106 protein-coding genes and 3 pseudogenes (2 of these 109 cut by a window edge) are annotated in these 115,343 nt (G+C 55.3%); 66 read left to right on the forward strand and 43 right to left on the reverse strand.

Going from position 1 to position 115,343, the window contains the following annotated elements:
* Positions 1–188, reverse strand: the start of a protein-coding gene (locus FU672_RS08925; protein WP_262349006.1) for a MarR family winged helix-turn-helix transcriptional regulator. 268 nt of this gene lie to the left of the window's left edge; 188 of the gene's 456 nt are visible here — the first part of the coding sequence; it begins with the start codon at positions 186–188; its stop codon lies off the left edge, out of view.
* A 68-nt stretch (positions 189–256) separates the two neighbouring features.
* On the opposite strand from FU672_RS08925, the gene FU672_RS08930 reads away from it, so the two are divergent.
* Together FU672_RS08930 and uspF are read left to right on the forward strand one after the other, a co-directional pair.
* Positions 257–547 (forward strand): DUF1330 domain-containing protein, encoded by a 291-nt coding sequence (locus tag FU672_RS08930; protein WP_148242985.1) that lies wholly within the window; start codon positions 257–259, stop codon positions 545–547.
* A 125-nt stretch (positions 548–672) separates the two neighbouring features.
* Positions 673–1,107, forward strand: a complete 435-nt coding sequence (uspF, locus tag FU672_RS08935) for a universal stress protein UspF (RefSeq protein ID WP_148242986.1) — start codon at positions 673–675, stop codon at positions 1,105–1,107.
* A 47-nt stretch (positions 1,108–1,154) separates the two neighbouring features.
* Here uspF and dcp read toward each other — a convergent pair whose 3' ends face one another.
* The gene (dcp, locus tag FU672_RS08940; RefSeq protein WP_148242987.1) at positions 1,155–3,188 is read right to left on the reverse strand and encodes a peptidyl-dipeptidase Dcp; all 2,034 of its coding nucleotides are present in this window, start codon (positions 3,186–3,188) and stop codon (positions 1,155–1,157) included.
* Between the two features lie 142 nt (positions 3,189–3,330).
* On the opposite strand from dcp, the gene ydfG reads away from it, so the two are divergent.
* Complete coding sequence (gene ydfG, locus FU672_RS08945; RefSeq protein WP_148242988.1) at positions 3,331–4,077, forward strand: bifunctional NADP-dependent 3-hydroxy acid dehydrogenase/3-hydroxypropionate dehydrogenase YdfG; 747 nt, start codon at positions 3,331–3,333, stop codon at positions 4,075–4,077.
* Between the two features lie 91 nt (positions 4,078–4,168).
* Entirely contained in the window at positions 4,169–4,855 is a 687-nt protein-coding gene (locus FU672_RS08950; RefSeq protein WP_063145668.1) for a GntR family transcriptional regulator, read from the forward strand.
* Between the two features lie 35 nt (positions 4,856–4,890).
* Here the strand turns inward: FU672_RS08950 and FU672_RS08955 are convergent, their stop codons facing one another.
* On the reverse strand, positions 4,891–5,322 hold the full coding sequence (locus tag FU672_RS08955; protein WP_029739402.1) for a universal stress protein: 432 nt from the start codon (positions 5,320–5,322) through the stop codon (positions 4,891–4,893).
* Positions 5,323–5,607: 285 nt separating this feature from the next.
* On the opposite strand from FU672_RS08955, the gene ydfZ reads away from it, so the two are divergent.
* The gene (gene ydfZ, locus FU672_RS08960) at positions 5,608–5,811 is read left to right on the forward strand and encodes a putative selenium delivery protein YdfZ (protein ID WP_014883679.1); all 204 of its coding nucleotides are present in this window, start codon (positions 5,608–5,610) and stop codon (positions 5,809–5,811) included.
* 43 nt (positions 5,812–5,854) lie between these two features.
* Here ydfZ and FU672_RS08965 read toward each other — a convergent pair whose 3' ends face one another.
* From FU672_RS08965 to FU672_RS08985, 5 genes are all read right to left on the reverse strand, one after another.
* The gene (locus tag FU672_RS08965; protein WP_148242989.1) at positions 5,855–7,318 is read right to left on the reverse strand and encodes a mannitol dehydrogenase family protein; all 1,464 of its coding nucleotides are present in this window, start codon (positions 7,316–7,318) and stop codon (positions 5,855–5,857) included.
* Positions 7,319–7,538: 220 nt separating this feature from the next.
* Positions 7,539–8,906 (reverse strand): MFS transporter, encoded by a 1,368-nt coding sequence (locus tag FU672_RS08970; RefSeq protein WP_148242990.1) that lies wholly within the window; start codon positions 8,904–8,906, stop codon positions 7,539–7,541.
* Between the two features lie 73 nt (positions 8,907–8,979).
* A complete protein-coding gene (locus FU672_RS08975; RefSeq protein ID WP_148242991.1) occupies positions 8,980–9,999 on the reverse strand; it encodes a Zn-dependent oxidoreductase in 1,020 nt (339 codons plus the stop codon).
* 14 nt (positions 10,000–10,013) lie between these two features.
* The gene (gene manD, locus FU672_RS08980; protein ID WP_047348676.1) at positions 10,014–11,228 is read right to left on the reverse strand and encodes a D-mannonate dehydratase ManD; all 1,215 of its coding nucleotides are present in this window, start codon (positions 11,226–11,228) and stop codon (positions 10,014–10,016) included.
* A 111-nt stretch (positions 11,229–11,339) separates the two neighbouring features.
* The gene (locus FU672_RS08985) at positions 11,340–11,666 is read right to left on the reverse strand and encodes a YnfA family protein (protein WP_048989542.1); all 327 of its coding nucleotides are present in this window, start codon (positions 11,664–11,666) and stop codon (positions 11,340–11,342) included.
* Positions 11,667–11,818: 152 nt separating this feature from the next.
* Here FU672_RS08985 and FU672_RS08990 point away from each other — a divergent pair, with 152 nt between their 5' ends.
* Together FU672_RS08990 and speG are read left to right on the forward strand one after the other, a co-directional pair.
* Positions 11,819–12,157, forward strand: coding sequence for a DUF1283 family protein (locus tag FU672_RS08990; protein ID WP_023335541.1), 339 nt, complete (start codon positions 11,819–11,821; stop codon positions 12,155–12,157).
* Positions 12,157–12,717, forward strand: a complete 561-nt coding sequence (gene speG / locus FU672_RS08995; RefSeq protein WP_148242992.1) for a spermidine N1-acetyltransferase — start codon at positions 12,157–12,159, stop codon at positions 12,715–12,717. Before FU672_RS08990 ends, speG begins: the two co-directional genes overlap by 1 nt.
* A 157-nt stretch (positions 12,718–12,874) precedes the next feature.
* Here the strand turns inward: speG and FU672_RS09000 are convergent, their stop codons facing one another.
* Positions 12,875–13,585, reverse strand: a complete 711-nt coding sequence (locus tag FU672_RS09000) for a YnfC family lipoprotein (RefSeq protein WP_148242993.1) — start codon at positions 13,583–13,585, stop codon at positions 12,875–12,877.
* Between the two features lie 104 nt (positions 13,586–13,689).
* Between FU672_RS09000 and FU672_RS09005 the strand changes: the two genes are divergently transcribed.
* The 3 genes from FU672_RS09005 (at position 13,690) to dmsD (ending at position 17,234) form a co-directional block, all read left to right on the forward strand.
* On the forward strand, positions 13,690–13,956 hold the full coding sequence (locus FU672_RS09005) for a DUF1161 domain-containing protein (RefSeq protein WP_148242994.1): 267 nt from the start codon (positions 13,690–13,692) through the stop codon (positions 13,954–13,956).
* A gap of 131 nt (positions 13,957–14,087) precedes the next feature.
* Positions 14,088–16,526: a selenate/tellurate reductase subunit YnfE gene (ynfE, locus tag FU672_RS09010; protein ID WP_148242995.1), complete on the forward strand. Its 2,439-nt coding sequence runs from the start codon at positions 14,088–14,090 to the stop codon at positions 16,524–16,526.
* 93 nt (positions 16,527–16,619) lie between these two features.
* Positions 16,620–17,234, forward strand: coding sequence for a Tat proofreading chaperone DmsD (gene dmsD / locus FU672_RS09015; protein ID WP_148242996.1), 615 nt, complete (start codon positions 16,620–16,622; stop codon positions 17,232–17,234).
* Positions 17,235–17,274: 40 nt separating this feature from the next.
* Here the strand turns inward: dmsD and FU672_RS09020 are convergent, their stop codons facing one another.
* Entirely contained in the window at positions 17,275–18,990 is a 1,716-nt protein-coding gene (locus FU672_RS09020; protein ID WP_148242997.1) for a SulP family inorganic anion transporter, read from the reverse strand.
* A gap of 331 nt (positions 18,991–19,321) precedes the next feature.
* A complete protein-coding gene (locus tag FU672_RS09025) occupies positions 19,322–20,518 on the reverse strand; it encodes an MFS transporter (protein WP_148242998.1) in 1,197 nt (398 codons plus the stop codon).
* 103 nt (positions 20,519–20,621) lie between these two features.
* On the opposite strand from FU672_RS09025, the gene FU672_RS09030 reads away from it, so the two are divergent.
* Complete coding sequence (locus FU672_RS09030) at positions 20,622–21,539, forward strand: LysR family transcriptional regulator (RefSeq protein WP_148242999.1); 918 nt, start codon at positions 20,622–20,624, stop codon at positions 21,537–21,539.
* 80 nt (positions 21,540–21,619) lie between these two features.
* Here FU672_RS09030 and FU672_RS09035 read toward each other — a convergent pair whose 3' ends face one another.
* Positions 21,620–22,087, reverse strand: coding sequence for a GNAT family N-acetyltransferase (locus tag FU672_RS09035; RefSeq protein ID WP_148243000.1), 468 nt, complete (start codon positions 22,085–22,087; stop codon positions 21,620–21,622).
* Positions 22,088–22,227: 140 nt separating this feature from the next.
* Between FU672_RS09035 and FU672_RS25105 the strand changes: the two are divergent.
* A pseudogene (locus FU672_RS25105) lies at positions 22,228–22,368 on the forward strand (chorismate mutase); the annotation flags it as partial.
* A gap of 295 nt (positions 22,369–22,663) precedes the next feature.
* On the opposite strand, the pseudogene FU672_RS25455 reads toward FU672_RS25105, so the two are convergent.
* Together FU672_RS25455 and FU672_RS09050 are read right to left on the reverse strand one after the other, a co-directional pair.
* Positions 22,664–22,816, reverse strand: a pseudogene (locus tag FU672_RS25455) (nucleotidyltransferase family protein); the annotation flags it as partial.
* A gap of 154 nt (positions 22,817–22,970) precedes the next feature.
* Positions 22,971–23,807 carry a MipA/OmpV family protein gene (locus FU672_RS09050; RefSeq protein WP_148243001.1) on the reverse strand — a complete coding sequence of 279 codons (837 nt, stop codon included), beginning with the start codon at positions 23,805–23,807 and terminating at the stop codon, positions 22,971–22,973.
* Between the two features lie 202 nt (positions 23,808–24,009).
* On the opposite strand from FU672_RS09050, the gene FU672_RS09055 reads away from it, so the two are divergent.
* From FU672_RS09055 to oqxR, 3 genes are all read left to right on the forward strand, one after another.
* Positions 24,010–24,687 carry a response regulator gene (locus FU672_RS09055; RefSeq protein WP_148243002.1) on the forward strand — a complete coding sequence of 226 codons (678 nt, stop codon included), beginning with the start codon at positions 24,010–24,012 and terminating at the stop codon, positions 24,685–24,687.
* Positions 24,687–26,075 carry a sensor histidine kinase gene (locus tag FU672_RS09060; RefSeq protein WP_148243003.1) on the forward strand — a complete coding sequence of 463 codons (1,389 nt, stop codon included), beginning with the start codon at positions 24,687–24,689 and terminating at the stop codon, positions 26,073–26,075. Before FU672_RS09055 ends, FU672_RS09060 begins: the two co-directional genes overlap by 1 nt.
* 137 nt (positions 26,076–26,212) lie before the next feature.
* A complete protein-coding gene (oqxR, locus tag FU672_RS09065; RefSeq protein ID WP_029739386.1) occupies positions 26,213–26,692 on the forward strand; it encodes an efflux pump transcriptional repressor OqxR in 480 nt (159 codons plus the stop codon).
* Positions 26,693–26,875: 183 nt separating this feature from the next.
* Here the strand turns inward: oqxR and oqxB are convergent, their stop codons facing one another.
* Both oqxB and oqxA read right to left on the reverse strand, forming a co-directional pair.
* Positions 26,876–30,028: a multidrug efflux RND transporter permease subunit OqxB gene (gene oqxB, locus FU672_RS09070; protein WP_148243004.1), complete on the reverse strand. Its 3,153-nt coding sequence runs from the start codon at positions 30,026–30,028 to the stop codon at positions 26,876–26,878.
* Between the two features lie 24 nt (positions 30,029–30,052).
* On the reverse strand, positions 30,053–31,228 hold the full coding sequence (gene oqxA, locus FU672_RS09075; RefSeq protein ID WP_148243005.1) for a multidrug efflux RND transporter periplasmic adaptor subunit OqxA: 1,176 nt from the start codon (positions 31,226–31,228) through the stop codon (positions 30,053–30,055).
* A gap of 336 nt (positions 31,229–31,564) precedes the next feature.
* Between oqxA and FU672_RS09080 the strand changes: the two genes are divergently transcribed.
* Positions 31,565–31,915: a helix-turn-helix domain-containing protein gene (locus tag FU672_RS09080; protein ID WP_032638191.1), complete on the forward strand. Its 351-nt coding sequence runs from the start codon at positions 31,565–31,567 to the stop codon at positions 31,913–31,915.
* Here FU672_RS09080 and FU672_RS09085 read toward each other — a convergent pair.
* Positions 31,839–32,753 carry a LysR family transcriptional regulator gene (locus FU672_RS09085; RefSeq protein WP_262349007.1) on the reverse strand — a complete coding sequence of 305 codons (915 nt, stop codon included), beginning with the start codon at positions 32,751–32,753 and terminating at the stop codon, positions 31,839–31,841. The genes FU672_RS09080 and FU672_RS09085 overlap by 77 nt on opposite strands.
* A gap of 100 nt (positions 32,754–32,853) precedes the next feature.
* Here FU672_RS09085 and FU672_RS09090 point away from each other — a divergent pair, with 100 nt between their 5' ends.
* The 3 genes from FU672_RS09090 to FU672_RS09100 all read left to right on the forward strand — a co-directional run bounded on the left by FU672_RS09090 (position 32,854) and on the right by FU672_RS09100 (position 34,537).
* Complete coding sequence (locus FU672_RS09090; protein WP_148243006.1) at positions 32,854–33,834, forward strand: nitrilase family protein; 981 nt, start codon at positions 32,854–32,856, stop codon at positions 33,832–33,834.
* Positions 33,835–33,910: 76 nt separating this feature from the next.
* Positions 33,911–34,228, forward strand: coding sequence for a YebG family protein (locus FU672_RS09095; protein WP_148243007.1), 318 nt, complete (start codon positions 33,911–33,913; stop codon positions 34,226–34,228).
* A 93-nt stretch (positions 34,229–34,321) separates the two neighbouring features.
* Positions 34,322–34,537 (forward strand): DUF6500 family protein, encoded by a 216-nt coding sequence (locus tag FU672_RS09100; protein ID WP_148243008.1) that lies wholly within the window; start codon positions 34,322–34,324, stop codon positions 34,535–34,537.
* Here FU672_RS09100 and FU672_RS09105 read toward each other — a convergent pair.
* Positions 34,526–35,572 carry an NAD(P)/FAD-dependent oxidoreductase gene (locus FU672_RS09105; protein ID WP_148243009.1) on the reverse strand — a complete coding sequence of 349 codons (1,047 nt, stop codon included), beginning with the start codon at positions 35,570–35,572 and terminating at the stop codon, positions 34,526–34,528. The two genes, FU672_RS09100 and FU672_RS09105, sit on opposite strands and share 12 nt — an antisense overlap.
* Before the next feature lie 745 nt (positions 35,573–36,317).
* Between FU672_RS09105 and proA the strand changes: the two genes are divergently transcribed.
* Entirely contained in the window at positions 36,318–42,212 is a 5,895-nt protein-coding gene (gene proA / locus FU672_RS09110) for an anti-phage protein ProA (RefSeq protein WP_148243010.1), read from the forward strand.
* Between the two features lie 456 nt (positions 42,213–42,668).
* Positions 42,669–43,079, forward strand: a complete 411-nt coding sequence (locus FU672_RS09115) for a YybH family protein (RefSeq protein ID WP_148243011.1) — start codon at positions 42,669–42,671, stop codon at positions 43,077–43,079.
* Between the two features lie 44 nt (positions 43,080–43,123).
* On the opposite strand, the gene FU672_RS09120 is transcribed toward FU672_RS09115, so the two are convergent.
* Positions 43,124–43,579: a hypothetical protein gene (locus FU672_RS09120; RefSeq protein ID WP_148243012.1), complete on the reverse strand. Its 456-nt coding sequence runs from the start codon at positions 43,577–43,579 to the stop codon at positions 43,124–43,126.
* 332 nt (positions 43,580–43,911) lie between these two features.
* Positions 43,912–44,796: a LysR family transcriptional regulator gene (locus FU672_RS09125; RefSeq protein WP_148243013.1), complete on the reverse strand. Its 885-nt coding sequence runs from the start codon at positions 44,794–44,796 to the stop codon at positions 43,912–43,914.
* Positions 44,797–44,909: 113 nt separating this feature from the next.
* Here FU672_RS09125 and FU672_RS09130 point away from each other — a divergent pair, with 113 nt between their 5' ends.
* The 4 genes from FU672_RS09130 to FU672_RS09145 all read left to right on the forward strand — a co-directional run bounded on the left by FU672_RS09130 (position 44,910) and on the right by FU672_RS09145 (position 48,873).
* Positions 44,910–46,037, forward strand: coding sequence for an alpha/beta hydrolase (locus FU672_RS09130; RefSeq protein WP_148243014.1), 1,128 nt, complete (start codon positions 44,910–44,912; stop codon positions 46,035–46,037).
* Positions 46,038–46,086: 49 nt separating this feature from the next.
* A complete protein-coding gene (locus FU672_RS09135; RefSeq protein WP_148243275.1) occupies positions 46,087–47,283 on the forward strand; it encodes an MFS transporter in 1,197 nt (398 codons plus the stop codon).
* Positions 47,284–47,355: 72 nt separating this feature from the next.
* Entirely contained in the window at positions 47,356–47,979 is a 624-nt protein-coding gene (locus FU672_RS09140; protein WP_148243015.1) for a glutathione S-transferase family protein, read from the forward strand.
* 156 nt (positions 47,980–48,135) lie between these two features.
* Positions 48,136–48,873 (forward strand): YoaK family protein, encoded by a 738-nt coding sequence (locus FU672_RS09145; RefSeq protein ID WP_148243016.1) that lies wholly within the window; start codon positions 48,136–48,138, stop codon positions 48,871–48,873.
* Here the strand turns inward: FU672_RS09145 and FU672_RS09150 are convergent.
* Entirely contained in the window at positions 48,823–49,272 is a 450-nt protein-coding gene (locus tag FU672_RS09150; RefSeq protein ID WP_148243017.1) for a MerR family transcriptional regulator, read from the reverse strand. The two genes, FU672_RS09145 and FU672_RS09150, sit on opposite strands and share 51 nt — an antisense overlap.
* A gap of 92 nt (positions 49,273–49,364) precedes the next feature.
* Between FU672_RS09150 and FU672_RS09155 the strand changes: the two genes are divergently transcribed.
* The 6 genes and pseudogenes from FU672_RS09155 to clcB all read left to right on the forward strand — a co-directional run bounded on the left by FU672_RS09155 (position 49,365) and on the right by clcB (position 55,432).
* Positions 49,365–50,312, forward strand: coding sequence for an NAD-dependent epimerase/dehydratase family protein (locus tag FU672_RS09155; RefSeq protein ID WP_148243018.1), 948 nt, complete (start codon positions 49,365–49,367; stop codon positions 50,310–50,312).
* A 275-nt stretch (positions 50,313–50,587) separates the two neighbouring features.
* Positions 50,588–51,298 (forward strand): osmoprotectant ABC transporter permease OsmY, encoded by a 711-nt coding sequence (gene osmY, locus FU672_RS09160; RefSeq protein ID WP_148243019.1) that lies wholly within the window; start codon positions 50,588–50,590, stop codon positions 51,296–51,298.
* Between the two features lie 18 nt (positions 51,299–51,316).
* Positions 51,317–52,216 carry an osmoprotectant ABC transporter substrate-binding protein OsmX gene (gene osmX, locus FU672_RS09165; RefSeq protein ID WP_148243020.1) on the forward strand — a complete coding sequence of 300 codons (900 nt, stop codon included), beginning with the start codon at positions 51,317–51,319 and terminating at the stop codon, positions 52,214–52,216.
* A gap of 8 nt (positions 52,217–52,224) precedes the next feature.
* The gene (gene osmW, locus FU672_RS09170; RefSeq protein ID WP_148243021.1) at positions 52,225–52,872 is read left to right on the forward strand and encodes an osmoprotectant ABC transporter permease OsmW; all 648 of its coding nucleotides are present in this window, start codon (positions 52,225–52,227) and stop codon (positions 52,870–52,872) included.
* On the forward strand, positions 52,872–54,020 hold the full coding sequence (osmV, locus tag FU672_RS09175; protein ID WP_148243022.1) for an osmoprotectant ABC transporter ATP-binding protein OsmV: 1,149 nt from the start codon (positions 52,872–52,874) through the stop codon (positions 54,018–54,020). The genes osmW and osmV overlap by 1 nt, the downstream gene beginning before the upstream one ends.
* Before the next feature lie 102 nt (positions 54,021–54,122).
* A pseudogene (gene clcB / locus FU672_RS09180) lies at positions 54,123–55,432 on the forward strand (voltage-gated ClC-type chloride channel ClcB).
* Here clcB and bioD read toward each other — a convergent pair.
* The 3 genes from bioD to ynfL form a co-directional block, all read right to left on the reverse strand.
* Entirely contained in the window at positions 55,367–56,062 is a 696-nt protein-coding gene (gene bioD, locus FU672_RS09185) for a dethiobiotin synthase (protein ID WP_148243023.1), read from the reverse strand. The pseudogene clcB and the gene bioD overlap by 66 nt on opposite strands.
* Before the next feature lie 130 nt (positions 56,063–56,192).
* Entirely contained in the window at positions 56,193–57,413 is a 1,221-nt protein-coding gene (gene mlc / locus FU672_RS09190) for a sugar metabolism global transcriptional regulator Mlc (protein WP_148243024.1), read from the reverse strand.
* 94 nt (positions 57,414–57,507) lie between these two features.
* The gene (ynfL, locus tag FU672_RS09195) at positions 57,508–58,440 is read right to left on the reverse strand and encodes a multidrug efflux transcriptional activator YnfL/SxtR(Kp) (protein ID WP_148243025.1); all 933 of its coding nucleotides are present in this window, start codon (positions 58,438–58,440) and stop codon (positions 57,508–57,510) included.
* Positions 58,441–58,561: 121 nt separating this feature from the next.
* Between ynfL and ynfM the strand changes: the two genes are divergently transcribed.
* From ynfM to FU672_RS09220, 6 genes are all read left to right on the forward strand, one after another.
* Entirely contained in the window at positions 58,562–59,815 is a 1,254-nt protein-coding gene (ynfM, locus tag FU672_RS09200) for a multidrug efflux MFS transporter YnfM/SxtP(Kp) (protein ID WP_148243026.1), read from the forward strand.
* 125 nt (positions 59,816–59,940) lie between these two features.
* The gene (locus tag FU672_RS09205) at positions 59,941–60,498 is read left to right on the forward strand and encodes a plasmid pRiA4b ORF-3 family protein (protein ID WP_262349008.1); all 558 of its coding nucleotides are present in this window, start codon (positions 59,941–59,943) and stop codon (positions 60,496–60,498) included.
* A 224-nt stretch (positions 60,499–60,722) separates the two neighbouring features.
* Complete coding sequence (locus FU672_RS09210) at positions 60,723–62,210, forward strand: carboxypeptidase M32 (RefSeq protein WP_148243027.1); 1,488 nt, start codon at positions 60,723–60,725, stop codon at positions 62,208–62,210.
* 148 nt (positions 62,211–62,358) lie between these two features.
* Positions 62,359–62,772: an acid resistance repetitive basic protein Asr gene (gene asr, locus FU672_RS09215; RefSeq protein WP_032651095.1), complete on the forward strand. Its 414-nt coding sequence runs from the start codon at positions 62,359–62,361 to the stop codon at positions 62,770–62,772.
* Positions 62,773–62,866: 94 nt separating this feature from the next.
* Positions 62,867–62,950: a small membrane protein YdgU gene (ydgU, locus tag FU672_RS25550; RefSeq protein WP_021241182.1), complete on the forward strand. Its 84-nt coding sequence runs from the start codon at positions 62,867–62,869 to the stop codon at positions 62,948–62,950.
* A 102-nt stretch (positions 62,951–63,052) separates the two neighbouring features.
* A complete protein-coding gene (locus tag FU672_RS09220; RefSeq protein WP_148243028.1) occupies positions 63,053–63,874 on the forward strand; it encodes a trypsin-like serine peptidase in 822 nt (273 codons plus the stop codon).
* Position 63,875: 1 nt separating this feature from the next.
* On the opposite strand, the gene FU672_RS09225 is transcribed toward FU672_RS09220, so the two are convergent.
* The 4 genes from FU672_RS09225 to FU672_RS25555 form a co-directional block, all read right to left on the reverse strand.
* Complete coding sequence (locus FU672_RS09225; protein WP_148243029.1) at positions 63,876–66,038, reverse strand: bifunctional diguanylate cyclase/phosphodiesterase; 2,163 nt, start codon at positions 66,036–66,038, stop codon at positions 63,876–63,878.
* An 83-nt stretch (positions 66,039–66,121) separates the two neighbouring features.
* Positions 66,122–66,451, reverse strand: a complete 330-nt coding sequence (gene mdtI, locus FU672_RS09230) for a multidrug/spermidine efflux SMR transporter subunit MdtI (protein ID WP_094935345.1) — start codon at positions 66,449–66,451, stop codon at positions 66,122–66,124.
* On the reverse strand, positions 66,438–66,800 hold the full coding sequence (gene mdtJ, locus FU672_RS09235) for a multidrug/spermidine efflux SMR transporter subunit MdtJ (RefSeq protein ID WP_148243030.1): 363 nt from the start codon (positions 66,798–66,800) through the stop codon (positions 66,438–66,440). The genes mdtI and mdtJ overlap by 14 nt, the downstream gene beginning before the upstream one ends.
* A 117-nt stretch (positions 66,801–66,917) precedes the next feature.
* Positions 66,918–67,088, reverse strand: a complete 171-nt coding sequence (locus FU672_RS25555) for a protein YdgV (protein ID WP_085930315.1) — start codon at positions 67,086–67,088, stop codon at positions 66,918–66,920.
* Between the two features lie 133 nt (positions 67,089–67,221).
* Here FU672_RS25555 and FU672_RS09240 point away from each other — a divergent pair, with 133 nt between their 5' ends.
* Entirely contained in the window at positions 67,222–68,256 is a 1,035-nt protein-coding gene (locus tag FU672_RS09240) for an AI-2E family transporter (RefSeq protein ID WP_148243031.1), read from the forward strand.
* Between the two features lie 99 nt (positions 68,257–68,355).
* Here FU672_RS09240 and FU672_RS09245 read toward each other — a convergent pair whose 3' ends face one another.
* Positions 68,356–69,381, reverse strand: a complete 1,026-nt coding sequence (locus FU672_RS09245; RefSeq protein ID WP_148243032.1) for an LLM class flavin-dependent oxidoreductase — start codon at positions 69,379–69,381, stop codon at positions 68,356–68,358.
* A gap of 195 nt (positions 69,382–69,576) precedes the next feature.
* On the opposite strand from FU672_RS09245, the gene FU672_RS09250 reads away from it, so the two are divergent.
* Positions 69,577–70,470, forward strand: a complete 894-nt coding sequence (locus FU672_RS09250) for a PhzF family phenazine biosynthesis protein (RefSeq protein ID WP_148243033.1) — start codon at positions 69,577–69,579, stop codon at positions 70,468–70,470.
* Between the two features lie 77 nt (positions 70,471–70,547).
* Positions 70,548–70,895, forward strand: coding sequence for an HNH nuclease YajD (gene yajD / locus FU672_RS09255; protein WP_006808895.1), 348 nt, complete (start codon positions 70,548–70,550; stop codon positions 70,893–70,895).
* Between the two features lie 37 nt (positions 70,896–70,932).
* On the opposite strand, the gene FU672_RS09260 is transcribed toward yajD, so the two are convergent.
* The gene (locus tag FU672_RS09260) at positions 70,933–71,718 is read right to left on the reverse strand and encodes a MipA/OmpV family protein (RefSeq protein WP_148243034.1); all 786 of its coding nucleotides are present in this window, start codon (positions 71,716–71,718) and stop codon (positions 70,933–70,935) included.
* 124 nt (positions 71,719–71,842) lie between these two features.
* Between FU672_RS09260 and FU672_RS09265 the strand changes: the two genes are divergently transcribed.
* The 4 genes from FU672_RS09265 (at position 71,843) to FU672_RS09280 (ending at position 78,032) form a co-directional block, all read left to right on the forward strand.
* Positions 71,843–72,538, forward strand: a complete 696-nt coding sequence (locus FU672_RS09265; protein WP_148243035.1) for a response regulator — start codon at positions 71,843–71,845, stop codon at positions 72,536–72,538.
* Positions 72,535–73,731 carry a sensor histidine kinase gene (locus FU672_RS09270; RefSeq protein WP_148243036.1) on the forward strand — a complete coding sequence of 399 codons (1,197 nt, stop codon included), beginning with the start codon at positions 72,535–72,537 and terminating at the stop codon, positions 73,729–73,731. The genes FU672_RS09265 and FU672_RS09270 overlap by 4 nt, the downstream gene beginning before the upstream one ends.
* Before the next feature lie 78 nt (positions 73,732–73,809).
* A complete protein-coding gene (locus tag FU672_RS09275) occupies positions 73,810–74,958 on the forward strand; it encodes an efflux RND transporter periplasmic adaptor subunit (RefSeq protein WP_148243037.1) in 1,149 nt (382 codons plus the stop codon).
* A complete protein-coding gene (locus tag FU672_RS09280) occupies positions 74,955–78,032 on the forward strand; it encodes an efflux RND transporter permease subunit (protein ID WP_148243038.1) in 3,078 nt (1,025 codons plus the stop codon). The genes FU672_RS09275 and FU672_RS09280 overlap by 4 nt, the downstream gene beginning before the upstream one ends.
* A gap of 22 nt (positions 78,033–78,054) precedes the next feature.
* Here the strand turns inward: FU672_RS09280 and FU672_RS09285 are convergent, their stop codons facing one another.
* Positions 78,055–78,822 carry an arylamine N-acetyltransferase family protein gene (locus FU672_RS09285; protein ID WP_148243039.1) on the reverse strand — a complete coding sequence of 256 codons (768 nt, stop codon included), beginning with the start codon at positions 78,820–78,822 and terminating at the stop codon, positions 78,055–78,057.
* 96 nt (positions 78,823–78,918) lie between these two features.
* On the opposite strand from FU672_RS09285, the gene FU672_RS09290 reads away from it, so the two are divergent.
* Positions 78,919–80,373: an aminotransferase-like domain-containing protein gene (locus tag FU672_RS09290; RefSeq protein WP_148243040.1), complete on the forward strand. Its 1,455-nt coding sequence runs from the start codon at positions 78,919–78,921 to the stop codon at positions 80,371–80,373.
* Here FU672_RS09290 and FU672_RS09295 read toward each other — a convergent pair.
* Positions 80,345–81,229, reverse strand: coding sequence for a LysR family transcriptional regulator (locus FU672_RS09295; RefSeq protein ID WP_148243041.1), 885 nt, complete (start codon positions 81,227–81,229; stop codon positions 80,345–80,347). The two genes, FU672_RS09290 and FU672_RS09295, sit on opposite strands and share 29 nt — an antisense overlap.
* Positions 81,230–81,364: 135 nt before the next feature.
* Here FU672_RS09295 and FU672_RS09300 point away from each other — a divergent pair, with 135 nt between their 5' ends.
* Positions 81,365–82,345 carry an NAD(P)H-dependent flavin oxidoreductase gene (locus FU672_RS09300; RefSeq protein WP_148243042.1) on the forward strand — a complete coding sequence of 327 codons (981 nt, stop codon included), beginning with the start codon at positions 81,365–81,367 and terminating at the stop codon, positions 82,343–82,345.
* A gap of 41 nt (positions 82,346–82,386) precedes the next feature.
* On the opposite strand, the gene FU672_RS09305 is transcribed toward FU672_RS09300, so the two are convergent.
* Positions 82,387–83,442, reverse strand: a complete 1,056-nt coding sequence (locus FU672_RS09305) for an SDR family oxidoreductase (RefSeq protein ID WP_148243043.1) — start codon at positions 83,440–83,442, stop codon at positions 82,387–82,389.
* 97 nt (positions 83,443–83,539) lie between these two features.
* Between FU672_RS09305 and FU672_RS09310 the strand changes: the two genes are divergently transcribed.
* The gene (locus tag FU672_RS09310; protein ID WP_148243044.1) at positions 83,540–84,427 is read left to right on the forward strand and encodes a LysR family transcriptional regulator; all 888 of its coding nucleotides are present in this window, start codon (positions 83,540–83,542) and stop codon (positions 84,425–84,427) included.
* A gap of 83 nt (positions 84,428–84,510) precedes the next feature.
* Positions 84,511–84,780 carry a hypothetical protein gene (locus FU672_RS09315; protein ID WP_148243276.1) on the forward strand — a complete coding sequence of 90 codons (270 nt, stop codon included), beginning with the start codon at positions 84,511–84,513 and terminating at the stop codon, positions 84,778–84,780.
* 12 nt (positions 84,781–84,792) lie between these two features.
* Here the strand turns inward: FU672_RS09315 and umuC are convergent, their stop codons facing one another.
* Together umuC and umuD are read right to left on the reverse strand one after the other, a co-directional pair.
* Positions 84,793–86,055: a translesion error-prone DNA polymerase V subunit UmuC gene (gene umuC / locus FU672_RS09320; RefSeq protein WP_148243045.1), complete on the reverse strand. Its 1,263-nt coding sequence runs from the start codon at positions 86,053–86,055 to the stop codon at positions 84,793–84,795.
* Positions 86,039–86,473, reverse strand: a complete 435-nt coding sequence (gene umuD / locus FU672_RS09325) for a translesion error-prone DNA polymerase V autoproteolytic subunit (RefSeq protein ID WP_148243046.1) — start codon at positions 86,471–86,473, stop codon at positions 86,039–86,041. Before umuD ends, umuC begins: the two co-directional genes overlap by 17 nt.
* 331 nt (positions 86,474–86,804) lie before the next feature.
* Between umuD and FU672_RS09330 the strand changes: the two genes are divergently transcribed.
* Positions 86,805–87,005: a hypothetical protein gene (locus FU672_RS09330; RefSeq protein ID WP_032657653.1), complete on the forward strand. Its 201-nt coding sequence runs from the start codon at positions 86,805–86,807 to the stop codon at positions 87,003–87,005.
* A 45-nt stretch (positions 87,006–87,050) separates the two neighbouring features.
* On the opposite strand, the gene FU672_RS09335 is transcribed toward FU672_RS09330, so the two are convergent.
* Positions 87,051–87,917, reverse strand: a complete 867-nt coding sequence (locus FU672_RS09335) for an aldo/keto reductase family oxidoreductase (RefSeq protein ID WP_148243047.1) — start codon at positions 87,915–87,917, stop codon at positions 87,051–87,053.
* 144 nt (positions 87,918–88,061) lie between these two features.
* Here FU672_RS09335 and tcp point away from each other — a divergent pair, with 144 nt between their 5' ends.
* Entirely contained in the window at positions 88,062–89,723 is a 1,662-nt protein-coding gene (tcp, locus tag FU672_RS09340) for a methyl-accepting chemotaxis citrate transducer (protein WP_148243048.1), read from the forward strand.
* A 27-nt stretch (positions 89,724–89,750) separates the two neighbouring features.
* Here tcp and smrA read toward each other — a convergent pair whose 3' ends face one another.
* Both smrA and FU672_RS09350 read right to left on the reverse strand, forming a co-directional pair.
* On the reverse strand, positions 89,751–90,314 hold the full coding sequence (smrA, locus tag FU672_RS09345) for a DNA endonuclease SmrA (RefSeq protein WP_148243049.1): 564 nt from the start codon (positions 90,312–90,314) through the stop codon (positions 89,751–89,753).
* 354 nt (positions 90,315–90,668) lie between these two features.
* Positions 90,669–91,580 carry a LysR family transcriptional regulator gene (locus FU672_RS09350; RefSeq protein WP_148243050.1) on the reverse strand — a complete coding sequence of 304 codons (912 nt, stop codon included), beginning with the start codon at positions 91,578–91,580 and terminating at the stop codon, positions 90,669–90,671.
* Between the two features lie 175 nt (positions 91,581–91,755).
* Between FU672_RS09350 and FU672_RS09355 the strand changes: the two genes are divergently transcribed.
* The 7 genes from FU672_RS09355 to uspE all read left to right on the forward strand — a co-directional run bounded on the left by FU672_RS09355 (position 91,756) and on the right by uspE (position 98,925).
* Positions 91,756–93,066 (forward strand): M20 family metallo-hydrolase, encoded by a 1,311-nt coding sequence (locus FU672_RS09355; protein ID WP_148243051.1) that lies wholly within the window; start codon positions 91,756–91,758, stop codon positions 93,064–93,066.
* Positions 93,066–94,511: a M20 family metallopeptidase gene (locus FU672_RS09360; RefSeq protein WP_148243052.1), complete on the forward strand. Its 1,446-nt coding sequence runs from the start codon at positions 93,066–93,068 to the stop codon at positions 94,509–94,511. Before FU672_RS09355 ends, FU672_RS09360 begins: the two co-directional genes overlap by 1 nt.
* 36 nt (positions 94,512–94,547) lie before the next feature.
* On the forward strand, positions 94,548–96,074 hold the full coding sequence (gene abgT, locus FU672_RS09365; protein ID WP_148243053.1) for a p-aminobenzoyl-glutamate transporter: 1,527 nt from the start codon (positions 94,548–94,550) through the stop codon (positions 96,072–96,074).
* 10 nt (positions 96,075–96,084) lie between these two features.
* Positions 96,085–96,600: a methylated-DNA--[protein]-cysteine S-methyltransferase gene (gene ogt, locus FU672_RS09370; protein ID WP_148243054.1), complete on the forward strand. Its 516-nt coding sequence runs from the start codon at positions 96,085–96,087 to the stop codon at positions 96,598–96,600.
* A gap of 183 nt (positions 96,601–96,783) precedes the next feature.
* Positions 96,784–97,536 (forward strand): fumarate/nitrate reduction transcriptional regulator Fnr, encoded by a 753-nt coding sequence (fnr, locus tag FU672_RS09375; protein WP_006174991.1) that lies wholly within the window; start codon positions 96,784–96,786, stop codon positions 97,534–97,536.
* A 146-nt stretch (positions 97,537–97,682) separates the two neighbouring features.
* On the forward strand, positions 97,683–97,865 hold the full coding sequence (locus tag FU672_RS09380; RefSeq protein ID WP_014883604.1) for a hypothetical protein: 183 nt from the start codon (positions 97,683–97,685) through the stop codon (positions 97,863–97,865).
* Between the two features lie 109 nt (positions 97,866–97,974).
* Positions 97,975–98,925, forward strand: a complete 951-nt coding sequence (gene uspE, locus FU672_RS09385; protein ID WP_148243055.1) for a universal stress protein UspE — start codon at positions 97,975–97,977, stop codon at positions 98,923–98,925.
* Between the two features lie 122 nt (positions 98,926–99,047).
* Here the strand turns inward: uspE and pntB are convergent, their stop codons facing one another.
* Together pntB and pntA are read right to left on the reverse strand one after the other, a co-directional pair.
* Positions 99,048–100,436 (reverse strand): Re/Si-specific NAD(P)(+) transhydrogenase subunit beta, encoded by a 1,389-nt coding sequence (gene pntB, locus FU672_RS09390; RefSeq protein ID WP_148243056.1) that lies wholly within the window; start codon positions 100,434–100,436, stop codon positions 99,048–99,050.
* Between the two features lie 10 nt (positions 100,437–100,446).
* Entirely contained in the window at positions 100,447–101,976 is a 1,530-nt protein-coding gene (gene pntA, locus FU672_RS09395) for a Re/Si-specific NAD(P)(+) transhydrogenase subunit alpha (RefSeq protein ID WP_148243057.1), read from the reverse strand.
* A 535-nt stretch (positions 101,977–102,511) separates the two neighbouring features.
* Here pntA and ydgH point away from each other — a divergent pair.
* The 3 genes from ydgH to folM all read left to right on the forward strand — a co-directional run bounded on the left by ydgH (position 102,512) and on the right by folM (position 105,785).
* Positions 102,512–103,456: a DUF1471 family protein YdgH gene (gene ydgH / locus FU672_RS09400; protein ID WP_148243058.1), complete on the forward strand. Its 945-nt coding sequence runs from the start codon at positions 102,512–102,514 to the stop codon at positions 103,454–103,456.
* Positions 103,457–103,640: 184 nt separating this feature from the next.
* On the forward strand, positions 103,641–105,023 hold the full coding sequence (locus FU672_RS09405; protein WP_148243059.1) for an amino acid permease: 1,383 nt from the start codon (positions 103,641–103,643) through the stop codon (positions 105,021–105,023).
* A gap of 39 nt (positions 105,024–105,062) precedes the next feature.
* Positions 105,063–105,785, forward strand: coding sequence for a dihydromonapterin reductase (gene folM, locus FU672_RS09410; RefSeq protein WP_148243060.1), 723 nt, complete (start codon positions 105,063–105,065; stop codon positions 105,783–105,785).
* Here the strand turns inward: folM and FU672_RS09415 are convergent.
* The gene (locus FU672_RS09415; RefSeq protein ID WP_028017326.1) at positions 105,782–106,117 is read right to left on the reverse strand and encodes a GlpM family protein; all 336 of its coding nucleotides are present in this window, start codon (positions 106,115–106,117) and stop codon (positions 105,782–105,784) included. The genes folM and FU672_RS09415 overlap by 4 nt on opposite strands.
* Positions 106,118–106,245: 128 nt before the next feature.
* Between FU672_RS09415 and rstA the strand changes: the two genes are divergently transcribed.
* The 4 genes from rstA to tus all read left to right on the forward strand — a co-directional run bounded on the left by rstA (position 106,246) and on the right by tus (position 109,846).
* Positions 106,246–106,962, forward strand: coding sequence for a two-component system response regulator RstA (gene rstA, locus FU672_RS09420; RefSeq protein WP_063143057.1), 717 nt, complete (start codon positions 106,246–106,248; stop codon positions 106,960–106,962).
* A 246-nt stretch (positions 106,963–107,208) separates the two neighbouring features.
* Entirely contained in the window at positions 107,209–107,469 is a 261-nt protein-coding gene (locus FU672_RS09425) for a hypothetical protein (protein WP_148243061.1), read from the forward strand.
* Positions 107,470–107,544: 75 nt separating this feature from the next.
* Positions 107,545–108,843, forward strand: a complete 1,299-nt coding sequence (gene rstB, locus FU672_RS09430) for a two-component system sensor histidine kinase RstB (protein WP_148243062.1) — start codon at positions 107,545–107,547, stop codon at positions 108,841–108,843.
* 73 nt (positions 108,844–108,916) lie between these two features.
* Positions 108,917–109,846 carry a DNA replication terminus site-binding protein gene (tus, locus tag FU672_RS09435; RefSeq protein ID WP_148243063.1) on the forward strand — a complete coding sequence of 310 codons (930 nt, stop codon included), beginning with the start codon at positions 108,917–108,919 and terminating at the stop codon, positions 109,844–109,846.
* Here tus and fumC read toward each other — a convergent pair whose 3' ends face one another.
* Both fumC and fumA read right to left on the reverse strand, forming a co-directional pair.
* On the reverse strand, positions 109,847–111,241 hold the full coding sequence (gene fumC, locus FU672_RS09440) for a class II fumarate hydratase (protein ID WP_148243064.1): 1,395 nt from the start codon (positions 111,239–111,241) through the stop codon (positions 109,847–109,849).
* Positions 111,242–111,424: 183 nt separating this feature from the next.
* On the reverse strand, positions 111,425–113,071 hold the full coding sequence (fumA, locus tag FU672_RS09445; RefSeq protein WP_148243065.1) for a class I fumarate hydratase FumA: 1,647 nt from the start codon (positions 113,069–113,071) through the stop codon (positions 111,425–111,427).
* A 199-nt stretch (positions 113,072–113,270) separates the two neighbouring features.
* Here fumA and manA point away from each other — a divergent pair, with 199 nt between their 5' ends.
* Together manA and FU672_RS09455 are read left to right on the forward strand one after the other, a co-directional pair.
* Entirely contained in the window at positions 113,271–114,446 is a 1,176-nt protein-coding gene (manA, locus tag FU672_RS09450; protein WP_148243066.1) for a mannose-6-phosphate isomerase, read from the forward strand.
* A gap of 99 nt (positions 114,447–114,545) precedes the next feature.
* Positions 114,546–115,343 carry the 5' portion of a YdgA family protein gene (locus FU672_RS09455; protein ID WP_148243067.1) on the forward strand. The gene runs 735 nt beyond the window's last position, so 798 of the gene's 1,533 nt are visible here — the first part of the coding sequence; its start codon is at positions 114,546–114,548; its stop codon lies off the right edge, out of view.

Here is a 115,343-nt window from a genome sequence, read left to right on the forward strand (position 1 = left end):
TCCGCAACGGTTTCATTTGGGGAACCCCCTATGCCAACCAAAAGACTGAACTGCTCAGCGGTCAGCTCAAAAGGTCTGAAGCAGGCATTGTAATAACGTGTAATAGCCCGAGCGGTAGCGCGTGCCTGAAACCCCGGGCAGACCTCCGGAATGGTCTCCAAAAGCGCCACATCAATGTTGTTCATCATTTCATCTCGACAATCAATGCTAAAGTTAATACTGTATATACACTATTAATCATATTTAAGGAACGGATATGCCAGCTTTTGTTCATATCAACTTACGCGTTATTGACCCTGCCAGACAGGCCAACCTTGCCCCCCGCTTCACGTCAGCATTAGAGGAAGCAGGAGGTAAAATTGTTCATTTTGGTGCTGTCGCACAGGTACTGGAAGGGGAAGTCGAGCCGTTACCCTATGCAGGCATTTTTGAATTCCCTACTTTAGACCAGGCCCTTGCTTTCTATCATTCGGAAAAATATGCGCCGATTAAGGCTGAACGCCAGCTCGCCCAGGAAGCGAGAATGTTCGTCGTCACGATGGAATGACAGGCAAGTTCGACTGTACGAATATCACAGAACCGAAATTTGTTCCCGTTATGACAGCTTGCTCTCTGTTTTGCTTGAATTAACGGTCTAACCTGAGTTGTGCAAAAAACACTCAGGAGGGACACATGTACAACGCAATTTTGGTTCCAATTGACATTTCCGAGGATAGCCTGACACATATGGTTATCCCGTTCGTTCAGGCACATACCGCTCTTAACACAGCCAAAGTCCACTTTCTTACTGTTATTCCATCGCTTCCGTATTATTCATCATTAGGTTTGGCCTACTCGGTAGAAATGCCGAAGCTCAAAGAGTTCCAGCACGCGGCCTTAGCGAAGCTGGATGAAATCGTTAAACAATTCAAAATTCCTGCAGACAAGATACAGACTCATGCAGTGACGGGATCTCCAAAAGATCAAATCCTTAAGCTCGCTGACACGATCAATGCCGACCTGATTATCATCGCCTCCCATAAGCCTGACATATCGACGTATCTGTTGGGTTCAAACGCTGCGGCAGTGGTGCGGCATGCGAAATGCCCTGTGCTGGTTGTAAGATAAAACAAACCGGGCGCGAAGCCCGGTTCTTTTTTCTGACGAGACTGACTTTATTCACTCAACCCACGATTCTCCAGCATCGGTTCAATCTTCGGATCGTGCCCGCGCCAGTTGCGATACAGTTCAGCTAAATCCGTGCTGTTACCACGGGACAAAATCGCCTCGCGGAATGTTTGCCCGTTTTCACGGGTTAAACCGCCCTGTTCGACAAACCACTGATAGCCATCGTCAGCAAGCATTTGCGTCCACAGGTAGGCGTAATATCCCGCCGCGTAGCCGCCGCCGAAAATATGAGCAAAATAGCTGCTGCGATAGCGCGGCGGTACGGCGGACAGATCCAGCCCCTCTTTGTTCAATGCTGCCGCTTCAAACGCTTCAACGCTCGAAACGGCTTCGCTAATCCCGTGCCAGTTCATGTCCAGCAGCGCGGCACCCAGCAGTTCCGTCATGTCATAACCCTTGTTGAAATGGGTTGCGTTGAGCATGCTTTCCCGCAGCGCGTCCGGCATCGGTTCACCGGTTTCGTAATGGCGGGCGTAGTGGGTAAACACCTGGGGATGGCTGGCCCAGTGTTCGTTGATCTGTGACGGGAATTCAACGAAATCACGCGGCGTGTTGGTGCCGGAGAGCGTGGCGAAACGCTGGCTGGCAAACAGGCCGTGCAGCGTATGGCCAAACTCGTGGAACAGGGTTATCACGTCATCCCAGGAGAGAAGCGCAACGCCGCCGTTAGCCGGTTTTTGGTAGTTACAGACGTTATAGATCACCGGCCGGGCAGCAAACTCGAAGGATTGCTCGACAAAATTCCCCATCCAGGCCCCACCCTGCTTGGAATCGCGGGCAAAGAAGTCGCCGTAAAACAGCGCCATGCCCTCACCGGTGTGGTCGAAAATTTCCCATACGCGGACGTCCGGGTGATACACCGGAATATCGAAGCGCTCCACAAAGCGGATGCCAAACAGCTGGCTGGCTGCCCAGAACACACCATCGTGCAATACGGTATTGAGCGCAAAGTAGGGTTTGATTTGCGATTCATCGAGGGCATATTTTGCCTGACGCACGCGCTCGGCATAAAAGGCCCAGTCCCAGGCCTGCACGGTGAACCCGCCCTGCTCGTCTTCAATGACTTTCTGAATATCGGCCTCCTCGCGCTCTGCACGGGCCCGGGCGGCAGGCACTATGCCGCGCATAAAGGTCAGCGCGGCGTCCGGGGTTTTCGCCATCTGGTCGGCGATACTCCAGCTGGCGTAATCCTCAAAGCCCAGCAGGCGTGCCTGCCGCGCACGTAGCGCCGTAAGGCGGAGGATCAGCTCGCGAGTGTCGTTTTCATCCCCTTTCTGGGTGCGCGTCCAGCCTGCGTTGAACAGGTTTTCGCGGGTCTGACGATTGCGCAGCGCGGAAAGCGCGGGCTGCTGGGTCGTGTTCAGAAGCGGGATCAGCCAGCGATCGTTTAGCCCTCGCTCCGCGGCAGCCTGCGCTGCGTCAGCGATCTCGCTGGCGCTGAGCCCGTCAAGCTGGTGCGCGTAATCCACCACAAGCCCACCCGTCTTATCGGCAGCCAGCAGACGCTGATTAAACTGGCTGGTCAGAGAGGCTGCCTCGGTATTCAGCGCCTTCAGCTCGGCTTTTTCTGTTTCATTGAGACGTGCCCCAGCCAGGATAAACCGCTGCCAGGTCTCCTCGACCAGCCGACGAGATTCGGCGTCCAGCGCGGCACGGTCCTGCCAGACGCTCTCCACCCGGGCGAAAAGCGTGTCATTCAGCCAGATATCGTTCGCCAGCATGGCAAGCTCGGTGGAGAGCTGCTCCTCAAGCTCCTGCAGGTACGCATTGGTGTGCGCGGAGGTCATGGCGAAGAACACGCTGCTGACGCGCGCGAGCATGGCGCCGCTTTTCTCCAGCGCCAGCACGGTGTTAGTGAACTCAGGCGCAGCGGCCTGAGACACAATGGCGTCAATGTCCGCCCGCTTCTGGCGAAGCGCTTCATCGAAGGCCGGGCGATAGTGATCGTCGGTGATTTCATCAAAACGAGGGGCCTGGTAAGGCAACAGGCTGATGTCAAAAAAGGGATTCGTGGCCGTCATCTTTCGCTCCTGAGTACGGGTATCCTCCCAGAGTAGGCCAGGCCGCCATCCCCTGCAACGCCGTCATACAAATGTTGCCTTAACGCACCCTCTGCGGCCGTGCTATGTTAGTACAACACAAAAAGCGTTGAGGAACAGTGAGATGATTATTTTAGTTACCGGGGCAACGGCAGGTTTTGGTGAAAGCATCACGCGTCGCTTCGTCGCCAACGGGCACAAGGTTATTGCCACGGGCCGTCGTCAGGAGCGCCTGCAGGAGCTGAAAGACGAATTAGGTGACAGCATCCTGACCGCGCAGCTGGATGTGCGTAACCGCGCGGCCATTGAAGAGATGATTGCCAACCTGCCCGCCGAGTGGCGCGCCATCGACGTGCTGGTCAACAATGCCGGTCTGGCGCTGGGCATGGAGCCCGCACACAAAGCCAGCGTTGAAGACTGGGAAAACATGATCGACACCAACAACAAGGGGCTGGTCTATATGACCCGCGCAGTGCTGCCGGGCATGGTCGAGCGCAACCGCGGCCACATTATCAATATCGGTTCCACCGCCGGGAGCTGGCCTTACGCGGGCGGCAACGTCTACGGCGCGACGAAAGCGTTTGTGCGCCAGTTCAGCCTTAATCTGCGTACCGATCTGCACGGCACCGCCATTCGCGTCACCGATATCGAGCCGGGCCTGGTGGGTGGCACCGAGTTTTCTAACGTGCGTTTCAAAGGCGATGACGCGAAAGTGGACAAGACCTACGAAAATGCTAACGCGCTGACGCCGGAAGATGTCACCGAAACGGTCTGGTGGGTAGCGACGCTGCCAAAACACGTCAACATCAATACCGTAGAAATGATGCCAGTCAGCCAGAGTTTTGCCGGACTTAGCGTCCATCGTGGCTAAATCTGCCCTTCCCGGCCTGCGGGCCGGGTCTGTTTCGGGCCCTAAAAGAATGGTAGTATGTTCAGGCTAACTCTCTGAGAAATGACAACTCATGGCCGCTGAATCGCAACTCAATCCCACCCAGCCCGTAAACCAGCAAATCTATCGCATTTTGCGACGTGATATTGTCCATTGCCTGATCCCACCGGGAACGCCGCTTTCAGAAAAAGAGGTGTCCGTGCGTTTTGACGTTTCCCGTCAGCCGGTGCGTGAAGCGTTTATTAAGCTTGCTGAGAACGGTCTGATACAGATCCGCCCGCAGCGTGGCAGCTACGTGAACAAAATTTCACTCTCTCAGGTACGCAACGGCTGTTTCGTTCGCCAGGCCATTGAATGCGCGGTGGCGCGTCGTGCCGCAACGCTTATCAACGACAACCAGTGTTACCTGCTGGAGCAGAACCTTCACCAGCAGCGTATTGCGATTGACCGTAAGCAGCTCAATGATTTCTTCCAGCTTGATGATGAATTCCACCAGAAACTGGCGCAGATTGCCGATTGTCAGCTGGCCTGGGACACCATCGAGAACATCAAAGCCACCATTGACCGCGTGCGCTATATGAGCCTCGATCACGTCTCTCCACCGGAAATGTTGCTCCGTCAGCATCATGATATTTTCAGCGCGCTTGAAAAACGCGATGCGGACGGTGTGGAAAAAGCGATGACGCTGCATCTGCAGGAAATCAGCGAATCCGTGCAGCTGATTCGTCAGGAAAATAGCGAGTGGTTTAGCGAAGAGTAATATTACGCCGCCCCCTTTCGGGTGCGGCGACCTGATTAGCGAACGACTAACACCGGGATCGTGGCGTAGCGCAGAATAGATTCCGCATTTGAACCCAGCAGATGGGTGGTGATGCTCGGATTTTTCGACCCGATGACAATCGCATCATATTCCCCTTCCTTGCTCAGCTTGATAATTTCATCCCGGACGTTGCCAAAACGAACCATGCTGTGAATATTCTCAGGGGCGATATCGAACAGTCTTTTTAACTCATTCATTTTCTTCCCGGATTCTGCGGTCATATACTCTTCAAACTTTTTAATATCGGCGTTGAACCCGCGCAGCAGAGACCGGCTGCTGGCTGGCAGAATGTTGACCAGGGTAATCGACGCGCCCTCAGCCTTCGCCAGGTTTGCCGCGTGGCGAACCGCTTTGTCGCTCAAATCCATTTCAAACACGTCTACAGGCATCAAAATGCTCTTATACATAAGCCTGACTCCTTATTCCGATGAAGGTTATTTCCTGCACCCAGAATGACATCAGAAATATAAACCAACCCTCAACGGTTCCCTGTCGAAACTATCAATTAATGAAAATAACGGTCTGCTTTGTAAATTGCTGTCGTGTACCGTCAGCATCCGATGAAATAAAGAAAAAAGTGTGAGTTTGATCAAAAACAAAAACATGAAACGCGGACAGGCGTATTTATATGCCCCGTGAACGGCAAACCTGAAATAGCGCCGTAACGAACAGGTTAGAGAGGAGAAAATACCATGATGACATACGACCGTAACCGCAATGCAATCACCACCGGCAGCCGCGTCATGATTAGCGGCACAGGTAAAACTGGCGTGATTAAAGCGATCCACAGCGACGGGCTGGATGCCGCGCAGGTGCGCCGCAGCAAAACGGTTGAAGTGGAAGGATGCGAAGGTAAGTTCGAGCCGATTGAGCTGATTCGCCTGGGGATGCACTAAGTTGTGCGCAGACATGCCGCCGCACACGGCGGCATGTGCTGAATTACCGTTGAGACGCGTACTGCGCCACGGTCGCTTTCGCGCCCTTTTGCAGCAACGACTGGTACGCGGTCATCACTGCAGCAACAAAGCGCGGTTCATGCGGTAACTCTTTACCAAAGATGGCCTCAATGTCGAGCAGCGCGTTAACCCGGCTTTCCCCTTCCGCACTTCCCTTCACCGCCGCCTGAATCACCGCCAGCTGCGGATCGCTCACGTCAATGGCGTTACCCTGCTCATCCACGCCGCCGACATAGCGCATCCACCCAGCCACACCCAGCGCCAGCAGCGGGAAAGGCGTCTGGTGCACCAGGTGCCAGCGCACGGAGTCCAGCATACGCTGCGGGAGCTTCTGGCTGCCGTCCATCGCAATTTGCCATGTCCGATGGCGCAGGGCCGGATTGCTGTAGCGGGCAATCAGGAGATCGGCATAGCGGCCTAAATCAACGCCTTTCACTTTCAGCGTGGGTGCCTGCTCGTTAAGCATCAATGCGTGCGCAGCGAGGCGGTAGTTCTCATCTTCCATACAGTCGTTGATATGCTGGTAACCGGCAAGATAGCCCAGATACGCCAGGAATGAGTGGCTGCCGTTGAGCATGCGCAGCTTCATCTCTTCAAACGGGATCACGTCTGACACCAGCTCAGCTCCAGCCTTTTCCCACTCGGGACGCCCAGCCACAAAGTTATCTTCGATCACCCACTGGCGGAACGGTTCACAGGCTACTGCCGCCGGGTCACGCACGCCGGTCAGTTGTTCGATTTTATCCAGCGTGTCGGGAGTGACTGCCGGCACAATGCGATCCACCATGGTTGACGGGAAGGTGACGTGGGCGTCGATCCAGTCCGCCAGCTCACCGTCTACCGCACGGGCGTAAGCACAGGTCACATTGCGCATCACGTGGCCGTTCTCCGGCATGTTGTCGCAGGACATCACGCTAAACGCAGGCAGACCCGCCGCTTTGCGACGCGCCAGCGCTTCCACCACCACACCCGGCGCAGATTTCGGCTGGTGCGGGTTTTGCAGGTCGGCGACGATAAACGGGTGATCGAGCATCAGCTGTCCGGTCGCCGGGGAATGGCAGTACCCTTTCTCGGTGATGGTCAGCGAAACGATCGCCACCTGCGGTTCACACATCGCCGCAAGCACGGTCTCCAGCCCGTCAACCTGCGCATGGAGGGCCTTTTTGACCACGCCAACCACGCGGGATGTCCATGCATCGGCAGACATTTCCGCCACGGTATAGAGATTATCCTGCGCGTTCAGATCGGCAATCTGCTGCTCGCCGCCAATCAGGTTAACCTCACAGTAGCCCCAGTCGCTGCCGTGCTCAGCAGCGAGAATGTCGGCATACACCGCCTGATGCGCGCGGTGAAATGCGCCAAACCCTAAATGAACAATGCGTGCTTTAAGGCTGTCGCGATCGTACTGAGGCAACGTCGCGTTGGCCTGTAATAAGGTGTTTTCCATGATTAAGACTCGTTAATTAGAAAGCTGTGGATCGCTGCCGCTCCTTGTGAAGCGGCAGCGCCTGCTGACTACACCAACTAGAATGGCAGTTGGGGTAAAAAAATAACTGCCATCAACCATACTGATACTGCCGTTGGAGTTTTTGATTTATGTTAACTTTTGCTCATGTGGTGTGACATAAACATAAAGTTGTGTGATAAGTCACTAAAGCTATAAACCACTAGCGTCGTGAAGAGACCGCGCCGTAACCCACACGCTCTTCTGGCGCGGACTCCGCTGCGTCTTGCGCCGCGCTCAAATCACGGTCGCGCACTTCCGGCATCAAAATCGCCGAGACCAGCCCAATCACGGAATAGGCCACCAGCATGGCAACAATCGGCCACCAGGAGCCGGTCATATTGCAGAAGATTCCCGCCAGTACCGGACCAAAGCCCACCGCCACCAGACCGCCCGCCTCTTTGGAGATAGCCATACGGGTAAAGCGATTTCGCGAGCCAAACATCTCCGCCATGGTGATATTTTCCAGCGCAAACAGCCCCAGCACGGCGAAGTTATGGATAACGATGATAGAAAGCATGATTGTCCCCGGCGCATAGCTCTTATCGACGATGATCGACAGCATCGGGTACGCGAGAAGAATGGCGGAGATATTGAGGATAATGTACGGCAGACGGCGTCCCACTTTATCGGAAAGCCAGCCCAGCAGCGGAATAGAGATAAACCCAAGAATGGAGCTGATCATCAGCGCATCGGTAGGGATGGCTTTATCGAACAGCAGCGTCTGGACCAGATAACCGGCAAGGAACGTCTGGATCAGACCCGAGTTGCCCGCCTGACCGAAACGCAGGCCGGTCGCCAGCCAGAAGGATTTACTTTTCACCATTGAACCCAGCGATGTGTCCGGCTGCACGGCTTGTGCATCGTTCACTTTCTCAAAGACCGGGCTCTCTTTCAGGTTCATACGCAGCCAGATGGCAAAGATCATCACCACGACGCTGGCAAGGAACGGCACGCGCCAGCCCCAGGCAATCAGCTCTTCACGGTCGAGGGCAAAGAACATCACCGCCCAGATCGCCGTTGCGCTCAGCGTCCCGCAGTTAGTGCCCATCGCCACCAGCGAGGAGATGATGCCGCGTTTTCCTTTCGGCGCGTACTCCGCCAGCATGGTCCCGGCCCCGGAGATCTCAGCCCCGGCCCCCAGCCCCTGAATGATACGCAGCGTCACCAGCAGAACCGGGGCAAAAATACCGATCTGCGCATAGGTTGGCAGGACACCAATCAGCGTGGTGCAGATCCCCATCATGGTAATGGTGATAAACAGCACCTTCTTACGACCAATGCTGTCGCCCATTCGTCCGAAGATAAAGGCACCAACAATGCGTGCGATATAGCCTGCGCCGTAAGTCCCCATCGCGAGGATCAGCGCCATCGCGGCGGACTGTTCCGGGAAAAAGATCTCATGGAAGACCAGGGCGGCCCCCAGCGAGTAAAGCTGAAAGTCCATAAACTCCAGGGCAGTGCCCAGCCAGCCGGATACAGCGGCTTTCACCAGATCGGAGGTGGTTCTTTGAGGTTGTGCTTGCGTCATAATGGCTATCTCTGAAAGGTAAGATGCGTACCACATAGAGCCTGTCTGCGCAGGCTCTTAACCGCGTAAATTATTATTGGCCGAACGTGAGCAAGACTTTGCAGCACTGCCGCTGGTCTTTCTCAAACAGTTCAATGGCGTCTGTAACGTGGTGATAGTCAAAGGTATGGGTGATCAGTTTTTCCGGGTCGATCAGCCCTTTTTTCAACCAGTCGATAACGACCGGGAATTTGTTGGCATTGAGGCGTGAGGAGAAGATCGCCAGCTCTTTGCCGGTGATGCCCTGCTGAACAATCTGGCTCGGCTCGCTGGAGAAGCCCATCAGCACGATGCGCGCCGCCGGAGAGGCCAGGGCTATCGCTTCCTGCAAAATCGCCGGATGACAGGCGGCATCAATGATTAACGTCGGTTTGATGCCCTTTTCGTCCAGCGCGGCTTGCAACGACTGCTCGCCGTTATTCAACACCCAGTCCGCGCCGCTGCGCTGGGCCATTTTCAGGCGTTCATCGATGCGGTCAACCACGATAACCTGCTTCACCTTATAAACGCCTTTCAGCGCCTGTACGGTGACCAGCCCCATCGGGCCAGCGCCGTAAATCAGCGCAACGTCCTGCCCGGTGGGATTGGCCTGCCCCGTCACGTTGGCGGCGATGGTGAAGGGCTCAACCATGACGGCGTGTTGATCAGGAATGTCATCCGGGATAGGCCAGGCATTTTTAGCGGGCACTGCCGCATATTCGCTGAATCCCCCGTCGCGGTGTACGCCCAGCACCACCAGCGAGGTGCAGACGTTCGGTTTTCCGACGGAACACGGGTAGCAGTGTCCGCAGCTGATCACCGGATCAACCGAGACGTGCTGGCCCAGACGGGCGCTGTCGACACCCTCGCCCACGGCATCAATCACGCCAAAGAACTCGTGGCCGATCACGCGTGGATACTTCGCAAACGGATTATGGCCGCGATAGATGTGGCTGTCCGAACCGCAGATCCCCGCCAGCGTGACTTTGACGCGGACTTCACCTGCGCCTGGCTCCGGGCGTGGCCGCTCTTCAATCACCAGGTCGTTCGGCTGTTGAATCACTACGCTTTTCATCGTTCGCTCCTCGTTTACCAGTTCCACAGCGTGCCGTCTTCAAGACGGGCCACCGGCAGATAGGCCGGATCGTAGGGGTATTTCGCCGCCAGTTTTTCATCAAACTCAATACCCAGCCCCGGCTTGTCGCCCGGATGCATATAGCCGTTATCAAAGCGCCAGCTGTGCGGGAAGACTTCCAGCATCTGTTCGGAATAGCCCATATATTCCTGGACGCCAAAGTTTGGCACCCACAGGTCGAAATGCAGCGCGGCGGCGTGGCAGACAGGCGAGAGATCCGACGGGCCGTGCGAGCCGGTGCGCACCTGGTAGAGCGAGGCGAAGTCCGCGATGCGACGCATCCCGGTGATCCCGCCCGCGTGGGTAATGGTGGTGCGAATATAGTCGATGAGCTGCTCTTCAATGAGCTGCTTGCAGTCCCAGATACTGTTAAACACTTCCCCCACCGCAATTGGCGTCACGGTGTGCTGGCGGATCAGGCGGAAGCAGGCCTGGTTTTCCGCAGGCGTCGGGTCTTCCATCCAGAACATGCGGAATTCTTCGATGCTCTTGCCGAAACGCGCCGCTTCAATCGGCGTCAGGCGATGGTGCATGTCGTGCAGGAGATGTTCATTGAAGCCGAATTGACTGCGCACCGCGTCGAACAGCTTCGGTGTGAAATCGAGGTATTTTTCGGTGGACCACAGTTGCTCTTCCGGCCAGTCGCCTTTGGTCGCAGGCTCGTAGGCCAACCCCTTCCCTTTGGCCATGCCGTAGGTGGTTTTCATGCCCGGCACGCCGCACTGGACGCGGATCGCTTTAAAGCCCATCTCTTTATGACGGGCGTAATCTTCCAGTACGTCGTCAATCGTATGACCGGTGGTGTGGCAGTAGACCATCACGCCTTCACGGGATGCGCCGCCGAGCAACTGGTAGAGCGGCATGTTGGCCGCTTTGGCTTTGATGTCCCACAGCGCCATGTCCACGGCGGAGATGGCCGACATGGTGACCGGGCCGCGACGCCAGTAGGCGCCTTTATAGAAGAACTGCCAGATATCTTCGATGCGGTGCGCATCGCGGCCAATCAGCTGGGGGCAGAGGTGATCCTTAAGGTACGAGGCCACGGAGAGCTCGCGTCCGTTCAGCGTAGCATCACCGAGGCCGACAATCCCTTCATCGGTGGTGATTTTAAGCGTGACAAAGTTCCGCCCCGGGCAGGTAACAAACACGTCAGCCGCGACAATCTTCATAATTCCTTTCCTTACATCGTTCGTTGTGATGCGGGAAATTTACTCACCAACCCTACTACCATACAAGTATAATGATCATAAAATCAGCTAACGATCACAAAAACTGGGGGCTCAGGCGCGTCCCCATCCCGCCACAATAATCAGCATACCGCACAGGGCGATCAGCGCGCCGGCCCAGTCGTACGCGCTGAGTTTGACGCCATCCACCACGCGTAACCACAGCAGCGCAGTACAGACATAGACACCACCGTAAGCCGCGTAGACGCGGCCGCTGGCAGCCGGATGCAGCGTTAACAACCAGACAAACAGAGCCAGTGCGACGCTTGCCGGGATGAGCAGCAATACGGTTCCCCCCTTCTTCAGCCAGAGCCAGGGCAGGAAGCAGCCGATGATTTCGCATAGCGCGGTGGCAAAAAAAAGCAGCGTCGTTTTAAGCATATTTCACATCAGGTGAGGATTTATTTAGACATCATACCTGATGATGTTCTTTAGTTTTCCATACTTGCACCACGGGTATGCCACCATTTCGCTTTGGTGTAGAATCTGTTCGGGGTAACTTGATTATCTGCACCCATTTAAAAGGAAACGCTATGACCACATTAAGCAAACGCCTTTGTCTGACAGCCCTGCTGGCGCTGTCATCGTTCGCCTTTGCCGCCTCTGCGACAGCGGAAACCAGCAAACTCATTATTGAGTCTGGTGATAGCGCGCAAAGCCGCCAGAACGCCGCCATGGACAAAGAACAATGGAATGACACCCGTAACCTTCGTCAGAAGGTCAACAAACGTGCTGAAAAAGAGTGGGACAAAGAAGATGTCGCTTTTGACGCACGCGATAAGTGTCAGCAAAGTGCAAACGTCAATGCCTACTGGGAGCCTAACACCCTGCGCTGCCTGGATCGCCGCACTGGCCGCACGGTAGCCCCGTAATGTCGGCACCCTGCGACATTAAACTCCGTCCGCTGGAGCGTGAAGACCTGCGCTTTGTCCACCAGCTCGACAATAACGCCAGCGTGATGCGCTACTGGTTCGAAGAGCCTTACGAGGCCTTTGTTGAGCTGTCCGATCTCTACGATAAGCACATTCACGATCAGAGTGAACGTCGTTTTGTGGTGGAGTATGAAGGCGAAAAAGCCGGTCTTGTGGAGCTGGTTGAAATCAACCATGTTCACCGTCGGGCGGAGTTTCAGATCATCATTTCCCCTGAATATCAGGGAAAAGGCCTTGCCTCACGGGCAGCGAAGCTGGCAATGGATTACGGATTCAACGTTCTGAATCTCTACAAGCTCTATCTGATTGTGGACAAAGAGAACGAGAAAGCGATCCATATCTACCGCAAGCTGGGCTTTATGGTGGAAGGCGAGCTGATTCACGAGTTCTTTATCAACGGTGAATACCGCAATACCATTCGCATGTGTATCTTCCAGCATCAGCACCTGGCAGGACACAAGTCGTCAGGCGCCAGCCTGCTGAAACCTACCGCGCAGTGAGAGTGATGACAACTCCCCATTGAGCTCTCTTTCTTGCCGGGTGGCGCTGCGCTTACCCGGCCTACATGGTGCAAGAATATCAATATGTTGCACGCTTCATTGTAGGCCCGTGCAAGCGTAGCGCCGCCGGGCGAAACGCACAAAATGCACTTTGCTCTCAGTAATATTCAATCGTGTTTTTGATGGTGTACTTGCGCTCAACGGCAGGTTTGACGCTGTCGTCGGTGATCGTCAGATCGCAGCTCACCGGATTATTGTGTCGATCGTAATCGCAACTCTGCTTCACGTTGCCCAGCGGCTTGTCATTCAACATGCTCACTGCCGAGTAATCCATTCTTTTGCGAACATCTTTAGATGGCGTCGACTGGACGGACAGATGCTGATCCCCGGAGACGGTGGTTTTACCCAGCGGGTAGCCATCCGCATCGTAGCGATATTTCACTTCCATCTCTTTGCCGTGCGCCGCCACCACAAAACCGTTGTCATCGGTATCCCACGTCACCCCGGCTGATGGCAGTTCGGCCAGCTGGCATTTCCCCTGCAGCTTCACTTTTCGCTGCTGGGTTTCCGCATCAAGGTAGTAATTGGCATCCAGCACCAGCGCCACGCCGGTGTTGGCCTCCAGGTCGTGCAGCTCCAGCGTATCGAAACACCCTTCCGCCGACACGGTGCCGGTGACCCGTTTGGACACTTCCCCCTTTTCGTTGAACAACGTCTGGGTAAAGTCTTTGACCGGGCCGCGCAGAGGATCAAAATCAAATTCGTTCGAAAAACTCGCCATCTCGGGCGTAAACGACAGCGGCGCGGAGCTGTTGTCGCACCCCACCAGTGTTGCTGCCAGTAGCGTTATCGCTGCGTATTTCTTCACATTTATTACCGTACAGGGAGATTATTCCCAATCATATTAGCAAATACAGTTGTTTACACGAAGCCTGCTAGAATTAATCTACACACAGAGAAAAGGAGCTACAGATGAAACGGTTACCCTGGATTACCGCCCTGCTGTTAATGAGTGCCTCATCGGCCGCGCTGGCGGCACCGGATTCCTGCGAACGCGTGAAAAGCGACATTCAGCAGAAGATTATCAACAACGGCGTGCCTGAATCTGGTTTTACGCTGAGCATTGTGCCGAACGACCAGGCCGACCAGGCGGGCACGCAGGTGGTGGGTCACTGCGCCAACGACACCTTTAAAATTTTGTACACCCGTACAGGCAACGGGGCTTCTGAAGCTCAGTAATTTACCCTCAATCCCCTTTGATTTGATGAGGATTAAGATTTAATACCCCCAAATAAGTAACACTCACCCCATCATTAGCCCGGTTATCATTTCGGGAAAAATAATACGCAATTATAATGATGGGGTGAGCCATGTCCGATATTGAACATCACGGCGGAATTAGCCGTCGAACTCTCGTGAAATCTACGGCGATAGGTTCTCTGGCGCTTGCCGCTGGTGGGATCTCGCTTCCTTTTGGTTTAAAAAGCGCCGCCGCGGCGGTGAAAGATGCCGTCCAGCCTGCTGAAGATAAAGTGGTGTGGGGCGCCTGCTCGGTCAACTGCGGCAGCCGCTGCGCGCTGCGTCTGCACGTTCGTGACGACGAAGTGTACTGGGTCGAAACGGATAACACCGGTGAGGATATTTACGGTAACCATCAGGTGCGCGCCTGCCTGCGCGGACGTTCTATTCGCCGTCGTATCAATCACCCTGACCGTCTGAACTACCCGATGAAACGCGTGGGCAAACGCGGTGAAGGCAAGTTTGAGCGCATCACATGGGATGAAGCGCTGAACACCCTCACCGCCAGCCTGAAAGACGTGGTCGACAAATACGGCAACGAAGCGGTGTATATTAACTACTCCTCCGGCATTGTCGGCGGCAATATCACCCGCTCCTCCCCTTACGCTTCGCTGGTGGCGCGCCTGATGAATTGCTACGGCGGTTTTCTGAGCCACTACGGCACCTACAGCACGGCGCAAATCGCCTGCGCCATGCCCTACACATACGGAAGCAACGACGGCAACAGCACCTCGGATATTGAAAACTCCAAACTGGTGGTGATGTTCGGCAATAATCCGGCGGAAACGCGCATGAGCGGCGGCGGGATTACGTATTATCTGGAGCAGGCTCGCGAGCGATCCAACGCGCGTATGATTGTCATCGACCCGCGTTATACCGATACGGCAGCCGGACGCGAAGATGAATGGATCCCGATCCGTCCGGGTACCGATGCCGCACTGGTGGCGGGCATTGCCTGGGTATTAATCGACGAAAACCTGGTCGACCAGCCGTTTCTGGATAAATACTGCGTTGGCTACGACGAAAAAACGCTGCCGGAAGGCGCGCCCGCTAACGCACACTACAAAGCGTACATTCTCGGCCTGGGCGATGACCATACGGCAAAAACGCCGGAGTGGGCCTCACGCATCACCGGCATTCCCGCGGATCGCATCGTCAAGCTTGCCCGCGAAATCGGCTCTGCGAAACCAGCTCACATCTGCCAGGGCTGGGGACCACAGCGTCAGGCGAACGGCGAGCTGACGTCCCGCGCCATCGCGATGCTGCCTATTCTGACTGGAAACGTGGGGATCAACGGCGGTAACAGCGGCGCGCGCGAGTCAACCTACACCATCACCATCGAGCGTATGCCGCTGCCGGATAACCCGGTCAAAACGCAAATTTCCTGCTTCAGCTGGACGGACGCCATTGCCCGCGGGCCGGAGATGACTGCCCTGCGCGACGGCGTGCGCGGCAAGGATAAGCTGGACGTGCCGATTAAGTTCATCTGGAACTACGCGGGCAATACCCTCATCAACCAGCACTCCGATATCAATAAAACCCACGATATCCTGCAGGATGAAAGCAAGTGCGAAATGATTGTCGTCATCGACAACTTCATGACCTCGTCAGCGAAGTACGCCGATATCGTGCTGCCGGACCTGATGACCGTCGAGCAGGAAGACATCATTCCGAACGATTATGCGGGCAATATGGGCTACCTGATTTTCCTCCAGCCCGTGACCGCACCGAAGTTCGAGCGTAAGCCGATCTACTGGATCATGAGCGAAGTGGCAAAACGCCTCGGACCGGATATCCATCAGAAATTCACCGAAGGACGCACGCAGGAACAGTGGCTGCAGTTCCTGTATGCCAAAATGCTCGAAAAAGATCCTAAGCTTCCATCCTATGACGAGCTGAAAAAAATGGGCATTTATAAGCGCAAGGATCCGAACGGACACTTTGTGGCCTATAAAAAATTCCGCGAGAACCCGGAAGCCAATCCGCTGAAAACGCCATCGGGCAAGATTGAAATATACTCCAGCAAGCTGGCGGAGATTGCGTCCACCTGGGAGCTGGAAAAAGATGAGACCATCAGCCCTCTGCCCATCTACGCATCGACCTTTGACGGCTGGGATGCGCCCGAGCGCGCGCAGTTCCCGCTGCAGCTGTTCGGCTTCCACTTCAAAGCCCGTACCCACTCGAGCTACGGTAACGTCGACGTGCTGAAAGCGGCCTGCCGCCAGGAGGTCTGGCTTAATCCTGTCGATGCAGAAAAACGCGGCATTAAGAACGGCGATACGGTGCGCGTCTTCAACGATCGCGGTGAGGTGAGAATCGAAGCGAAGGTCACGCCGCGCATCATGCCGGGCGTGAGCGCCATGGGCCAGGGTGCCTGGCACGATGCCAATATGAGTGGCGATCGTATCGACCACGGCTCATGCATCAACACGTTGACGACCCATCGACCTTCTCCGCTGGCAAAAGGCAACCCGCAGCACACCAATCTGGTGCAGATTGAGAAGGTGTAGAGAGTGAAACGCGAGACCATGGTTTATTCTATGGTCAGTATTATCAGTTAACACAATCGCGCGGGCGTCATCCGCGCGAGCAAGGAAGGTTCAATGAAAGACGTCTCACATCGTGAATCGTTCGCGTTCAGTGCCCGAGTGCTGGGTGCGCTATTTTATTTCGCTCCCGACAGCGAGCATACCGTGCCGCTAGTGCAGGCCCTCACCGCTGGCGAATGGGTTCAGGACTGGCCCCTGCCGCCGGAAACGCTGCAGCCCGTTGCCGATACGTTTGCCTCATCTTCCGATGAGCCGCTAACGGACGCCTGGCAACGGCTGTTTATTGGTCCTTACGCCCTGCCCGCTCCGCTATGGGGTTCCGTCTGGCTTGACCGCGAATCTGTGCTGTTTGGCGACTCGACCCTCGCGCTTCGCCAGTGGATGCGGGAGAACAGTATCGCTTTTGAGATGCAGCAGAATGAACCAGAAGATCATTTCGGTACGCTGCTGCTGCTGGCGGCGTGGCTGGCCGAGAATGACCGAAATACGGAGTGCGATCAGCTTCTGGCGTGGCACCTGCTGCCGTGGAGCACCCGCTTCCTGTCAGTGTTTGTCGACAACGCCGGGCATCCGTTTTATACCGCGCTGGGTAAGCTTGCGCAGCTGACGCTCGCGGACTGGCGATCCGGGCTGCTTATTCCGGTTGCGGAAAAGACGCTGTATCGCTAAGGCATGTGGCTTGCTCGCCGGTCGCGGGCAAGCCTTTAACCTATGCCTCTCCACCTGATTCACTCACACTCTCTTTGCTTTGAATGAACCGGAGTGCCAAATAGAGATCTGGCGCCAGAATCATGTCATCATCATTCATTGTTGGCCGACTCTCTTTAAACCAGCGTGTTAATTCCGTTTTCCTGCCCGCAAGGATTAATTTAATCTGACGACCTTTCAGGTCACGCTTTAACTCATTAATGGTCGCCAGAACGCTGATGTCTGAATAGGTGAAGCAAGCAACGGCATCAATCACCACCCATTTAGGTTGTAAGGCCGCACCATCAACCAGGTTCAATACCCGACGTTTAAAATAAGCCACATTAAAATAGGTCAAGGGTGAGTTAAATCGATACATCAGCACGCCCGGGACCATTTTAATATCGGTTGTATTACCTAATGAGTGAATCATTCCATCTTCGTCAGTGCCCAGCAAGTGCTCGGAGGGACGAAACACTGTACGAAGGAACTGTAACAGGCCAAGCAACACCGCAAGGCCGATCCCCTGGATAACACCGATAATTAAAACACAGCCAAACGTGAAGAAGGCCAGGCGAAATGCCTGTTTATTTCTGCGCCTCAGGTTCCATAACCCACGTAAATCTATCAATGACCACGAGGCATACATTAGAACAATACCTAATGCAGATACCGGAATAAATTGTAATGGCTGAGTGAAAAATACCACTACGATACCGATGAGTAAGGCTGCGACCACGGAAACCAGCTGACTTTTCCCACCCGTTGAATCATTAACCGCAGTCCGGGAATCGGCGCCACTGATAGCAAACCCCTGGGATAAGCCCGACATGAGGTTTGCGATACCCAGTGCCCGGAACTCAGCATCCGCATTAATTTCATAGCCATTTTTTGCGGCGAAACTGCGAGCGGTCAGCATCAGACTGACAAAACTGACCAAAGCCAGGTTTAGCGCCGGGATTACTAAATCACGCATCAGACCGGGCTGGAACGCCCCCCAGTTAACGACGGGTAAACCAGACTGGAAGCCATCCCCCCCAATAGTGGCAATACCATACTGTTGCGCAGATGTCCCCCACACCAGTACCGTTGTCATCACAATGGCAATCAAAGGTGCTGGCCAGTGGCTGCGATACGTTTTGATAACCATTAAAATAATTAACGTTAAAAGCGATATCCCTACGGTTAATAAATGACTGTCTGAAAGTCGGCCTGGCAAGGCCAATATTTTCTCAATAACCTGCGCTTCATCTAGCTTGATCCCCAAAACCTTACCTAATTGCCCGACAATAATGGTCACGGCTACGCCATTAAGCAAACCCGTAAGGATGGGATGTGAAAGCAGATCGGCAAGTGCGCCCAGGCGAAATTTACTGGCAAGCAGGCACCATGCGCCCATCATCAATGTCATGATGATCGTCAGTTGCCAGTGCAATTCGGGATTTCCTGCAGAAAGAGGAAACACGACGGCCGCAATCACCGCGCAGGTCGTGGCATCAGGGCCAACAATAAGCTGACGTGAAGAACCAAACAGTGCATACGCTATCATCGGTAAAACGCAGGAATACAGCCCCACGATAGCCCCAACCCCCGCCAGCTCAGCATACGCAATAGCAACGGGTAGCGCGACAGCCGCAACGGATAACCCGGCTTTAACATCCTGTTTTAGCCAGCTTTTATCGTAGGCTAACAAATTTTGTAAACCTGGCATGTAGTTTAATAATAGTTTTCCGAACACGTTATTCTCCGGATAGGGATATCAGCCACGTAATGTTGGCACACTTCTCAGTGAGGTTCTGGTTTTCAAATGCTCCGGATTGAGGCCGCCAGTGCTCGGAACCTCATAAAACGTCAACCATTTATTATTATGACTGGTGTTAAACATAGTTCAAAAACTACCGCTTAGCCGGAGTTGACCCTGCCGGATGCTGCAGTGCTGCACGCTGGGGACGGATGGGGGGAACCGGTAGTCAGGCAGCCGACGATATGACTGATTTGGGGTTCGGTATGACGTGTATCGAGATAAAGTTAGGCCCAGAAGATTGTCCGCTTTGTGCCAGAAGCGGACGTTATGCTAATGGTTGGAGCGTACGCTTAGCCAGCTTCTTTTGCAGAATGATAACGATGATGGGGAACCCTGATGCGGAAATTGCACATACCCCCAGCAACGTGTTCATATTTTGTTGTGCTATGGAGTGCCCAGGTAATAGAAAAGCAGACAGAAAAAAAGCGACAGTTGTGATCAGGTACATTATTGATGACTGCAATGAAGAAAATCCCGCTCGTTGCCTGTCATCAGGAAACTGAATACTCACCGCCGAGGAGGAAACCAGACGACTGTAAGATGCACCGAGAAATAAAATAATAAATAGCGTCGGATTCGAATAGCCCATAACAGGTATTAGCAAAGCGAGTAAAAAAACGAAAGTTGACCCTGTAGCCAGACTCACAGCAGAAAAATGCGGAGTTAGCGCACCTGTCATTTTTGTTGACAGGTATCCTGCAATGCCCCCGGCGAAAAACAGCCATGGCAGCAGGTATTGAGAGCCCCCCAGCTGTTGGGTCATTAATGGTACCAAAACAGGAATGACCAGCATCGGGCTAAACTGTACCAGCGCATTACTGGAAGCGAACAGTAAAGTATTAACGTCGAGAGGCAGTGCGTGAGGTGTATCGAAAGAGACTGTATCCTGAGGGATGATGGAAACAATCAGTGGCAGTGCCAACAAACACAACGTACTGATTAGCCACAAAGCGACATGCCAGCCGTAATGAGCACACAAAAATAGTATCGTGGGCATTCCGACAATACTTACCATCGAAAATGATGCAATTACCGTCGCCAACAATTTCCCTCGCAAGTTAGTTGGTGCGAGATTTATCAATATACTGATACTCACCCCCATAGTTGTGCCTCCAACCAATCCGGCACAGAATCGTAATGTAAGCAGAAGGCTAAAGCTGGAGGTAAATATCGTCAAAAGTGTCAGTAGGCCGAGTAGTGCCATATTGACGATTAAAAAACGTTTCTTATTGAAACGACCAATCCAGTAAAAGGCGATAATTCCCGACAGGACCGCCCCGGAGGTGTACATGCCCGATACGTAGCCAGAGAATGACACGGGAACGGCGAAGTCTGCTGCCATAAAAGCAAAAACAGGGTTGAACATCATATATTCCAGCGCATTTGTGAACTGGATAAAAGCCATGACAACCGCTATCCGGATGAGGGCTTTATGATTAAACGTTGTTGTGACCGATGACATAACAAGCGACCTGTGGGTAAAAGATATCCGAGTTTAACTGCTTTCAATCTTGTTCAGTAGATGGTAAAACTGGCACATATTGTTATCATTTATGGGATAGTCTATGCGACCAGCTCTTGATTTTAATACCCTGAAAGTTTTCATTGCTGTGGTTGAAAGAGAAAGTTTTGTTGGGGCATCTAAAGTCCTTGAAATGCCGACATCAAATGTTAGTCGTTGTATTTCTCAGCTAGAAGAAAGACTGAATCTTCAGCTCATTGAGCGCAGCACCCGACATATGAAACTCACACAAGCGGGGCACCTGCTCTATTCCCGGGCGAAGCCATTAATGGATGCACTTGAGCAGACTGAAACAGAATTAACGTTGCGGCAGATGCAGCTCAAGGGGCCACTACGTATCTGTATTCCCAATGAAATAGGTCCTGCACTGCTGGGTTCTGTGATTGCCGATTTCGCCTGCCAGCACCCGGATCTGGAAATTAGCTGTGTCACAAATTTGTCTGGTCTTGAATCCCTGAGAGACGATCTGGATTTAGCCATCATTGTGAGCCGTGGCCAGATGGATGACGGTGATTACATAGCCCGTCATCTGGTGACGATCCCTTGCACCATCGTTGCAGCCCCCTCCGTCATTCAGCGTCATGGCATACCTTCTCGTATACAGCAATTTGAAGAATTACCCTGTATTACCACGGTAAATGCACTTAAAGGTGCTCCCTGGCAGTTTGTGAATAAAAAGGGGGGATTTGAGACGATAAAGGTTAAAGGCCATTACCGGGTAAACAGCGGAGAGATGGCAGGACGCGCGGCGGTAGCGGGTGTTGGTTTCGCTATTCTTTCGAAACAGGCCTGCCAACCCTACATCGATGATGGACGGCTGATCGAGACTAAGTTTGAACAACCGCCAGCCCCACTTCAATTGTACGCACTTTATTCAGACAAGCGTTATTTGCCCGCTAAAACACGAGCGCTTATTGAATACATACAGCAGAATTTGAGCAATATACCCTTAGCAACCTAAAGATAGATGAAACAGCTACAGAGAGTTCCAGTGTTTCAATGGTCTCTAAATGCAGAATGTCTGCTGTCCGCTCATAAGGGTCAGCCGCGATTTTTTCCATTGGTATAAATATCAGGCCGGGTGATACTCCATGCATAGTTTTCCCGATTAACGGGTTCGTACCCAAATTTTTGATAGAGCCAGGGAGCTGTTGTTGTAAACAACATGATTCTGCGAAGCTGCTCAAAGACGGGATGATGATGTATGCATTGCATCATCCATCTTCCCAGGCCCTCTCCCTGATATTCCTCAAGAATATAAACATCACATAGATAAGCGAATGTAGCGTAATCTGTTATCAGACGCGCGAAACCTATCTGGTTTTCATCATGGTAAACGCCGAAATTAAGACTGTTTTCAATTGATGCGCCTACAATTGACAGATCAATCCCTTTAGCCCAGGTCGACCTCGTCAGATAGCGATGGATAGCCTGCACATCCAGTTTTTCCCTGTCTGTACTCACCAGGTAGTTATCCTTATGCCACTCATGCTTCTCTAAAATGCTCACGGACGTACCTGCTCATAAGGTTATGGGAAACCTGACCTTATCATTTGATGTAAAATCATGCTATCCGTGCTGCTTTGCAATAGCTAAAGCCTGCTGCTGGTATGAATGAGGGATTGCGTCTGCTGTTCGCTGCGAGTTTAAGGGTTCGCAGGCAGGCAGCTGAGGCTGGGCTTTCAGAAGTGATTATCGAGAAAATCTACCGGACCATGATAAGCGCATTTATCGAGTATGAGCTTGAGCAACATGACCAGCTTCAACATGCTGCGGCGAAGACTGACTGAACCGGTCTGTCTGAAGCAACCGGGTAACGAAAATACAAGCTGTTGTTAATACCCATTCTGGTAGCTGTTAAGCGTACCCTGTTATGACAAAATAGCGCACGCAAACGGTTTCGTTGGTTTGAACCGTTTTCGACACATTATCTATTGCTGTGATGGCATTGTTGTTTAGCATTTTATTCTTGACGTCTCCCCTCCCTGTGGAGACGTTTTTTTTCCCCACATTCTTCCAGATGGTTGCAAACCCAAACTCTGAGACGTAATTGATATAAACGGGTGAAATGAGCGTCCAACAGACAGATTCGGGATCGAACCAGACCACATCCACATCGCCAGAAAAGGACTTTTTCCAGTATGTATGCATGTGATCCCATACGGCATCCCTGACAAAACCCGCGCCTATCCAGCAATCACGAAGTTGCAACTCACGGGCCGCATAAAGCATCTGCATACATGAAGGATCAACTGACAATATTCTCTGCAATGAATCTAGCTAGTCCATCATTATTCCCGTCATCAAACAGCACCGCCCCGCCAGCTTAACCAGAGCGGCTTATCGACATCGTTAGTGCGCGCTCAAAACCTCAAGCCACCGCAACCAACAATTAAAAACTGTACGTCACCTTCAAACTCCCCGTGGGCGACGTTTTGCGTTGCACAATGGGACTATCACCCGCATCCCCCGTCAGCTGAGTAACACCCGCTGAGGCAAGCACGCTCCAGCGCGAAGTGAGCTTGTGGGTCCAGTCCAGATTCATCGACCAGGCATAAATCCCGGCCCCGGCGTCATGTCGGGCAAATCCCGATGCGCTCGACTGAGCGGCACTGACCCCGTAGTAGGTCTGCATATACTTGCCGGATCCCCAGCTGCCGGTCAGCGCCAGCGCCACCTCATTTTTTGGTGAGGTATAGAACGGGCTGGAAATGCCGAAATGCACCGCTTCACCGTTATCTCTCTCAGAAACCGGTACCTCAGCCTGCAGCTGCAGGTGAAGCCAGTCGGTTACCTTGTACTCCAGCCCAGGCACAACGATTGCCGAACCTTTTATCTCGCCCATCCCTCGCAGTTCGTCGCTGCCGGAGCTGATCGAATCGCTGCTCACGTCTTTATCTTTACGGCCGACTCGATAGCTCAGCGCGGCGCTGTAATCCAGGTTGCCAATGCTGTTGCCGTAACCGATTCCTCGCGAGGTGCTGATAAAGAAGCCATTTGCCATGGCGTAATCCACCACCTGAGCCGCACTGACGCGGCTTTTATCCGAACCAGAATAACGCGGCGCTACGTCCACGCCGCCCCCCAGGGTTAAGACGTTACCCTGGCTCTGTTCTGCCGCCAGTACAGGCGTGGCCAGTAACGCCAGAACGACGCCCGGCACGATGTTTTTCAGGCTGCGGCCCGAGAGTAAATGGGGGAACGTATGACGCAGTTCGATGTTTCTCATTAAAGAAGCCCTTTTGGATTCAAATGATGACGATGCATGCGGTTAACCGCCAGAACGCCCATTTTGAATACTGACCCTAAGGTTCTTATGAGCCGAAAATGAAGAAACACTGAAGCGCGAGCAGGTGCTGTAAACCGGACAGGTTTCCTGATACCGTTTTTTCTTAAGATGTTCTTCATTCACGGTTGATACAGTTACCAGTGTGAAAATTCTACTAATCGAAGACGACCTGGATCTTGGCAATGGCGTACGTATCGCCCTCTCAGATCAAGGATTTGAAGTCATATGGGTACGCCGTAAAGAGGATGCGCTGCATCAGCTGGACGTCTGCGTGCCGGAACTTATTTTGCTCGACCTGGGGCTACCCGACGGCGATGGCATGAGCCTGATGACCCGTTTGCGTCAGCAGCTCAAGGGGATCCCGGTCATCATCCTGACGGCACGAGGCACGCTGCAGGATCGGCTGTGTGGGCTGGATGCCGGTGCAGACGACTATCTCGTCAAACCTTTTATTCTCGCCGAGCTGCTGGCGCGAGTAAGAGCCCTTGCGCGGCGCAGCTACGGTTTCGAGAATGAGGCAATAGAAATTCGTGGCTTATCTCTTCATGTCCCGACGCGTCGTGTGACGGTGAGCGCGCGCCACATTGACCTGACGGCGAGTGAATATGCGCTGCTTGAAACGCTGATGCTGCGCGCTGACCGCGTGATTACGCGACGGTTTCTGGAGGAACGGATATTCGGCAACAAAGAGAACCTCAGTAATGCGCTCGACGTGCATATGGGGAATTTGCGGCGAAAAATCGGCGACGGCTATGTGCGAACGGTGCGGGGCGTCGGGTATGTCATTGATACCGTCGCAGTCCAGAAGGTGTCCGGTTAATGCAAAACGTCTGGTATCACCTGAGACGCCCAACGCTGGTACGGCGAATTATCATCGCCCAGATGCTGCTGCTTACCCTGCTGTGGTGTCTTTTTTTAACCTTCATTCTGTGGGAAGACCTGCGCAGCCCTCCCATACTGACGGGCAGTAAGACGTACGAAACCCTTTTTACCCTGGTTGAGCGGATGGATGGACGCCCGCAGGATCGCACCGCAGTGCTGGAAGCCTTCAGCAAGGCGCTGCGTGAGGGCTATGGCGGCGGGGAAGATCCCGCGCTGTCGATTAATCTCATCGTTCGCAAAAATAATGCCGTTATATTTTCATCAAAAGGAGCACCCACAGGGGTAACCAACACCCGGCCCGGAGAAATGGAGCATGTTCAGAGTGAAGGTCGCGTCTGGACCAGCCGCACCCTCAAATCCGCTCACTCCGATGTGGAGGTAACTCTTTTCACCCCTGCCAGCGGCTGGAACTTCTTTATCTACCTGAACTCGCGTGGCTATTACATCCTGCCGCTGCTGGTCTGCTTCCCTTTTCTGCTGTTTCCCGCGTGGCTATCAATTCGCATTGCGATGCGCCCCTGGAACAAGGTGGTCAATGAAATTACGTTACGCACGCCTGACGATCTCTCTCCCTTAAAAGCCGTTCCCAGGCACAGGGAGCTTCGCCAGATGGTGGACGCGATCAATGACTTCCTTGCCAGGGTGCGCGAAAGCGCGGAAAGGGAACGGGTTTTCATTGCAGATGCCGCGCACGAACTGCGTACGCCCCTCGCGGCAATGCGCATTAACGTGGAAGCGCTGCAGTCCTGGGTCATCAGCGAGAGCCAGCAGGAGCTGCTTGCGGGGGTCATTCGCAGCAACAGCCGGGCTGCGCGTCTCGTCAACCAGCTGCTGCTGCTGATGCACAGTGAAGCGCGCATTGATACGGACATGGAGCCCGTGCCGCTGACGACGCTCATACCGGAGCGAATGGCCGAGCTGGAACCGCTGGCGTCTGCGCGCAGGATTGAACTGGAATTCTTCGCAGAGGATGAAATCTGGATCCCAGGCGTCAGGGAACGCCTGGTGTCGCTAATTGATAATCTCATTGAGAACGCCGTGAAGTACAGTCCCGAGGGCGGGCGGATTCAGGTCGATGTCCGCACAGCAGATGGCTTCGCGCGGCTTCGCGTTTCAGATGCAGGGCCCGGTATTCCGGTTGAACTGCGGGAGCGCGTGTTCGACCGTTTTTTCCGCGATCCCAATCAGATGCAAAGCGGGAGCGGCCTGGGACTTGCCATCGTCAAAGCGGTGGCGCAGCAGCACAACAGCAGCGTAAACCTGAGCACTTCAGCAGAAGGTGGCCTGATGGTGTCGGTTGACTTCCCGAACCGCACGTTTAGCTAAACCAGAACAGGGGGTTTGATCGCAAATGCCGCAGATTGCTTCAAAATAATTACCGTATTTGTTATATTGTTGTTTATTGCTTATTCACCTCTGCGGTGCCAAAAAGAACAAGATTCACCGCAACCCAGGATACAAAAATGTTAGATTACCGCTTCCCGACAGCTTTGCAGATGGTTCTCAGCGTAGCGATGGCGGAGCAATTGGGTGAACGTTCGACGAGTGCGATTCTGGCCTACGGTCTGGAAGCGAACCCGAGCTTCATCCGCAAATTGATGGTTCCGCTGACGCGTGACGGCATTATCGTCTCAACGCTTGGCCGTAACGGCTCAATTCATCTTGGTCGCCCGCCGGAAGAGATTACCCTGCGCGACATCTACCTTTCGGTCATCGAAGATAAAAAGCTGTGGGCGTCGCGCCCTGACGTGCCGGCCCGCTGCGTGGTCAGCGCTAACGCGTGCTGGTACTTCAAGTCGATTTCCGAAGAAGCCGAAGAGGCTTCGCTAGCGGTACTGGCCCGCCATACCGTGGCAAGCGCCCTGGAAGCGGTTAAAAACGCCGATAGCAGCGGATGGGATCCGCTCCCCGACCTTATTGCCCAGTATCAAAAAACGTCGTAACGATCTTGCCGGGTGGCGCTGCGCTTACCCGGCCTACATTCAGCAATCATTTCAATAAATTGCAGTGTTCATTGTAGGCCCGTGCAAGCGTAGCGCCGCCGGGTGAAACTCACAAAACGCACGTTGTCTGCAGTTTGAAACCGCCTTCACAGTGAAGGCGGTTTTTTATTATCTGCAACATCCCTACGCAGGCAGAACGTCCCTTTCCACTTTGCCGCGCGTCACGAACTTACGCAGCGTCACGTAAAACACCGGCGTCAGGAACAGACCAAACAGCGTCACGCCCAGCATCCCGGAGAAGACCGTTATCCCGGTGACGCCGCGCACTTCTGCCCCCGCGCCGTGGCCAAGGATCAGCGGAATGGTCCCGGCAATAAAGGCGATGGAGGTCATCACAATCGGGCGTAAACGCAGGCGGCATGCCTCCAGCGCGGCTTCCATAATACCTTTGCCCTGAATTTCCAGCTCGCGGGCAAACTCCACGATAAGAATCGCGTTTTTACACGCCAGCCCCATCAGAACCACCAGCCCTACCTGCACGAACACGTTGTTATCGCCACCGGTCAGCCAGACGCCAAACAGCGCGGAGAGCATGGTCATCGGCACGATGAGGATCACTGCCAGCGGCAGCGTCCAGCTTTCATACAGCGCCGCCAGCACCAGGAACGCCAGCAGCACCGCGACCGGGAAGACGATCAGCGCCGTGTTGCCCTGCGTCGCCTGCTGGAAGCTCAGGTCCGTCCATTCAATGTTCATCCCGTTCGGCAGGATCTGCTTAGACATCGCGTCCAGCTGCGTCATCGCCTGCGCAGATGAGAGCACGCGCGGGTCGGCATCGCCAATCAGGTCCGCCGCCGGGTATCCATTGTAGCGAATCACCGGATCCGGCCCGTAGGTGGTCGTGATTTTCACCATACTGCCAATCGGCACCATTTCACCCTGGCTATTACGGGTGCGCAGATTCGCAATATCTTCCACGCTGTCGCGGAACTGCCCGTCGGCCTGCGCCATCACGCGCCAGGTACGCCCGAACTGGTTGAAGTCATTCACGTACGACGAGCCCAGATAGGTTTGCAGCGTACCGAAAAGATCGGTCAGCGATACGCCCTGCGCTTTCGCCTTGTCACGGTCGACCTGCACGTCCAACTGCGGAACGTTAGCCTGATAGGTTGAGATCGGGAAGTGCATTCCCGGTGTCTGCATAATCGCACCGGACATGGTGTTTACCGCATTTTGCAGCGCGCCATAGCCCAGACCGCCGCGATCCTGGATGTACAGCGAATAGCCCGACCCCTGACCCAGCCCTAAAATCGGCGGCGGCAGAATGGAGAAGCCAAAGCCCTGCTGGATTTGTGCGATTTTCGCGTTGATCTCCGCGTTAATTTCCGCCGCAGAGTGTTTACGCTGATCGAACGGCTTCAGGCCAAAGAACACCGTCCCCGTATTCGGCGTGTTGGTGAACTGCAGCGCATTCAGCCCCGGGAACGCGACCGCGTAGTCCACGCCTTCGGTATTCATCCCGATTTCGCTCATTTTGCGGATCACCGCATCGGTGCGCGCCAGCGACGAACCTTCCGGCATTTTCACGCCGCCAATCAGGTACAGCTTATCCTGCGTGGGAATAAACCCGCCGGGCACCGCTTTAAACATCACGCCTGCGGCACAGAGCAGCAGCAGATACACCACAAATACCGAGCCGCGTCGTCCCAGCGTTTTACCCACCAGCCCCTGATAGCCGTTTGAGCTGCGGTGGAAAAAGCGGTTAAACGGACGGAAAATCCAGCCGAACAGACGATCGATAAGTCGGGTCGGGAAATCTTTCGGCGCGCCGTGCGGTTTTAACAGCAGTGCCGCCAGCGCCGGAGAGAGCGTCAGTGAGTTAATGGCAGAGATAACCGTGGAAATCGCGATCGTCACCGCAAACTGCTTGTAGAACTGCCCGGTAACACCCGAGAGGAACGCCATCGGCACAAACACCGCGCACAGCACCAGCGCAATCGCAATAATCGGCCCGGATACTTCTCGCATCGCCTGATGCGCCGCCGCAAGCGGAGCAAGCCCCTCTTCGATGTTTCGCTCGACGTTTTCCACCACCACGATGGCGTCGTCCACCACGATACCGATGGCCAGCACCAGCCCGAACAAACTCAGGGTATTCAGTGAAAAACCGAGCAGGTAGAGAATGCTGAAGGTACCCACCACCGAAACCGGCACCGCGATCAGCGGAATGATCGACGCGCGCCAGGTTTGCAGGAACAGGATCACCACCAGCACCACCAGCACCACCGCTTCCAGCAGCGTTTGCACCACCGCACGGATGGAGTCGCGCACGAAAACGGTCGGATCGTAAGGTGCCGCCCACTTCATGTCCGCCGGGAAGCGCGTGGACAGTTCGTCCATTTTCGCACGCACCGCGTTAGACAAATCGATGGCGTTCGCCCCCGGCGACTGGAAGATACCAATCCCGACCGCGTCTTTATTGTTCAGTTGGGAACGCAACGCATAGCTGCCGGATCCCATTTCGATACGCGCCACGTCGCGCAGGCGGACAACCGTACCGTCCTGCGTCGTTTTCAGGACAATATTGCCGAACTCTTCTTCGGTATGCAGACGGCCCTGGGCGTTAATGGAGATCAGGAAATCGCTCTCTTTCGGCAGCGGCTCGGCGCCAAGCTGCCCGGCGGACACCTGCACGTTCTGCTCCTGCATCGCCGTGACCACGTCTGAGGCCGTCAGCCCGCGCGCCGCCACTTTGTTGGGATCCAGCCAGACGCGCATCGCGTATTCACCCGAGCCGAAAATCTGGATCTGGCCGACGCCGGGTAGGCGCGCCAGCTCGTCCTTCACCTTCAGCGTGGCGTAGTTACGCATATACAGGGAGTCGTACTTACCGTTGGGCGAAAACAGATGCACCACCAGCGTCAGCGTCGGGGACTGTTTCTGGGTGGTAATGCCCAGGCGCCGCACGTCTTCCGGCAGACGCGCTTCGGCCTGTGCAACGCGGTTTTGCACCTGAACCTGCGCCTGATCCGGGTCGGTTCCCGGACGGAAGGTGACGGTGGTCACCAGCACGCCATCGGAACCCGCGACGGACTTCATGTACATCATGTTCTCAACGCCGTTGATCGCCTCTTCCAGCGGCGTCGCCACGGTCTCGGCAATCACTTTCGGGTTGGCGCCCGGGTACTCCGCGCGCACCTGCACGCTTGGCGGCACGACATCAGGATATTCGCTCACCGGCAGCAGCGGGATGGCGATTAACCCTGTGATAAAAATCAGAATCGACAGTACCGCGGCAAAAATCGGCCTGTCGATAAAAAAGCGGGAAAAGTCCATGGGTTGGATTCTCAGGTCAAGGGATCAGTTGAGGGCGGCGCTGGCGGTCATGGCAACGGTTTTCGCGTTAACCGGCATACCCGGCATAAACACTTTTTGTAAACCCTCGACGATGACTTTATCGCCAGGATTCAGCCCCTGCCGCACGATGCGTAAACCGTCTGCCAGACGCCCCGGCGTGATGTCTCGGCGCTGCGCTTTCCCCTCTTTATCCACGATATACACGTATTTACGATCCTGATCGGTCAGCACCGCTTTGTCGTCGATAAGCGTGGCTTTGAACTCCGCGCTGCCCGGCAGGCGTACGCGGGCAAAAAGTCCCGGCGTGAACTGACGCTGCGCGTTATCCAGCAGCGCGCGCATACGGATGGTGCCGGTACCTGGCGTCAGCTGGTTATCCAGGAAGTCCACTTTACCCTGATGGGGATAGCCCTCCTCGCCCGTCAGGCCAATCTCAACCGGAAGCGCCGTATGATTACTGGATGCCCCCTGCCCGCTGCGGGCCAGATTTTGGTAGTGAAGGTAGGTTGACTCATCCACGTCAAAGTAAACGTAAACCGTTTTCTGCGAGACCAGCGTGGTGAGGACGCTGGCGGTGTCGCCCGCCGTCACCAGGTTCCCGCTGGTAATCAGCGCCCGGCTGGCGCGACCATCGATAGGCGCGGTGACTTTGGTGAAGTCCAGGTTGAGCTGCGCGGCGTCAACCGCCGCCTGGGCGGCGCGAATATCGGCCTGCGCCTGAGTGGCGGCCGAACGACGCTGCTCCCACTCTTCACGGGAGACAACGTTGGTATTGACCAGCTTATCGGTACGGTTAGCCTCACTTTGTGCCAGGCTGGCCTGCGTTTTGGCTCTCGCCAGGTTCGCCTGCGCCTGTTCCAGCGCCGCGCGATAGGTTCGGTCATCAATCGTGAACAGCACCTCGCCCTTCTTCACTTCCTGGCCGTCGGTGTAATTCACTTTATCAATGTAGCCGGAAACGCGCGGACGTAGCTGAACGCTCTCCACCGCCTCAATCCGACCGTTAAAGCTATCCCACTGGCTAATGGATTTCACCACCACGTCAGCCGCGCTGACGGCGGGCGCAGGCGGCGCGGCATTTTGCGCGACGCTGTTGTCGCATCCGACGAGCAGCACGGAGAGCAACATGACCCCCAGCGCGTTCAGATGAAAGTTACCCCAGGTTTTTTGCAGGCTCATTATTTTTATTCCGGTAATTGTCGCCGCCGGGCAAGACGCAGCAGGAGGCACTGCGCCACTTCCTTTGTCCGGTGGCTGTCTTAAGGCCATTTGTGTCGTTCATCGCCACAAAACTGTAACAGTTGCGAATACACTATCGCGGCGATTGTAGGAAGGCGCTTAACTAAGTGCAAGAATAATTGTTGCACTTTATGTGCTATTTGAGCGGATGTGAAAAGACCCGTTTCGCTCAGGGATTTAAATGCAACAATAAAACTTGCAATTAATACAAAAACGCGCCACCTTTTAATGCAACAGACAAAGATACTTTTAGACAGGCAGCATGGGGGTAACCAGATGAACACTGGCGCATTTATGCATGATTTACTCGACTGGATCGACAACAACCTGGATAGCCGTCTGGACATTGAGTCCGTCGCCAGACGATCCGGCTACTCAAAATGGCATCTCCAGCGCCTGTTCAAAGAGCATACGGGCTATCCCCTTGCCGGGTATATTCGCGCGCAGAAGCTGCAAAAATCGGTTGAGCGCTTAACCCGCAGCGATGAACCGATTCTGAACGTGGCGATCGCGCTGGGCTTTGACTCCCAGCAGTCCTTCAACCGCAGCTTTAAGCGTCAGTATGGTCAGGCGCCTGGGGCATGGCGGCGGAGCATGGGTGCCCCGGAAACGCAGCAGCTACGCTAGCAATGAAATTGTCACGGATGACATCCTCCCTACTTGCGTCCCAGGCGATGCCCACCTTCCAGCTGATTGACTCCCCCGTGAGCGGAATCATCACCAGCTCCGGCGGCGCGATATGCGTCACGCTGGTGGGCAGAATGGCCACGCCGATACCCGCAACCACCATCGCGACGATAGTTTGGATATCGTCAGTCAGCTGAGTCGATGAGATGAAAAGGCCGTTGTCATGCAGGAAGCGGTCAATCTGCGCGTTTAAACCCCGTCCTCGCTCATCATACAGCCGCAACAGAGGGCGTTTCGTGAGCCACTCTTCGACAGACAGTGTCGGCGACGCGGCGGGCACAACCATAACCAACCGATCGGTAAATAACGGCAGGTATTCAAGCGCCACGGGGGGAGGAACCCTGACAAAACCGACCTGTAGCTCATCATTTTGCAATCGCTCGTACTGCTGGAAGGAAGGCAGATCCGTCAATGACATTTCTACTTCCGGGTAGTCCCGACGAAAGTCAGCGATACAGCGTGGCGCCAGATAAAAGCTTGAAAGTCCGAACCCGACGGAAATATGCCCTTCAACTCCTTTCGATACCCGCTCAGCATGCTGCATAAATAGTTGGCTTTGCCTGACGACTTTTTCAGCCTCCGGCAGCAAACGCCTGCCGCTGGCGGTCAGTATTGCGCCGTGACGACCTCGTGAAAACAGAGACATATTCACCAGGGATTCAAGTTGATGAATCTGTTTGGTCAATGCCGGCTGCGAGATAAACAGCGCCCGCGCCGCATCGGCATAATTTCCTTTTTCCGCCAGTATCAAAAAGGCCTTTAGCAACCGGGTGTTCATTTTTGCATTCCAGATGGTTATCGAAATCAGAAATGATTTGATTATACAGTTATCGGCAATCGTTATGTAATTCAGTCTCGATGACAACCGGAGACGCAACATGAACGAACTGACATCCTTAAAGGCGGCAACCGTACAGTTTCAGCACCAGGCCAATAACAAACAATACAATCTCCTGATAATGGAGAAATTTATTGAACAGGCGGCGCTGGAGCAGGTCAAAATTCTCACTTTTCCTGAAATGTGTATCACCGGCTACTGGCATGTTCCTAAGCTTACCGCTGCGGAGGTATCTGCTCTGGCAGAGCCGATTGCAGACAGCCCTTCTCTGACGCTCATTCGCTCCCTGGCGATAAAACATCAAATGCTTATTGGCGCCGGGCTTATTGAACGCGCCGACGATGGCCGCCTCTACAATGCGTATGTTGCCTGTATGCCGGACGGCTCAATGCATACGCATCGTAAACTCCATGCTTTTGAACATCCGGCCATCAGCAGCGGGGACAGCTTTACCGTTTTTGATACGCCGTGGGGCGTGAAGGTCGGTATCCTGATTTGCTGGGACAATAACCTGGTCGAAAATGCGCGCGCGACCGCGCTGCTGGGTGCCGATATTCTTCTCGCGCCGCATCAAACAGGCGGTACCGATTCCCGCAGCCCTCACGGGATGAAGCCTATTCCGCTGGCGCTCTGGGAGGAGCGGGAAACGCGCAAGGAAGAAATCACCGCTGCATTCAAAGGGCCAAGCGGTCGGGAATGGCTAATGCGCTGGCTGCCTGCCCGCGCGCATGACAACGGATTATTTCTTCTCTTCAGCAACGGTGTCGGTGCAGATGATGACGAAGTGCGCACAGGCAATGCGATGATCCTCGACCCCTATGGCAGGATCGTGAACGAAACCTGGGCGGCAGAAGATATGATGGTGAGCGCTGAACTGGATTTAAGCCTGCTTGCTATGAGCACCGGACGCCGCTGGATCCACGGTCGCCGACCTGATTTATACCAGATACTGACGCAGCCGCAGGGCTATGAACGTGATGCGATCAGCGCACGCTTTTCGAATGAGCCCCCTGCTCGCTAAAATGTGAGCAATTTTTAGCTGCAACATAAAACCGGAACTGTTATGCTGTATATAATTACAGTATGAGGTGCGCATAATGGCTGTTGAAACAAAATTTGTCGTCGTAAGAAAAGGTGAAGAGAAAATGACATTTGCCAGTAAGAAAGAGGCTGACGCTCACGACAAGCTGCTCGATATGGCAGACGCGTTCACCGACTGGCTGTTGCAAAGCGGAATGCAAATGGATGAAACGCAGGCTGAAAATCTTGGCCTGTATCTCGCCGAGCAGAAAGAGACCGTGCAGCATATTCTGCGTACCAGCAAGCTTCCCGATCTCAACGCCCCTGCTGCAGCGGATAAAACAGAATCCGACGCGACTGACACGAAAAAAATCAGAGCTGTGAAAGCGGCCTGATTGTCATAAAAATCATCATCGATTCTGGCGCCGTAAGTAGATCACTGCTTACGGCTTTTTTAGCCTGAACACGAAAAGAGTAAAGGAGATGACGTGCGGCAAGAAATGAAGGAAAAGATCATCAGGATCTGTGATTCAAAAATTGCCTCTAAGGGAAGCGATGTTGGGCTTTCGTTTTATGCTTTTTTTGCTAATAAAAATGACGACCCTGAACTGCTTATGGAAGTGGCGCACTGGTGGATTATGGAGATGAAACTGGACCATTTTGAAAAGGCAGAAAAGATCAGAAAGCTCGTTTCAGCCCTGTAACACGCTAAAGCGGGATGGCCGGTAACATTGCGGGATTTCATCGCTCTGGCCGTCGCAAAACTCCTCTGAGACCAGTCTGCCAATCGTCGCTGCGCACGTAACGGCTGGGTGCATAGAGGCGACGTAAACCGTCCTGCTCTCATCAGTAAAACCAAGAACGGGATACCCATCCTGAATAACAGGACGCTCTCCTGTTGAGTACTGGATCAGAGCAGCCGACTCTGCGCCCGTGAGCCTGTTTCTTACCGCGCGTTGTGCAGCCTCCGCCGTTTCTCTGACGGTGCCGCTTGCCGGGTAATCTTCTGCGGCTATTAAATCCCCGTTGTGCGCTTGCCGAACCTCAATATCATCACCGGAGACGATCGTGTTAACCACGTTACGGGGGGCCGCAAAGCGCAGCAATATGGCCGGTGATGACAGAACTGGAACATGGATACCCACCCGCTCAGTCAGCGCTGGAATACCTGTACCGCAGGCCAATACGACGCAATCTGCATCCAGTTTCCCCCGAGAGGTCATGACGCCTGTCAGCTTCCCCTCCGTCATGCAAAGACCCGTAACAGTTGTTTGGGTATTCAGTACGACACCCTTCTCACAGGCATTGTCGAGCAATAATCGCGTTGCGCTGACGGCATCAATAGCACCATCTTTTGCAGCATAGCGGGCCTCTGAGGGAGGATTGTTCAAAGCAGGTTCAAGGCGGGCAATCTCCGCCTTGTGGAGGAGACGTTCGTCCTGCAGGCAGGACCCAGATGCCGCGCCGTAGGTTAACGAACCGCTCCATTTAATGTTAAGTTCCGGTATGTATTCTTCCAGCCTGTGCCAGTCCGCAAGTGCGATGCGCCGGATAAACACGTCTGCCGCATCATCCTTCACCACACCTGTCAGCCAGCCAAACGCGCTACCGGTTGCACCTGACGCAGGCGTATTCTGTTCAACGAGGGTGACGTCAAATTCACGGTGGGCGAGATGCCATGCGATGGATACGCCAGTGATCCCAGCACCTACGATGACAATCCTTTTTTTATGAGTCACGGTGCCCTACTCCTGGGTGGGAAACATGTTCATGCCAAGATGCGAAAGTAATCTCTTACAGGTTATTTTGCAGGATTGCAAAATTCGTGGGCGCAGCGGTTCAGGACGGCGGCTTTAGGGGGCTGCTTCAGGCGGTCCTCACCGTTTCAGAAGCGGACATCAAAAATGCTATACCTAGTTTGGTCAGTTATTTAAAAGCACATTACACTCTGAATACACGAATGTTCAGTACGCTTAGATCTTACATAATCAGTAGTTATATAGTCCTTACAATTACCCGATGTACCCAGGTCGTTCTCTGTGAAGACCAACGATGTGATGACAGACAAATGGGAAATATCGGCTCGCAGTAAGAATTTTAGTTATCACACATAGACAAAATATATAGTAGAGAAAAATATCCTGGTAATATTTAGCCGTTCATTTTTAATGAATATATCCCGCGAGGGGAAGATTGCCCTCTTTATCCTGCCAATAACTGGATTATCGAAGATGAAACAATCCGCAATCTTATTGCTGCAATCTTTAACAGATCGTTGTGAACTGCGGATAAATCCTAAGTTTCATGTGGCTTAGGTGTCTTTAATCCTTTATCGTATAAAGCATCAAAACAATTTTTAAGGGTACGTATCATGTCGACTAAAAGTTGGCCTGGTAGCCCCATTCAGCAGGATCTGTCCTACACCGGGTTGCTCCATCAATTAACATAGCCTGAGTGATATATTCTCATTGGAGACGGAATTTTATGAGCCTAAAGGCATCTGTCAGTGTCGCCCATAAGCTGGGATTCACCTCACACCAAAATGCAGTTCCTCTGTTACGTGAACTGGTACTACATAACGAATCTGACCAAATGTACCAGGACTTAACGTTGCATTTGCAGACAACTCCTGCAGTACTGGAAGCAAAACAGTGGAAAATTGATCGCTTGCTTCCTCATTCCACACTCGATATCCGTGATCGCGATATTAAGCTTGATGCAAAATGGCTGGCTGAGTTGACTGAAAGCGTGGTGTGCGAAATCACATTGTGTTTACGTCAGGGAGAGGATGAACTTTTTACAGTTAATTATCCGCTTGAAGCACTGGCAAAAAATGAATGGGGCGGCGATGCGATGGTTGAATTGTTGCCGTCTTTCATTACGCCTAACGACCCTGCGATCGATCGTCTGCTCAAAGCCACATCAGATGTACTTCGTAGCGCAGGGAAAAGAGAAGCCCTAGATGGTTACGAAAGCAAATCCAGAACTCGGGTCTGGGAGATAGCCTCCGCCCTGTGGACTGCCATTTGTAACATGAATATCAGTTATGCTCTTCCTCCTGCCAGCTTCGAACACAACGGCCAGAAGATTCGAACACCCGGAACCATCATAGAGGCAAGGATTGCCACGTGTCTGGATACCACACTCTTATTTGCATCCGCTCTAGAACAACTCGGCCTGAATCCACTGGTCTTGTTAACTGAAGGTCATGCTTTTGTCGGCCTATGGTTACAACCGCAAGAGTTTGCGCAACTTGTTACCGAAGATGTCTCAGCCGTACGTAAACGAATCGATTTGAAAGAGATGGTCGTATTTGAAACGACACTGGCAACACAAGCGCACCCGGCATCATTTACTCAGGCTTCCATAGAGGCTCTACAGCATCTGACAGAAAAAAAATTCTACGCCGCCATTGATGTACGCCGCGCACGAATGCAAAAAATTCGCCCATTAGCACTGGGAACATTAGGTGCGACTGCTCAGACTGAGGATACGGAACAGATTATTTCTCATGGATTTGAAGATGCGCCACAGCTACCTTCATTTGATATTGAGCTCGACATCGCTGATGAAAAAGGTGCAACAAGCCGACTGGTCCAATGGCAACGAAAATTGTTAGATTTAACAACCCGGAACCGCCTATTACATTTGCCGGAAAGCGCTAAAGGCATCCGATTATTATGTGCTAATCCCGGGATGCTTGAAGATAAACTTGCGGAAGGTAAGCGTCTGCGTATTGTTTCTTTGCCAAATCTCGAAACGGGCGGTCGAGATGCAGAATTATACCAGCAACAGACGCATGAGAACTTACGGGATGAGTATGCACAAAATGCGTTGGAACGTGGCGAAGTTGTCTCCTATCTTGAAAAAGAACGCCTTGAGTCTTCTCTAATTGATCTCTATCGCAAATCCAAAAGTGACCTCGAAGAAGGCGGTGCCAATACACTGTTCCTGGCGGTCGGTTTCCTTAAATGGAAAAAGGCTGCCGATGACCCTAAGAGTTATTCCGCTCCACTCATTCTTCTGCCTATTCAGTTGGATCGGAAAAGTGCGCTCTCTGGCGTGACGATGCGTTTGCTGGAAGAAGAACCTCGCTTCAATCTGACATTACTCGAGCTACTGCGAAACGATTTCGCGCTAACAATCAACGGGCTAGATGGCGAGTTACCAACGGATGAAAGCGGTATTGATGTTGATGGTATATGGAATGTTATACGCCGCGCAGTCCGTGATATCCCAGGCTTTGAGGTCACTCGCGATGTCGTGATCGGTACCTTTTCGTTCGCCAAATATCTGATGTGGAAGGATCTCGTCGACCGCACACCGCAACTGATGGAAAGCCCGTTGGTTAAATACCTGGTTGAGCGTGGGCTGGAAAATGCCACGTTGGAAAAGAGCGGTGAAATCATAGATGTCGATGAACTGGATAACGAAATAGGAACACAGGAGCTTTTTTTGCCATTACCTGCAGACTCCTCGCAAGTTGCAGCAGTAGTGGCGTCCGCAAAAGGTCGCGACTTTGTGCTTGACGGACCTCCCGGAACAGGCAAGTCACAAACTATAGCCAATATGATTGCGCACAACCTTGCGCTGGGCAGACGCGTGCTGTTTGTGGCTGAAAAAAAAGCCGCTCTGGATGTCGTTTACCGCAGGTTAGAGGCGCAAGGATTAGGTGAGTTTTGCCTGGAGTTACACTCCAGTAAAACCTCGAAGATGGATTTTCTAAAGCAACTTGAACGCGCGTGGGATGTGAGAGACGTGCTTACCGCCCAAGAATGGGATGAGGAAGCAAGCAAGTTGCAAACTCTTCGTGACAAACTTAATGACGTTGTTCGTTTGCTTCATAAACGTTGGCCTAATGGTTTAACGCTACATTATGCAATGGGTCGAGTTATAAAAGATGCCAGTGCAGCAACACCGCGATTTACATGGCCCGCTAATACGCTTCATACAGCAGAACAAATGGAATATTTCCGGCTCATAGCCAGACGCTTAGAGCTTAACCGTGCTGCTTTTCAACAACACGGTGAACATTTTGCAGCTATTGCACAAACAGACTGGACGAACGGATGGCAGTCATCACTTATTGTCAGCGCGAAAGCGCTACCTGGAAAAATAGAAGACCTGGAGCAAGCGACTGATACGCTACTGGAGACAAGTGGAATTGAACTGGATAGCAAAGAGCCAGCAAAACTGGCACAACTACTCGCTTTTTGTGAACTCCTGACCAAAGCTGTTGGAATCGATCTCAGTTTTATGTTCACTCCAGATGCGGCAGCCCGCATTCAGGCTGGCCATACTGCAATCGCTCTGCTTCAGGAGATAACCACCATCAAAGAACGGCTGTCAGTCAACTATCCTGCAGATAGCTGGCAACACATCAATGTGCCGCAAATCCGTCAAGCGCTAACACAAGCGGGTAAAAAATTCTGGTTCTTTGCCACCAGCGCGCGCAAAAAAGTTATCCAGGGAGTAATGCAGCAACATGCTCTCAGTTCAGCACCGGATTTGGCTGCCGATTTACCTGTTATTGATCTGCTACAGCCGTTGTCACAACGACTATCTGCGATAAGTAGCGAGACGGCAACGCTCCCGGGCTGGAACAGTCTGGAAACAGATTACGAGAAATTAGCAGCGACACTGGCACTTGCAGAAGAGATCCGCAACAAACTCGGCACATTAGGGTCCTCACCACAACAACTTGCACGGATTCGCAATGCCGTTAAAACCTTGGTTATTGATGGCAATGATTTGCTGGGATCGGCCGGTATGGTTGCGAATTCATGCCAGAGCCTCCGTACTGCACTTATCGGGTTTAGCGAAGCCAAAACAACTTTCTGTGGCCTGATAAAAACGCAAGAAGAAAATCCGTCGATCCCCATATTGCGAAACTGTGCGCTAAACATAATACAGAATTCATCGGCACTGAAAGCATGGAGTGACTGGAGTCGCGTGCGGGAGGAAGCGATTTCACAGGGGATGATGCCCATGCTGGATGAGCTTGCTAATCTTGATACCTCAGAAACAAGTGCCTTAGAGATTTTCGAAACAGCCTACTGTCGCTGGTTCGCCTCATGGGTCATTGATTCGGAACCGCTACTCCATAATTTTGTTCCTGCCGAACATATGAGTGACATTGAGGCCTATCGCAAGCATACCGATCGACTGGCAAAGTTAACAGTTCGTTATATTCGCGCGCGTCTATGCGGCGTAATCCCCGCAAAAAATGAAATAGCCAAGCAGGGAGGCTTTGCCTTACTGAAGCATGAATTACAAAAATCTCGTCGTCATAAGCCTGTACGGCAAATGGCCGCAGAGATGGGGGATGCAATGTCTAAACTTGCACCTTGCATGCTTATGAGCCCTCTTTCCGTAGCTCAATTTTTGCCTTCCAGCCAAGCTTTGTTTGATCTGGTGATCTTTGATGAAGCATCACAGATTTCCCCTTGGGACGCCATTGGCGCAATGGCGCGTGGTAAACAAGTTGTTGTGGCTGGCGATCCACGTCAGATGCCGCCAACCAGTTTCTTCAATCGCGGTGCAAGTGATGTCGACGATGATGTGGAAGAGGATATGGAAAGCATTTTGGATGAATGCCTTGCCGCCGGGTTATACAACCATAGTCTGAGTTGGCACTACCGTAGTCGCCATGAAAGTTTGATCACCTTCTCTAACCATCGTTATTATGATGGCAACCTGATCACCTTCCCTGCGTCAGAAACGCGACAAAGTGCTGTTCAATGGTGCAAGGTCGGTGGCGTTTATTCGAAAGGTAAAGGTCGTCACAATCAAGCCGAAGCCGAAGCCATCGTCGCAGAGACCGTAAAACGTCTAACTGATAAAAAATTTGTTGCTTCAGGTAAGTCGATTGGCATTATTACCTTGAACACTGAACAACAAAAACTGATCAATGACTTGTTGGATAGAGCTCGTCAGCAACATCCAGCAATCGAGCCCTTCTTTCAGCAAGAGCTTGATGAACCCGTGGTGGTTAAAAACCTTGAGACAGTTCAGGGCGATGAGCGTGATTTAATTATGCTCGGTATTGGGTTCGGCCCTACCGAACCCGGTGCCAATACAATGTCTATGAGCTTTGGTCCACTCAATCGTGAAGGAGGCTGGCGACGCCTGAATGTTGCCGTCACGCGTGCGCGTCAAGAGATGATGGTATTTACCTCATTCGACTCTTCGATGATCGATCTCAATCGAACCAGCGCACGTGCTGTCGCCGACCTTAAGCATTTCATAGAATTTGCTCAAAGAGGCCCGGTAGCATTGGCGCAGGCTGTTCGTGGATCGGTTGGTGGCTATGACTCACCTTTTGAAGAAGCGGTTGCTAATGGCCTGAGAAGGAAAGGCTGGCATGTTGTTCCGCAAATAGGCGTATCCCGTTTCCGTATTGATCTGGGGATCGTTCATCCGGATAAACCGGGCGATTATCTAGTCGGCGTTGAATGTGATGGTGCCACCTATCATAGTGCAGCCACAGCCCGCGATCGTGATAAAGTTCGCAGCGCTATTCTGCAAGGCTTGGGATGGAAATTATTACGCCTCTGGTCAACGGAGTGGTGGATTGATAAAGAAGGTGCGCTTGAGCGACTTGATTCGGCCATTCGCGATCTGCTTGAGGACTCCAGAGCTACTGATGCAATGCGCACAGATGAAGCAGAACAGTCTACTGATATTAGCGATGAAACAATCGCGGTTACAGAGTCGGATGATCTCCCCTTAACTACCGTCAATGTGCAGGGAGCCAACGATGGAGAGATCTCCGCTTCTGTAGAAGTGATAAAGCAACTCAGTAAAGAGCCTGAAGACGACGATAGCGAAGAGACCGCTGTGCCAGAGCTCAAATACGCCTCATCATCGGCCATGGAAGTCACCCTACTCGCTCAGGGCGCTAAATACATCGTTAATGACCTGCAAGAATGGAACAGCAGAGTTGATGCCGAACGCTTCTACATCGGTGGATATGACGAAACGCTGCGAGGACTCATCGACTCAGTGGTGAAAGCTGAATCTCCACTGCTGGAAACGACTTTGGTGCAGCGCATTGCACGCGTACACGGTTTTAATCGTGCTGGCAGACTAATTCGGGAAAGAGTGATGGAGTTGGTGGATCAGCACTATCATGTTGCGACAGATCATTTTGGTGAAAATTTTGTCTGGCAGTCAACAACTCAGCAGGCAGACTGGAATACGTTCCGTTTACCTGCGACAGAAAATGATATTCGCCAGATTGATGCTATACCTGCAGAAGAGTTACGCGCATTGGTTCTGAGTATAAAAGGTGAGAACCAAATTGCAGATATCTCCCGATCGTTGGGCATTAAGCGGCTAACAAGCCAGGCACGACAAAAACTGGAGTCATTACTGTAGGCCAGACTGGCTATTCCTGGGTTATCAACAGGAATAGCCTTCATTCAATCTTTGAGCCCCTTGTTTTTTCCCCACTAGCGCAAATTTGACCGCCTTGGTCTGGATGCGATAGATATTCGAAAAAAGTGGAACAGATAGCAGCATCCAATATCCGGTTTATTGCTGATGCTCGGAGATATGGATTTAACCAGCTTTGCCGGTGTCAGATTATTCAGGGATTCGTGACGCCGCGAGCAGCCCCTCACTGATTCATACCCGGCTACGCTAGTGGCCCTTGACAACCTTTCAAAGAATCCCCAAAGAATCGCGAACTTCCGCTTCTCGCTCATAGCAGATCTAACGTTACCTAATCCCTCAACTTCCCCACCAACGCTACCAGCCATAAAACCAGGTAGCTAGACAAACACGCCAGATTGTCACGTTAATACCCGTTCCCCCATCAACGAGGAATCGCGCATGACCCCACATCCGCTACGCCAGATCATTGAATCCTGCGACCACGCCATCACCACCAAAAACTATGACGCGCTGATGGAGTATTACGCCGACGACGCGGCTCTGGTGGTCAAGCCCGGCATGACGGTTAAAGGCAAAGAAAACATCCGCAGCGCGTTTATTGCCATCTCTGATTATTTTCAGGACCAGTTGATTGTCGAACAAGGGGAGATGCAGGTGATCGAAGGTGGTGGCAATGCCCTCGTTATCATGGAAACCGTTCTGCGTTTTCCTGATGGTCAGGGTGGAATAACGGAAATGTCGCGCCGCGCGACCTATGTTTTTCGGCAGGAAAGCGACGGTCGCTGGCTTTGTACCATCGACAACTCCTACGGTACGTCTCTTCTGGATACCGGGAACCGATCGCGTTAATCATGGCTTCAAAGGGGCGCTGCCGCCCCTCCACGCCAGCGCCCTTAATGCGCAGTAATGCGCGGCTCCTTCACAAACTCAGCCAGCAGCCACACCATGTCGTGCAGCAGGCCCGTCAGCTCTTTCGCGACGTGAGCGGGCAGCGTTCCACCCATAACCGCTTGCGTCAGCGCCAGAACATAGTCCACCTGAGTCTGGGTGTCCTGCCAGCAGTCCGGCACGCAGGAGTTCAGTTTCTCACCCATGATCAATTGCGCGATCAGGTCAGGCGGCAGATCGACATCGCAGAGTTCTCTTAGCTTACGCAGGGCAAGCAGCAGCCGCTCGCAAAGCACAGTAAACATCTTCGCATCTTCTATTTCGACCAGCACGCTCACCAGCGCGGCGCAGTTGTCGGCGACGACAAACAGATCGGCATCAGCCGGAAGCGGCCGGGAGATAAGTTGCAGAATGACGCTTTCGTCAGACGGGAGATAAGTCAGGGTTGGGATAGTAGCCATACAAGGCATCCTTCTATATGCAGTTCATTTAACCACCCAATGAGTTCCTACGCTCGGGGGGTAGCGCTGACAGAGGTAGGAATACCGCCCATATAGAAAAACGGCCAGCCTTACGGCTGCTCCGCCAGCGCCACCGCAATTGTAGCGGGATCGGTGCTGCCGCGACATACGAAATGTCACTATATGGTAGATGCGGGTTCCTACGCCCGATTGCGGATGTGCCGCAACGCAGGCACTTTACGACCCCGATCGGTCGAAGAAAAGACATAACCCTGAATTTCACGCGGTTAATTTGCGGTTTGCGAGGCGTCTTCCAGAAAGATAACGCCGCCCTAAATTTTAAGCGTATCGATCACGGCTCTCAGGGCTGGCGACACGTTACGGTGCGGATAATAGAGATACAACCCGTCCATGCGCAGGCTATAGCGCTGCAACACCCGGATCAGCGTGCCGCGCTCCAGATCGTCAGCCACCAGCTCCACCGGGACATAGGCCAGCCCAAGCCCCAGCCGGGCGGCTTCGGCTTCCATGTAGCTGTCAGATAGCGCCCATTGCCCCTCTGGTCGATGGGTGATTTTTTTCCCGTCCTGCACCAGCTCCCACTGATAGTCATTACCGTCGGCAAACTGGTAGGCAATGCAGGGGTGCGCCACTAAATCCGCAGGTGTCTGGGGAAAACCGTAGCGTCTGAAGTGTTCCGGGGCAGCCACAGCGGCCATTTCCATATCAGGCGTGATACGCACTGCAATCATTCCCTGCCCCACTTCCGGCCCCAGTCTGACGCCCGCATCGAACCGCTCGGCGATAATGTCGACGAAGCGGCTTTCATTCATCAGTTCCAGCCTGATATCCGGGTAACGCTGTTTAAAAATGGCGAGCTTTGGCAGCAGACATTTGTCGATAGCATGCTGGCTTGCATTAATACGTACCGTGCCGGACGGCGTCTGACGATAGTGTGCCAGGGTCGCCAGGCCCGTATCGAGCGTATCGAACGCGGACTCGGCGGTCCGATAAAGCTGTTCCCCGGCGTGTGTTAGCGACAGCTTGCGCGTGGTGCGGACCAGAAGCTGAACGCCCAACCGCTCTTCCAGCTCGCGAACCGAGCGGCTGATCCCGGATTGCGCCAGCCCAAGCCGCTGCGCGGCCGCCGTGAAGCTCCCTTCCCGTACCACCTGCATGAACAGGTACAGCTCATTATAGTTTTCCCGCTTCGCCATCACGCCCCCGATTTATAACAATATGATATGAATCCTAGCAGCTTTCGGCCTCTAATCAGCACTAATTCTGCTAACTATAATGACCGCAACACAACAACCCAGGGTCCATTTTCATGAAAACATTCACCCAAAAACTGTCCGTTGCGATGCTGCTATGTGCATCATTAAGTGGAGTGACAACAATGTCTTATGCAGAAACGACTAACCCAAACGCACCTGTCTCAATGGTGAGCACATGGGATAAAACCTTCGCCGAAAGTACTAAAGTCGACCACCGCAAGGTGTCCTTCCAGAACCGGTACGGGATCACCCTGGTGGGCGATCTGTATCTTCCCAAAAACCGCGGTGACCGCAAGCTGGCGGCGATTGCGGTCAGTGGGCCGTTTGGCGCGGTCAAAGAGCAGTCCAGCGGACTGTATGCGCAGACCCTGGCGGAAAATGGGTTTGTGACCCTGGCGTTCGATCCGTCCTATACGGGCGAAAGCGGCGGCCAGCCGCGCAACGTTGCGTCTCCGGATATCAACACCGAAGACTTCAGCGCGGCGGTGGATTTCCTGGGGTTACAGAAAGAGGTTGATCGTAACCGCATCGGTATTCTCGGCATCTGCGGTTGGGGCGGTATGGCGCTGAATGCGGCATCCATGGACACCCGCGTGAAAGCGGTCGCCACCAGCGTGATGTATGACATGAGCCGGGCGATGGGTCACGGCGTGGGCGACGGGAAAGATCGCTACTCAACGTCTGACCGCCGTGCCGTTCTGCAATATCTCAACGCACAGCGCTGGAAAGATGCTGAGAACGGTACCTTCGCGCACGGCGGCCATGACATTTATGTCGATGAAAACGGCAAGGTGACGGCGGCTGAACGTATTCTGCCAGAGGCGCTGCCAGCAGACCCGAACCCGGTCCTGAAGGAGTTCTATGACTACTACCGCATGCCGCGCGGCTTCCACGCGCGCTCCGTCAACTCCACCGGCGCGTGGACCGCGACCACGCCATTGTCCTTTATGAATATGCCGCTGCTGAGCTACGCCGGGGAAATTACGATCCCGACGCTTATCGTCACCGGTGAAAAAGCGCACTCCCGCTACTTTGCAGAAGATGCGTTTAAAGCGGTCGGCAGCAAGCAGAAGGAACTGGTGATTGTTCCGGGCGCAAACCATGTCGATCTCTACGACAATGTTGCCGGGAAGATCCCGTTCGTCCAGTTTGAACAGTTCTTCAAAACCAGCCTGAAATAAACCTCTCCGCCGTCCGTTTTTCGCGGGCGGCGCTTCGTGAAAGATGACTATGTCCACTCTGAACCCTACCACCTCACAGAATGAGGAACGTGCGCACTGGGGCGGTATTTTTGCCATGACTCTGTGCGTATTCGTCCTGATTGCCTCGGAATTTATGCCCGTTAGCCTGCTTACGCCTCTTGCCAGAGATTTGGGCGTTACGGAGGGGCTCGCTGGCCAGGGGATCGCCATCTCCGGCGCGCTGGCGGTTCTGACCAGCCTTTTTCTTTCCCGGCTTGCCGGGAATATGAACCGCAAACACCTTCTGCTGGGCATGACGATCCTGATGGCGCTCTCGGGGATGATTATCGCTTTCGCCCCAAACTATCTGGTTTACATGACTGGCCGCGCGCTGATAGGTATCGCTATAGGCGGGTTCTGGTCCATGTCTGCCGCAACGGCCATCCGCCTTGTTCCGCAGCATCAGGTATCGCGTGCGCTGGCGATATTCAACGGGGGGAACGCGCTGGCGACGGTAGTCGCCGCCCCGCTCGGGAGCTATCTCGGCGCCACCGTTGGCTGGCGCGGCGCCTTCCTGTGCCTGGTTCCCGTGGCGATAGTGGCGTTCCTCTGGCAACGTTTTAGCCTGCCCGATATGAACGGCAATAAAAATACGGCGTCACGCGCATCCGTCTTTCGGCTATTCCGCCAACGGGTGGTTTCCATTGGTCTGCTGGCCTGCGGCCTGTTCTTTATGGGACAGTTTGCGCTGTTTACCTATGTGCGTCCGTTTCTCGAAACCGTCACGCAGGTCACCCCCTCCGGCTTATCGCTGATTTTACTCACCATCGGCATCGCGGGTTTTGTTGGCACACTGCTCGTTGCTCTGGCCCTGAACGCCGCGTTTTACCTGACGTTAATCGCCATTCCCCTGCTGATGGCCGTCATAGCAGGCGTGTTGATACTGACCGGTCACAGCGTGTGGATCGTTGCCCTGCTGTTAGGCTTCTGGGGCATGCTGGCAACGGCGGCGCCAACGGGATGGTGGACATGGATTGCGCGAACGCTGCCGCAAGATGCTGAAGCCGGTGGCGGATTAATGGTCGCCGTGATCCAACTCGCCATTGCGCTCGGCTCAACGGCGGGCGGTATGGTGTTCGATCATAGCGGCTGGCAGAGCACGTTTGCATTGAGCGGAATATTGCTCCTGGGCGCGGTTGTGTTGACGCTTCTGCTTTCGCGTCTTCACAAATCACTCGCCGGATGAATTGTTGACGCTTTCCTTCACCGCTGGTGTATTGTTTTTAAACGATTCATCACTCTGAAGAGAAGCGGCGACATGATTAACATCCTCGGCAAAACCACCTCCATCAACGTGCGTAAAGTGCTCTGGACCTGCGAAGAAGCAGGCCTCGCGTATCAACAGGAAGATTACGGCAGCGGTTTTACCTCAACGGAAACGGATGCCTTCCGCGCCCTGAACCCCAACGCCATGGTGCCGGTGCTGATGGATGACGATTTCGTGCTGTGGGAGTCCAACGCCATCTGCCGCTATCTGACGCGTAAGGCCGGACGTCACGATCTGCTGCCCGCAGAACCGCAGGCCTGCGCCAACGTTGAGCGCTGGATGGACTGGCAGGCAACCGAATTCAATAATGCCTGGCGCTATGTCTTCCCGGCGCTGGGGCGTAAAAACCCGGACTTCAACGACCCTGAGCGCATTGCGGCGGGAATAAAAGAGTGGAACCACTGCATCACCATTCTGGAAAACCAGCTGCAGCGCACCGGGGCCTTTGCAGCGGGCGAGACGTTTACTCTTGCGGACGTGGTGCTTGGGCTGTCGGTGAATCGCTGGAAGATGACGCCGTTTGATAAACCCGACGTGCCGGCGATTGAGGCCTGGTTTGAACGTCTTAACCAGCACCCGGCTTTTTTGCGTCACGGCAATAACGGCATGATGTGAAGTATTCACGCCCCCCATGTTGAGCAAGGATATTTTATTTAATTACTAAACCCTGAGACGTGTCAGAGGGAATAATAATTAAGCCATATCCTGGACAGCCCGTTGCACCGCTTTGCTAGCCTGACTATTCAGGCAACGCTCAACCCGGAGGTATTCTTGCTGATTAGACTCAAGAAAGAACGAACGCATAAGGAGGATCGCCGGCTTGCTCTCTGGCTGGCGACCTCGGCAGGTTTGCTGAATGCCATCGCCCTTGGGGCATTTGGTTTTTTCCCCTCACACATGACCGGCAACACCTCACAATTATCCAGCGAAGTCTCTTCCACCGACCTGAGCGATATTATTTTCTTCGGCTCGATTATTCTCTCCTTTGTCGCAGGCGCCATTATTGCGCGCACGATCGTGATATGGGGCATTATCCATAACGTCAGGCTGATTTTTTGCCAGATCCTGTTTGTCGAGGGGATATTGCTGACCGGCGTCTCATTCTATGAGATGTATTTTCATGCCCTCACCAGCAACCGCGAGATTATTCTTTTTCTGTGCGGCCTGATGGGCATTCACAATTCCACCTCCACGCAGCTTTCCGGCGGACGGGTGAGATCGACGCACATTACCGGCACGCTGACGGACGCGGGGATATCCCTGGCCTCCGTACTGGTGGCGATGCTGCGCAGGGATTACTCCAAAGATACGGCGGCGCAAAAAAGCCAGCTGAAAACCCACTTAACCACCCTGTTCTCGTTTATTACAGGCGGTATTGCGGGGCTGCTGCTGTTCAGGTGGATCGGGTTTAACGCCATGCTGGCGCTCGGGTTGATGCTTGCCGTGGTCGCTATCGTTTCAATTATCACCGTCTCGACGCGGGTTCGACGAGTTCGGGCTACCGTCTGAGTGTTGCAGCTGCCCCAGCAGGCGCTGCATGTTGTCGTCGCAGGAGATCCCGTCCGGACGGTTGGTGATACTCGCGACCAGCGTCAGCAATTCTCTGCGGTTTTCCTCAAGCTGCTTCTGCATCGCTTCTATTTCGGCAATACGCGTCTTCAGGGACTGGATCAGTCCCTCATGATCCCAGTGCTGTTGCGGCTGCGGCAGGAAGCGGCGTATTTGCTCGAGTGAGAACCCGGTACGTTGCGCGTTGTCGATGATGTTCAGCAGCGCTGCCGCCTCTTTAGAATACGAACGGTAGCCGTTCCCCTGCCTGGCGGGCCGCGGCAGTAAACCTTCCGCCTCATAGAACCGAATGCGCGACGGGGAAATACCCGTCATTTTCGCCAGTTCGCCAATTTTCATTTCATCTGCTCTTACGTCTTGACCTTAAAGTTAACTTTAAGCTTAAACTTTTTATACGGTCAACCGGATCGTCATCTCATCAGGGAGCTCATATGCAAACTATTCTGGGTGCCAGCGGGCAAATCGCCCGTGAACTGACCCGCGAATTAAAACGCGCCTATACCGACGATATCAGGCTGGTCAGCCGCCATCCGCAGAAAGTCCACGACAGCGATATCACGGTTGCGGCCAATCTTCTGGATGCGCAGCAGACGCAGGAGGCGGTTAACGGCAGCGATACGGTCTATTTTACCGCCGGTCTGCCGCCTGATTCCGCGCTGTGGGAGCGTCAGTTTCCAACCATGCTGGAAAATGCGCTGGAGGCCACGCGAAAGGCGGGCGCAAGATTCGTCTATTTTGACAATACCTACATGTACCCCCAGAGCGACGTGCCGCAAACTGAAGAGACGCGCTTTGCGCCCCAGGGACGGAAAGGCAACGTGCGTGCGCTGATGGCCAACCGGGTGCTTGCCGAAATGCAGCGGGGCGACATTCCCGTTCTCATCGGTCGGGCACCGGAGTTTTACGGGCCTGAGAGAACGCAGAGCTTCACGAACAAGCTCATTATCGACAGGCTGAAGCAGCACAAACGCCCGCGCGTTCCGGTACGTGACGATACGCTTCGCACCCTCATCTGGACGCCGGATGCCAGTCGCGCGCTTGCCCTGCTGGGCAATACGCCTGAGGCCTACGGGCAGACGTGGCATTTGCCCTGCTGCGACGAAAGGCTGACGTATCAACAGTTTGTCACTCTCGCCTGCGATATCTTCAGCCAGAAGGCGGACTACGCCGTGCTGGGCAAGCTGGCATTCGCCGCGACGGCGCTGTTTTCGCAGGGCGCGCGCGAAATGCGTGAGCTGTTACCCAGGTACGACGTTGATAACCTGTTTGATTCGACGAAGTTTAAGCGGCATTTTCCCGACTTCCCCGTCACCTCATACCGGCAGGGTCTTGAGAACATCTGGCAGGAATGGACATCAAAAGCGCACAAAACAGCGTAACTGCGCTGCCGCACCGTCACAGGTGCGGCCTTTATTCGTGACAACGTCACTTTCACTCCTCGTCTTTAGGACTATTCTGCCTGACCCTCAATCAGCCCTTACGCCATAAGGCTTAACCCCAGGTTGTCACTGTTTTCATAGGGTTACTGATTTTACCCCTTCGCTGGAACCCTTCCCAAACGCTTGCTATAGGTGAAATACCCCTGCCGAAACATGGCATAACAACAGGCAACCGGTGGTTGCTATAACGCATGCGCACAGGGAGACACACCGCAATGCACCCATTACTCAAACGTTCGCTGCTGTTTGTCGGCGCCATTATCGTGGTCCTCGCCCTCCTCGTCTGGGGTATCGGGCTGGAGACGATAAAGGCGCGCCAGGTTGACCTGGTCTATCTCGGGCAACAGCACATGATTCTGGTTTTCTCATCCCTGTTTTTTGCCCTGCTGGTGGGGATTCCGGCCGGTATTCTGCTGAGCCGCCCGGCCGCGCGGGGTATCGCCGAATATGTGATGCAAATCTTCAACGTCGGCAACACTCTGCCGCCGCTGGCCGTTCTGGCGCTGGCGATGGTGGTAATTGGTATTGGCGATACGCCCGCCATCATCGCCCTGTTCCTCGCCTCGCTGCTGCCGATAGTGCGTAACACCTACGCCGGGCTGTGCTCGGTCCCGCCGCCGTTGCTGGAAGCGGCAAACGGCATCGGGATGACTAAATGGCAGCGTCTGCGTCAGGTTGAGTTGCCAGCCGCCTGGCCGGTCATGCTCTCGGGGATCCGCATCGCCACCGCCATTAACGTCGGTACCGCGCCGCTGGCGTTCCTGATTGGTGCCAGCAGCTACGGCGAGCTGATTTTCCCCGGTATTTATCTGAACGATTTCCCGACCCTGATCCTCGGCGCGGCGGCCACCGCCCTGTTCGCCCTGATCCTCGATACCCTGCTGGCGGCGCTGGGTCGCGTGATGAGTCCTCATCTCGCTCGATAACAATAACAAGGAGCTTTTATGAGACTGTTTTCCGCCCTGACGGCGCTGTGTGCCGCGGCGCTGTTCACCAGCCAGGCGATGGCGGCCCCGCTGATTCTGGCAACCAAGAGCTTTACCGAGCAGCATATTCTCTCGGCAATGACCGTGCAGTACCTGCAAAAGAAAGGTTTTCAGGTCCAGCCGAAAACCAACATTGCCACGGTGATCTCCCGCAACGCGATGATCAACAAGCAGATTGACATGACCTGGGAGTACACCGGCACGTCCTTGATCATCTTTAACCATATCAACACGCGCATGTCGCCGCAGGAGTCCTGGGAGACGGTGAAACGCCTGGACGCGAAGCACGGTCTGGTCTGGCTCAAACCCGCCGACATGAACAACACCTACGCTTTCGCCATGCAGCGCAAGCGCGCCGAGGCGGAACATATCAATACCATGTCGGAGATGGTGGCGAAGATTGAGCAAATCCGTAAAACCAACCCGGACAAGAACTGGCTGCTGGGCTTAGACCTGGAGTTTGCCGGGCGCAGCGACGGCATGAAGCCGCTTCAGGCGGCCTATAAGATGGATCTGGACCGCCCGCAAATCCGTCAGATGGACCCCGGTCTGGTCTATAACGCGGTGCGCGACGGCTTCGTTGATGCCGGTCTGATTTACACCACCGACGGGCGCGTGAAGGGCTTCGACCTCAAGGTGCTGGAAGATGATAAAGGCTTCTTCCCGAGCTATGCGGTGACGCCGGTGGTGCGTAAGGACACACTGGAAGCTAACCCCGGTCTGGAAGAGGCGCTCAACACCCTTTCTGCCCAGCTCAACAACGACGTTATCACCGAACTGAACAAAAAGGTGGATATCGACCATCAGTCACCGCAGCAGGTCGCCCGTGATTTCCTGCGTAGCAAACAGCTGCTGTAGGAGGCGCTATGGAGACGATTCACTACATTCTGGACAACTGGGATTACCTCTTAACCCTGACGCTGCAGCATCTGTGGTTGGTGGCACTGGCCGTAGGTTTAGCCATCCTCATCGGCGTACCGCTGGGCATTCTGATTGTCCGCCACAAGTGGCTGGCAACGCCAGTGCTGGGGATGGCCACCATCGTGCTGACCATTCCGTCTATCGCCCTGTTTGGCCTGATGATCCCGCTGTTTTCGCTGATCGGTCAGGGTATCGGTGCCCTGCCCGCGATCACGGCGGTGTTTCTCTACTCACTGCTGCCGATTGTGCGTAACACCCACACCGCGCTCGACAGCCTGCCGCCGGGACTGCGTGAAGCCGGACGCGGCATCGGCATGACCTTCTGGCAGCGTCTGCGCTGGGTCGAAATCCCGATGGCGCTGCCGGTGATTTTCGGTGGGATCCGCACCGCCGTGGTGATGAATATCGGCGTGATGGCGATTGCCGCCGTGATCGGCGCGGGCGGTCTGGGCCTGCTGCTGCTCAACGGCATCGGCGGAAGCGATATTCGCATGTTGATTGCGGGCGCGCTGATGATTTGTCTTTTAGCGATTGTGCTCGACTGGCTGCTGCACCGTCTGCAGGTGGTTCTGACTCCAAAGGGGATTCGATAATGATAAAACTGGAAAACCTCACCAAACAATTTTCACAGAAGCACGGCCAGACCTTCAAGGCCGTCGACAACGTCAACCTGAACGTGCCCGAAGGGGAAATGTGCGTCCTGCTCGGCCCGTCCGGCTGCGGGAAGACCACTACCCTCAAGATGATTAACCGCCTGATTGCCCCAAGCAGCGGGACGATCCTGATCAACGGAGAAGACACCAGCGGGATGGACACCGTGACCCTGCGCCGCAACATTGGCTACGTGATCCAGCAGATTGGCCTGTTCCCGAACATGACCATCGAAGAGAACATTACCGTCGTGCCGCGCATGCTGGGCTGGGATAAAGCGCGCTGCAAAACCCGCGCTGAAGAGCTGATGGATATGGTGGCGATGGATCCGCATAAATTCCTGAGTCGCTACCCGCGCGAGATGTCCGGCGGCCAGCAGCAGCGTATTGGCGTGATCCGCGCCCTGGCGGCGGATCCTCCGGTACTACTGATGGATGAACCCTTTGGCGCGGTGGACCCGATCAACCGCGAGGTGATCCAGAACCAGTTTCTGGAGATGCAGCGCAAGCTGAAAAAAACCGTCATGCTGGTGAGCCACGATATCGACGAAGCCCTGAAACTTGGCGACCGTATTGCGGTATTCCGTCAGGGGAAAATCGTGCAGTGCGCCAGCCCGGATGAACTGCTGGCGAAACCGGCGAATGAGTTTGTCGGCTCGTTTGTCGGTCAGGACCGCACCCTGAAGCGTCTGCTGCTGGTATCGGCGGGCGACGTGACCGACCAGCAGCCGACCATTACGGTGCGGGGCTATACTCCACTTCCCGACGCCTTTGCGACCATGGATGATAATGACATTCGTGCCGTTACGGTGGTCGACGAGCACGGCAAACCGCTGGGCTTTGTGAAGCGTCGCGAAGCGCGTCACGCCAGCGGCACCTGCGCCGACATCCTGCATCCGTTCCGCATGACCGGCAAAGCGGAAGACAACCTGCGCGTGGTGCTTTCACGTCTGTATGAGAGTAATACCAGCTGGATGCCGATCGTGGATGAGGACGGGCGCTACAACGGTGAGATTTCTCAGGACTATATTGCCGAGTACCTGAGCTCAGGGCGTACGCGTCGGGCGCTGAATATTCATAGCGACAGCTAACCTTTCTGGCCGGGCATCGCCCGGCTTTTTCGCACGCATACCTTTTGCTAACCCCACGATTTACCGCCACAATATTGTATCGTCCCCGTTTAATCGCGACTCATGCAACGTCTTCATACGTACCCCGACATCCGCGCGATGTTTCGTCGTCTCCTGATTGCCACCGTTACCGGCATGCTGGCCGCGCTGGCCGTTGCGATATTCCGCCACAGCATGTACCTGCTGGAGTGGCTGCTTCTCAGTAACGACAGCGGCAGCCTGGTGAATGCCGCCGCGTCGCTCTCGCCCTGGCGGCGCGCGCTGACGCCAGCGCTGGGTGGGCTGGCTGCCGGGCTGCTGCTCTGGGGATGGCAGCGTCTGACCGCGCAGCGGCCTCACGCACCCACCGATTATATGGAAGCGCTGGAGACCGGTGACGGCCAGTTTGACTACGGCGCCAGCCTTGTGAAATCTCTTGCATCGCTGCTGGTCGTGGCCAGCGGAAGCGCCATCGGCGTGAAGGGGCGATGATCCTGCTTGCCGCCCTCGCTGCCTCCTTTTTCGCCCGGCGCTTTACACCCAAATCCGAATGGAAATTATGGATAGCCTGCGGTGCCGCCGCCGGGATGGCCAGCGCCTACCATGCTCCCTTAGCCGGAAGCCTGTTCATCGCTGAGATTCTGTTTGGCACGCTGATGCTGGCCTCGCTCGGCCCCGTAGTGATCGCGGCGGTGGTGGCGCTTCTCACGACGCAGCTCCTGGCACCGGGCGCCGGTACGCTCTACGCGGTCCATCTGAGCGGCATCCTCACCGCGGCCGATTATGCCCTGCTGGTCGCAATGGGGCTGGTGGCGGGTCTCTGCGGACCGCTGCTGATGTGGCTGATGACGTTCAGCCACGGGCTTTTCCTGCGCCTGAAACTTTCGCCGCCGTGGCAATTAGCGCTGGGGGGTGCGATCGTCGGGCTGCTGTCTCTCCTGACGCCGAAGGTGTGGGGGAATGGCTACAGCGTGGTTCAGGCTTTTCTGCTCACCCCGCCGCTGCTGTCGGTGATTGCCGGGGTGTTCATCTGTAAACTGCTGGCGGTACTGGCGAGCAGCGGATCGGGTGCGCCGGGAGGGGTGTTTACGCCCACGCTGTTTGTCGGTATGGCAACAGGAATGCTGTTCGCGCAGCTGTTCGCACTGTGGCTGCCGGGTTCTGAAACGGCGATTTTGCTGGGTCTGGCAGGGATGGCAACGCTACTCGCCGCGACCACGCATGCGCCCATTATGTCGGCGCTGATGGTCTGTGAAATGACCGGGCAGTATTTTTTACTGCCCGGCTTGCTGGTCGCCTGCGTGGTGGCTTCCGTGCTGTCGCGAACGTTACGCCACGACTCGGTCTACGGTCAACACGCCACCGAGGGCAGAGAGATCGATGTACTGCGCTAGCTCGCGCTGCTCGGCGCGAGGCAGATAAGGCAGTTCACCCACCATCGGTCCAGGCAGTTTGGTACTCAGCACGTCGATGATCTCGGCGTAGTGCGCCAGGCCCGGGTTGATACGGTTAGCGACCCAGCCAACCAGCGGCAGGCCGTCATTGGCAATGGCCTGCGCCGTCAGCAGCGCATGGTTGATGCACCCTTCCTGGATACCCACCACCATCACCACTGGAAGCTGCTCCTGCACGACCCATTCAGACAGCGGGCGCAAATCATTCATCAGACTGCGCCAGCCGCCCGTCCCTTCAACCACCACGTGGTCAACCTTCTCGCTCAGGTTCGCCAGGCCGTCGGACAACAGGGGATAATTAATCAGGCCGCTGTGCGCTACGCTGCTCTCCTCTTCGCTTAACGCAATGGGATTGACCGCGTGATAAGGCAGTTCCAGTGACGAGACGCTTTGCAGCACCAGGGCGTCTTTATTACGCAATCCCTCTGGCGTCTCTTTACTGCCTTTTGCGACCGGTTTGTACCCTGCCACGCGTTTACCGCTTGCTGCCAGCGCCTGCAGCAATGCGCGGGATACGACGGTCTTGCCGACAGAGGTATCTGTACCAGTAACAAAGAAACGCTTAAGCATGACTCACTCCACCTCTTGGGTATGCTTCGAAAATATAAACCAGGTAAATAATTCAGTGGAGGAAGTCTACGGGATGCGTGCGCTACCCGGCTTGAGATAGCGCAATTTTTCTTACATCTGCGGAAAAGAGTTAACCCTGTAACAGGCGGATCAACAGCGAGCCGTTATACATGGCATCTTTGACCAGCGCCGCGCCTGCCATCGTACCCTGGTTGGAAAACTGGGTGCTTTCTACCGCAATATTTTTGCTGTAGGCGGGAAGCGACTGCTGATGGATACAGGCCGAGATCGCCGGGAAAAGGACCTCCGCCGCCTGGCTCAGCGGTGAGCCGATAAGGATTTTTTGCGGGTTGAAGAGGTTGACCATAATGGCCAGAATGCGGCCAACATTATTACCCACGCCGGTAATAATGTCCTTCGCCAGCAGATCGCCCTGGCGCGCGGCGTCGCAGAGGGAATCCACCGTTAAGGGTTGTCCGTGCAGCGAGGAGCTCATGGACTGGCTGAGCCTGACCTGCGCCAGTTCCAGCACGCTTTCCACGCTGGCAATGGTCTCCAGACAGCCGTGGTTCCCGCAGTAGCAGCGCTTACCGTACGGGTCGACCTGGGTGTGGCCAATTTCCACCAGGCTACTGCTGCCAGCGTGGAGAAGACGTCCGTCGGTAATTACGCCCGCCCCGACGTTATGGTCGATGACGACCTGAATCACATCCCGCGCACCGCGCGACGCGCCAAACAGCGCCTCAGCCATCGTCCAGGCGCTGATGTCATGCTGAATATAGACCGGCACGCCGGTATGGTTTTTCAGCACCTCGCCCAGCGGCATCTCTTTGACATCGTCGTAAAACGGCATGCGGTGAACAATACCGTTTTCGGTATCAATAATCCCCGGCATGGTAATGGCAATCGCCGTTAAGCGTTCAAGCCGCTGCTGATGGCGAATAAAGAAGTGATCGATGTGCGAGACAATCACGTCGAGGAGCGGTTCCTCCGCGTTGAGCGGCAGTTCAAGGCGGTCTTCCACCACCAGCTTGCTGCTCAGATCGCGCAGCGCAAGGAAGATCTCCCCCCGGCTGATGCGCAGTGACAGGTAGTGCCATGCTTCCGTTTCAACCACCAGCCCGACTGCCGGACGGCCACGACTGCCCGGCTCCTGAATTTCCGTCTCCTGAACCAGGTGCGCTTCCAGCATCTCGCGGACAATCTTGGTGATACTGGCAGGTGCCAGTTGTGCCAGGCGCGAAAGATCAATACGCGAAACCGGACCAAGCTGATCAATCAGGCGATACACCGCGCCAGCGTTGGTCTGCTTAATCTGATCAATATGCCCTGGCTGACTATCAGCAACCACCTCGTACTCCCTTATTTTCGAGCTTCGAAATAAACTGTTTGCTATGGTGAAGCACTTCCATGTCCGTCGTCAAATATTTACTTAGCCATGTGATTTACCGCACATTTTTTCCCCCTTTTCCCTGGAAATGCCGCCCGGCAGAGGCGCTAATTAACTGCTGTTTGAAGCGCTGTGCGGCATGGCTCTGCTCGCGATGTTTTGACCAGACCAGCCACATCTCGGAAACGGCATCCTCTTCGGCGATGGTCACCCAGCGCATTTCGCGCAATTGTACCCGTTTAAAGGAGGCCGGAAGAATAGACACGCCCAGCCCGGCCGCGACCAGGCCTATAATGGTCATCGCTTCCCCTGCCTCCTGAGTGATGACCGGGGCAAGATCGTAGCGGCGCATCAGTCCCAGGATATCGTCATACAGACCCGTCCCGACCTGTGGGTCAAAAAAGACAAACGGCTCTTTTGCCAGCTCTGCCAGCGAGACCGCCGGACGCGACGCCAGCGGGTGATCGTGTGGGATCATAGCCATCAGCGGTTCGCGCAGGATCACCTCCCACGCCAGCGTGTCCGGCAGTTGGGTGTTACGCATCAGCCCCAAATCCAGCGAACCTTCATTTAGCGGCGCAATCTGCTCGCGGGTGTTGATTTCGCGCGTCTGAATATGAACATCCGGAAAGTGACGACGGAATGACGACAGGGTCTCCGAGACGGCGCTGATAAACGGCGCGGACGAGGTAAACCCGATTCGCAGCTCTCCGGCTTCCCCGAGATAGAGCCGTTCTGCCCGGGCGGCGGCGTCATCGACCATGCTCAGAATTTGTCGGCTGTCGATCAGGAACTGCTTACCCGCCGCCGTCAGGCTCACGCTGCGGTTGGTGCGGGCCAGAAGGCGCGCCCCGACCTGCTGTTCCAGGATCTGAATCTGCTGGCTTAACGGTGGCTGAGAGATATTCAGCCGTGCCGCCGCGCGGCCAAAATGCAGCTCTTCGGCGACGGCGACAAAGTAGCGAAGATGACGCAGCTCGATATTCATATTTTTAAAGTATCATTTGAGATTATTAATATATTAGACAGAATATTTACATTTTCCTACCCTGAAGATGTGGTCATACCCGTCACCAGAAATCACGGGGATGTTTAAGCAAGGAAACTGTGTGAGTCGTACAACTACTATTGATATCGATCCGGCCAGAGATATCAATGATTTACCTGCAGCATCGCAGCCGGTCCAGTTCATTAAACGTGGTACCCCCCAATTTATGCGCGTCACGCTGGCGCTCTTTTCCGCCGGTCTGGCGACCTTCGCCCTGCTCTATTGTGTTCAGCCGATCCTGCCCGTTCTCTCTCATGAGTTTGGCGTATCGCCTGCCAGCAGTAGCGTTTCACTCTCTATTTCTACCGGCATGCTGGCGATTGGCCTGCTCTTTACCGGGCCGCTGTCCGACGCCATTGGCCGTAAACCGGTGATGGTGACTGCGCTGATGCTGGCGTCGGTCTGTACGTTACTCTCGACCATGATGACCAGCTGGCACGGTATTCTGGTGATGCGCGCGCTGATTGGGCTATCGCTCAGCGGCGTGGCGGCGGTCGGGATGACCTATCTCAGCGAGGAGATCCACCCGAGCTTTGTTGCCTTCTCTATGGGGCTTTACATCAGCGGGAACTCGATTGGCGGAATGAGCGGACGCCTGCTGAGCGGGGTCTTTACGGACTTCTTTAACTGGCGTATTGCGCTGGCGGTAATCGGGTGTTTTGCGCTGGCATCAGCCCTGATGTTCTGGAAAATTCTGCCGGAATCGCGCCATTTCCGCCCGACCTCTTTGCGCCCCAAAACGCTGTTTATCAACTTCCGTCTGCACTGGCGTGACAAAGGGCTGCCGCGCCTGTTTCTGGCAGGCTTCCTGCTGATGGGCTCCTTCGTCACGCTGTTTAACTATATTGGTTACCGCCTGATGCTCTCGCCGTGGCATCTGAGCCAGGCGATTGTCGGTTTACTCTCGGTTGCCTATTTGACCGGAACGTGGAGTTCACCGAAGGCCGGGGCGATGACCGCTCGCTATGGACGCGGCCCGGTGATGCTGTTCTTCACGGCGGTGATGCTGGTTGGCCTGCTGCTAACGCTCTTCTCCTCCCTGTGGCTGATTTTTGCCGGCATGCTGCTCTTCTCCGCAGGGTTCTTCGCCGCACATTCGGTCGCCAGCAGCTGGATTGGTCCGCGCGCGCGTCGCGCCAAAGGTCAGGCATCGTCGCTGTATCTGTTTAGCTATTACCTGGGTTCCAGCATTGCCGGGACCCTCGGCGGCGTGTTCTGGCATAACTACGGCTGGAACGGTGTGGGCGGGTTTATCGCGCTGATGCTGTGCGCGGCGCTGCTGGTGGGGGGAAGCCTGCATCAGCGTTTGAAATAAACGTATTTTTTCATTATTTTTCCATGTTAATGATTTCACGACCAGGGAAAACAGGGATGAAAAAATTTTACCTTTTGAAAATCACATTGAATGGCATAACGCCTTCTATCTAGAGGACATTTTCCGTGCCAGCCGATATTTCGCTGGATCGCTTGCACGATGTTATTCAAATTGTTATGGGCTGGGATGACAGCCATCTTCACCAGTTTAATTTCAAAAAACGCGTCTTTACCGAATTCCCTTCCTCTGCGGAAGATGAAGGCGAAAGCGAAGTTCGTCTGAACGAATTACTAAAAAAAAGAAAGAATTCGCTTACCTATACTTATGACTTTGGTGATGACTGGGAGCATACGCTATTCCTTGAAGACAGCGACTTTAAGCCAGAGGATCCGGACATGCTTTTCGAATGCTTTGCAGGCGAAAATGCATGTCCACCAGAAGATTGTGGCGGCAGTTATCAATATCAACGCATGATTGACGCAATGAACAATCCTAAAAAAAATCAGCAAGACTTTGAGGAGTTCTCCGAGGCTCTTGAGATTGCGGATGACGTTACCCTGAAAGATTTTAAGGAGTACATCCGTTTCTTCGAACCGGATGCGGTGACGAGCGCGTTGATGTTATATGCGCGCTGGTCGCGCGACAGGCCGTTAGCCCTTTTTAACGACGAGTCATTTTATTAAAACATGTCACTGTTGATATAGAGGTTTAAAACTGCTGACAAAGTGCATTTTGTGAGTTTCGCCCGGCGGCGCTACGCTTGCACGGGCCTACAATGACTTGTGCAATTTATTGATATTATTGCACAATGTAGGCCGGGTAAGCGCAGCGCCACCCGGCAAGAAAATCGGTTATATTATCAATGGTACATCTCCAGACTCCATCCCACCGAATGAGAACAATAACGATGACGAAAAACGTGTCTTATCAACAACTCACCCGCACCTTCCAGCGCCTCTCCCGCTTCTCTCACCTCTCCTCTATCGCCAGCTGGGACATGTTCACCATGATGCCGCCAGGCGGCAGCGCCGCGCGCGGTGAAGCACTCGCGGAGATGAGCGTCCTGCAACACCAGATTCTGACTGATAAAAAAGTCGGCGACCTGTTAACGGCGGCGGACGGTGAAGATCTGAATGACGTCGAACTGGCCAACCTGCGCGAAATGACGCGCCACTACCAGCAGGCCACCCTGCTGCCGGAATCGCTGGTGGAAGCTAAATCCCTTGCGGGCAGCAAGTGCGAGCACGCCTGGCGTACTCAGCGCCCCGCTAACGACTGGCAGGGCTTTTCCGCCAACCTGAAAGAGGTGGTCAAACTCAGCCGCGAAGAGGCTCGTCTGCGGGCTGAAGCCAAAGGCTGTACGCCGTACGACGCGCTGCTGGATATTTTTGAACCCGACATGACCAGCGCGCGTCTGGACGTTCTGTTCGGCGACATGAAGTCCTGGCTACCGGACCTGCTGGCAAACGTGGTGGAGAAACAGGCTCAACGGTCGTTTATTCCTCCGCAGGGTCCCTTCCCGACGGCAACACAGCGTGAGCTGGGCCTGGAAGCCATGAAGATACTTGGCTTCGATTTTAACGGCGGCCGCCTGGACGTGAGTGCGCACCCGTTCTGCGGCGGCGTTCCGGAAGACGTGCGTATCACCACGCGCTATGACGAGGATGAACTGCTCAGCGCGCTGTTTGGCGTGATCCACGAAACCGGACACGCCCGCTACGAACAAAACCTGCCGCGCGCATGGGCAGGACAGCCCATTGCCCTGGCGCGCTCAACCGCGATCCATGAATCACAGAGCCTGTTCTTTGAAATGCAGCTGGGACGCAGTGAAGCCTTCCTCAAACATCTCCTCCCTGCGGTACACGCCCGCTTTGGCAGCCAGGCGGCATTCAGCGAAGAGAACTTTATTGCCTGGAACCAGCGCGTGAAACCTGGCTATATCCGCGTCGATGCGGACGAAGTGAGCTACCCGGCACACGTGGTGCTGCGCTATGAGATTGAGCGCGCGCTGATCAACGGCGAGATCGAGGTGGACGATATTCCCGCCCTGTGGGATGAGAAAATGCAGGCCTGGCTCGGGTTATCCACCAAAGATAACTATCGCAACGGCTGTATGCAGGATATCCACTGGACCGACGGCGGTTTTGGTTACTTCCCGTCTTATACGCTTGGCGCTATGTATGCCGCGCAGCTGTTCCATGCCGCCCACACCGCACTGCCGGGTCTGCAGGCCTCCATCGCTGAGGGCGATTTTTCCGCACTCTTTGAGTGGCTGCGTCAGAACATCTGGCAGCACGGTAGCCGCTTTAGCACGTCGCAATTAATCACCCAGGCGACGGGTGAAGATCTGAATATCCGTTACTTCCGCGAACATCTGACCTCCCGCTATTTGTAACCTGCATCGCCGGGGGGAACCCCGGCGATGTACATATGGTTACACGCCGATACCAATCACTCACGGAAACCTCGAATTTACAGGGATATAGTTATTTCAACGGCCCCGCAGTGGGGTTAAATGAAAAACCAAATTCGAGGGTATGAGAATGAATAAAGTATTAGCTCTGGTTGTTGCCGCTGCTATGGGTCTGTCTTCTGCTGCATTTGCTGCTGACACTACCGCAACTGCTGCACCGGCTGCCGCGCCTGCTGCAACCACCACCGCTGCGCCAGCAAAAGCGGTTCACCATAAGAAACACCACAAAGCTGCAGCGAAAAAAGAAGCTGCTGCACCAGCAACCGCAGCACCAACCGAGCAGAAAGCTCAGGCGGCTAAAAAGCACCACCACAAAAAAGCCGCTAAACCGGCTGTAGAGCAGAAAGCGCAGGCTGCTAAAAAGCACCACCACAAGAAAGCCGCTAAACCGGCTGTAGAACAGAAAGCTCAGGCTGCTAAAAAGCATCACAAAAAAGCAGTAAAACACGAAGCTGCTAAACCAGCTGCACAGCCAGCTGCGTAAGAGTACAAGCTTAACCGTGCCCTTCGGGGCACGTTGGTAAACCGGCGCTGAACCGGAACAGGTTCCGCGCCGTTTTTTTTTATCCGGAGGGCGTATGCTGCGACGCTATCGGTTTGAGCTGATTCTGATCCTGCTTATTTTATGCGCGCTCATCGCAAGCCATTTTTATCTTTCCTGATTGTAGCACGCTGATTTTACTCCCACTTTAGCGCTGTCCCGTCTATAGTATTTTCATAGGGTTCACTTTTAATAATCATAATTACCCCCACCAGAGTGTGATATGCGTAAATCTGTTGTGTTGTTACTGGGAACGTTTGGTCTTTTTTCTGGATTCTCACATGCGGATGATGGCGGTGATGACACCATTAGCGCGAAAGAGCTAAAGACGCTTTTTTTCGGTCATGACGATCGTACGCGCGTCGCCGATCCCACCCAGGCGCCCTGGGATGCTATAGGTCAACTGGAAACCGCCAGCGGTAACTTATGTACAGCGACGTTGATCACCCCGCAGCTTGCCCTGACGGCAGGCCACTGTCTGTTAACGCCGCCAAACGGCAAGCCGGATAAAGCGGTTGCCTTGCGGTTTGTGTCGCAAAAAGGGACCTGGCGCTATGAAATCCACGGCATTGAAGGCCGGGTTGATCCCTCTCTCGGCAAACGCCTGAAACCGGATGGTGACGGCTGGATAGTGCCACCCGCAGCCGCCTCATGGGATTTTGGCCTGATCATTTTACGCTACCCGCCTTCAGGCATTACGCCGCTGCCGTTATTTGACGGCGACAAAGCCGCACTCACCGCCGCATTGAAAGACGCCGACCGAAAGGTGACGCAGTCAGGCTATCCTGTCGATCATCTGGATACGCTTTATACGCATACCGACTGTATTGTGACGGGTTGGGCACAAACCAGCGTGCTTTCGCATCAGTGCGATACGTTGCCAGGCGACAGTGGTTCACCGCTGATGCTGAAAACCGACAAGGGCTGGCAGTTGATTGGTGTCCAGAGTTCTGCGCCGGCGGCAAAAGACCGGTGGCGCGCCGATAACCGGGCCTTGTCCGTTACCGGTTTCCGCGACCAGCTGGAAGCGCTGGCGCAGCAGTAAATCAGCAGCGTCTGACCTTACGTAACGCTCTGATTGATTCAATCGGCATCGGCTGGCTGAACCAAAAACCCTGCAGTTGATCGCAGCCAGCCAGCCGCAGCAGTTTCATTTGCTTCTCGGTTTCCACCCCTTCTGCCACCACCGCCATGCCCAACGCATTGGCGATCCGTACCGTGCCGCTCACCAGCGCAACCGCCTGTTCATCGTGGTCCACCAGCCCGGCCAGGGACTTATCGATCTTGATGGTGTCGAAGTTAAAACGCCGCAAATAGCCAATGCTGGAATAGCCGGTACCAAAATCATCCAGCGCCACCGCGGTGCCCAGCGCTTTAAGATTGGCTATCGCCATGCGGGCACGCTCCGGGTTTTCCAGCACATAGGACTCTGTCACCTCAAGCTGCAGTCGGTGGGCCGGGAAACGGGTGCTCTCCAGCACGCTGGCCACTTTTTCTTCGAAGGCAGGATCGCGAAATTGCGCGGGAGAGATATTAACGGAGAGCTTTAATTCACCGTACGGCTGCAGATCCTCACAGGCCCGCTGCAACACAAACTGACCCAGTTGGTATATCAGACCGCTGGTCTCCGCAATGGCGATAAAGGTATCCGGGCCAAGCGGCCCCTCCGGGCGACGTGGCCAGCGGACCAGCGCTTCGACGCTGCTCATTGTCTGGCTGCGGGCGTCAATAATCGGCTGATACCAGACCTCAAACTCATCGCGCTCCAGACCGCTGCGGATCTGATTTTCAATCGCCAGCTTGCGTTCCCGGACGCTGTTTAGCTCCGCGTCGTAGTGGGTGATACGCCCTTTCCCGCTCATTTTAGCGTGATACATGGCAATATCGGCGCGGCGAAACAGTTCGGAGCTGTTGCATTCAGTCAGGGTTCCGCTGGCAATACCGATGCTGGCACCGATATAGATTGTACGTTCCCCCAACTGAACCGGGGTGGTGAGAAAATCCAGCACGGAAACGGCAAAGGCGGTAGCCTGCGCCTCTGCATCATCACCGCCGATGGTCATGGCAAACTCATCCCCGCCCATACGCGCCAGCATCCCGCCCGGCGGCACGCGTTCATTCAGCGTTTTCGCTATCGCCACGATGAGATCGTCACCCACGCTGTGGCCGTAGATATCATTCACATCCTTAAAGCCATCAAGATCGATAAACACCACGCTTTTGACATCGACATCACCGCGTAAACGCACCCGATCCAGCGCCTCAATGAGCGCACGCCGGTTGGGCAGATGGCTTAGCCAGTCCGTTCTTGCGACCAGACGCGCCTGACTTTCGCCGCGCGCGAGTTTGTACAGCCCCACGCTGCTCACCAGAATGAAAAGCAGGATCAGCGCCGACGCCAGCACTACAATCTGCCTGATATCGGAAGATGCCGCCCGGGCGGCCTGTGCGCCCGGAAGCCGCGCCTGCCAGTTCAGGTATCCGACCAACTCCCCCGACGCGCTGCGCAGCGGCATACTGCGATCGTTGATTTTGCCTGGGGTAAAGTGGAGGTTATCGATCTGAAAGGTCCCGCCCAGGTCGGATAAGATTCTGGCGTTCAGATGGCGGGTAATCACCAGATAGCGACGCGTTCCGTCGTGGATCTGTAACCTGCCGACCATCGGGCGAATCAGCCCAATGCCGACAAAGGCCACGCCGTTGCGCGTCTGGCTGATCCCTGCATAGATATTTTTTTCACCCGCGAGCGCTCGCCCGTGCTGGTCGATAAGCGCTTTGAGGCCTTTACCAAAGAAGTCGAGGTTTTTTTCGGTGAAGGGTCGGCTTTGAAACGATCCCCAGATGACGTTGAAATGTTCATCCAGCACGAAGGTCCCGTCATAGAGGTTATTGATTTTAAAGCCAGCACCCCAGGTGTTGTACAACCAGTTGGTATCGAGGGTGGGACGGTAGGACTCCCGCACCGCATCGTCCCAGACGGCGTTATCAAGCACCAGAGAGGAGACGCGGTTAACCGAGGTCTGAATGGCCCCCTGCACGGAAAGCGCCGTGCGGTGTTCCTCAATTTCATTGGTTTTGGTGCTGATAAGATGCAGGGAAAGATAGAGCAGTGCGACGATGGAGATGATTAAGCCGATCCCCGCCATGAAGACCATGGCAAACAACGTTCTCGCATTGGGAATATTGCGCCAGCTTAATGTGCGATACATCAGCCATCCTCTTCATGTTTTGCTTTTCTAAGCGTAATACAGGCAGCGAATTTCGCTGCCTGTAAATCATGGTTTGAGGTCTGTCAGGCGAGTTTTATCATGATCATGCCGGCAAGCAGCAAGATGAGCCCTATCCAGCCCTTGTTATTTAAGCGCTGACCGAAGAGCACCCAGCCTGCCGCCAGCGTGGCGGCGATACCAAAACCGCCCCACAGCGCATAGGCCACCGAAAGATCGATCCCTTTTACCGCCTGGGACAGGGCGCTGAACGCCCCCAGAACCGCGGCAATCGACATCAGGCCGTAGAGTTTACGACGGAAACCATCTGAGAATTTCAGCAGAACGTTTGCCAGGATTTCCAGCACGATGGCGAGCCCCAGCCAGGCCGCATGAACCCATTCAAACTGTTGCATGGTTCTGCTCCTTGGGCTGTTTGCCAGGCTTTCGGGTACCAGATTTAATCAGCACAATACCCGCGACCAGCGTCATTAATCCGGCGATCTTCATTGTTGTTAATGTTTCGTCAAATATCAGCACGCTGAACAGCGTAATCAACAAAATACCGATCCCTTCCCAGAGTGCATACGCGACGCCCAGCGCAATTTTTTTCACCGCAAACGAGAGGAAAATATAAGAAAGTGAAATCATCACCAGCATCAAAATAAAACCGGTGTTGCCATCGCTGACGCTTGCCCACTTCATAGACAGCGTGCCGGTAATTTCAGCGATAATTGCCAGCGCTAATAGGATCCAGTAAAACATGTTTTTCTCCTGCGTGAGAATATAATCCATCGTGGCCCGCTGCGTGCAGCAAACCAAAAAATACGAATTGAAATCAGACAGCTAAGCGCGTTGCGCCAGCTCAGGCAGAAGAAATGACTATAGTGCGGTGCGCCAGTGTTGCTCACCAGAAAGCAGGCAAAAGGAGGTGGAGTATACAGCGGTATTGTTTGAAGAGTACGTCCTGAACATATTGTCCATAAAATTACAATTATCCGCGTTGTTGCTTCTCGTCTTTGCGGATGAAAATTGTCCTCGGTAGTTAAACACACCAGATTTGTACCATAGGCCAGGATTTTACTCAAAGTCTTTGCAATTCTTTACCCATCCCGTTTGATTTTGGTTAGTTTATTGCAACGCCTTTCACCTTTATTATAAATATAAAGAAAATTCCGGAGTCACCATGGCTAAACCCATTATTACCCTGAACGGGTTAAAAATTGTCATCATGCTGGGCATGCTGGTGATCATACTGACGGGCGTTCGTTTTGCCGCCGACATTATTGTGCCCTTTATTCTGGCCCTGTTTATTGCGGTGATCCTTAACCCGCTGGTACAGCGCATGACGCGGCTACGCGTCCCGCGCGTACTGGCGATCACGCTGCTTATCAGCATCATTATTGTGGCGATGGTCTTGCTGGTGGCGTATCTGGGGACCTCGCTAAATGAACTGGCGCGAACGCTGCCAAAATACCGCTCTTCGCTGGCAATCCCGCTGCTGCAGCTTGAACCCTGGCTGCAGCGCGCGGGTATCGAAGTCTCGGTTGAGGAACTCCTGAAATATATCGACCCCAATGCGGCCATGACGATCGTCACCAGCCTGCTGGCGCAGCTTTCCAATGCCATGACCTCCATTTTCCTGCTGTTTTTAACGGTGGTGTTTATGCTGCTGGAGGTGCCGCAGTTGCCGGCAAAGCTGCAGCAGATAATGATCCGTCCGGTTGAAGGAATGGGGGCGATTCAGCGCGCGCTGGACAGCGTCTCCCGCTATCTGGTGCTGAAAACGGCGATTAGCCTGGTCACGGGCGGTGTCGTCTGGGTGATGCTTCTGGCGCTGGACGTTCGCTTTGCGTTTGTCTGGGGGTTACTGGCGTTTGCGCTTAACTACATTCCCAACATCGGCTCCGTGCTGGCGGCGATCCCCCCTATCCTTCAGGTGCTGGTTTTCAGCGGGCTTTATGACGCGCTGATCCTGCTGGCCGGATACCTGGTCATCAATCTGGTGTTCGGTAACATTCTTGAACCACGGATGATGGGACGAGGGCTGGGACTCTCCACGCTGGTGGTCTTTTTGTCCCTGATTTTCTGGGGCTGGCTGCTCGGGCCCGTTGGGATGCTGCTCTCCGTGCCGCTGACCATTATCGTCAAGATTGGCCTGGAACAGACGGCGGGCGGACAAAGTATCGCCGTGCTGCTGAGCGATATGAGCCATCAGTAACGCTGACAGGAGAGGCCTGCAGGCCCTCCTGTCTTCGCGATAAGCGCCCGGATAGTTACACGCCACGCGCGGCGACGGTGCTTATTCTTTGCGTGTTAACTACTCGCGCCAGCCCATTGCCGGTGCGACATGTTTGAGAATAGACTCAATCACGTGCGCATTATAATCCACTCCCAGCTGGTTCGGCACGGTCAGTAATAACGTATCGGCTTCGGCAATCGCGTCGTCCTTTTTCAGCTGTTCAATCAGCTTGTCCGGCTCTGCCGCATAGCTGCGTCCGAAGATGGCGCGCGTTTTCTCATCGAGGTAACCCACGCTATCGCTGTCGTTGCGGCTGGCACCGAAATACATCCGGTCGCGGTCGTCCATCAGCGCAAAAATACTGCGGCTGACCGACACCCGCGGCTGGCGCGTATGCCCTGCCTCTTTCCAGGCCTGACGGTACGCGCGGATCTGTTTTGCCTGCTGAATATGGAACGGCTCACCGGTTTCATCGTCCTTCAGGGTTGAACTTTGCAGGTTCATTCCCAGCTTTGCGGCCCATATGGCCGTCGCATTTGAACCGGCTCCCCACCAGATACGCTCGCGCAGCCCTTCAGAATACGGCTCCAGGCGCAGCAGCCCCGGCGGATTCGGAAACATAGGCTGTGGATTGGGTTTGGCAAACCCTTCACCGCGCAGCACCTCAAGCAGCACCTCGGTATGACGGCGCGCCATATCCGATTCGTTTTCCCCTTCCTGCGGGACATAGCCGAAATGACGCCAGCCATCAATGACCTGCTCCGGCGAGCCACGGCTGATGCCAAGCTGCAAACGACCACCGGAAATCAGATCCGCTGCCCCCGCATCCTCGGCCATGTACATCGGATTTTCATAGCGCATATCAATCACGCCCGTACCGATTTCGATGGTTTTCGTTTTTGCGCCTATTGCCGCCAGCAGAGGGAACGGCGAGCTAAGCTGTCGGGCAAAGTGGTGCACGCGGAAAAACGCGCCGTCTGCCCCCAGTTCTTCCGCCGCCACGGCTAAATCGATGGACTGCAGCAGCGTGTCTGCCGCCGAGCGCGTGCCGGACTGCGGTGAGGGCGTCCAGTGACCAAAGGATAAAAACCCGATCTTTTTCATAACCATGTGTCCTGATAATGCGTTGCGTTCTGTCCACTTTACGCATTACCCGGTAAGAATAAATGGCGTTTATTTAACGGAATGATTCAAATAAATTGATTGAATTTTTTTCAGGTCCGTCAGGTAAAAAACGGCTGGTTATCGGTTTGATTTAACGTTACTACTCTATGTCAGGATTTTCACACCGGACAGAAAATGAAGAGACGCTATGTTGTTGCGGATGTTTTTACTGACACCCCGTTTTTGGGTAACCCTGTCGCCGTCGTACTCGATGCGGAGGGTATGAGCAAAGCACAAATGCAGCAGGTCGCCGTTGAATTTGGCTACAGCGAAACCACGTTCGTTCTGCCGCCAGACAATCCCACCAATACGGCACGCGTGCGAATTTTTACGCCCTCGCGCGAGATCCCCTTCGCCGGGCACCCGAATGTTGGAACTGCGTACGTGCTGGCCCATCACGCCGCGATGAATCATCAGCGCCTGCCTGATACGCTGCACTTCGAGGAAATAGCCGGTCTGGTGCCCGTACGCCTGCTGCGTGACAACGATACCGTGACTGGCGCAGAACTCCTGGTACCTGAGGCACTCTCCTGCCGCTCTGTCGTTAGCCCGGAAAGCGTGGCTGCCTGCTTATCCCTGAATGCAGAAGATATCCGTACCGAGGTACATATGCCTGTTGTCGCGTCGGTAGGTCTGCCCTTCCTGATAGCCGAGCTGGCTTCTCGCGAGGCGCTTCGTCGGTGTGTGCCGAATTTACAGGGGTTTCGCGCGACGTTACCGCTGGATGGCGCGGTTTCCCTCTATGCCTATACCCTCGATACAGGTTCCGATGAACCTCACGATGTGCAGGCCCGCATGTTTACTCCCCGCATGACAGAAGATCCTGCAACAGGCAGCGCGACCGCCGCTGCAACGGCGCTGCTGGCGTTGCACCGCAATAAAACGACGCTTAACCTTAACGTCAGTCAGGGCGTTGATATGGGACGAGCAAGCGTGCTTTTCGCGGGATACGATGCCTCGTCAGGAAAGGCGGTGGTTCGCGTAGGGGGAAAATGTGTGATTACGCTTGAAGGCGCATTTTCACTCTAACGGTGCAATGGCGTTTACCTTTACGGCACCCGATGGGATATATTGGCACACTATTTTTATCACAGGTAAAACCGGCAATGGCTTTGATCCCCAAAAACTACGCGCGGCTGGAAAGCGGCTATCGCGAAAAAGCATTAAAAATCTATCCCTGGGTCTGTGGACGCTGCTCGCGGGAGTTTGTCTATTCCAATCTGCGTGAATTGACGGTTCACCATATCGATCACGACCATACCAACAATCCGGAAGATGGCAGCAACTGGGAGCTGTTGTGCCTGTTTTGCCACGATCATGAGCATTCGAAATACACCGAAGCAGATCAGTACGGCACCACCGTAGTCGCCGGTGAAGACGCGCAAAAAGACGTGGGCGTCGCCACGTTTAACCCGTTTGCTGATTTAAAAGCGATGATGAATAAGAAGAAATAATCCTCTCGTCCCCTCGCTCACATCGTGCTCCGCGAATTTAAAATGTCCAGGTGATAGCGGCGGTTGCAGACCCCTCATTACGCCGCATCACAATCGGGCTGTCATTCGCGTGGTCGCCAAGCCACGTATAGTCCGCACTCAGGACCGTTCCCCAGTGGGCATCGAGCTGATGGCTCCAGGTCAGACTGGTGTCGACGCCATAAAATCCACCCGGTGCTGAATAGCGGCGATACCCGGTGTGGCGGCTCTGCTGCTCGCTGACCCCATACCAGGTATTCAGATAACGGCTGTCGCCAAACAGGGCCGCAGACTGAAAGGCGATCGTGTCCTGGTTATTTTGTACAGGGATTAGCGTAACGGAGGCCTGATAGCTTCCCCCCTGGCTGTCCGTTAACGGCAGCGTCGCTTTGCCCTCCACACTCAGCCAGGGCGCGGCCTGCCAGCCCACGGCAAGGCCGGTATTCAGGGTTGCATCAATGTCCCCCATCCCTTTCAGATTGTTTGCGCCCTCACGCCAGCCAGAATTTTTCTCAGCCCTTCCGAAGTCGTAGCCCAGCGTGTGTTCAAAATACCAACCGCTGTCGTTTTGCAGGTCATATCCCACCCCTTTTTGCGCATCAATAAAGAAAGCCCCTTTGCGTCCCTGCAGCACAGGAACCACCTGCCACACCTGCTTGTCTGAGCCTGAGTAACGCGGGGCATACTGCCCTCCCAGCCCGACGGTTAAGGAATCGGAAGCGGTACCATCATCCGCCTGCACGCCGGACGTCACGGCTATCAGAAACGGGACGGACATATACAGGACTTTTTTTATCGCTATCATACTGCTCTCCATACAGACGCTGGCGCCTCCTGGTACAGGGGCGGCCACACAATGTTGGCGCAGTATGATTTGGCTGAATCAATGAATCGTCGGGATAGTGTTAAGAAATGGTCAAGGTGAACGGATGTTGTCCAGAAGAGTGCTGATTATTGAAGATGACGCCGATGCGGCTGGCGTGCTCGAGGCCTATTTACGGCGTGAAAATTACGACGTGACCATTACCGGAGACGGTCTTTCCGGGCTGGATATGGCGCAGCGGTGGAAGCCCGACCTCATCCTGCTGGATGTGATGCTGCCGGGGCTTAACGGCACCGAGGTGCTGGCTGGCCTGCGTCGTAAAAGCGATGTGCCGGTGATCATGGTCACGGCCATGGGGGATACCCCCGACCGCATTGGCGCCCTGCGGTACGGTGCCGATGATTACGTTGTGAAGCCTTATCATCCAGGGGAAGTGGTGGCTCGCGTGCAGGCAGTGCTGCGGCGCAGCAGTAAAAAAGAGACAGAAGAAGCGATCCTTCGCTGGCAAACGCTGGAGGTGGACGTGGCCGACATTGTGGCGAGCGTGGATAACGGCGACGACGCGCCTGTGATGCTCGATCTTACGCCAACGGAATTCTCGCTTCTGGCAACGCTGCTGCGTTCTCCGGCGCACCCGTTCTCCCGCCAGTATTTACTGGAACACTGTTTGCCGGAAAGCGAGGCGCTGGAGCGCGTGGTGGACACCCATATTTATAACCTGCGTAAAAAACTCGAAGCGGTTGGGATCGCCGGCGTGCTGATCAACGTTCGCGGCGTGGGTTACAGGTTCAGACAGCCATGATAAAAAATCGGCACTCCTCTCTGTGGCGCTGGATTTGCGCGCGCATTTTAGCGCTGGCCATCGGCAGCGTGATTGTCATTGCCACCTGCATGTGGCTACGTTATGCGGTACAGAACTACTGGATAATGGGCAGGATGCCAGCGGCGGTCCGGCAGGAGTTTCTGACGCTCAGCCAGAACCCGCAGGCCAATCCGGCCCGCTTCCACACGATTGTAGACACCTGGTGGGGCCTGAGCTATTCCACGCCGTCTATCGCCTCAGCCGACTGGGTCATGGTGGCCATGCTGGTGCTGGTGATGATCCCGTTTATTGTGGTGATGGGGCTAAAACACGCCCGGCCGCTGGCGCTGCAGTTCAGCCGTCTTCGTGATGCGGCAAAGGATGTCGCCGACGGGCAGTTTGGCCGTCAGGCGGAACTTATCAAGGATGCGCCGGCTGAAATGGTCAGCTTTGCGACCGACTTTAACTCCATGACGGGGCAACTCGCCCGCTATGAAAAAGAGCTCCGCGCCTCGCACGTCGCGATGGCGCACGAGCTACGCTCGCCCCTGACGGCCGCCATTGGGCGTCTACAGGGCATGTTAGACGGCGTGTTTGATGCCAGCCCGGCGCAGCTGGGAATGGTGATGAAACAGCTCCAGCACCTCAACCGCCTCACCGATGAGCTCCACCTTCTCTCGCTGGCCGACGCGGGTAATCTTGTGCTGGAGGACCAGCCGTTCTGTCTGGATGAACTTATTCAGGAGCGGGCTGCCTGGATCATGCCCCAGGCTGATGGGCATCACTTCAGGATAACGCTTCGTAATCCGCATACCTGCCCCTTCAGAGGCGATGCGTTCCGTATGGGACAGGTCGTGACCATCCTCATGGAAAATGCGCTACGTTACGGACGCGATGGCGGCCACCTTGAGGTGGCGCTGCACTACGCCAGCGGGCATTACACCCTCGAATTTACCGATGACGGGCCGGGGGTATCGCCTCAGTTCTTACCGGAAATGTTTAAACGTTTTAGCCGCGAGGAGCAGTCCCGCGCGCGGCATTCCGGCGGCAGCGGCCTCGGTTTGTCCATCGCGCGGGCGATTTGCCTGGCGCATGGGGGCGAGATTAGCGCGTCATTACCGGAAACTGGCGGCCTCGCCGTACGCATTTTGTTGCCCTGGCATCCGTCCGATAATGAAAATCTCCCCTCTTGATAAAGCCTTGACAGAACATCGAATCTTTCTCGACGTAGCGCGCATTTAATAACGCCATTCCCTTTATGGAGCGGCGTTATGTCAGACGAATTCTTTCTCTCCCTCCGCCACTGCCTGCATCATTTGTACGGCGTGGCGCGCACCCTTTCCTGGCTGCATTTTCTTCCCCTGGCCCTGCTTGCGCTGGCGATTTTTCCGCTGACCGGCTGCGGTGATAAACACGAAAATAAGCCCGCCCCTGTGCGAACGGTACGCTACGTCGTCGTGGGGGCCGCCCAAACCCTTCCCGCGCTGGAAAGAACCGGTGAGATCCATGCCCACAATGAAACAACCCTGAGCTTTCGTACCGGGGGCCGGATACTGACGCGTAGCGTTGACATTGGCGACCGGGTCACTGCCGGACAGCTGCTGGCCACGCTTGACAACACGACCGGGCAAAACCAGCTCGACGGCGCTGAGGCCGACTATGAAGGTGCCAAAGCCTCAGCGCAGGTCGCCGCGCTTAACGTCAGTCGAATGCAAAAGCTCATGCCAACGGGTGCGATAGCCCGCACGCAGCTCGACAGCGCCCGTGCGGACTGGCTTGTCGCCAGCGCGCGCTTAAAAAGCAGCGAGGCCGCGTGGCGAAATGCCCGTGAAAGCCTCGGCTGGACGCGCCTGATCGCGCCACAAGCGGGCGTCATCACGGCCGTGAACGCCTCTGCAGGACAGGTTGTCAGCGACGGTCAGTCCGTGCTGACGCTGGCGACCGGGGAAGAACGCGACGTGGTGTTTGATATTGCCACCCCCGATGCGATCCCGCCTCTGGATAAGGCGGACTTGCGGGTTTCTCTCCTCAGCGACCCGTCGGTACAGGCGTCTGCCGTGCTGCGGGATATCACCCCGCAGGCCGATCCTCAAACCCGCACCTGGCGCGTCAGGGCCACCCTGCAAAACCCGCCAGCAGCCATGGCGCTGGGTGCCAGCGTTACCATCACGTTGCCCTCCACCGCCCCACACGGGTACATCCTTCCCGCGTCGGCGCTGAGCCGTGCCGGCGACAAACCGGCGGTTTTTGTGATTACCCCGCAGTCGCAGGCGCAGCTGCGCGTGGTGGTGCCCATCTGCTATACGGCCTCCTCCGTCATGATTGCCTCCGGCCTTGAGCCGGGCGATCGGGTGATTACGGCGGGCGTGAGCACATTACGATCCGGCGAGCCGGTGATGGCCGGAGAGGTTCAGCCATGAGCACAGGACCGGAAGCCAAATTTAACCTCTCCGCCTGGGCGCTTAAGAACCAGCAGATGGTCAGTTTTTTCATGCTGCTGGTGATTGCGATGGGCGTGTTCTGCTATGAGAAGCTGCCGCGTAACGAAGATCCGGCTTTTACCATTAAAACGGCCGTCGTCTCCGCGCAGTGGCCGGGAGCATCCGTGGCGGATACCACACGCCTGCTGACCGATACGCTTGAAAAAAAGCTGCAGGAAACGCCCTGGCTGGACTATCTCGAAAGTGAAACCCGGGCCGGACGCACCGTTATCCATGTCAACCTCCGTGACGATACGCCCCCGCAGAGCGTGCCGGATATCTGGTATCAGGTTCGCAAAAAAATGCAGGACATCGCGCCGTCCCTGCCCGAAGGGGTGCAGGGCCCTGCCGTGGACGACGAGTTTGACGACACGTTCGGCACAATTTATGCCTTTATTCCCGAAGGTTTCACCCTGCGTGAGGTGCGGGATCGCGTAGAGACCCTGCGTCGCGAGCTCATGTCCCTGCCGGATATGGGCAAAACCACCCTGCTGGGCGAACAGCAGGAGCAGTGGGTTCTCGCCTTTTCTCCGGCGCGCCTGGCCGGTATGGGGCTCGATATTCAGGCGGTCGCCGACGCCCTCCGGGCGCAAAACGCCGTTGTCCCGGCAGGAACTATGCATACCGGACAGGAGAACATGGCGGTAAAGGTCAGCGGGGCGCTCACGACCGAAGAGAGTTTGCGTGCCGTCACGCTGCACGTGAACAATCGCTATATTCCACTGACCGACATTGCCACCATCACCCGGGAAATCGCCGAGCCACCTGCCCCGGCCTACCGGGTGAACGGCAAACCGGCGATCGGGCTGGCGGTGTCGATGGCGCCAACGGGCAACATGCTGCGTTTCGGTGCTGCGCTGAACGCCAGAATGGCGGCCCTCAGTGCCGGGCTGCCGCACGGTATAGAGATGGTGAAAGTCGCCGATCAGTCAGCGGTGGTCAGTGACGCGGTAAGCGGGTTTATCCGGGTGCTTGTCGAAGCCGTTATTATCGTTCTGGCGGTTTCATTTGTTTCTCTGGGTTTACGGGCCGGACTGGTGGTGGCTGCGGCCATCCCGCTGGTGCTCGCCATGACGTTTGCCGGCATGATGCTCGCCGGCATCGGCCTTCAGCGTATCTCGCTCGGGGCGCTGATCATTGCCCTGGGCCTGCTGGTGGATGACGCCATGATCGCTGTCGAAACGATGGTCTCCCGGCTGGAAGCCGGGGATTCCCGTCGGCACGCGGCCACCCATGCATTCAGAACGACGGCCTTCCCGATGCTCACCGGTACTCTGGTGATGATTGCCGGTTTTATTCCCGTAGGTTTTGCGGCCTCCAGCGCCGGTGAATACTGTTTTTCCCTCTTTGCAGTGGTGCTCATTGCCCTGCTCTGTTCCTGGGTTGTCGCGATCCTGTTTTCGCCGCTGACGGGTACGTGGCTGTTGCCGGAAAAAGTCAGACATCACGCGTCAGGCCCCGGAAGGATCGCGCGCGGGTACGGACAGCTTTTACGCCTGGCATTGCGTCACCGGCTTGCTACCGTGCTATTTGCACTTGCCGCGCTGGGACTGTCTGTGTACGGCACGACGTTTATGCAGGGCGAATTTTTCCCCGCCTCCGACCGGCCTGAGCTGCTGGTCAGCCTGACGCTTCCGGCCAACGCCTCGCAGCCGGAAACGTTAAGAGAAGTGGAAAAGCTGGAAAAGGCACTGGCCGGCAACAGCAACATCAATCGCTATTCGACGTACGTCGGGTCGGGCGCCATCCGTTTTTACCTGCCGATGGACGTGCTGCTGGAAAATGAAAATATCGCCCAGATGGTTGTGGTGGCTAAAGATCTTGAGGCGCGGGATCGTCTGCATGCACAGCTCAACAGGATCCTGGCGACGCAATTTAGCGACATCATCACGCGCGTGTCGCCCCTCGAGCTGGGGCCCCCCGTCGGCTGGCCAATCAAATACCGGGTGAGCGGGCCTGATTATCTGCAGGTCCGGGCGCTCGCGAACCGTCTCACGGACGCGATTGGCCGGTCTCCGTTCTCACGCGACGTTAACCAGACGGCCGGAGAGCCGGAGAGGGTCATCACCCTTAAGGTGAATCAGACGGCGGCCAGGGCGGCGGGAATATCATCAGAAAGCCTCGCACGCACGCTGAATACCGTCTGGTCCGGCAGCGTTGTCACGTCCATCAGGGATAACGACCGCCTTGTCGACGTGGTGCTCCGGGCCACGGACAATGAACGTCACAGCACCGCCACCCTCTCCTCGCTCACGATTCAGGGGAATGATGGTAAAAAAATCCCACTCAGCGCCGTCGCGACGCCGGTCTGGGGCGTGGACGATCCGGTCATCTGGCGTCGGCAGCGTGTGCCCTTTATCACGGTGCAAACGGATCTTGCCCCGGGGCTTAAGGCTGAAGCGGTATCCGCAGCGCTGCGTCCGGAGGTTGATAAGCTGCGCGCGAGCCTGCCCGCAGGTTACAGCATTGAAGAGGGCGGCGCGGTTGCCGAATCGGATAAGGGGAACAGCTCCGTCTTTACCGTTCTTCCGGTGACGCTGGTCATCATGCTGTTGCTGCTGATGCTTCAGCTGCGGCGATATTCCCGGATGCTGCTGGCACTCCTGATGGCCCCGTTTGGTTTACCGGGGATCGTGCTGGCTATGCTGCCCGGCGGAACGCCGATGGGGTTTGTCGCGCTGCTGGGCGTCATCGCCCTGGCGGGGATGATCGTGCGTAACGCGGTGATATTGATTAGCGAAGTTGACAGCAATCTTGTTCAGGGGATGGCAAACGATGCCGCGATTATGGCGGCTGCGGAACACCGGGCCAGACCCATCTGTCTGACCGCCTGTGCCGCCATTCTGGGCATGATCCCCATTTCTCACCAGGTCTTCTGGGGGCCAATGGCCTATGCCATTATCGGTGGGCTGCTGGTTGCGACGCTGGTGACGCTGACCGTGTTACCCGCGTCGTTTAGCCTGCTGTTACAGTGGGGGGCTCAGCGCAAAGCCACAGAAGACGGACTGCGCTGAGGCCCCATCGTTCCCCGGCAGATTACGCGACGGTCAGCGCAAAACGGTCCTTCAGGACATGGCGGATTTCATCCTCCGCCAGTTTCCGCGTTTCAGTGCCGTTCGCCGTGATGGTTTTCAGCATATCGCCCAGTAAAATCTGGCGTCCCTCCGGGCTGTGCTGCACCACCACCCGCTTCTGCACAAAGATGGCATCCGGGTGCGTGGAGTTAAGGTAGTTGGCCGGGACGAAATCAATCCATTCCTGAGGCGAGAGATCAAAGCCGTATTGCCGGGCCCATTCTCCCTCAACCTTCGCCTCAAGCAGATACTCACCCTCCGCGCTGCGGCTTAGCCGAAACGTGTCGAAATCCTGCGTGATATCCACATCAAGCATGTCCAGCGCCATCGGCGCACGAATGCCGTAGCTGCCGAACCCGAGATCGCAAAGCCACTGTCGGCTATCTACCTCAGCGATGAGCGCCATATGGGTTTTCGGCCGCCGCGCAGGGTAGAACATCGGGCGCGCCGCCACAAAACGGTAAGGTATCCCTAACGCCTCCAGCGCCATGGCAAAAAGCCCATTCACCTCATAGCAATAGCCGCCGCGTCCCTGCGTTAACACCTTATCGGCAATATCGTCTGGCGCCAGCGAGACAATTTTACCCGCCTGAACGTCCAGATTTTCAAAAGGAACGGAAAAGAGCTGATGACGCATCAACGCATGCAGGGTGGCCGAATCGGCAGCCGCCGGTCCGGTGTAGTTTATGCGTTTGAAATAGGTGGAAATGTTGAAATTATCGCTGTGCATAATGCCTCCTTGTCCTGAACATGCCGGACACTATAGATGGCGCGCATCATTGGCTGTATAGTCAGTTTTATCGAAAATTAGCCTGAACAGATACCCATGTCTGCCCCGTCCCCGTCGTCTCCACACTATCGCCGAATTGCTGAGATGCTGCGCCTCACGCTGACGTCTGGCGCGCTGCGCGCCGGTGACAGGATGATCTCCGCACGTAAACTGGCCGAACGCGAGCACGTTAGCCTTCCGACGGCGCTGGAGGCCCTTCGCTGCCTTGAGGCTGAAGGGCTGATCGTTGCGCGCCCGCGTTCAGGTTATTACATCTGCCAGACCAGCCTGCCAACGCGCGTTGAGCCCGCGCGTTCCTCACCCGGCCCGGTCCCCGTCACCCTGTCCGCCGTGGCCCGGTCGCTGTTCAGCAGTGCAGAAGCCAGGCTGATCCCGCTGGGCGCCGCCCTGCCCGATCCCGCATGGCTGCCAGGAGATGCGCTGCAGCGGGCATTGCTCTCTGCGGGCCGTCGTCTGGACGCGCACGGGCAGAGCTACAGCCTGCCTCCGGGAAGGGGGGATTTGCGAAGTAAGATTGCCGCGCGCGCTGCGCAATGGGGAGCCCGGTTCGGCGCGGACGATCTCATTATTACCTCAGGCGCGACGCAGGCGTTGCGCCTGGCCCTTCGGGCCGTGTGTCAGCCAGGTGATGTCGTGGCGATTGAACAGCCAGCCTACTTTGGTACGCTCCTGCTGCTGGAGGATTTAGGCCTGAAGGCCTTAGCGATCCCCACCGACCCTGTCGAAGGCCTGTTGCTGGAACCGCTGGCTGACGCCATTCGCTGCCACCGCCCTGCGGCTGTTCTGGCCTCGCCCACGGTGCAAAACCCGTTGGGTGCCAGCATGCCCGTCGCGCGCAAGCAGGAGCTGGTTGCCCTGCTTGAAGAGGCGGAAATTCCGTTGATTGAGGACGATGTTTACGGTGACCTGGTCGGCGAGGGACAACGTCCTCCGGCCTGCAAGGCGTTCGACCAGAGCGGGAATGTGATTTACTGCAGTTCCCTGTCAAAAACGCTTGCGCCGGGCTGGCGAATCGGCTGGATTGCCGCCGGACGCTACCACCCGCAGGTCTTACAGGCCCGCATGGCCGGAGACTGGGCCGGCACGCCGCTACTGGAAGCCGCGACGAGCGAGATGCTGGCAAGCGGCGACTACGATCGCCATCTCCGGAGGCTAAAGCGCCGGGTCGCAGAGGGGATCCACGCCGTTGTGGCGCGGGTCGAAGCCAGTTTCCCACCCGGTACGCGCGTTAGCGTACCCGCAGCCGGTTTCCTGCTGTGGGTAGAACTGCCTCAGCAGGTCAACGCGCTGGAGGTGCATCGCCGCGCGCTGGCGCTGGGTATTGGCGTCAGCCCTGGCCCCCTGTTTTCCCCTGCCGCGGAGTTAACGCACTTTCTGCGGCTAAACTGCGCAAACGAACCCACGCCCCGCCTGCTGAACGCCGTGGAACAGATTGGCGCGCTGTGTCACGAGCTGACCGCTTTCACACCAGACTCTCGAGCCATTCGGTGAATACCCGCACTTTGCGCGAGAGGTGACGGTGTGGGTAGAGCAGTGACAGTTTGCGGTCCGGCGAGCGATAGTCTGGTAAGACTTCAACCAGAAGACCGCGGTCTATGTAAGGCTGGAGAAAGAGATTCATCCCCTGCATTAACCCCAGCCCGGCCAGGCCTGCCGCGATGTAGGCCTCGGAGTTATCCACGACAAGCTTACCGGGCAGGGTAATCTCCGCGATGCCTTCTGGCGTGGTAAACGTCCACGGATGAATTTGTCTGCTGCGGTTATTAATCCAGTTGATGGCCTGATGCTTGCGTAAATCATCCGGCGTTTCTGGCATACCGTGTTTTGCCAGCCAGGCCGGGCTGGCACAGGTCGTGATTTTAATGTTCCCGATTTTACGCGCGATATAATCGCCGTCCTCCAGCTCTCCCACCCGCAGCACGCAGTCCAGGCCATCCCGCAGCATATCCCGACGGCGGTCAGAGCTGCTCAGAATGATGTCGATCTCAGGATGCTGACGGTAAAAATCAGGCAGATTGGGTATCACCCGCAGCGTGGCAAAAGAGACCGGCATATCCACACGTAGCTGACCGTGTATTGCCCGGTCCGTACCAAACGACTCCAGTAATTCGTCCGCCTGCGCCAGCAGGGGTTTACTCCGGCGATAAAACGCTTCCCCATCCGGCGTCAGGCTAATCCGACGCGTTGTGCGCTGCAGTAGCCGCGTGCCGCTGTGTTGCTCCAGAAGCTGTAACGCTTTGGTGACTGCCGGGCGATGGATCTGCAGATTCTCCGCCGCCTGGGTAAGACTGCCCGACTCGACAATTTCAATAAAAATTCGAATAGCTTCAAAGAGGTTTATTTGCATAAGGGATGCTTTTGCCGCAAGCGGGATAAAATGATTGTTATTAATTTTATAACAGTGATGAATCTTTTTGGCTATTTTTCCTAACAATCCTGTGACCTACACTCTCCCCCATTCAAACGTGAGGGAGAGTCTGCTATGAAAAATAACCGTATCTGTCAGATCCTGGGTATCGAAAAACCTGTTATCCAGGGGCCGTTATCCTGGCTCACGGATGCCCGCTTAGTCGCTGCGGTCAGCAATGCCGGAGGTCTCGGCGTGCTGGGACCTAATGCCGGTTTAACCGCCGACACCGCGGTCTCCACGCCGGAAGAGACCGCCGAAAAAATGCGCGAAGAAATTCGTAAAACCAAACGGCTGACCGAAAAACCCTTTGGCGTGAATCTGATCCCCACAGCCGTTAATGACATCTGGACAGGGCCTATCCTTCAGGTAGTGAAAGACGAAGGCGTCAGGGTCGTGGTGTATACGGGCTATGGGGAAGGCAGCATTATTCCCGCGCTTTTCAGCGAGTTAAAAGAGGCGGGAATCGCCATTATCTACCGTGACATCAACCCAACGCCGGAGAACACCCGCCTCGCAGAAGAAATGGGGGCTGACATCATCGTCGCCACCGGTTTTGATGAGGGCGGGACGTTACCCGCAACGGTGCTTGGCACCTTTTCCATCGTGCCGCTGATTGCCGATGCCGTGAAGCACATCCCGGTGATGGCCGCGGGTGGCATTACCGATAATCGCACTGCCAGAGCGGCCCATGCATTAGGCGCTGAAGGCGTGTTTGCCGGTTCGGTCTTTATCAGCACGGAAGAAAGCCGCGTGCCGCAGGGGGTCAAAGATAAAATTGTTGCCGCCAACGGCCTGGACTTATTGCTTTTCCGCACCGTCCCCCATTATTACCGCGCTCTTCCCGGCAGGCTGGCGGAAAAATTGGCGTCGATGGATAAAGCAGGCGCAAGCAACGAAGCGCTGGGCAAGACGATGGGAGGATTACGCGGCCTGCGCCTGGGCATGCTGGAAGATAATACCGATGAAGGTTATATCGCGCTCGGCACGGGGATTGGGAACATCCGCCGCGTGAAAAGCGTGGCCGAGGTTGTCAATGCGTTAACGGTTGAGTAAGTGCCCCGGCGTCCTGGCCTGCACCAGGACGCCCCGGCTCGTCAGGGAATAATCCGCGCGGCTCTCAGCTGCGTGAACAGGCTGAAAAACATCTCATCGGTGGCCTGCATTTGCGTGAAGCCCGCCCTGCGCAGCTTGCTCCCGTCACCGAACATGTCGTAATCCCAGCCAAAGACAAAATCGGCAAACTGCCCGTCGCTCAGCTGCAGAATATCCGCTTCCACCAGCCGCTCTTCGGCAAGCTCACGCCATACGCCGCGATAGTCGTTAAACAGCTGATGAAATGACAACCTCACCGGTGGCGCAGAGTCCAGTTCAAACCAGCGTGCGATGCGCGGCCACAGTTCGCTCCAGCGCCAGATATCGCCATTATTCACGTTGAATGCCTGATTCTGTGCCGCAGGTGACGTGGCGGCCCACAGCGTTGCCTCGGCCAGCAGCCCGGCGTCGGTATGATCCACGATGCTGTGCCAGGTCTGTTCCGAACCGGGAAAACGCAGCGGTAAACCCAGCGCCTTGCACAGGGAGGCGTACAGGGCGATGCTCAGCGCAAGGTTCATGGCATTGCCCGGTACCGCACTCCCCACCACGCCCGGCCTGATGGCATTCCAGTGCCAGCGTTTCCCACGCTGAAACTGGCTGAGCCACGTGAGCTGCGCGGCATTAAATTCGGCACCCGGTACGCCGGGATCGCTTTCCCGCGCCGGAGTTTTAAACGGTCCCAGATGCGCACCATAGACTTTGTACCCCTGCATCAGGCTTACCGTCTGTAGAGGTGCGTTTTTTTCGAGGGTGCTGACCAGATTACGCAGCATGGTGACGTTAGGCTCAACCATATCTGTCCAGCTCGCCGCGTTCGCCCAGGCGCTGTAAAAGATATGGGTGACACCGTTCAGGCCGTGCAGCGCCCGCGCAGTGTCCTGTGCATCCAGTAAATCGACGTTCACCACGGGAATGCCGTCCGGATGGGTTACCGCGTGGCGACTGAGGCCGATCACCTCCCACTGATGGTGCAGGAGCGTGTTGACCAGCTGTCTGCCGACAATGCCGCTGGCGCCCGCGACCAGGGCGACGTTGTGTTGCTGCATCTTATTCATGGTGTTTCTCCGGAAAGGGTGACAGACGCAGTGTGATATATTATTTTTTCTGGAGATATCCCCTGAAACCGATGGCACTTATAAGCAGAATCATTAAATGAACAATAAGCTCAATGCCATTTCTACCTTTCTACGCGTCGCTGAAGCGGGCTCGTTTTCTGCAGCCGCCCGTCAGACCGGGATTAAGCAGTCCGCCGTCAGTCAACAGATCGCGGCACTTGAGGAAGCACTTGGTGTGGTACTGTTGCACCGTACGACACGTACGATGAAGCTGACCGAACAGGGTGAACGTTACCGGCGTGATATGCAGCTTGTGCTGGACGCCATGGGGGAAGCAGAGAGACGTTTACATCCTGTCGATCATAGCGTTCAGGGACGCGTCCATGTCCAGTTACCGAGCGGCCTGGGGCAGATCATTTTGCCGCATCTGCTGGCGCTGCAGCGCCTGCATCCCGAACTGCAGCTGATGATTTCCCTTGATGACCGCCTTGCCGATCTGGTGACGGAGGGCGTGGATATCGCGATACGGCTGGGCAGTGAGCCTCCGCAGGCGCACGCGGCTCGCGTGCTGGCGCCAATTGAAGCCGCGCTGTTTGCCGCTCCCGGTCTTCAGGCGGTACACGCCGTCAGCGAGCTGGCGACGCTGCCACACGTACGGTTCAGCGGTATTCCGCTGGATGCCCCCCTGCGCCTGATTTCTGACGAGGAAACGGTCGAGGTCAACGTGAATACCGTTTTCCGTGCCAACACCAGCGACGCGCTGCTACAGGCGCTGGAGTCAGGCATCGGTATCGGCGGCATGCAGCGACCGCTCGTGGCCAGGGCGTTGCAAGCCGGCACGCTGGTACCGGTACTGCCCGACTGGCGGTTACCCGATCGCTTCCTCTATGCCGTTTACCCTGACGCCCGCTTTATTCCACAACGCGTCAGAAAGGTCGTCAGCGTGATTGAGCAGTTACTGCCTGAAATAATAAAGAAAAACTGATTGTTTCCGCCGTAAATCACGTGCATTTTTTAACCGCAAAGAATAGAGTGTTTTTACCGTATCCTCCTCTTTCTGGAGCACTTATGCCGGATTACTGTTTTTTCCAAAAAGGCCCGCACCTCATTGCGATCGAGAGCGCAAACACCGATGTGGCCGCTCAGCTCATCGCTCAGGGGTTTGAAAAACAGTTTGAGGAGATCGGCGCCACGGATGAAAAAGAGGCGCTTACCCGTTTTGCCGATATCCGTAAAAATAATGACATCGATCGCCATAACTTCCTGGCAGGTGCGGGCGAAATGCCGTTGATCGCCGTGCTGGCGGCTGCGGCAACCCGGTTGATTCAAAAGAAATAACGCAACTATCCTCTACCTCGCCACCGGCAAATCGGCGTACCGCGTCGTATAGGCCGGTGACAACATTTCACGCTTCATCGCCCAGGATTTCTCAATACCCTGCCCGGCAAACCATATCTTCCCTTTACCGGAATGATTTACGCTGTCGATCATCTCCATCAGCGCCGCGCTGTTGGCGCGCAGACGATTATCGTCAAACAAATTAAGCTGGGCGACGCCGCTGCTGAAAAAGTCCGCCAGCATGACCCCGGCTTTCATATAGCGATATCCGTCGAGCCATATACGCCCCAGCGCCTCCGTGGCGGCGCGGATGATATCGCGCGAGTCATTGGTGGGTGTCATCAGGGTGACAGAAGCCTGATTGCCGTAATAAATTTCGTTGTCCGCATGCGGGCTGGTGCGCACAAACACGCTGATAAAGCGGCAGTATTGATGCTCGCCGCGCAGTTTCTCTGCTGCGCGTTCCGCGTAGGCGCAAATGGCCTGGTGCATCTCCTCGTACTGCGTAATACGGTGTCCAAACGAACGGCTACAGATAATTTGCTGCTTCGTGGGGGTGAACTCTTCCAGATCAAGGCAGGGCTCACCGCGAAGCTCGCGGGCCGTCCGTTCCAGTACCACGTTGAAATGTTTGCGGATGACCCAGGATGACGCTTCCGCCAGCTCCAGCGCCGTGGTAATGCCCATCGCGTTCAGTTTTTTCGTGATGCGCCGCCCTACCCCCCACACCTCTTCTACCGGCACCTTTGCCAGCAGTTTACGCTGCCGCTCTCGGCCTGAGAGATCGACCACGCCGTCAGTGCCGGACCACCGTTTCGCCGCATAGTTGGCCAGCTTCGCCAGCGTTTTGGTCGGGGCAATACCAACGCCAACGGTTAAGCCCGTATTTTTAAAGACCTGCTTGCGCATCTGGTGACCGAACGCTTCCAGTGACAGACAGTGGCTGACCCCAGAAACGTTCACGAACGCCTCATCAATGGAGTAAATCTCTATTGCCGGGGCGAGATCGGTCAGCGTCTGCATGACCCGACTGCTGAGATCGGCATACAGCGCATAGTTCGAGCTAAAGACGTAAACCCGCGACGGGTAGCGCTTTTCTTTGAATTTAAAATATGGCTCACCCATTTTTATGCCGAACTGCTTTGCCTCCGGCGACAGTGAAATAATGCAACCGTCGTTATTGGACACCACCACGATGGGTTTGCCCTCCAGATCGGGGCGGAATACCTTCTCGCAGGAAGCATAGAAGCTATTCACATCAACCAGCGCGAACATGTTTATGCGTTTTGAGCGTGTGGGTGACGACGCCGAAGATCTGCAGCTCCTCTTCGGACTGAAAGGTAATCGGCTGATAGCGGGTATTATGCGGCAGAAGTCTCAGAACCGGACGGGTCTGTAGCTCTTTCACCGTAAACTCACCGGCGACCGACGCCACGACGATATCTCCATGTTCGGCATTTAACGAACGATCGACCACCAGCAGATCGCCGTCGCCGATCCCTGCCCCAATCATGGAGTCTCCACTCACCTTGATAAAATAGGTCGCACTGGGGTGTCTCACTGCCAGCCGGTTAAGATCGAGACGATCCTCCACATAATCCTGCGCCGGGCTGGGAAACCCACAGGCAACACGTTCTAAAAATAAAGGTAATTCAATGATTTGTTTTGGATGATAAGAAAAGAGAGTGTCCATAATGCCTTTCTCGCCAGATACTGTATATAAATACAGTATTACGGATTATGGACAAGGATCAAGGTCATTTCCGGAGGCGAACCCAAACGCGTTGAAGTTTGAGCGGTTTTAATTTAGCAACATCGCCCGCCGATAACCCGCTCTACGGTTCTCCCCGGTATGCGTTAACAGATCTGACAGCACAAGTCACATCAAAGACATTACTTAAATCACTTCATGATGACTTTTAAAAAAATAAAATCACTACACAATCACTATTGATTGACTTTAAAGTCAGATAAAAGCATATTTTACAGCACGAATTAATAAGACTTACTGGAGAACATTTTCAATGCCAGCCCGTGACTATCCAGACAAGCGTGTTGCACGCGGTCTGGCAAAGGAGGCCGATCTCAGGATGTTGAGCGCCCGCATCGATCCCGATCTGATGGAGTACATCAGAACCACCGCCTTTGAGACGCGTAAAAGTAAGCAAGAGATTGTGGCGGAAGCGTTAGCGCTTCACAGGCAGAAAAGTCAGACAGGACCCTAAGCGCGCAAAGCCGGAAGCCCCCTTCGGGCTTTGCGCATATCACGTTTAATCCATCAGCGAATTCAGCGTTTCCAGTGCTTCAGGCGGTAACCGCAGCTCCCCCGCCGCGAGGTTTTGCCGCAGATGCGCCACAGAAGAGGTGCCAGGGATCAGCAGAATATTCGGGGAACGTTGCAGCAGCCATGCCAGCGCAACCTGCATTGCCGTTGCGCCCAGTGAATCCGCGACAGCTTTCAGCCCGGAAGATTGCAGTGGCGTAAAGCCTCCCAGCGGGAAAAACGGCACCCAGGCAATCCCCTGCTGCGCCAGCAAATCCACCAGCGCGTCATCCCCCCGGTTCACAATGTTGTACATGTTCTGCACGCACACCACCGGCACCAGCTTCTGCGCTTCCGCAACCTGGGTGGCCGTGACGTTGCTCAGGCCAATATGACGCACCAGACCCTGCTGCTGTAATTCAGCCAGAGTGGAAAGCGGTTCAGCAATCGACCCTTCCGCCGGCCCGTGTGCGCTAAACATGATCCGCAGATTCACCACGTCCAGCACGTCCAGCTGCAGATTACGCAGGTTGTCATGCACCGCCTGAGTCAGTTCCTGCGCGGAAAAGGCCGGTAGCCAGGCGCCTTTGTCATCGCGACGGGCGCCAATCTTGGTGACGAGCGTCAGATCGTCCCGGTAAGGGTGAAGCGCCTCGCGGATCAGTTGGTTAGTGACATGAGGGCCATAAAAATCACTGGTATCAATGTGGTTCACCCCCGCCGCCACGGCTTCGCGCAGCACGTCCAGCGCGGCTTGCTTATCCTTCGGTGGACCAAAGACGCCCGGCCCGGCGAGCTGCATCGCACCGTAGCCCAGTCGTTTAACCGTCCGCGTCCCGAGCGCGTACGTCCCGCTTTTATCAATGCTGCTCATGTTAACCTTCCTCATAAAAATGATCCGGATTTACAACAGGTTCCTGACCGGAACCCTTAGTTAAGCGCGAGTTAAATTAAAGTTTAAATTCTCTACGACGATAGTAATGAAGTAACCCTGCATCTTCTCTAACGGACGACCGCTATGCTGAAAAATCTGCACGTGATTACCGGTATTATCTTTGCTCTCACCATATTCTGTCTGTTGCAAGTTGTCACGGGAGGGTTGTTCTACTCTGCCGTCAGTAACGATCGCCATAACTTCCAGAATTCCGGCGTGCTCAATGCCCAGCAGGAAAGCCTGAGCGATAGCGTGAACACGCTGGTGAAAACGCGTGTCACCGTCACCCGCGTGGCGATCCGCTACCTGAAAAACCAGCGTGACCCGGCTTCCCTTGCGGCGATCAATAAACTGCTTGGCACCGCAGGCGACTCGCTGGCAAAAGCCGAAGCCTATAACAAAGAGTGGCAGAAACTGCCGCAGGTTAACGGCCAGGAGGCGGCATTAACCGATGAGATGCAGAAATCCTGGAACCAGATGCACGAAGTGATGCGCTTATCGATTGAGTATCTGCGTGCCGACAACTATCAGGCTTATGGCGATCTGGACGCGCAGCAGGCGCAGGACGAGATGGAAGCGGTCTATAACCGCTGGCGCGCCGAAAACAACACTCTGCTGAAGGCCGCAACCGAAGAGAACCAGAGCAGCTTCACGCAGATGCAGTGGACGCTGGCGGCTATTCTGCTGGCCGTTATCGCGGTTCTGGTGGTCATCTGGCAGGGTTTACAACACCTGCTGTTAAAACCACTCCACTCCATTATGAACCATATTCGCGCCATTGCCGGGGGCGACCTGACGCAGAATATCGCTATCTCTGGTCGCAATGAGATGGGTCAGTTGGCCGCTGGCCTGCATGAGATGCAGCAGTCGCTGGTGACCACCGTCAGCGCCGTACGTGGAAGTACCGATTCCATCTACACCGGCGCAGGCGAAATTGCCGCAGGAAGCAACGATCTTTCCGCCCGCACCGAGCAGCAGGCCGCCTCGCTTGAAGAGACCGCCGCCAGCATGGAAGAGTTGACCGCGACGGTTAAACAGAACTCCGATAACGCCCGTCAGGCCACGCTGCTGGCGAAAAACGCCTCTGAAACGGCCGCGCGCGGCGGTCACGTCGTGGATAACGTGGTTCGCACCATGAACGAAATCGCCGACAGTTCGCAGCAAATTGCGCATATTACCGGCGTGATCGACAGCATCGCGTTCCAGACCAACATTCTGGCGCTTAACGCCGCCGTGGAAGCAGCACGCGCCGGGGAACAGGGGCGTGGTTTTGCGGTTGTTGCAGGCGAAGTCCGTACGCTGGCGAGCCGCAGCGCACAGGCGGCGAAAGAGATCAAAGGGCTTATCGAGAATTCTGTCAGCCGGGTGAATACCGGTTCTGAGCAGGTTAGCGAGGCTGGCACCACCATGAAGGAAATTGTCGCCGCCGTCACCCGCGTAACCGATATCATGGGTGAGATTTCATCTGCCTCTGACGAGCAGAGCCGCGGTATTGAGCAGGTGAGTCTGGCCGTTTCGCAGATGGACAGCGTGACGCAGCAAAACGCCGCGCTGGTGCAGGAGTCCGCCACGGCAGCTGCGGCACTGGAAGATCAGTCCGAGCAGCTGCGCCAGGCGGTGGCTGCGTTTCGTCTGAACGGCAAAGAAAAAGCGGTAGCTCCACGCCCGGCCAATCTGAAAACGCCACAGCTGTTGCGCCCGGCAACGACAACCGCCTCCACCGACAGCAACTGGGAAACGTTCTGAGTCTCAGGCGGGCGAGGATATCGCCCGCTAGCGGCTGCGCTTGGCGTGCCGCTCCCAGTTTTCCTGTTTTGCTTCATCGGATTTTCGCAGTGAAACATAACATGCCCCGCTGCCGCCGTGATGCGGCAGCGCCACGCAGAAGGCCTGCACTTCCTCGAACTCGGTTAACCAGCGCGCCAGATAGCTGCGTACCACATTGGGATGCGAGTTCTGCTCACGCCCTTTCCCGTGAATGATAATCAGATTGCGTAACCCGTCTCGTCCGGCCTGGCGAATAAAAGAATAGAGCATCTGACGGCAGCGTTCGGCAGGCTGACGCAGGAGGTTTAAGCTGGCCTGGCGGGCATATTTACCCGTGCGCAGCTTATCCATAACGCCCTGCTGCACCCCTTCGCGCTGGAACGCCAGCGGTTCTTCCAGGGGCAGAACGTCAAGAAAGTCCAGCGTCAGGAAGTTATCCAGCTGTTCGCTATCCACCTCCTCGCGCGCCCGCGTATTGCGGCTGGGCTGCCAGTGAATATCCGCGCAGCGCTTCAGGGGCTGGACATCTTCCATGGCGTCAAGAAAAAATGATTTGTCGTCAGGGTTCATGGACATCCTCCGGCTACATCTGAGGACTGTACTATACCTGTGCCAAAGACCGGCCTCAATCACCGTTACAGGTCGATGCGTGGCAATAATATTAACCTGATGAATATATATAGTAATTATTAAATAAACTTAAATCAGACTTAAATGAAATTTCAGCAAAGGTAAAATACGTGATTTATGTTAAAATTTCATGAAATCAATCACTCGCCTGCCTTTCATTTTTCGGGAAAGGTGTTATACCTAAATATACCTGCCTCATGGATATAATACTCAGGATTGGCGAAAGGACGTACTGCTGTGTGTACTGTAGGGTCTGTCTGATGTCGGGCAGATCCTGTTTTTTTAATATGCATTTCACGCGACGACTATTTTTCTCGCTTCCCTTCTGAATTGCGTAATTAATGACTCAGCAAGGGGTGTCTGACGTGAATCACGACGCTGAATTAAATAATAGGCCGCTTTAGGAAGCGATTCGACAACCGGCAGCATGACCAGGTGGTGCGCCAGCAGCGGGTCACAGCCAAGCTCCTGCGGCAATATGCTTAAAAAATCACTTTGCGCGACAAGGCTAATACAGGAAGAAAATGTTTCGCAAACCACACCAATTCGCGGTATTTGCGAACGATGGCTAAATACCTCTTCTAATTGTTTATAATAACTTCCCCGCGGCGTCGGCATTGTCCAGTTATAATGCAGAAGTTCATTAATTGACGTTGCCCCCGTTGCCGGATGTCCTTCCCGACAAAATACCGCAAACGGTTTTTCGAAGAGTTTTTCAAACGTAAACTCCTGGTCGTAAGGCCCCTGATAATAGGTGTTGATGGTGAAGTCCAGTTCGCCCTGGCGTAATTCATTGATCATCGACACCAGCTGCCCTTCCATAATCCGCACCTTGACCTGCGGATGCTGCGCATGAAAGCGGGTTATAACGGCGGGCATAAGCGTGCGTGAAACGCTGGCCCCCATCCCGATGTTGATCTGCCCGGCCAGTTCCCCCTGCCGCTGACGGATATCATCCTGCGCCGCACGCAGCTCTTCCAGAATCAACCTGGCGCGCTGGTAAAAGCCCTCGCCGCATTCGGTCAACGTGACCCCCTTACTCCTGCGCACGAAAAGCTGCGCCGCCATGCCCTCTTCCAGCTCTTTGATGGATTTGGTCAGCGCCGGCTGGGAAAGATTCAACGTCCTGCTGGCACCGCGAATGCTGCCCTGACGCGCAACCTCAACAAACGCCCGGATTTGGTGAAATTTAATCTGGAATGTCATAGCCCGACCGATAACCGTTGTTTATCAGAGTAAAGAAACTGTCATCTACTTTAATGGAAAGGGATGTGCGAGGGTAATTCCTGAACGGTTAAAACTGTGAAAAATCGGTTAGTGATAAGTAAAAACTATCACAGCGTGAAGCAGTTCACATATTTTAATGATGACAGGAACAGATATGGACACACTGGCGCAGTACATCCAGACATTAACGCCGCAGCTGAGCGCATGGCGTCGCGATTTTCACCATTTTGCGGAATCCGGCTGGGTAGAGTTCCGTACCGCCGCGAAAGTCGCGGAAATCCTCGACTCGCTGGGTTACGAACTGGCGATGGGTCGCGACGTGGTCGATGCCGAAAGCCGGATGGGGTTGCCCGATGCCACTACCCTGGCGCAAGAGTTTGCCCGCGCGCGCGCGCAGGGCGCGCCTGAGAAATGGCTGGCGCCGTTTGAAGGCGGGTTTACCGGCATTGTGGCGACCCTCAATACCGGCCGTCCTGGACCGACTCTGGCGTTTCGCGTCGATATGGATGCTCTTGATTTAAGCGAAGCGCTGGATGAAAGCCATCGCCCGTTCCGCGACGGTTTTGCCTCCTGCAATCCGGGAATGATGCACGCCTGCGCGCACGACGGCCACACCACGATTGGTCTGGGGCTGGCGCGGGTACTTAAAGAGAATGAAGCACAGCTCAGCGGCACCCTCAAGCTGATCTTCCAGCCTGCCGAAGAAGGGACGCGCGGCGCGCGCGCCATGGTTGCCGCCGGGGCGTTGGACGACGTGGACTATTTCACGGCCATCCATATTGGTACCGGCGTGCCTGCCGGGACGGTGATCTGCGGCAGTGATAACTTTATGGCCACCACCAAGTTCGACGTGAACTTTACCGGCGTTGCCGCACACGCGGGCGGTAAACCGGAGGACGGGCGTAACGCCCTGCTCGCCGCCGCGCAGGCTGCAATCGCCCTGCACAGCATCGCCCCGCACAGCGAAGGCGCCTCCCGGGTGAACGTCGGGGTGATGCAGGCGGGCAGCGGACGCAACGTGGTGCCCGCGAATGCCCTGATCAAAGTCGAAACCCGCGGCGAAAGCGAAGCGATTAATCAGTATGTCTTTGAACGGGCGCAGGCGGTCATTACCGGCGCTGCCTCGCTCTATGGCGTGCGCGCGGAGATGCGCCTGATGGGTGCCGCCACCTCCAGCACTCCGACACCGGCCTGGGTTGATTATCTGCGCGAACAGGCGAGCCAGGTTTCCGGGGTTGTTCACGCCATCGATAAGGTGAAAGCGCCTGCAGGCTCCGAAGACGCCACGCTGATGATGGCCCGCGTGCAGCAGAACGGCGGCATGGCGTCCTATATGGTGTTCGGCACGGATTTGAGCGCCGGACATCACAACGAAAAATTCGACTTCGATGAGCAGGTCATGGCTATCGCCATCGACACGCTGGCGCGGACTGCGCTCAATTTCCCGTGGACGCGAGGTGTGTAATGCAGGAGAACTACGCTTTTATTGCCGATGCGATCGACACGCGATGTCGGACGTTAACCGATATTGCCGACGCGATCTGGGATCATCCCGAGACCCGCTTTGAAGAGTTCTGGTCCGCCGAACGGCTCGCCAGCGAGCTTGAGGCGGAAGGCTTCACGCTGACGCGCGAGGCTGGCGGTATTCCAAATGCCTTTATCGCCAGCTTCGGCAGCGGCAAACCGGTCATCGCCCTGCTGGGCGAATACGACGCGCTGGCCGGGCTAAGCCAGCAGGCGCACTGTGCGACCGCGCAATCCGCCACGCCGGGGGCCAACGGCCACGGCTGCGGGCATAATCTGCTAGGCACCGCGGCACTGGCGGGCGCGGTGGCGGTGAAAAGCTGGCTGGAGCAGCACGGCGGTAGCGGAACAGTGCGTTTTTACGGCTGTCCCGGCGAAGAAGGTGGCTCCGGGAAAACCTTTATGGTGCGCGAAGGTCTGTTTGATGACGTCGATGCCGCCGTCACCTGGCACCCGGAAGCCTTCGCCGGGATGTTTAACGTCAGCACGCTGGCGAATATTCAGGTCGCCTGGCGTTTTCACGGCGTGGCGGCGCATGCAGCCAACTCCCCCCATCTGGGACGCAGCGCGCTGGACGCCGTGACGCTGATGACCACCGGCACCAACTTCCTCAACGAACACATCATCGAGAAAGCGCGCGTCCATTATGCCATTACCGATACCGGCGGGATTTCGCCCAACGTGGTGCAGGCGCAGGCCGAGGTGCTGTACCTGATCCGCGCCCCGGAGATGGCCGATGCGCAGCAAATCTACGAACGGATCGAGAAAATCGCCCAGGGCGCGGCGATGATGACCGAAACCACCGTCGAGTGTCGCTTTGATAAAGCCTGCTCCAGCTACCTGCCGAACCGCACGCTCGAGGCGGCGATGTATCGCGCCCTGCAGCACTACGGCACGCCGGAGTGGACCGAAGAAGAGCGAGACTTTGCCCGCGAGATCCGCGCCACCCTGACGCCCAACGATCTGCAAAACAGCCTGAAAAATATTGCCGCGACGGGCGGTGACGCGGGTAAAGCCTTTGCCCGGTGCCATCAGGAGACGCTGCTGGTGGATGAAGTCGCGCCCTATGCCATCACCGACAACGTGCTGGCGGGCTCCACGGACGTGGGCGACGTCAGCTGGAAAATGCCGGTTGCCCAGTGCTTTAGCCCCTGCTTTACCGTCGGCACGCCGCTGCACACCTGGCAACTGGTGGCGCAGGGGCGTACCTCCATTGCCCACAAAGGCATGCTGCTGGCCGGAAAAGTGATGGGCGCGACCGCGCTCAATCTGCTGCAGGACGCAGCGCTGCTGAAAAAATGCCGTGAAGAGTTCGACCAACAATTACAAGAAAAACCGTACGTGTGTCCGATCCCACAGGGCGTGACACCGTCACCTTTAAAATAAAAAAACACAACAACACAACACTCCCGAGGAACGCCCATGAGTATGTCATCCATACCTTCGCATTCCCCATCCGGTAAGCTCTATGGCTGGGTTGAAAGGATCGGCAATAAAGTGCCGCACCCTTTCCTGCTTTTTATCTATCTGATTGTGATTTTGATGGTCGCCACCGCCGCGCTCTCCGCCTTTGACGTCAGCGTGCGTAGTCCGGCTGACGGCAGCCTGGTGGCGGTAAAGAACCTGCTCAGCGTTGAAGGGCTGCACTGGTTTTTACCCAATGTGATTAAGAACTTCAGCGGTTTCGCCCCGCTGGGCGCCATTCTGGCGCTGGTGCTGGGCGCCGGACTGGCTGAACGCGTTGGTTTGCTGCCCGCATTAATGGTGAAGATGGCTTCTCACGTCAGCGCGCGTTACGCGAGCTATATGGTGCTGTTTATCGCCTTCTTCAGCCATATCTCCTCCGACGCCGCGCTGGTGATCATGCCGCCGATGGGGGCGCTGATTTTCCTCGCCGTCGGGCGTCATCCCGTGGCGGGCCTGCTGTCGGCGATTGCGGGCGTGGGCTGTGGATTTACCGCCAACCTGCTGATCGTCACCACCGACGTGCTGCTCTCGGGCATCAGCACGGAGGCGGCGAAGACCATCGATGCGGCAATGCACGTCAGCGTGATCGATAACTGGTACTTTATGGCCAGCTCGGTCATTGTCCTGACGATTGTCGGCGGGCTGATTACCGATAAGATCATCGAGCCGCGCCTGGGTAAATGGGAAGGCCGTAGCGATGAAAAGCTGGACACCCTGAGCAAAGAGCAGCGCTTCGGCCTGCGCGTGGCTGGCGTTATCTCGCTGGCCTTTATCGCACTGGTGGCGCTGATGGTGGTGCCGGAAAACGGCATATTGCGCGATCCGGTTAAACATACCGTCCTGCCGTCACCGTTTATTCAGGGCATCGTACCGCTGATTATCCTCTTCTTCTTTGTCGTTTCGCTCGCCTACGGTATCGCTACCGGCAAAATCCGCCGTCAGGGCGATCTGCCGCAGCTGATGATCGAGCCGATGAAAGAGATGGCGGGCTTTATCGTGATGGTGTTCCCGCTGGCGCAGTTTGTGGCGATGTTTAACTGGAGCAACATGGGCAAGTTTATGGCCGTGGGCCTGACCGACGCGCTGGAGGCTGCCGGATTAAGCGGCGTACCGGCGTTTGTCGGCCTGGCGCTGCTGTCATCCCTGCTGTGCATGTTTATCGCCAGCGGCTCCGCCATCTGGTCGATTCTGGCCCCGATCTTCGTACCGATGTTTATGATGCTGGGATTCCACCCGGCGTTTGCCCAGATCCTGTTCCGCATCGCTGACTCATCGGTTATTCCGCTGGCGCCGGTTTCGCCGTTTGTTCCACTGTTTTTAGGCTTCCTGCAGCGCTATAAACCGGAAGCCAAACTGGGTACCTACTATTCGCTGATTTTACCCTACCCGCTTATCTTTTTAGGGGTATGGCTGGTGATGCTGGTGGCATGGTATCTTGTCGGCCTGCCAATTGGGCCGGGGATTTACCCGAGGCTGAATTAAAGGAAAGAGGATGCTGAGATTACTCGAAGATAAGATTGCAACGCCGCTTGGTCCACTGTGGGTGATCGCGGACGAAGAGTTCTGCCTGCGCGCCGTCGAATGGGAAGAGCACAGCGACCGCATGGAAGAACTGCTCAATGTTCACTACCGCTCCCAGGGGTATGAACGTATCCGCGCCACCAACCCGGGCGGACTGAGCAGCAAGCTTACGGCGTACTTCGAAGGCGATCTCAGCATCATCGATACTCTACCGACCGCCACGGCAGGCACGCCTTTTCAGCGCGAAGTATGGCAGGCGCTGCGGTCCATTCCCTGCGGACAGGTCATGCATTACGGCCAGCTCGCGGAGCAGCTAGGCCGCGCAGGGGCCGCACGTGCAGTGGGTGCCGCGAACGGCTCTAACCCGGTCAGCATCGTGGTGCCCTGCCACCGCGTCATTGGCCGCAACGGTACCATGACAGGCTATGCCGGTGGCGTGCAGCGAAAAGAGTGGCTACTGCGCCATGAAGGGTATCTTTTGCTGTAGAAACCAGGCTTTTAGTGCTTAATTTTCTGCCGGTTAGGCTAAAAATCCATAATCAAGCTGTGGAATTTCAAGAAGATGGCGACACGTTGCCGTCTCTTGTCCTTATTGAGGGTTTGTCAGGCTTACGTACTTACCAAAAAGATGTTAAAATTGACCAATATCAATTAAGGCTTGAGCAAACCTATGATCCCGGAAAAGCGAATTATACGACGCATTCAGTCTGGCGGTTGTGCTATCCATTGCCAGGATTGCAGCATCAGCCAGCTCTGTATCCCGTTTACCCTGAATGAGCATGAACTCGATCAGCTTGATAATATCATCGAGCGCAAAAAGCCTATTCAGAAAGGGCAGACGCTGTTTAAAGCGGGAGACGAACTGAAATCGCTCTATGCTATCCGTTCTGGCACCATCAAGAGCTACACCATCACCGAACAGGGTGATGAGCAGATCACCGGCTTCCATCTGGCGGGCGACCTGGTGGGCTTTGATGCCATCGGCACGGGCCATCACCCGAGCTTTGCTCAGGCGCTCGAAACCTCGATGGTTTGCGAAATCCCGTTTGAAACCCTGGACGATCTGTCCGGTAAGATGCCTAACCTGCGTCAGCAGATGATGCGTCTGATGAGCGGTGAGATCAAAGGCGATCAGGACATGATTCTGCTGCTTTCCAAAAAGAATGCAGAAGAACGCCTGGCTGCGTTTATCTACAACCTCTCCCGCCGCTTCGCCGAACGTGGCTTCTCGCCGCGTGAATTCCGTCTGACGATGACGCGTGGCGATATCGGTAACTACCTGGGTCTGACCGTGGAAACCATCAGCCGTCTGCTGGGCCGTTTCCAGAAAAGCGGGATGCTGGCCGTTAAAGGTAAATACATCACTATCGAAAACGGTGAAGCGCTGGCCGTTCTTGCCGGGCACGCCCGCAACGTGGCGTAACTTTCCGCATGTTGATAACCAGACTGATAAATTCTTGTGATTTATTGGTCTGGTATAATCACTTCCGTTTCAAGATATTTTCACCGTAGTACGTCCCCACACAGCGCCCGAAAGGTTCTCGTTGAGGTTATGAATTGAGAGAAAGTTTGTTTTTCGTTTCAGTCGTGATTGCCTCAGTGACCTTTATCTTCATCTGGATCATGCTTGTCGGCCCGATGAAGGGGGAGGAAAAAACCTACGTTCAGGATTCCACGACCTTTGCGATAGCGGTGATGGTGCTGCTGTTTATTGCGTTTATCGCGGTAACGACCACGGTACTTTTCCTCTGATAAATTTTCATGAATTATTGATCTGGCAAAACCTCCCCTCTGTTTCATTCAGGATATATAGGTTACTCTTTTAATTACAGACTGTGGTGACAGTAGTAAGGAGACCTGTATGGCCAAGTATCAAAACATGCTGGTAGCTATCGATCCGAATCAGGACGATCAGCCGGCATTACGACGTGCTGTGTATTTACATCAACGGATTGGTGGCAAAATCAAAGCGTTTTTGCCGATCTATGACTTCTCGTATGAGATGACCACCCTTCTGTCGCCTGACGAGCGCACCGCTATGCGTCAGGGCGTCATCAGCCAGCGTACCGCGTGGATCCGCGAACAGGCGAAGTATTACCTGGAAGCGGGTGTGCCTATTGATATTAAAGTGGTCTGGCATAACCGACCTTTCGAAGCCATCATCCAGGAGATTGTCGCCGGTGGGCATGACCTGCTGCTGAAGATGGCGCACCAGCACGACAGGCTGGAATCCGTGATTTTCACCCCGACCGACTGGCACTTGCTGCGTAAATGTCCTTGCCCGGTCTGGATGGTAAAAGACCAGCCGTGGCCTGAAGGCGGGCGAGCCGTTGTGGCGGTAAACCTCGCAAGCGAAGAGGATTACCACAATTCGCTGAATGAGAAGCTGGTGAAGGAGACCATCCAGCTTGCTGACCAGGTGAATCATACCGAAGTGCATCTGGTTGGCGCCTATCCAGTCACCCCGATTAACATTGCCATTGAGCTACCTGAATTTGACCCGAGCGTGTACAACGACGCGATCCGCGGTCAGCACCTGCTGGCCATGAAAGCATTGCGCCAGAAATTCAGCATTGATGAGAAAATGACCCACGTGGAAAAAGGGCTGCCTGAAGAGGTTATCCCGGACCTGGCGGAACACCTGCAGGCGGGGATTGTGGTGCTGGGCACCATTGGCCGGACCGGTATTTCTGCCGCCTTCCTCGGCAATACCGCCGAACAGGTGATCGACCATCTGCGCTGCGACCTGCTGGTCATTAAGCCGGATGAGTACCAGACGCCAGTTGAGCTGGACGATCCGGAAGACGATTAACCCGTAAGATGAAAAAAAACCGTCGGGGAACCGGCGGTTTTTTTTGCCGGGTGGCGGCTTCGCCTTACCCAGCCTACAGGTTTGGTAGGCCCGGTAAGCTTGCGCCACCGGGCTTTACCCTGTCAGAGTGATTTCAGAATCGCATCCACGCTGGCTTTGGCATCACCAAACAGCATGTGGGTGTTCTCTTTGAAGAACAGCGGGTTCTGAACCCCGGCATAGCCGGTATTCATAGAGCGTTTAAACACAATCACGTTCTGTGCCTTCCACACTTCCAGAACCGGCATACCGGCGATTGGGCTACCCGGATCGTCCTGTGCAGCAGGGTTAACGGTATCGTTGGCACCAATGACCAGCACGGTGTCGGTATCAGAGAAATCATCGTTGATTTCATCCATCTCCAGCACGATGTCGTATGGCACTTTCGCTTCCGCCAGCAGCACGTTCATGTGGCCTGGCAGACGCCCTGCCACCGGGTGAATACCAAAGCGAACCTTGATACCACGCGCGCGCAGCTTCTCGGTGATTTCCGCAACCGGATACTGTGCCTGCGCCACCGCCATGCCGTAGCCTGGGGTGATAATGACTGTGTGCGAGTTTTTCAGCATGTCTGCGGTATCTTCCGCAGAAATTTCACGGTGCTCACCCACTTCTTCATCCGCACTGGAAGACGACCCATCGGTCCCGAAACCACCGGCGATAACGCTGATGAACGAGCGGTTCATCGCCTTGCACATGATGTAAGACAGGATCGCACCGGAAGAACCCACCAGCGCACCGGTGACGATCAGCAGGTCGTTGCTCAGCATAAAGCCCGCCGCCGCCGCCGCCCAACCGGAGTAGGAGTTCAGCATCGAGACAACCACTGGCATATCCGCACCACCGATGGACGCCACCAGGTGCCAGCCGAATGCCAGCGCAATAATGGTCATTACCAGCAACGCCAGCACCTGCAGACCGACGCTTTCGGTACGCACGAAGACCACCAGCAGTACAAACGACACCACCAGCGCCGCCAGGTTCAGCTTATGACGGTTTGGCAGCATCAGCGGTTTAGAGGAGATCTTCCCGCGCAGTTTGCCGAACGCGACAATAGAGCCGGTGAAGGTCACCGCACCGATGAAGATACCGAGGAACACTTCCGTCAGGTGGATGTTCACCAGAATCGGTTCCAGACCCGGTTCGTGATACAGGTAGCTGTTGAAGCCCACCAGCACCGCCGCCAGACCCACGAAGCTGTGCAGAATGGCAACCAGCTCCGGCATCTCGGTCATTTCAACGCGTTTTGCCAGGCGAATACCAATCGCGCCACCGATAATCATCGCCACCAGGATCCACGCCACGTTGCCGGTATCCGGCCCGAAGATGGTGGCAATCAGCGCAATCGCCATCCCGGCGATACCAAAGTTATTTCCCTGCTGAGACGTTTCGTGTTTGGAAAGCCCCGCCAGACTGAAAATAAACAGGATTGCAGCAACAATGTATGCGGCTGTCACTAATCCTCCAGACATATGCTACCCCTTAGCCTTTACGAAACATTTTCAGCATGCGCTGAGTCACGGTGAAACCACCGAAAATATTGATACTGGCGATCAACACCGCGATAAAGCTCAGGAAGCTGATCCAGCCGCCGTGACCAATCTGCAGTAACGCCCCCACCACGATGATCCCGGAGATGGCGTTAGTGACCGACATCAGCGGCGTATGCAGCGCATGAGAGACGTTCCACACCACGTAATAACCTACGACGCAGGAGAGCGCGAAGACGGTAAAGTGGCCGAGGAACTCTTTCGGCGCGACGTTAGCCAGCCAGCCGAACAGAATAATCACCAGCGCCATGATCGCGTATTTACGCCACGGAGAAGCCGGTTTGGCGGGTTCTTTTGGCGCGGGTGCTGCTTTCGGTGCCGCCTGAGGCTGAGCAGAAACCTGAATAGGCGGCGCAGGCCAGGTAATTTCACCTTCACGGACCACAGTGACACCGCGCACCACCACATCGTCGAAATCAACGGTGACGTTGCCGTCCTTCTCTTTACAAAGCAGCTTCAGCAGGTTGACGAGGTTAGTGCCGTACAGCTGAGAAGACTGCGTTGGCAGACGGCCCGGCAGATCGGTATAACCGATCACCTTCACACCGTTAGCGGTCGTGGTCACCTGATTTGGTACGGTATATTCACAGTTACCGCCGTTTTGGGCGGCCAGGTCGACAATCACACTGCCCGATTTCATGGAGTCAACCATCTCACGGGTAATCAGCTTCGGCGCCGGTTTACCCGGGATAAGCGCGGTGGTGACAATAATGTCGACATCTTTCGCCTGGGCGGCGAAGAGTTCCATTTCGGCTTTGATAAAGGCTTCGGACATCACCTTCGCGTAACCATCACCGCTGCCGGCTTCTTCCTTGAAGTCCAGTTCAAGGAACTCGGCGCCCATACTCTGGACCTGTTCCTTCACTTCAGGACGGGTGTCAAAAGCACGGACGATAGCGCCCAGGCTGTTTGCAGCACCGATTGCGGCAAGTCCCGCCACGCCCGCGCCGATCACCATCACTTTCGCTGGCGGTACTTTGCCCGCAGCGGTGATCTGACCGGTAAAGAAGCGACCAAACTCGTGAGCCGCTTCAACGATAGCGCGGTAGCCAGCGATATTCGCCATTGAGCTCAGTGCATCCAGAGACTGCGCGCGCGAAATGCGCGGCACGGAGTCCATCGCCATCACGGTCACGCCACGGGCCGCCAGCTTCTCCATCAGCTCAGGGTTTTGCGCAGGCCAGATGAAGCTCACCAGGGTCGTCCCCGGATTCAGCAGCGCAATCTCACTCTCTTCCGGCGCGTTTACTTTCAGAATCACCGGCGACTGCCAGACGTCAGCACCGTCGACCACTTCCGCGCCAGCCTGGATAAAGGCCTCGTCATCGAAACTCGCCAGTTTGCCTGCGCCGCTTTCAACCGCGACCGTAAAACCCAGTTTAAGCAGTTGCTCCACCGTTTTTGGTGTTGCCGCTACGCGGGTTTCATTGGCTAACCGTTCTTTTGGTACCCCAATACGCATAGTTTTCCCTTCCATCGGTTTTTGATGATGGTTTATCGATAAATGCCCGCGGTTTGTATCAATTTTCGCCATCGCGTGAGCGACGAGATAGGATTAACCCCGGAAAATAAAACAGTAACAAACTGTCTATAACCTACTGAAAATAGCGCCCGCGATCTACCGCCAGAAAACACTATTTCTTACTTTATCTGTGAAAAATAAGCGATCGGCGTCACTGACAGTGATATTTACCTTAAATTCATTGCCAGAACCGATAAATCGCGCAAGCGAAGCGGTAAAAACATGATATAGCGCCATAAGAGAACAACTTATTAACATTAAATTAACTTGTAAAAGTCATATGCTTTATCAGTTTTACTTGTCAAACGCGTATTTTTTCAACATATCACTAAATGTTATCGAATTCGGTGATTCAGTAAGCACAGGCAGTGAAAAATGGCGCAGACAGCGACGGGTTTTAAATGCAATAATCGGGACCGTCTCAAATTAACAACAATACCAGTACATGGTTTGCGCAAGGCGAAGGATCATTTTTATGAAGCTTAAGAACACACTCCTGGCGTCCGCACTTCTTTCCGCGACCGCCCTGTCTGCGAATGCCGCAACAGAGTTAACGCCGGAGCAAGCGGCAGCGTTAAAACCTTTTGACCATACGGTCATTGTGGGTCGTTATAATTCTATTGGCGACGCCGTCGCCGCGGCATCAAAAGCTGCTGATAAAAACGGGGCGGCCTCGTTTTATGTCGTTGACCAGTCCGATTACGGCAACAGCGGTAACCAGCGTGTGACCATTGCGCTGTTCAAAGACAATGCGCCAAAAGCTGACGCACCGAAAAACCGCGTGATCAACGATGTTGTTGAACTGCCGAAAGATCAGGCGATTGAGCTGGAACCTTACGACACCGTCACCGTTCAGGGCTTCTATCGCAGCCAGCCAGAAGTGAACGATGCCATCACCAAAGCCGCGAAAGAGAAAGGGGCCTACTCTTTCTTCATCGTGCGTCAGGTCGATGCTAACCAGGGTGGCAACCAGCGTATTACCGCGTTCATCTATAAAAAAGATGCGAAAAAACGTGTTCTGCAGAGCCCGGATGCCATCCCGGCAAACTCAGAGGCAGGTCGCGCGGCGATAGCGAAAGGTGGCGAAGAAGCGAAGAAAGTTGAAATTCCAGGCGTAGCAACGACGGCTGCCCCAAGCGCTGAAGTGGGCCGTTTCTTTGAAACGCAGTCCACGAAAGGTGGCCGTTATTCCGTTACGCTGCCAGACGGTACCAAAATTGAAGAGCTGAACAACGCCACTGCAGCGCAGATGGTGCCGTTCGACAGCATCAAGTTTACCGGCAACTACGGCAACATGACGGAAGTCTCTTACCAGGTCGCGAAGCGTGCGGCGAAGAAAGGGGCGAAGTACTACCACATCACCCGCCAGTGGCAGGAACGTGGTAACAACGTGACCATCAGCGCCGATCTGTACAAGTAACAAAATCGTTTACGAAAGGCGGCGCAATGCCGCCTTTTTTGTTACTTTTTTTGAATTTCTGCCACACGTCATTGCATGCTTTCGTTACACTCCGTAAAATCCCGCGCCTTAGTGTGATCCACCATTTTTATGCGCCTGAGCGAAATAATTATTCTGGATTTTGACCTTTCATAACAGGAAGCCAATGGAAAAGAAACTTGGCCTGAGTGCTCTGACTGCGCTCGTTTTAAGCTCAATGCTGGGTGCAGGCGTATTCAGTTTGCCGCAAAATATGGCGGCCGTCGCCAGCCCTTCCGCGCTCATCATTGGCTGGGGCATTACCGGTGCCGGAATATTGCTGCTGGCCTTCGCCATGCTGCTGCTCACCCGCATTCGCCCGGATCTGGACGGCGGCATTTTCACCTATGCGCGTGAAGGTTTCGGCGAGCTGATTGGCTTCTGTTCCGCGTGGGGATACTGGCTGTGTGCCGTTATTGCCAACGTCTCCTATCTGGTGATCGTCTTCTCGGCGCTCAGTTTCTTTACCGATACGCCCGAGCTGCGTCTCTTTGGCGACGGGAATACCTGGCAATCTATTGTGGGCGCCTCGGTGCTACTGTGGTTCGTCCACTGGCTGGTGTTACGTGGCGTACAAACGGCCGCCAGCATTAACCTGGTGGCGACGCTGGCGAAACTGGTTCCGCTCGGCCTGTTTATCGTTCTGGCCTTTATTGCGTTCCGTCTGGACGTATTTACGCTCGATTTCAGCGGCGTTGCGCTGGGCGTTCCCGTCTGGGAGCAGGTGAAAAACACGATGCTGATTACCCTGTGGGTGTTCATCGGTGTTGAAGGCGCGGTCGTGGTTTCTGCCCGGGCCCGGAATAAACGCGACGTGGGTCGCGCCACGCTGCTGGCCGTACTGGCTGCGCTCGGGGTCTATCTGCTGGTAACGCTGCTGTCGCTGGGCGTGGTGGCGCGTCCTGAGCTGGCTGAAATGCGCAACCCGTCAATGGCAGGCCTGATGGTGAAAATGCTCGGCCCCTGGGGGGATGTGGTGATTGCCGCGGGGCTGATCGTCTCCGTCTGCGGCGCTTACCTGAGCTGGACTATCATGGCGGCTGAAGTGCCATTCCTGGCCTCTACGCATAAAGCGTTTCCACGGCTGTTTGCCCGCCAAAATAAAAACAGTGCGCCGTCGGCATCACTCTGGCTGACCAACATCAGCGTTCAGGTCTGTCTGGTGCTGATCTGGCTCACAGGTTCAGACTATAACACCCTGCTGACCATCGCCTCGGAGATGATTCTGGTACCCTATTTCTTAGTGGGTGCGTATTTGTTAAAAATCGCCACACGCCCGGCGCATTATGTTGTGGGTGTCGGAGCCTGTATTTACGGCCTGTGGTTGTTGTATGCTTCCGGACCTATGCATCTGCTGCTGTCGGTGGTGCTGTACGCACCGGGTCTGCTGGTGTTTATCTACGCCCGCCGCACGCATCAGCTGGAGAACGCGCTGAAACGCCGTGAGATGGCATTAATTGGACTGTTACTGGTTGCTGCCCTACCGGCAACCTGGATGTTAATGGGATAGCATCGCCTTTCCCATTGTTGAACTGTAAAGGAGAATACGATGGGAAATGCACCGCTTCGCCCAATACTGATTACCGGTGGAGGCCGCCGTATCGGCCTCGCCCTCGCCCATCACTTTCTCAACCTTCGCCATCCGGTCATTGTCAGCTACCGTACGGAATACCCGTCGATTGAAGGGTTACGCAAAGCCGGAGCAGTCTGCATTCAGGCTGATTTTTCAACCGATGAAGGCATTCTGGCTTTCGCTGAAAAGGTGAAATCCACCACGACGGGGCTGCGCGCCGTGATCCATAACGCCAGCGCATGGCGTGCCGAAAAACCCGGTACGTCACTCAGCGAAACGCTCTCCGCCATGTTGCAGATCCACGTGAATACCCCTTATCTGCTCAACCATGCTCTGCAGGATCTGCTGCGCGGCCATGGGCACGCGGCGGGCGACATTATTCACTTTACCGATTATGTGGTAGAGCGCGGCAGCGACAAGCACATCGCCTACGCGGCCAGTAAAGCCGCTCTGGATAACATGACGCGCTCGTTTGCCCGCAAGCTCGCGCCCGAGGTGAAGGTGAACGCCATCGCCCCGGCGATGATTTTGTTTAACGAAAACGATGATGCGGAGTATCGCCAGCAGGCGCTGAATAAGTCGCTCATGAAAATCGCCCCTGGCGAAAAAGAGGTGATCGACCTTGTGGATTACCTGCTCACCAGTTGCTATGTGACCGGCAGAACCTTTGCCGTGGACGGCGGTCGCCCGCTGCGCTAGTGAAAGCGACTCCAGAAGAAAATCAACACCCAGGCGCTGAGTCCCCAGCAGACCACCGCCCCGCTCAGCGCCAGGGGAAGACGCAGAAAACCGGTGAAGTACCACAGCGAAAGCAGGTAGAGAAAATACGGAATGATAGACCACATGCCAAACACGATGGTCGTGCGTAACGCTTCCGTGCCTCGTTCAGAAGCCACAATATAGTGAGCAATCAGCGCAAAGGTCGGGAACAGCGGGATCAGCCCGGCAATATAGTAGTTTTTCGTTTTTGCCAGAATGCCAATCAGTAACACCACCAGCGCGCCCAGCGCGGCTTTGATCACCAGCCCCATATTTTTTCCTGAAACAATCAACTCACAATTTGAGCCAGAATAACGGAACCGGCGTTAATTTTGAAAGATTAATGGAAGGTTAAGGTTTCGCGGTGTATGTTGGCTTTTTTCACGAAAACAGACGCTGTATGAATAAGATTGTTTATGTTGAAGACGAACCCGAAGTCGGACAACTGATCGCCGCCTATCTGGGTAAACATGATATGGACGTCATTGTTGAACCTCGCGGCGATCGTGCCGAAGAGGTGGTCGTCCGTGAAAACCCGGATCTGGTGCTGCTGGATATCATGTTGCCAGGCAAAGACGGCATGACACTCTGCCGTGACCTGCGCGCCCAGTGGGAGGGCCCTATCGTCCTGCTCACCTCACTGGACAGCGATATGAACCACATTTTGTCGCTGGAGATGGGTGCCAATGACTACATTCTGAAAACCACACCGCCTGCCGTCCTGCTCGCTCGCCTGCGCCTCCATTTACGCCAGCACGCCAGCATCGAACGCGAAGCGCCCGCGCCTTCTCTGACGCCGCACAAAGCGATGCGCTTCGGTACGCTGTCTATTGACCCCATTAACCGTCAGGTGCTGCTCTCTGGCGAGCTTATCGCCCTCTCCACCGCAGATTTTGACCTGCTATGGGAGCTGGCAACGCATGCCGGGCAAATCATGGACCGCGACGCGCTGCTGAAAAACCTGCGGGGCGTGAGCTATGACGGAATGGACCGCAGCGTTGACGTGGCGATTTCGCGTCTGCGTAAAAAGCTGCAGGATAACGCTACCGAGCCCTACCGCATTAAAACCGTGCGTAACAAGGGTTATCTGTTTGCCCCGCATGCGTGGGAAACCTGATCTCCGGATAAGCTAACATGCGCGAAATGAAGGCATTACGCGATGATGCCCTTTGTTTCGCGGGTTAATTTGCCCGTTTGCGCAACAATTAACTTGCTAAGCACGCGAACTATTCCATAATTAAAACTGCTCCTTCCCTTTCTTCGCCCGTACCGCCCCGGCTACATCACCTATTTCTGTTCACCGTGAAGCTCTCACGAAACATCTCTCATAAAATCTTGAAATGAGGATTTAAGCTCATGCATTATGTATAGCTACTATGAAGTTGAGACCATCAAAACCAATCTTGAATGGATTGTTAATCAGGCAGCGCTTAACCATCCCTCCCCCTCACACACCGATCAAAAAGCGCTCTTTGACCTCCTTGAACTCATCCAGTCTTACGAAATTCTCCTGGATTTAATAAACGAATTTGGGACCGATGTGATTGATATGCACATTGCGGAAGGACTGGCCGTGACGGAAACACTCATCGCCAAGGTAAAAAACAGCGCGAATGCCATGTAACACGCTTCACAGACATGAAAATATCGACAGGTTTTCATGTATATTCTGCACAAAGCGTTTCTTCGGTGAGATCCAATGAAAAAGCTGTTTGTGCAGTTTTATCTTTTACTGTTTGTCTGCTTCCTGGTCATGACCATGCTGGTCGGGCTGGTCTATAAATTCACCGCCGAACGTGCGGGCAGACAGTCGCTGGACGATCTGATGAAAAGCTCGCTCTATCTGATGCGCAGCGAGCTGAGAGAGATCCCGCCACACGACTGGGCGAAAACCCTCAAAGAGCTGGATCTGAATCTGTCGTTCGATTTACGCATCGAGCCGTTAAAAGATTTTGAGTTGGATCCGCCCGCCATGCAGCGTCTGCGCGATGGGGACATCGTCGCGCTGGATGAGAAATACACCTTTATCCAGCGTATTCCGCGTAGCCATTACGTGCTGGCCGTCGGGCCGGTACCCTATCTCTATTATCTGCACCAGATGCGTCTGCTGGACATGGCGCTGATGGCCTTTATCGCCATTTCGCTCGCGTTTCCGGTCTTTATCTGGATGCGCCCACACTGGCAGGACATGCTGAAACTGGAATCCGCCGCACAGCGTTTTGGCGAGGGGCATTTTACCGAACGCATTCACTTCGACAGCGGTTCCAGCTTTGAACGTCTGGGCGTGGCCTTTAACCAGATGGCCGATAACATCAATGCCCTGATCGCCAGTAAGAAGCAATTGATCGACGGGATTGCGCACGAGCTGCGCACGCCGCTGGTTCGCCTGCGCTATCGTCTGGAGATGAGCGAGAATCTGACGGAAGCGGAGTCTCAGGCACTTAACCGCGATATTGGCCAGCTTGAAGCGCTGATTGAGGAGCTGCTGACCTACGCCCGCCTCGATCGTCCGCAAAACGAACTGAACCTCAGTACGCCGGACCTGCCTGCCTGGCTGCAAACCCACATCGATGATGTCCAGAGTGTGAACCCGCAGCGCACGCTGTTGACGCGCGTCACGCCAGGTGATTACGGCGCGCTCGATATGCGCCTGATGGAGCGCGTGCTGGACAATCTGATGAACAACGCCATGCGTTACAGCGAGAGTACGCTACAGATTGGGCTGGATTTGCAGGGCAATCAGGCCAGCCTGACGGTGGAGGATGATGGTCCGGGGATTACCCCGGAAGCGCGAGAAACCGTGTTTGAACCGTTTGTCCGCCTCGACCCCAGCCGCGATCGCGCCACTGGCGGATGCGGCCTGGGGCTGGCGATTGTCTACTCTATCTCGCAGGCGATGGGCGGCACGGTGCATTGCGAAGAGAGCGAGCTCGGCGGTGCGCGCTTCTGCTTTAGCTGGCCGGTGTACCATAACATCGCCCTTCCCGTTCCTGCCTGACCTCAACCGCACGCTGGCCTGACCCGGCGTGCTGTGCTATATGATAAGTATGTTGTAACTAATGAGAGTGTTTATGGCGACATACGATCTCCTCGAACGGCTGAACAGCACGTTTCGGGAAATAGAACACGAGCTACTGACCCTGACCGAACGTTTGCAGACCTGCCGTCTGCTGGCCGCGCGCGTCTTTACCCTGCCCGAGGTGGCTAAAGGGGCTGAACACGACCCGCTGGATACCATCGAGGTTGAACAGCACATCGGCAGTGCCGCCCTTGATCTGGCGCTGAAACACTATCGTCGCCTGTTTATCCAGCAGCAGTCAGAAAACCGCAGCAGTAAGGCGGCCGTGCGTCAGCCTGGCGTGATCTGCCTGCAAACCGATGCGACAACACGCGAAGCGCTGGAAACACAGATTGCCCATATCAACACTCTGAAAGCGGCATTTGAAAAGATCATCACCGAAGAGTCCGGCCTCGCCCCTGCCGCCCGGTTTGAATGGGTGCACCGCCAGCTTCCGGGGCTGATAACCCTTAACGCCTATCGCACGCTGACGGTACTGCGTCACCCCGCTACGCTGCGCTTCGGCTGGGCGAATAAGCACATCATTAAAAACTTCACCCGGGATGAGATTCTGGCGCAGCTGGAAAAAAGTTTGAAGACGCCGCGCACCGTCGCACCGTGGTCGCGTGAACAGTGGATTGAGCGCCTGGAGCAGGAGTATCACAGCATCGCTTCTCTACCGGCGGATACGCGCCTCAAGATCAAGCGCCCGGTGAAGGTGCAGCCTATCGCCCGCGTCTGGTATTCCGGACAGCAAAAACAGGTTCAGTATGCCTGTCCGACACCGCTGATTGCGCTATATGATGCCGAACAAGGAGCCATCGTGCCAGATATTGGTGAGCTTTTGAATTACGATGCGGACAATGTCCAGCACCGTTACAGACCTCAGGCGCAGCCGCTACAGCTGATTATTCCGCGGCTGCACCTGTATGTGGCGGGTTGATTATTTCAGGCTACCGACCATCGCTTCCGGGCGAACCCAGGCGTCGAACTCCGCCTCCGTCAGATAGCCCAGCGCCAGGGCGGAGGCTTTCAGCGTCAGCCCCTCTTTATGCGCTTTTTTAGCGATCTCGGCGGCTTTATCGTAGCCGATATGGGTATTCAGCGCCGTCACCAGCATCAGGGACTCATTGAGCAACTGGCTGATACGCTCACGATTTGGCTCAATCCCTACCGCACAGTGCTCGTTAAAGCTCTCCATCCCGTCCGCCAGCAGACGAATCGATTGCAGAACGTTGTGGATCACCATCGGGCGATAGACGTTTAGTTCGAAGTTGCCGGACGCACCGCCCAGGTTGACGGCCACGTCATTGCCCAATACCTGACAGCAGAGCATGGTCATGGCTTCGCACTGGGTCGGGTTGACTTTACCCGGCATGATGGAGCTGCCTGGTTCGTTTTCCGGGATGCTGATTTCACCGATACCGCAGCGCGGACCCGAGGCCAGCCAGCGTACGTCGTTGGCGATTTTCATCAGCGAGGCCGCCAGCCCTTTCAGCGCGCCGTGGGTGTGGACCAGCGCATCGCAGGTCGCCAGCGCTTCGAACTTGTTGGGCGCCGTGACGAACGGCTGCCCGGTGATGTTTGCCAGCTCCTCCGCCACGCGCACCGCATATTCGGGATGAGTGTTTAACCCGGTCCCGACCGCCGTCCCGCCGAGCGCCAGCTCCGCCAGATGCGGCAGGCTGTATTCAATGTGCTTCAGGTTGTGTTCCAGCATCGCCACCCAGCCGGAAATTTCCTGGCCGAGCGTCAGCGGCGTGGCGTCCTGCAGGTGCGTACGGCCAATTTTGACGATGTCGTGGAAAGCCAGCGCTTTCACGTTGAGTGTAGATTTCAGGACGTTGAGCTGCGGAATAAGCTGTTCACGAATGGCGATCACTGCAGCCACGTGCATCGCCGTCGGGAAGACGTCGTTGGAACTCTGGCTTTTGTTGACGTCATCGTTCGGGTGAACCTTACGCTCCATGCCGCGCACGCCTCCCAGCAACTCACTTGCCCGGTTCGCCAGCACTTCGTTCATGTTCATGTTGCTTTGGGTGCCGGAACCGGTCTGCCAGATGGCGAGGGGGAATTCATCGGGATGCTTACCCGCCAGCACTTCGTCGGCGGCGTTGATGATGGCGGTCGCTTTGTCTGCCGTCAGCAGGCCCAAATCCTGGTTCACTTTAGCGGCTGCACGTTTGGTGAGCGCCAGCGCCTGAATCAGCGAGACGGGCATTTTTTCAGTCGAGATACGGAAATGCTCCAGCGAACGCTGGGTTTGCGCGCCCCATAGCTTGTCGGCCGGGACGTCGATGGCGCCCATCGAGTCTTTCTCATGGCGTACCGTGGTCATTACTTTCTCCTTGATAACAAAAGAGGGATTGCTCACATGCTTAAGGGATAAGTATTGATGACTTCTGGGAAACGATATGGCGCTTTGTGCGCTCTTTTTGGTATCGGGTGGCGCTGACGCTTACCCGACCTACCAGACACGTAGGCCGGGTAAGGCGCAGCCGCCACCCGGCAATTTACAGAATTACTTCACGCACGCCGAACACTGGGATGACTGGATCTGCTTGAAGAAGTCGTTGCCTTTGTCATCCACGAGGATAAACGCCGGGAAATCTTCCACTTCAATTTTCCAGATCGCTTCCATACCCAGTTCCGGGTATTCCACGCACTCCAGGCTCTTGATGCTGCCCTGCGCCAGAACCGCAGCCGGGCCGCCGATACTGCCGAGGTAGAAGCCGCCGTGCTTGTGGCAGGCGTCCGTCACCTGCTGGCTGCGGTTGCCTTTCGCCAGCATGATCATGCTGCCGCCGTTGGCCTGCAGTTGGTCAACGTACGAGTCCATGCGGCCAGCCGTAGTCGGACCTAACGAGCCAGACGCGTAGCCTTCCGGCGTTTTGGCCGGGCCTGCGTAGTAGATCGGGTGATCTTTGATGTACTGCGGCAGCCCTTCGCCGTTGTCCAGACGCTCTTTCAGCTTCGCGTGCGCGATGTCGCGACCCACGATGATCGTGCCGTTCAAGGAAAGACGGGTCGAGACCGGATACTGCGAAAGCTGCGCCAGGATCTCTTTCATCGGACGGTTCAGGTCGACGTGAACCGCTTCACCCTCACCCGCTTTACGCAGCTCTTCCGGAATGTATTTACCCGGGTTGTTTTCCAGTTTTTCGATCCACACGCCTTCGCGGTTGATCTTCGCCTTGATGTTGCGATCCGCAGAGCAGGACACGCCCATCCCGACCGGACAGGAGGCACCGTGACGCGGCAGACGGATCACGCGCACGTCGTGGGCAAAGTATTTGCCGCCAAACTGTGCGCCGAGGCCCAGATTACGCGCCTCTTCCAGCAGTTCCTGCTCAAGCTGCACGTCGCGGAACGCCTGGCCGTGCTCGTTACCTTCGGTAGGCAGGCCGTCGTAGTATTTGGTTGAGGCCAGCTTGACGGTTTTCAGCGTGCTTTCAGCCGACGTACCGCCAATCACAAACGCGATATGGTACGGCGGGCACGCCGCAGTGCCGAGAGTGCGCATCTTCTCAACCAGGTAGTTCTTCAGCTTGCCCGGAGTGAGCAGCGCTTTGGTTTCCTGGTAGAGATAGGTTTTGTTGGCTGAACCGCCGCCTTTGGCGATACAGAGGAATTTGTACTCGTCACCGTCGACGCTGTAGAGGTCAATCTGTGCAGGCAGGTTGGTGCCGGTGTTGACCTCTTTGTACATATCCAGCGCCGCGTTTTGCGAGTAGCGCAGGTTATCTTCGGTGTAAGTGTTGTAGACGCCGTGCGCCAGGGCCGCTTCGTCACCGCCGCCGGTCCAGACACGCTGGCCTTTTTTACCGACGATGATCGCCGTGCCGGTGTCCTGGCAGGTTGGCAGAACACCTTTCGCCGCGATGTCTGAGTTACGCAGGAACTGCAGGGCAACGTATTTATCGTTCTCGCTGGCCTGCGGGTCACTCAGGATATCGGCAACCTGCTGCTGGTGCGCAGGACGGAGCATAAACGAGGCGTCGTGGAAAGCGTGCTGCGCCAGCAGCGTCAGCGCCTGCGGATCGACCTTGAGGATCTCTTGTCCTTCAAACTCAGAGACGGAGACGTGATCGCGGGTTAACAGGTAATACTCGGTCTGATCCTTACTGAGGGGGAAAGGATCCTGATAATGGAAGGGTTTATTCGACATTGTTCTCTCACTTACTGCTTCGGTCTGTTTATTCAGGGCAGATGTTCCGCTGCCCGGCTTAAAAGCGAGTCAGCTTATCCTACACAATTTTTTAACAAAAACTGAGACTAGTACGACTTTTTACATCCACAGGTTACTTCCACGAGGTTTATTGCTTTAATACCCGGAGTTAATTCCACAATTGAATCAGGGCTTGATAATGCAAAAACTCATTAACTCAGTGCAAAACTACGCCTGGGGAAGTAAAACTGCGTTAACGGATCTCTACGGTATCGCGAACCCGGACAACCTGCCGATGGCAGAACTGTGGATGGGGGCACACCCGAAGAGCAGCTCAAAAATTAAAGATGCCAGCGGTCAGGTTCGCAGCCTGCGTGACGTGATTGATGCCGATAAAACCGCGCTGCTGGGCGACAAGGTTGCTCAGCGCTTTGGCGAACTGCCGTTCCTGTTCAAGGTGCTGTGCGCCGATCAGCCGCTCTCCATCCAGGTTCACCCGAACAAGAAAGCCTCTGAAATCGGCTTTGCGAAAGAGAACGCGGCGGGTATTCCGTTAGACGCCGCCGAGCGTAATTACAAAGATCCTAACCATAAACCAGAGCTGGTCTTTGCGCTGACCCCGTTCCTGGCGATGAATGCGTTCCGCGAGTTTTCAGAGATCGTTTCTCTGCTGCAACCGGTCGCGGGTGCCAACAAGGCTATCGCCCACTTCCTCGAAAACCCGAACGCAGACGCGCTGAGCCAGCTGTTTGCCAGCCTGCTGAATATGCAGGGTGAAGATAAATCTCACGCGCTGGCGGTGCTGAAAGCAGCCCTGGGCAGCCAGCAAGGCGAACCGTGGGAGACCATCCGTCTGATTTGTGAATTCTACCCGGACGACAGCGGCCTGTTCTCTCCTCTGCTGCTGAACGTGGTGAAGCTCAATCCGGGTGAAGCGATGTTCCTGTTCGCTGAAACCCCGCACGCCTATCTGCAGGGCGTGGCGCTGGAGGTGATGGCCAACTCCGACAACGTGCTGCGCGCGGGCCTGACGCCGAAATACATCGACATCCCTGAGCTGGTTGCCAACGTGAAGTTCGTGGCGAAACCTGCCGCGGAGCTGCTGACTCAGCCGGTGAAAAACGGCGCAGAGCTGGACTTCCCGATTCCGGTTGAAGATTTTGCTTTCTCCCTGCACGACCTGAACCAGGCCGAAACCGCCATTGCGCAGGAGAGCGCGGCGATTCTGTTCTGCGTGGAGGGCGAAGCGACGCTGCATAAAGGCGAACAGCGTCTGGTGCTTAAGCCCGGTGAGTCAGCATTCGTTGCAGCCACTGAGTCACCGATCAGCGTAAGCGGCACCGGTCGCCTGGCGCGCGTTTTCAATAAGCTTTAAGCACTTACTGAATTTTTTAACAACTCTTGCTAAGCTAGTTGCAGGCTTAATATCTCCAGGCGGTTTTTACCGCCTGGTTTCATTTTAGGGATAGTCGCAATGAAAAAATCGGTCGTAGCGGTTGGAGTGATTGTAGCGTTAGGCGTGGTCTGGACGGGTGCCTCCTGGTTTACCGGGAAACAGCTGGAAGGCCGTCTGGCTGAGATGGTGGCGCAGGCTAACGGAGAGATTAAGCGCAGCGCACCGGAGGCGGGCCTTGAGCTGAGCTACCAGGATTATCAGCGCGGTGTGTTTACCAGCCGTATGAAGCTGGTGGTGAAGCCGGTTGCCGGTACTGAAAACGGCTGGCTGAAACAGGGCCAGAGCGTGGTGCTGGATGAGGTGGTGAGCCACGGTCCGCTGCCGCTGGCGCAGCTGAAGTCCTTTAACCTGATCCCGTCGATGGCGTCTGTTCATACCGTGCTGGTGAATAACGACGTCACCAAACCGCTGTTTGACCTGGCGAAGAATGAATCGCCTTTCGACATTAATACCCGTATCAGTTATGCCGGCGACACAAGTTCCAATATTGCTCTGAAAGCGCTGAACTACGAGAAAGAGAATGAGAAAGTCGCCTTCAGCGGCGGCCACTTCAAACTCGATGCAGACCGCGACGGAAACGTATTCTCCCTGACGGGTGAAGCGGAAAGCGGCCTGGTCAATGCCGTGAACGAATATAACCAAAAAGTTCAGCTCACCTTCAGCAACCTGAAAGCCGACGGCAACAGCCGCATGACCGATTTCCAGGAGCGTATCGGCGATCAAAAACTGTCTCTCGACAAGGTTGCCATTGCGGTTGAAGGAAAAGAGATGGCCGTGCTGGAAGGCATGGACGTCAATGGCAAATCCGACGTTTCC

Source organism: Enterobacter asburiae, from assembly GCF_008080435.1.
Classification (GTDB): domain Bacteria; phylum Pseudomonadota; class Gammaproteobacteria; order Enterobacterales; family Enterobacteriaceae; genus Enterobacter; species Enterobacter asburiae_C.

Coding starts and splice junctions, on each gene's coding strand:
- FU672_RS08930 (WP_148242985.1), top strand. CDS start 257: ATGCCAGCTTTTGTTCATATCAACTTACGCGTTATTGACCCTGCCAGA.
- uspF (WP_148242986.1), top strand. CDS start 673: ATGTACAACGCAATTTTGGTTCCAATTGACATTTCCGAGGATAGCCTG.
- dcp (WP_148242987.1), bottom strand. CDS start 3,188: ATGACGGCCACGAATCCCTTTTTTGACATCAGCCTGTTGCCTTACCAG.
- ydfG (WP_148242988.1), top strand. CDS start 3,331: ATGATTATTTTAGTTACCGGGGCAACGGCAGGTTTTGGTGAAAGCATC.
- FU672_RS08950 (WP_063145668.1), top strand. CDS start 4,169: ATGGCCGCTGAATCGCAACTCAATCCCACCCAGCCCGTAAACCAGCAA.
- FU672_RS08955 (WP_029739402.1), bottom strand. CDS start 5,322: ATGTATAAGAGCATTTTGATGCCTGTAGACGTGTTTGAAATGGATTTG.
- ydfZ (WP_014883679.1), top strand. CDS start 5,608: ATGATGACATACGACCGTAACCGCAATGCAATCACCACCGGCAGCCGC.
- FU672_RS08965 (WP_148242989.1), bottom strand. CDS start 7,318: ATGGAAAACACCTTATTACAGGCCAACGCGACGTTGCCTCAGTACGAT.
- FU672_RS08970 (WP_148242990.1), bottom strand. CDS start 8,906: ATGACGCAAGCACAACCTCAAAGAACCACCTCCGATCTGGTGAAAGCC.
- FU672_RS08975 (WP_148242991.1), bottom strand. CDS start 9,999: ATGAAAAGCGTAGTGATTCAACAGCCGAACGACCTGGTGATTGAAGAG.
- manD (WP_047348676.1), bottom strand. CDS start 11,228: ATGAAGATTGTCGCGGCTGACGTGTTTGTTACCTGCCCGGGGCGGAAC.
- FU672_RS08985 (WP_048989542.1), bottom strand. CDS start 11,666: ATGCTTAAAACGACGCTGCTTTTTTTTGCCACCGCGCTATGCGAAATC.
- FU672_RS08990 (WP_023335541.1), top strand. CDS start 11,819: ATGACCACATTAAGCAAACGCCTTTGTCTGACAGCCCTGCTGGCGCTG.
- speG (WP_148242992.1), top strand. CDS start 12,157: ATGTCGGCACCCTGCGACATTAAACTCCGTCCGCTGGAGCGTGAAGAC.
- FU672_RS09005 (WP_148242994.1), top strand. CDS start 13,690: ATGAAACGGTTACCCTGGATTACCGCCCTGCTGTTAATGAGTGCCTCA.
- ynfE (WP_148242995.1), top strand. CDS start 14,088: ATGTCCGATATTGAACATCACGGCGGAATTAGCCGTCGAACTCTCGTG.
- dmsD (WP_148242996.1), top strand. CDS start 16,620: ATGAAAGACGTCTCACATCGTGAATCGTTCGCGTTCAGTGCCCGAGTG.
- FU672_RS09025 (WP_148242998.1), bottom strand. CDS start 20,518: ATGTCATCGGTCACAACAACGTTTAATCATAAAGCCCTCATCCGGATA.
- FU672_RS09030 (WP_148242999.1), top strand. CDS start 20,622: ATGCGACCAGCTCTTGATTTTAATACCCTGAAAGTTTTCATTGCTGTG.
- FU672_RS09050 (WP_148243001.1), bottom strand. CDS start 23,807: ATGAGAAACATCGAACTGCGTCATACGTTCCCCCATTTACTCTCGGGC.
- FU672_RS09060 (WP_148243003.1), top strand. CDS start 24,687: ATGCAAAACGTCTGGTATCACCTGAGACGCCCAACGCTGGTACGGCGA.
- oqxR (WP_029739386.1), top strand. CDS start 26,213: ATGTTAGATTACCGCTTCCCGACAGCTTTGCAGATGGTTCTCAGCGTA.
- oqxB (WP_148243004.1), bottom strand. CDS start 30,028: ATGGACTTTTCCCGCTTTTTTATCGACAGGCCGATTTTTGCCGCGGTA.
- oqxA (WP_148243005.1), bottom strand. CDS start 31,228: ATGAGCCTGCAAAAAACCTGGGGTAACTTTCATCTGAACGCGCTGGGG.
- FU672_RS09080 (WP_032638191.1), top strand. CDS start 31,565: ATGAACACTGGCGCATTTATGCATGATTTACTCGACTGGATCGACAAC.
- FU672_RS09085 (WP_262349007.1), bottom strand. CDS start 32,753: ATGAACACCCGGTTGCTAAAGGCCTTTTTGATACTGGCGGAAAAAGGA.
- FU672_RS09090 (WP_148243006.1), top strand. CDS start 32,854: ATGAACGAACTGACATCCTTAAAGGCGGCAACCGTACAGTTTCAGCAC.
- FU672_RS09095 (WP_148243007.1), top strand. CDS start 33,911: ATGGCTGTTGAAACAAAATTTGTCGTCGTAAGAAAAGGTGAAGAGAAA.
- proA (WP_148243010.1), top strand. CDS start 36,318: ATGAGCCTAAAGGCATCTGTCAGTGTCGCCCATAAGCTGGGATTCACC.
- FU672_RS09115 (WP_148243011.1), top strand. CDS start 42,669: ATGACCCCACATCCGCTACGCCAGATCATTGAATCCTGCGACCACGCC.
- FU672_RS09120 (WP_148243012.1), bottom strand. CDS start 43,579: ATGGCTACTATCCCAACCCTGACTTATCTCCCGTCTGACGAAAGCGTC.
- FU672_RS09125 (WP_148243013.1), bottom strand. CDS start 44,796: ATGGCGAAGCGGGAAAACTATAATGAGCTGTACCTGTTCATGCAGGTG.
- FU672_RS09130 (WP_148243014.1), top strand. CDS start 44,910: ATGAAAACATTCACCCAAAAACTGTCCGTTGCGATGCTGCTATGTGCA.
- FU672_RS09135 (WP_148243275.1), top strand. CDS start 46,087: ATGTCCACTCTGAACCCTACCACCTCACAGAATGAGGAACGTGCGCAC.
- FU672_RS09140 (WP_148243015.1), top strand. CDS start 47,356: ATGATTAACATCCTCGGCAAAACCACCTCCATCAACGTGCGTAAAGTG.
- FU672_RS09150 (WP_148243017.1), bottom strand. CDS start 49,272: ATGAAAATTGGCGAACTGGCGAAAATGACGGGTATTTCCCCGTCGCGC.
- FU672_RS09155 (WP_148243018.1), top strand. CDS start 49,365: ATGCAAACTATTCTGGGTGCCAGCGGGCAAATCGCCCGTGAACTGACC.
- osmY (WP_148243019.1), top strand. CDS start 50,588: ATGCACCCATTACTCAAACGTTCGCTGCTGTTTGTCGGCGCCATTATC.
- osmX (WP_148243020.1), top strand. CDS start 51,317: ATGAGACTGTTTTCCGCCCTGACGGCGCTGTGTGCCGCGGCGCTGTTC.
- osmW (WP_148243021.1), top strand. CDS start 52,225: ATGGAGACGATTCACTACATTCTGGACAACTGGGATTACCTCTTAACC.
- osmV (WP_148243022.1), top strand. CDS start 52,872: ATGATAAAACTGGAAAACCTCACCAAACAATTTTCACAGAAGCACGGC.
- bioD (WP_148243023.1), bottom strand. CDS start 56,062: ATGCTTAAGCGTTTCTTTGTTACTGGTACAGATACCTCTGTCGGCAAG.
- ynfL (WP_148243025.1), bottom strand. CDS start 58,440: ATGAATATCGAGCTGCGTCATCTTCGCTACTTTGTCGCCGTCGCCGAA.
- FU672_RS09210 (WP_148243027.1), top strand. CDS start 60,723: ATGACGAAAAACGTGTCTTATCAACAACTCACCCGCACCTTCCAGCGC.
- asr (WP_032651095.1), top strand. CDS start 62,359: ATGAATAAAGTATTAGCTCTGGTTGTTGCCGCTGCTATGGGTCTGTCT.
- ydgU (WP_021241182.1), top strand. CDS start 62,867: ATGCTGCGACGCTATCGGTTTGAGCTGATTCTGATCCTGCTTATTTTA.
- FU672_RS09220 (WP_148243028.1), top strand. CDS start 63,053: ATGCGTAAATCTGTTGTGTTGTTACTGGGAACGTTTGGTCTTTTTTCT.
- FU672_RS09225 (WP_148243029.1), bottom strand. CDS start 66,038: ATGTATCGCACATTAAGCTGGCGCAATATTCCCAATGCGAGAACGTTG.
- mdtI (WP_094935345.1), bottom strand. CDS start 66,451: ATGCAACAGTTTGAATGGGTTCATGCGGCCTGGCTGGGGCTCGCCATC.
- mdtJ (WP_148243030.1), bottom strand. CDS start 66,800: ATGTTTTACTGGATCCTATTAGCGCTGGCAATTATCGCTGAAATTACC.
- FU672_RS09240 (WP_148243031.1), top strand. CDS start 67,222: ATGGCTAAACCCATTATTACCCTGAACGGGTTAAAAATTGTCATCATG.
- FU672_RS09245 (WP_148243032.1), bottom strand. CDS start 69,381: ATGAAAAAGATCGGGTTTTTATCCTTTGGTCACTGGACGCCCTCACCG.
- FU672_RS09250 (WP_148243033.1), top strand. CDS start 69,577: ATGAAGAGACGCTATGTTGTTGCGGATGTTTTTACTGACACCCCGTTT.
- yajD (WP_006808895.1), top strand. CDS start 70,548: ATGGCTTTGATCCCCAAAAACTACGCGCGGCTGGAAAGCGGCTATCGC.
- FU672_RS09260 (WP_148243034.1), bottom strand. CDS start 71,718: ATGATAGCGATAAAAAAAGTCCTGTATATGTCCGTCCCGTTTCTGATA.
- FU672_RS09265 (WP_148243035.1), top strand. CDS start 71,843: ATGTTGTCCAGAAGAGTGCTGATTATTGAAGATGACGCCGATGCGGCT.
- FU672_RS09270 (WP_148243036.1), top strand. CDS start 72,535: ATGATAAAAAATCGGCACTCCTCTCTGTGGCGCTGGATTTGCGCGCGC.
- FU672_RS09275 (WP_148243037.1), top strand. CDS start 73,810: ATGTCAGACGAATTCTTTCTCTCCCTCCGCCACTGCCTGCATCATTTG.
- FU672_RS09280 (WP_148243038.1), top strand. CDS start 74,955: ATGAGCACAGGACCGGAAGCCAAATTTAACCTCTCCGCCTGGGCGCTT.
- FU672_RS09285 (WP_148243039.1), bottom strand. CDS start 78,822: ATGCACAGCGATAATTTCAACATTTCCACCTATTTCAAACGCATAAAC.
- FU672_RS09290 (WP_148243040.1), top strand. CDS start 78,919: ATGTCTGCCCCGTCCCCGTCGTCTCCACACTATCGCCGAATTGCTGAG.
- FU672_RS09295 (WP_148243041.1), bottom strand. CDS start 81,229: ATGCAAATAAACCTCTTTGAAGCTATTCGAATTTTTATTGAAATTGTC.
- FU672_RS09300 (WP_148243042.1), top strand. CDS start 81,365: ATGAAAAATAACCGTATCTGTCAGATCCTGGGTATCGAAAAACCTGTT.
- FU672_RS09305 (WP_148243043.1), bottom strand. CDS start 83,442: ATGAATAAGATGCAGCAACACAACGTCGCCCTGGTCGCGGGCGCCAGC.
- FU672_RS09310 (WP_148243044.1), top strand. CDS start 83,540: ATGAACAATAAGCTCAATGCCATTTCTACCTTTCTACGCGTCGCTGAA.
- FU672_RS09315 (WP_148243276.1), top strand. CDS start 84,511: ATGCCGGATTACTGTTTTTTCCAAAAAGGCCCGCACCTCATTGCGATC.
- umuC (WP_148243045.1), bottom strand. CDS start 86,055: ATGTTCGCGCTGGTTGATGTGAATAGCTTCTATGCTTCCTGCGAGAAG.
- umuD (WP_148243046.1), bottom strand. CDS start 86,473: ATGGACACTCTCTTTTCTTATCATCCAAAACAAATCATTGAATTACCT.
- FU672_RS09330 (WP_032657653.1), top strand. CDS start 86,805: ATGCCAGCCCGTGACTATCCAGACAAGCGTGTTGCACGCGGTCTGGCA.
- FU672_RS09335 (WP_148243047.1), bottom strand. CDS start 87,917: ATGAGCAGCATTGATAAAAGCGGGACGTACGCGCTCGGGACGCGGACG.
- tcp (WP_148243048.1), top strand. CDS start 88,062: ATGCTGAAAAATCTGCACGTGATTACCGGTATTATCTTTGCTCTCACC.
- smrA (WP_148243049.1), bottom strand. CDS start 90,314: ATGAACCCTGACGACAAATCATTTTTTCTTGACGCCATGGAAGATGTC.
- FU672_RS09350 (WP_148243050.1), bottom strand. CDS start 91,580: ATGACATTCCAGATTAAATTTCACCAAATCCGGGCGTTTGTTGAGGTT.
- FU672_RS09355 (WP_148243051.1), top strand. CDS start 91,756: ATGGACACACTGGCGCAGTACATCCAGACATTAACGCCGCAGCTGAGC.
- FU672_RS09360 (WP_148243052.1), top strand. CDS start 93,066: ATGCAGGAGAACTACGCTTTTATTGCCGATGCGATCGACACGCGATGT.
- abgT (WP_148243053.1), top strand. CDS start 94,548: ATGAGTATGTCATCCATACCTTCGCATTCCCCATCCGGTAAGCTCTAT.
- ogt (WP_148243054.1), top strand. CDS start 96,085: ATGCTGAGATTACTCGAAGATAAGATTGCAACGCCGCTTGGTCCACTG.
- fnr (WP_006174991.1), top strand. CDS start 96,784: ATGATCCCGGAAAAGCGAATTATACGACGCATTCAGTCTGGCGGTTGT.
- uspE (WP_148243055.1), top strand. CDS start 97,975: ATGGCCAAGTATCAAAACATGCTGGTAGCTATCGATCCGAATCAGGAC.
- pntB (WP_148243056.1), bottom strand. CDS start 100,436: ATGTCTGGAGGATTAGTGACAGCCGCATACATTGTTGCTGCAATCCTG.
- pntA (WP_148243057.1), bottom strand. CDS start 101,976: ATGCGTATTGGGGTACCAAAAGAACGGTTAGCCAATGAAACCCGCGTA.
- ydgH (WP_148243058.1), top strand. CDS start 102,512: ATGAAGCTTAAGAACACACTCCTGGCGTCCGCACTTCTTTCCGCGACC.
- FU672_RS09405 (WP_148243059.1), top strand. CDS start 103,641: ATGGAAAAGAAACTTGGCCTGAGTGCTCTGACTGCGCTCGTTTTAAGC.
- folM (WP_148243060.1), top strand. CDS start 105,063: ATGGGAAATGCACCGCTTCGCCCAATACTGATTACCGGTGGAGGCCGC.
- FU672_RS09415 (WP_028017326.1), bottom strand. CDS start 106,117: ATGGGGCTGGTGATCAAAGCCGCGCTGGGCGCGCTGGTGGTGTTACTG.
- rstA (WP_063143057.1), top strand. CDS start 106,246: ATGAATAAGATTGTTTATGTTGAAGACGAACCCGAAGTCGGACAACTG.
- FU672_RS09425 (WP_148243061.1), top strand. CDS start 107,209: ATGTATAGCTACTATGAAGTTGAGACCATCAAAACCAATCTTGAATGG.
- rstB (WP_148243062.1), top strand. CDS start 107,545: ATGAAAAAGCTGTTTGTGCAGTTTTATCTTTTACTGTTTGTCTGCTTC.
- tus (WP_148243063.1), top strand. CDS start 108,917: ATGGCGACATACGATCTCCTCGAACGGCTGAACAGCACGTTTCGGGAA.
- fumC (WP_148243064.1), bottom strand. CDS start 111,241: ATGACCACGGTACGCCATGAGAAAGACTCGATGGGCGCCATCGACGTC.
- fumA (WP_148243065.1), bottom strand. CDS start 113,071: ATGTCGAATAAACCCTTCCATTATCAGGATCCTTTCCCCCTCAGTAAG.
- manA (WP_148243066.1), top strand. CDS start 113,271: ATGCAAAAACTCATTAACTCAGTGCAAAACTACGCCTGGGGAAGTAAA.